This window comes from Clostridium sp. MCC344 (assembly GCF_018785365.1).
Classification (GTDB): Bacteria; Bacillota; Clostridia; order Lachnospirales; family Lachnospiraceae; genus Pilosibacter.
This window is the reverse complement of record NZ_WQPQ01000023.1, coordinates 114271-207948: the sequence shown is the minus strand read 5'-3', so window position 1 is coordinate 207948 and position 93678 is coordinate 114271. Positions and strand designations below refer to the sequence as shown.

Genomic DNA, 93678 nt, shown 5'->3' with positions numbered 1-93678 from the left:
TTAGCTTGGCTAATTTTTAAACCGTTCTACTGTTTTGTTAGGTTTTGTTCTGAATGTTCTCATTCATGGTCTAAACCAAAAGACCATTTTTATAAGAATTTTCAGAGTTTTACATACTGTTCAGTTTTCAAGGAACTTTGTTTCGTTGTCACTTTCATTCTCAGTGGCAACTCATTTATTCTATCATACCGTTTCCGGTTTGTCAAGAACTTTTTAAAACTTTTTTGAGTGATTAAGAAGTTTTCTTAATGGCTCTTAATAAGTTTTGCCCTGTTTCTCAAGGCGAGTATTATAATATCAAATCCCCGTCCAAAAGTCAACCATTTTTTACATGTTTTTTCGCTTTTCTTTACATCTTTTACGGTGTTGTTACGCATGTGTTTCATTTTTACAACATATAGTATATGTTATCCGTTATCATGTACCATATATGCTCATCTATTCATATTTTCACAGATTCCCGGACTGCAAAAAAGAACCCGGGTTCACATCCAAAATGTTCCGGGTTCTCTTTCTTCCATATATATTTATGAATTTCTTCCGTCCAGCGTGAACCAGAATTCAACACCATTCTCCCAGTTCTTTACGCCATACTGCTGGTTGTGCGCATCCATGATCGCCTTGACGATCGAGAGACCGATTCCGGTTCCTCCGTATGCGCGGGTTCTCGCCTTATCGACTTTATAGAACTTTGTCCAGAGATTCGGGATCGCCTCCTCCGGGATCGGAGTTCCGGTATTGAAGACAGATACACGGACGAGTCCGTTCTCCGGGATCATCCTGATGATGATCTTTTTCTCGCCGTCAATGTGGTGGATCGCATTGCTCAGATAGTTGGTAACTACCTGCTCGATCTTAAACTCGTCCGCCCAGACATAGACCGGTGTCTGATCGTCGAACTCCACCTGGATCTGGTTCTGCTCAATGAGGATCTTTGACGCATTCACAACGCCTTTGATCAGTTCCGTCAGGTTAAAGCGGTCCATCACCGGCTTGTCGTTTCCGCTCTCGAGAGAAGAGAGTGTCAGAAGCTGTTTTACCATCTGATTCATCTTGTTGGCTTCATCCACGATGACATCGCAATAGTAATCACGGCTCTCTTTCTCCTCTCCCATTCCTTCCTGAAGTCCCTCCGCGTATCCCTGGATCAGGGCGATCGGAGTTTTCAGTTCATGGGAGACATTGGCGATGAATTCTTTTCGCATCTCATCGATCTTTGTCTTTTCCTCAATATCCTTCGTGAGCTGGTTATTTGCGGATTTCAGTTCTGAGATCGTCTCTTCCAGGCGTTCTGACAGCGTGTTCATGCTGTTGCCAAGGACCTGGATCTCCTCCATCTCATGCTTTTCCGGCTCATATTTCGCTTCGAAATCGAGATTCGACATCCGCTCAGAGAGGTTTGACAGGCGGTAGATCGGTTTTGAGATCTGTCGCGCTGTCAGGTAGATGACCAGACCTCCGATCGCCGCTGCGATGATTCCCACATAGAGCAGGAACTGGTTTGCAAGCCGGACGCTCTCCCCGACGCTCGAGAGCGGCGCACTCATGATGAAGGCCGTGCTGTTGTCCGTGAAAAAGCCCCAGCTTTCCAGGTACATACTCTCGCGCTGCGGGTCGTACGTCTTCTGGATCTTGTACTGTTCGTTTTCTTCCAGGATCGTATACTTTGCCTTTGCCCAGCCGAAGATATACCGGTCCACGCGGTCTTTTAAGAACTTCGTATCCCGGGACGTCGAGTAGACCGTCGCGTCCTCCGTGCTGTTATCAATGATCAGGACCGAAACATTCGCACTGTCGCTGAAGTTCCGGATCAAGCGCTGTAAGTTTCCTTCCGTGATGTTTCCGTTCGCGTCGCGATCGCGCTCCATCGCTTCCTCGATCGTGATCCCGTTGTCTTTATTCTCCGCGATCTGGGCATCGATCGCCGTGTACATGGCATTTAATGCCTGGACTTTCTTCGTCACATAGAAGTCTTCCAGGTACCACTTGTTGACGCCCCAGATCACAGCCAGGATCACCGCGATCAGTCCAATGAACGTAACCGTCAGACGGGAACGTACCGATTTCATCATGCATCCACCTCGAGTTTATATCCCATGCCCCAGATGGTCTTGATGTTGTCGCCTTTCGGACCAAGTTTGCTTCTCAGCTTCTTGACATGTGTATCGATCGTTCTCGCATCACCGAAATAGTCATAGTTCCAGACATTATTCAGAATCTTTTCTCTGGAAAGCGCAATTCCTTTGTTTTCCATAAAGTAGGTGAGCAGCTCGAATTCCTTGTTGCTCAGATCCACAGGTTTTCCGTCGACTGTCACCTCGTGGGCGTCCTTGTCCACGCGGATTCCGTCCGCCTCCAGGATCTCGCCGGTCGCCACTCCGTTTCTACGGCGCAGGATCGCCTCGATCCTTGCAACAAGAATCTTCGGGCTGAACGGTTTTGAGATATATTCGTCCACGCCGAGCTCGAAGCCGAGAAGTTCATCTCTCTCTTCACTTCTCGCTGTCAGCATGATGATCGGAACCTGCGAGTAGCGGCGGATCGTTTTGCAGACCTCCCAGCCGTCCATCTTCGGCATCATGACATCCAGGATCACAAGGCTGATATCCTTTTCTTTAAAGAAGATATCGATCGCCTCCTCGCCGTCCCCTGCTTCCAGAACACGGTATCCTTTGATCGTCAGGAAGTCCTTTACGAGCTTGCGCATTCTCTCTTCATCGTCGACCATAAGTACTTTTATTGCATCCATGAGTATTACCTCCGTATCTATTGTCTCACAAATTTCCTATAGAATAGAAAAATCCCACTTATCATCAGCTATATTTTAGCAGATAATAAGTGGGATTTCTATAAGTTCACGAACATTTCACAAAGGGATATTTCCGTTGTTCACGGGCATTTCTCTGGATGAAATTTCTCGTTTTATTCTTCTTCCTTCTTCTCCACGATCGCGATATCGAGATCCTCAAGCTGCTTCGGATCTACCGGAGCCGGAGCTTCCATCATGAGGCAGGATGCGTCTTTTACCTTCGGGAAGGCGATGACGTCACGGATGCTGTCTGCGCCTACCATGAGCATAACGACACGGTCGAGACCGTATGCGAGACCAGCGTGCGGCGGTACTCCGTACTTGAACGCGTCAAGAAGGAAACCGAACTGCTCTCTTGCTCTCTCTTTTGTGAAGCCGAGAACTTCGAACATCTTCTCCTGGATGTCATCCTGGTGAATACGGACGGATCCGCCGCCGAGCTCGGTACCGTTTAATACGATATCGTATGCTTTCGCGCGGACTGCACCCGGATCGGTGTCGATAAGTGGAAGGTCTTCCTCCATCGGCATTGTGAATGGGTGGTGCATTGCAACATAACGTCCCTCTTCCTCAGAGTACTCTAAGAGCGGGAACTCGGTTACCCACAGGAACTTGAAGTCGTCTTTCTTTAAGAGGTCTAACTGTCTTGCGATCTCGAGACGGAGATTTCCAAGAACATCGAATACAACTTTATTCTTGTCTGCTGCGAAGAACAGAAGGTCGCCCGGCTGTCCATCCATAGCCTTTACAAGAGCATCTAACTCTTCCGGCTTCATGAACTTGCCGAAGGAGCACTTGTAGGAACCATCCTCGTGAATTGCGAGGTATGCAAGTCCCTTTGCACCGAAGCCCTTTGCGTACTCAACGAGAGCATCGATCTTCTTTCTCGGCATTCCAGCCTGTCCGTTTGCGTTGATACCGCGGACAGAACCGCCGTTCTCAAGAGCGCTCTTGAATACAACGAACTCACAGTCTTTTACGACGTCAGATACATTCTTTAATTCCATGCCAAAACGCATATCCGGCTTATCGGAACCGAAACGGTCCATCGCCTCGCGCCATGTCATACGAAGGATCGGAGTCTGGACATCCACGTTGCAGATCTCCTTGAAGAGTTTCTTTAAGAGTCTCTCATTGACTTCGAGAACGTCTTCCACGTCAACGAAGGATAACTCCATATCGATCTGTGTGAACTCCGGCTGACGGTCTGCACGGAGGTCCTCGTCACGGTAGCATCTTGCGAGCTGGAAGTAACGGTCCATACCGGAGCACATTAATAACTGTTTTAATAACTGCGGAGACTGCGGAAGAGCATAGAACTCGCCCGGATGTACACGGCTCGGTACGAGGTAGTCTCTCGCGCCTTCCGGTGTACTCTTAATAAGAGTCGGTGTCTCGATCTCAAGGAAACCTTCATCTGCAAGGAACTGGCGGACCATAGTTGCCACGCGGCTTCTTGTCATGATGTTTCTCTGGAGATCCGGACGGCGGAGGTCAAGATAACGATATTTTAAGCGGAGATCTTCTTTTGTCTTGCTGTTCTCCTCGATCGGGAACGGCGGTACCTCGGACTCAGAGAGGATTCTTAAAGATTTCGCTCTCATCTCGATCGTACCTGTCTTTAAGTTCGGGTTTGCTGCGCCGGAACGCTTTTCGATCGTGCCGACAACCGCCACTGTGAACTCACTTCTTAATTTTTCAGCTTTTGCGAAGCTCTCAGCGCCGCAGTCGCTCTCCTCAAAGATGATCTGGATGATTCCGGAACGGTCACGAAGGTCGGTGAAAATGATCCCGCCTTTGTTTCTGCTCTTCTGGACCCATCCCATAAGTGTCATTTCCTGGCCTACGTTTGCCTCTGTGACTTCAGCACAGCGGCAGGAACGCTTTAAGCCTGCCATTGATTCTGCCATGATTTTCCTCCTGAAACAGCCAGGATGTCAACGATCCCAACTGAATGTATTATGGTATATTTAGTGTTTTAAGTCTTCCTTATAGAATTCCTTAAACTCACTGTAGCCTTCTTTTCCAAGCTGTTCCTTCTGGAACTTCTTGTTCTTGTTCATCTGTGCGACAAGGATGATCTTTCCTTCCTTGCGGGCCGCCATCGCCTCTTTCATGATGGAAGCAAGTTTCTCGGAGCTCATGCCCTTTTCAAAGAGCCATGCCTCTTTCTCGTTGCCGCCCGGAACGGTAAATCCGTTGTCGAGAAGAATGGTAACAATACGCTCAAATCCGATGGAGAAACCGCAGGCCGGTGTGTCCATGCCTGTGAATTTTCCGATCATCTTGTCATATCTTCCGCCACCGGCTACGGAACCTCCGAAGCCTTCCATGGAAACCTCGAAGATGGTTCCTGTGTAGTAGCCCATTCCGCGGACTAAAGTCGGATCAAATGCAAGTTTGAAGCTTCCATCGGAAACCTCGCCGACTGTCTCCATGATCTGCGCAAGGTTCTCCGCAGCGCCGTCCTCTAAAACGCCTGCAAGGATCTCGCCCATGCGGCGGACGCCCGCTGCATCGTTTGTTGCCTGACTCATCAGATCCAGGTATTTATCGGCTGTCTCCTCGGAGTAGCCGTTTTCGATGAGTTCTGCCTTTACGCCGTCGGTACCGATCTTGTCCATCTTGTCGACCGTGATGAATACTTTATCGATATCTTCCTCCGGGAAACCGCTGTATACAGCCATCGCACGGAGAAGCTTTCTGTCGTTCACGCGGACCTCAAAGCTGTTGTCCGGGCAGATCTTCTTTAACGCTGTCGTCGTCGCAAGGATCAGCTCGATCTCAGCCTGGTTCGTCGCATCACCGAGAATATCGATATCGCACTGGACGAACTGTCTGAAACGGCCTTTCTGCGGACGGTCTGCACGCCATACGCTGCCGACCTGGAGTGCCTTGAACGGGGACGGCAGGTTTGCAGAGTTATTGGAATAATATCTGGATAACGGAAGTGTCAGATCGTAGCGGAGTCCGCCGTCTGCCAGGTCGTTTTCTGTCTCTGCTGTCTCGATGTTTAATTTCTCGCCGCGCTTTAAAATCTTGAAGATCAGCTTCTCATTGTCGCCGCCCTGTTTGCTCAGGAGGTTCTCAATGTGCTCCACGCATGGAGTCTCGATCGCGGAGAATCCGAAGCCGCGGTAAGTCTCTTTGATCTGGTTCAGCACATAATCCCGGATCTGCATCTCTGCCGGGAGAATATCTTTCATGCCGGTGACCGGCTTTTTCTTTAATGCCATAAAGGTACCTCTGTTTCTCTCTTTATCGCGCAATTTCACGCCTACGTTCACCATAATACGCTGATTGCCTTAGGTTTTCAAGGGTTTTTTCTTTCCTTAATAAAAGTATTATATTTTTCAGGCTATGATAAGTCAACTCATTTTACGAGATTTCCCCCGGACTCAGTCAAAAGCTCTGTCGGATCATCTGTCCCATGCATAAAAAGAAAAAGGACTTCCAACAGGGAACGGAAGTCCTTTTTCCTTATATTATATGTTTTCCTACAGTCCGGTCCAGCCGATGCTCTGTAAGACCGTTAAGGATACGAATGAGAGGATCACCTGGCATCCGAGGAGCGGCATGAGCCACTTTGCGTATTTTGTCCAGTCTGTCTTTGCGATCGCGAGGGAACCCATCAGAGTACCTGCTGTCGGGAAGAGGCAGTTGGAGAAGCCGTCACCGAACTGGAATGCCTGTACAGCAACCTGTCTTGTGATGCCTGCAAGATCAGCAACCGGAACCATAAGCGGCATAACTGCTACAGCCTGTCCGGAACCGGACGGAATGAAAAGGTTGATAATCAGGTTTGCGACGAACATGAAGTTCGCTCCGAGGATGGAACCCATTCCGGACATCGGGATGGACAGCCAGTAAACGATCGTATTTAAGATGTTTCCGCTTGCAAGGATCACAGAAATACCATTTGCGAAGCCGACAATGAACGCGGCGTTTACCATCTTGGAACAGCCACCGATAAATACCTTCGTTGTTCCGTTGATACCCATACCATTGAGAAGGCCAACAACAACCGCAAGTGTAAAGAATGTAGCTGCGATCTGATCATAGCTCCATTTATATTTTACAGAGCCAACCAGGATTGCCGCAACCGCTACGACAAGACCGATCAGGCTGATCAGGTGCTTCGTTGTTAAATGTGCTTCGATCGCCTTCGCTCCATCTTTTCCTGCGCCCATGCTGTCAGATTCACTCCTGCCAGCTTCATAGTTTAAGCTCTTCTTCGGATCCGCCTTGATGGTTTTCATGTAACGGATCGTAAAGAAATAGCAGATCGCGAAGTTGATGATGTTTAATACGACACGGACACTGAAACCGGAGAAGATCGGGAGCTCCGCGATCGGCTGTGCAGTACCGATAGTGGAGGCGTTCGCCCAACCTACGTTGAATCCGGAATAAGCGCCTATATATACAAGCAGGAAGCCTGTGAAGGAATCATACCCTAAGTTTGTTGCAAGGATGATTCCGATCGGGATCAGGGCAACGACCGCGTTTGCGAAAACGCCTGCTGCGCCGCCGATGGACATGAATGCCATTACTAAGAATACAAGTACGTTTACATTTAAGTTCTGCTTGGAAGCAAGTTTTCCGAACGCAGCGTGGATCGCTCCTGTCTTTTCAAGGACCTCAACGCCACCGCCGACAAACATGACCATGACCATTAACTTTGCGGCTTTGTAGAATCCCTGTACGACTGCCATGATAGTTGCCCACGGACCGACCGGGGAAGCTTCTACGGTGTGATAGGTACCTGCGATAACCTTGTTTAAGTTGCCCACTTTCTCTGTGTCGAATTCACCTGCCGGAACGATCCAGGTCAGGATGGCGCAGACGATCATGAGCATGAATAACAGTGCACATGTACTTGGGATCTGCAGCTTTTTCTTGTTGTTTTCCATAAGTATTCTCCTTTATCTTAAGAAATCTCTCGCGTACTGGATGATGACGGATGCGCCTGTGCGGATGCACTTCTCATCGAATACGTTTTTAGAGTTATGAAGACCGTGTCTGGAATTCGGATCCTCGTTATTTCCGGATCCTAAGCGGAACTGTGCGCCCGGTCCGAACTTCGGGAAGAGAACAGAAAAGTCCTCGGAACCCATTGACGGATTCTTCACGTAGGAAACATGGTCAGCACCGATGGTCTTTGCAGCGGCCTCAGCAACTGCCTCGATGATGGAATCGTCATTTACGAGCGGCGGAACTCCGATTTCCCATTCAACCTCCGCAGTTCCTCTCATGGACTCGGCGCAGCCTTTTACGACGCGGTCGATGGCAGCCATCATTTTTTTGCGGCAATCCGGATCAAGGCTTCTCAGTGTTCCATGCATCTCCACATAATCCGGGATGATATTGTTTACTGTTCCGCCGTGGATGCTGCCGATGGTAAGGACGCCCGGATATACCGGATAGTTTTCACGGGAGATCACGGTCTGAAGCTGTGTGATCACATAACCGGAGATTACGACCGGATCGATGCAGTTTTCCGGATGAGCGCCATGTCCGCCCTTTCCTTTGATCTTGATATTAAAGAAATCATTGGACGCGTTTGCCGGTCCCTTTTTTAATCCGATGCTTCCGGCATCGATCTCCGGTGATACGTGGAGACCGATAAATGCGTCCGGTTTCGCAACCTGCGTGAAATTGCAGTCGACAAGCTCTCCGGCTCCCATATGCTCTTCTGCCGGCTGGAAGATCAGCATGACCGTTCCGGCAAGCTCCTCACGGATCTCTGATAATACCTTCGCGCAGTAGAGAAGCACGGTTGTGTGGATATCATGTCCGCAGGAATGGCAGGCACCATCATTCTCGGAGGCGAACGGAAGTCCTGTGAGTTCCTTCATCGGAAGTGCGTCGATATCCTCGCGGATCGCAACGGTTTTTCCCGGTTTTCCGCCGCGGATAACGGCAACAACGCCGGTCTTCATCCCGATCTCAGCGATCTCCACACCGTATTCCGTCAGTTTTTCGCGGATGAACTCCGTTGTCTTATATTCCTTGTTGCTGAGTTCCGGATGTCTATGAATATGCCTGCGAATGGCAATCATTTCATCTTCATACTTTGCTGTGAGACTCATTGTATCCATATTAGAGTACCCCTTTCTAATTTATTTATAAAATTTTAACATTTCCATTATGATACATTGTTCTTTAAAGTTCAACCACTTTAATTCGGTAGCACTATAAGAATAAGATATGTCTGTCATAGACATTTTATATTCTGAATCAGGAACGCCCCGTATAAGAGTCCCCGGATCAGGGAATCCTTCCGGAAAGCAGCGGTCTAAAACCGCAACAAAACGATTGCAATTTATGCCAAAAAATTTTATAATGATTGGTATATTTCAGGAGTGTCTGCTTTTGTCGAAAATACCGGGAAAACGACGGATTTATGCGGCGGACATGACCGGATGGTACGCTAAAAATGAAGGTGGGAGATTTTATGGAAGAAAACAAACTGAAAACGATCGAAAGCGAGCTGGAAGCGCCTGCTGATTTCACAAGTCCTGATGTTCTTTACCGGGATCTTGTTGCCAGCATCAGAAAGTACCATCCGTCCGATGATCTGAGCATGATCGAGAAGGCATATCAGCTTGCGGATAATGCCCATAAAGACCAGAAGCGAAAATCCGGAGAACCGTACATTATCCATCCGCTCTGTGTGGCGATCATCCTCGCGGATCTCGAGATGGATAAAGAGACGATCGCAGCCGGACTTCTCCACGACGTGGTGGAGGATACCGTGTATACAGAGGAACAGCTCGCCGAGATATTCGGAAAAGAGGTTGCCCTCTTAGTCGACGGTGTTACAAAGCTGACCCAGTTATCCTGGTCGGCGGATAAGGTGGAAATGCAGGCGGAGAACTTAAGAAAAATGTTCCTCGCCATGGCAAAAGATATCCGCGTCATTATCATCAAGCTTGCGGACCGTCTCCACAATATGCGGACGCTTCAGTATATGCGCCCTGAAAAACAGAAGGAGAAGGCGAGAGAGACCATCGAGATCTACTCTCCTCTTGCTGACAGACTCGGTATTTCCAAGATCAAGATCGAACTGGATGACCTTGCGTTACGGTATCTCGAGCCAAATGTATACAAAGAACTGGAAGAAAAGATCGCCCTGACAAGCGAAGCGCGCCAAAAATTCATCGATGACATTATCGCCGAGATCAAGACCCACATGGAAAATGCTGAGATCAGGTGCGAGGTCAACGGACGCGTCAAGCACTTCTTCAGTATTTATAAAAAGATGTTAAACCAGCACAAGACGCTGGACCAGATCTACGATATCTTCGCGGTCCGCATCATCGTGGACTCCGTAAAAGACTGTTACGCGGCTCTGGGTGTGATCCACGAGATGTACAAACCGATCCCCGGCCGTTTTAAAGATTATATCGCGATGCCGAAGCCGAATATGTATCAGTCCTTACATACGACACTGATCGGCACAAACGGCCAGCCATTTGAGATCCAGATCCGTACCTTCGAGATGCACCGTACAGCGGAATATGGTATCGCTGCCCACTGGAAATATAAAGAGAGCGGCAGCGGACAGGTTGCTGCCGGTGATGAGGCGAAGAAGTTAAGCTGGCTGCGTCAGATCCTCGAGTGGCAGCAGGATATGTCCGACAACAAGGAATTCTTAAATGCCATCAAGAGCGACCTCGATATGTTCTCCGACAGCGTGTACTGTTTTACACCGACCGGAGACGTAAAGGCACTGCCAAGCGGCTCCACACCGATCGACTTTGCTTACTCGATCCACACGGCTGTCGGAAACAAGATGGTGGGCGCGAGAGTCAACGGAAAGCTCGTAAATATTGACTATGTGATCCAGAATGGTGATCGGATCGAGATCATGACATCCCAGAATTCCAAGGGACCAAGCCGTGACTGGTTAAATATCATCAAGAGCAGCCAGGCGAGAAACAAGATCAACGCCTGGTTCAAGCAGGAGCGGAAGGCTGACAATATCTTAAAAGGCCGCGAAATGATCGACCGCTACTGTAAGGCAAAGGGGATCAACTTCTCCGATATCAATAAGCCGGAGTTTGTGGATAAAGTATTAAAGCGCTACGCCTTTCAGGACTGGGATTCCGTTCTGGCATCCGTCGGACACGGCGGATTAAAAGAGGGGCAGGTCATCAACAAGATGATCGAGGAGCGCACAAAGAAGCTGAAACGCGAAGTAACCGACGCGACGATCCTTGATGCCATCGGCGAGAATAACAAACCGGCGGTAGTTCCGATCAGAGGCAGCAAGTCAAAGAGCGGCATCATCGTAAAAGGCATCCATGACCTTGCGGTTCGTTTCTCCAAGTGCTGTAGCCCGGTTCCGGGTGACGAGATCGTTGGTTTCGTGACGAGAGGCCGCGGAATTACGATCCACAGAACCGACTGCATCAACGTCTTAAATCTCCCGGAGATTGAGAGAAGCCGCCTGATCGACGCGGAGTGGCAGGGCGTTGAGGAGGACAACAGTGCCGCGACCTACTCCACAGAGATCTCGATCTTCGCGAACAACCGGATCGGCATGTTCGTGGATATCTCCAAGATCTTCACAGAACGCGAGATCGATATCAAGGCCATGAGCTCCCGCGTGAACAAGCAGGGCAAAGCGACGATCACCATGAGCTTCGATATCCATGGAATCGAAGAATTAAACAACCTGATGGCAAAGCTGCGCCAGATCGACGGCGTGCTGGATATTGAGAGAACCACGGGCTGATAAAAATTTAGATAACTCTGCATTCAGGTGTGTGAAAGTGCGCCGTGAGTGCGGTGATAGAGGTCTGCCGGAGGTACTACGGACGGCAGGCCTTTTTATACACGAATGTTTGAAAACCACAGCAGAAAACTGTACCGGCATAAAGGCGAAATACTTCTCTTTATGCTGTTGAAAATGGAGGAAAGTAAACTATGAGCGAGATCCGCATCAAGACTCTGGTAGTCGGCATGGTTGGAACCAACTGCTATCTGGTCTATGATCATGAGACAAAACGAGCTGCCGTTATCGATCCGGGCGATGGCGCCGGTCAGATCGCCAATATGGCGATATCCCTGGGGTTAAAGCCGGAAGCGATCCTTCTGACCCACGGTCACTTCGACCATATCATGGCGGCAAAGGAACTGAAGGAGACCTGGAATGTACCGATCTACGCATGCGAAAAGGAGATCGATGTCCTGACGGATGGCCGAAAGAGTCTCGTGGCAGGCTATTTCAGAGAACCGTACACGATCACACCGGATGTCACCGTGAAGGAGGGTGACGAGCTTTCCATCGCCGGATTTACATGGAAAGTATTTGAAACACCGGGACACACCATCGGTTCCTGCTGTTACTATATCGAAAAAGAATCTGTTCTCTTCTCCGGAGATACCCTGTTTGCAGGCTCCTACGGCCGCACAGATTTCCCGACGGGAAGCGGACGCCAGATCGCCGAGTCTGTAAGACGTCTACTCTCCACACTGCCGGACGACACCATGGTCTATCCGGGGCATATGGACACGACTACCATCGGTTTTGAAAAGAAGTATAATCCTCTTTCGGGGGCAATGGAATGATTGGAATTTTATTGAACGATACTGCTTATGAGCAGGATATCCGGGAGCTTTTGATGGCGTTTTATCCGGGTGAGACTTTTGTCCATGAGAAACAGGAAGACGTGGATTTTTACGTGGAGGGAACCTGCTCGCAGAATGCGGATGAGACAAAATTTGGCTTGAAGATCACGGATCCGGCGGGCACCGTCGCAGATGAGGCCGTATTTCCGATCGACTACGATGTGCGGTTAAACGCAAAGACAACGATCAAGAAAGAGCTTTACGGCATGTTAAAAAAGCGGACGGGAAAAGAACTCCCCTGGGGGACTCTGACCGGTATCCGCCCAACAAAGATCGCCATGACGAGACTTGATCAGGGTGAGGATGAGGAGAGCATCCGTTCCTTCATGCGGAACATGTACCTGACAAGCAAAGAGAAGATCGACTTAAGTGTGGAGGTCGCAAAACGGGAGCGGGAGCTCTTAAGCCATATCGACTATGAGACGGGATACAGCCTCTATGTGGGAATTCCGTTCTGTCCGACCACCTGCCTCTACTGTTCCTTCACCTCCTACCCGATCGGCGCGTGGGAAAAGAAGGTTCATCTCTATCTTGAAGCGCTGTTTAAAGAATTAGACTATGTGGCAGAAAAGATGAAGGGACGTACTCTCGACACGGTTTACTTTGGCGGCGGAACTCCGACATCCTTAAAGGCCGAGGAACTGGACGCCCTGCTCACAAAGATCGAGAATACCTTTGACCTCTCAAAGGTACAGGAATTTACTGTGGAAGCCGGACGTCCGGACAGCATCACCGAAGACAAGTTCAAAGTTCTCCGTGCCCACAATATCTCCAGGATCTCCATCAATCCGCAGACGATGAAGCAGGCAACTCTGGATCTGATCGGACGCCACCACACCGTGGATATGGTGAAGGAAAAATTCCGCATGGCAAGAGATCTTGGCTTTGACAATATCAATATGGACCTCATCATCGGACTTCCGGAGGAAGATATCGATGACGTCCGCAGCACCATGGAGCAGGTCAGAGAGCTTGCCCCGGACAGCGTGACGGTCCACTCTCTCGCCATCAAGCGTGCGGCGAGACTCAATATCTTCAAGGAGCGCTACGCGAACTTAAAGATCCAGAACACTCAGGAGATGATCGATCTCACCGCGAAGTACGCCCGCGAGATGGGTCTTGAGCCGTATTACCTGTACCGTCAGAAAAATATGGCCGGAAATTTCGAGAATGTCGGCTATGCGGCACCCGGAAAAGCATGTATCTACAATATCCTCATTATGGAGGAAAAGCAGACCATCGTGGCTTGCGGTGCCGGAACCACCACGAAAGTCACGTTCCCGGCGGAAAACCGTCTGGAACGCGCGGAGAATGTGAAGGATGTAGCTTCCTATATCGAGAGGATCGACGAGATGATCGATAGGAAAGAGAAGCTGTTGAGTAAATTAGTTTAAATATGTCTGCTGCGCTGACCGCAGGATAGCGCAGATCAAACGATAGATCTGGGCATGCGGCAACAAAATACGCTGTACATGGGGTTCATTCTCCTGTACAGCGTATTTTTTAGATTCAACATTTTTTATTCTTATTTTGCAAAAGTTCTTTCTTTGTAACTTTTCTTGTAACTGTTCAGTCGGTCTGCGCACTTGCTGCGCTGACCGTAAGAAAACATAGGCTGGAAGGCAAAAATCCCATCAGCGAAGCTGATCTGGAATGGATTTTTGCACGTAACTATGAAGGTACTGAATAGTTACCTTTTCTTTTTACCAGGTCTTCCTCATGTATAAAAGTCCTGTGAGATCTGCCAGTATCCAGCCGATCGGGATCGCCATCCAGATTCCTGTCTCACCGAGGGATGTGGCAGAGAGCACGTAGGCCAGTAACACACGGATTCCGAGGGAGATCACTGTAAGCACCACAGACATCTCCGCCCTCTTGATCGCCCTGTAATATCCGTAAAGCAGGAACAGGCAGCCGATTCCAAAATAGAACGCGCCCTCGATCCTGAGATAACGGACGCCGGAGGCGATGACCGCCGTCTCTGCGGAGCTCACGAAGATCTGCATGAGCGGTGCCGCGAAGGCAAAGACCAGCGCTGAGATCACAAGGCTGAATGCCGTGCTGATGGCAAAGGATTCCTTTGTGCCGCGGCGGATCCGTTCTTTATTTCCCGCGCCGTAGTTCTGGGCAACGAAGGTCGAATAGGCATTTCCAAAGTCCTGAACCGGCAGATACGCGAAGGTGTCGATCTTTACTGCCGCCGCGAAAGCCGCCATGGTGGTGGCGCCAAAGCTGTTTACAAGCCCCTGCACCATGAGGATTCCGAAGTTCATAACCGACTGCTGCAGGCAGGTCAGGGAGGAAAGTCCTGCGATCTCCTTTAAGATTCCGCCGTCAAAGCAAAGATCCTTTCTCTCCGGAAGAAGGCTTCTGCATCGGAAAAGAACATAGAGCAGGATCCCGATTCCGGATACATACTGGGCAAAGATCGTCGCATAGGCCGCACCGGCGATTCCCCAACGGAAGACCGCCACAAATAAAAGATCCCACGCGATGTTCAAGATCGCGGATACCGCAAGAAACACCAGCGAAACCGTAGAGTTTCCCAGCGCCCTTAACAGGCAGGAGAAGAAATTATAGAGGGACGTGGCGAGCAGACCCGCGAAAATGATCAGCAGATACTCTCTCATACCGCCCCAGACCTCCTCAGGGACCCGTAAGAAGCTTAAGATCGGATCAATGAAAATATAGACAACTGCGTTCAAAACAAGCGTTACAGCAAGGATCAGGCCGCAGGCGTGGGCGATGGAGGACTTCAGTGCCCTCTCATCTCCTTTTCCCCTGTAAATGGAAAACAGTGCGCCGGAGCCCATGCTGAGCCCCAGAAAGATCGAGGTCAGGAATGTCATCAGCGTATACGACGAGCCGACCGCCGCCAGCGCATTTTTTCCGAGCACTCTCCCGATGATCAGGGTATCCGCAATATTGTAGAACTGCTGTAAAAGATTTCCTGCCATCATGGGCAGGGCAAATAAAAGAAGGGAGCGTGAGATGCTCCCCTTTGTAAGATCATGGTACATGGAAACTCACTCCGTTATCACAGATTTATAAACGTACTGCACAGATATTTCACTGCACCGTACAGTTCTTCCATCATAGCATGATTCCTGTTCTTTTACAAGGTGATCCCCACGGTCAAAGTCCTGTCAGCTTCCGCCGCGTTTTCATATAGACCGGTCACTCACAGCCATGTACCTTATCAGCACCGTCCTTTACGCAGGCGCAGACTTTGGCTCGTTGTTCGCGTAAACAAAAAGAAGGCAGAATCCACACCAGCTCGATTCTGCCTTCTGCTATTTTTATGTTGCTTAGATCACACCAGTCATCTTCAGAATGATCTGTGCGATGATCGTGGAGCCCAGGAATGTTCCTGCGAAAGTAAAGATCGCTACGATCACGATCGCAAGTCCCTGTTCCTTGAAGGTATCCACATCCTTGCCGATGGAAATTCCCGCATATGCAAGGATCGGAGTGCAGAGCGGAAGAAGTCCGATCTTTCCGATCTGTTCGATCGCGTAATCCGCGATCGGGCTGACACCCGGGATCGTGATCAGGATCGCAATAAATGAGATATAGGCGATCGCCGGAAGATTCTTCGGTGAAACCTTATTGATCAGCTCATAAATGATACAGCCCACCAGCGTGCATAAAAGAAGAAGCACGAGCCCGGGCACTGCCTCAAGCGGGGTTACCGGGTTTCCGGCCTTTGATGTACTGATAAAATTGCCGATGGATGCGAAGATGCATACAAGGACAAGACATTTGATTCTTTTAAACCATACTGCTGCGTCCATATGGATCCCTCCTATTCTTCCCCGGCTGCTTTAACTTTTACCTTAGCGCCGATCGGGAGTCCGTCTTTATAATGCCTGTTGTTCTTTGTGAACAGCTTATACATGAATTCACACATTGGAAGTGCGATGAAAAGACTCATATAAAGGCCATCCACACTGCTCAGCATATTTGAGGTCGCCGCGTAGGCAGTGATCTCCGCTTCCATATCCGGATATGCCTCAACGACTGCCGCAAGGCTGGCAGAAAGCATGGATGCGGAACCTGTTCCACACGCCATTCCAAGCGCGTACGGATGGAAGATATTTAAGGAGCAGAGGAGGGAAACAAAGATACCATTGAACATGGTTCCGAATACAGTGCCTGTGATATATCCGCCCATAACACCGATTCCCTCATCCGAATCAAGACCATATTTATCAGCAACAACCGCAAGGGAACTCTCTCTTGAAATAGAGAAGGACGTTCCGATTGCCGCGCGTCCCATATGGAATACAAATACAGCGATCGGAAGCGCTAAAACCGCGGTCCCCAGATTTCCGAACTCCTGAAGGATCAGCGCCGGTCCGGCTTTGACAACCGCGCCGAGGTTCGGTCCGATCGTGGACGCGATCTTCGCGGTCAGCATCATAACACTGATCCCGATATACGGAGACGCCTCCGACATCATCTTCTGCGGGATCATTTTTACGATTCCAAGGATCGCTCCGAGGATCAGAACGTACAGCATCGGAAACAGTGAGAACGACAAAGGCCCGAAACTGAATTTTTTGGTGCCGATAAATTCGGCGATTACGGTGAGTACGAAAGCAAGCGCATGGATACGCCAGTCAGCCATATGCTCTTTCATATTCAATCCCTCCTTTTCTTTTTCGGCAGCCGCATCGAAATCCAACAACTACCCTTTTTCGCCTCTGCATGTTTCACTTTTGCTGAAATCATGTACCTGTACCATGTCCGTTCAGACAAAAAACACGTCTCTTTTCCGCAAAAATTTGTCCGCAACGCAGAAACAATTTAACATTGATTCTATCAGATTCCCGGGAAAATGCAAGCATTTTTTGGCTTGTTTCGCGAAAAATACCGTGGTGATCAGGTACTGTATCACAGTATGCGATTTGTTTTTTCTATGTTTCATATTGTGGAATCTCTTTTGTATCATGGAATTTCCTGCTAAACAAAAAAGTTCCATCAGCCTTGTATTCAGCTGACAGAACTTTTTTATACGGTCTGTGCACGAGCCAGGAACATTATTCCCACATCATACTGATGGGTATCTTCTCTACTGTGACTCCTTCGTCAGTGTCACGTTCATATACTGATACGGGATCTCGATCCCTTCCCGGTCAAATGTGAGTTTGATCTCCTCCGTGATCGCCCATTTTGTTTTCCAATAGTCCTCACAGAGCACCCAGCCTCTCGCGCTCAAGTTCACGCTGCTGTCTCCGAGGCTGTCCACGATCACCTGGATATCCTGGTCTTTCATGATATATGGATTCTCCTCAAAGATCTGTTTCAGAACGTTTTTCGCCTTTAAGAGATCCGAGGAATATCCGATCCCGACGTTGATGATCAGGCGGCGTTTTCCCATTCTCGTGAGGTTTGTGAGCGGTGCGCTCGATACCGAGCTGTTCGGGATCGTGATCACGCGGTTGTCGATCGTCAAAAGTGTCGTGTATACAAGACCGATCGTCTCGACCGTTCCCTCACCTGCCGATGTGCTAATATAATCCCCGACCTTAAACGGTTTTAAGAGCAGGATCAGCGTTCCGCCTGCGAAATTTGAGAGTGTATTCTGCATCGCAAGGCTGAATGCCAGCGTTACGGTACCGATAACCGCAACGAAGGACGTTGTCTTGATCCCCAGCTGGTCCGCTGCCATGAACACCATGACTCCGAAGAGGACGGCGTGCAGCAGCATATCCAGAAACTTCTTTAACGTGATCTCCACGCCGGCGCGGTCCATGATCTGCCCTGCTGCGGTCCGGACCATCCGAATCACGCGGAGACCGACAAATACGATCACCGCGGTCCAGAAGATCCTGGTCCCGTATTTGATGGCCGTCGTAGTAAGAAAATCCAGTGTGTATTCTTTCATGTCTGTTTCCCTGCTGTTTTTCGGACATTTTCATGCCCTGTATTTTTCTGTCTATCCTTTGTTTCTTTTTCCCGTCTGGCTCTCCCGCGCCGTCTTTATGATCTGCCCGACTTTCTCAGAGATCACATCCAGCGGACTCGCCGGTATCTTTACGGACGGCTGCTTCGCCGGACGTTTTTTCTTTTCCGCCGGTTTCTTCTTTCCCGTCACAGGTTCTTCCTCATACGGGGTACAGGAGAATACCGCCACGGACACCGGAGCCAGGTTGATCACGATCGAGTTTTCTCTCGCGTCCCACTCCTCTTTCTTCGACATCTTGACTCTCGGATTTACCATGCCACTGCCGCCGAACTGCTTCGCGTCGCTGTTCAGGATCTCCTTGTACTTTCCGGCAAACGGAACTCCGAGGCGGAATTTCTCATGCTCCACCGGGACAAAGTTACAGACAAAGAGCAGTGTCTCCTCCGGTTTGTCCGTCTTTCTCTCGAAGATCACGATATTCTCGTCATTGTAAGTGCAGTTGATCCACTCGAAGCCTTCCGGCTCATAGTCCATTTTATAGAGAGCCGGCTGTGTGCGGTACAGGTGGTTTAACGCCTTCACATAATCCTTCATCTGGCTGTGGATATCGTACTTCAAGAGTCCCCATTCCAGACTCTCCTTCTCGTTCCACTCGTCCATCTGACCGAAATCCTGGCCCATAAAGAGCAGTTTCTTACCAGGATGCCCCATCATGAACCCATAGGCGGTACGGAGGTTTGCGAACTTTTTCTCCTGGGTGTCCCCCGGCATTTTTCCGGCCATGGAACCTTTTCCGTGGACCACCTCATCGTGTGAGAATACGAGAACAAACTTCTCACTGTATGCGTACAGCATGCTGAAAGTCAGCTCTCCATAATGGTCATGGCGGAAATACGGGTCGCACTGCATGTAATCAAGGAAATCATTCATCCAGCCCATATTCCACTTGAAGTCAAAGCCGAGTCCTCCGTCATTCTCATCGCCGGAAACCTTCGGCCATGCTGTGGATTCCTCCGCGATCAGGACTGCGCCCTCTGTGTCCCGTGCAAAGATGGAATTCAGGTGTTTCAGGAATTCCACCGCCTCCAGGTTCTCATTTCCGCCGTACATGTTCGCGATCCACTCGCCCGCGTTCTTTCCATAATCAAGATACAGCATGGATGCCACAGCGTCCATCCGGATCCCGTCGGCGTGAAACTCCCTCGCCCAGTATAAAGCGTTGGAGATCAGGAAGTTCGATACCTGCGGACGGCCGTAATTGTAGATCAGCGTTCCCCAGTGCGGATGTGATCCCTGGCGCGGGTCCTTGTGCTCGTAGAGACAGGTCCCGTCAAAGGCCGCGAGACCATGCGCATCACGCGGGAAATGGGCCGGAACCCAGTCGAGGATGACGCCGATCCCCTCTTTATGCATATAGTCCATAAACGCCTTAAAATCGTCCGGAGTCCCGAAACGACTCGTCGGCGCATAGTAACCGGTCACCTGGTAACCCCAGGACTCATCGAGCGGGTGCTCCATCACCGGGAGAAGCTCCACATGGGTGTAGCCCATCTCCTTGACGTAAGCAGCAAGTTTTTCCGCGATCTCCCTGTAATTATAAAACTGGCTGCCGTTGATGTCATCCCCATTTTCATCCTGAGCTACCGGTTTCTGCATCCAGGAGCCGAGATGGACCTCATAGATCGACATCGGCGAGTCCTTCAGCCGGTCTTTTGCCGCTTTTCTCTTTTCGATCCACTCGCCATCGTTCCACTGATAATCAGTCATATCCCAGATCACGGATGCCGTATTCGGTCGGAGCTCTGAGAAATTCGCATACGGATCCGCCTTTAACATCGGATCTCCCGCTTTTGTCTTGATCTCATATTTATAGATCGCACCCGGCTTCAGTCCCGGAATAAAGATCTCATAGATCCCAGACGGTCCGCGTTTTTTCATCTGGTGGCGTCTTCCGTCCCAGAAGTTGAAGTCGCCCACAACACTGACACGCATCGCATCCGGCGCCCAGACTGCAAAGTGCACTCCGGAGATCCCGGCTTCCACGGTCGGGTGCGCGCCAAACTTTTGATAGGAATCATAATAGATCCCGGCGCCGAATTTCTTTACTTCCTCCTCGGTAAACGCGGTGTAGAACTGGTAACTGTAGGGATCCACGATCTCCTCACTGTCCCCGTCCTCGTAAGTCACGAGAAAATGGTACGGCACTAACTCCAGACGGTCCTCAAGAAGGACTGCGAAGAATCCGTTCTCATCCGCCATCTCCATCGGAAAGCTTTCTTCCCCGATCTTTACGGAGACTTTCGCCGCATTCGGAAGGAACGCCTGGATCAGAAGTCCTTCCTTTATTACATGTTCCCCTAAAAGCCGTCCCGGATCGCTCGCCTCAGAATATACGAGTTCCTCGATCCCGGCCCAGTCCATCAGATCATATAAGATTTTTTCCATAAGCACTCCCCCTGTCGTGTTCCAATGCCGTTTTCCGGCATGGTCCACAAAGACCTGTCCATTTCTGGAATTTTCTGCGGCTGCGGATATCTGTTTCCTGATGTCCGAAGCCATTTTTTTCTTAACAATATTTTAGCATCATCATCTCTCTGATACAAGTGGCAGTATCGGCAAATATCCGTTTTTCCATCCTCATGGCGCTCCCGCATATTTTCCCATTAAAAAATTCCTTACCTTTTTCGAAATTCTCTTGCGAAACTTGACAATTTATCATAAACTCTTTATTGTATGTTGTGATGCCAGGGTCAAAAGTCCGGAAATCCGATGCCGGCTTGCCTGCAGGAAGATTTTTGAATCTGGGATCTGCCAAAAACAGGAATGTTTTTGAGTATATTAGTCAAACGAGGTTATCATCTTTATATGGAAAATAACGGAAAAGAAAAGAAAGAAAAAACAGGCTGGGTAGCGGAGCTGATCAGCTGGGTCCAGGTTCTTGTATCCGCCGCCGTCATTGCCTTCGTTCTCACGACTTTTGTCATCGCAAACAGTGAGATCCCGACCGGTTCCATGGAAAACACCATCATGGCAGGAAGCCGCGTCATCGGCTCCAGGCTGCACTACAAATTCGCAGATCCGGAACGCGGAGATGTCGCGATCTTCGTCTTTGGCTGGCAATGCCCGGAATGCAACGCCATCATCGAAGGCGACAAGCAGGATACCTGCCCGGCCTGCGGTTCCGAAGTTGGAAAACGTGGTCATACGATCTACTATGTAAAGCGTGTGATCGGTATGCCGGGTGATGTCATCGATATCATCGACGATAAGGTCTATCTGAACGGTTCCGACACTCCGCTCGACGAGCCGTATCTGGCAGAACCGATGAACCAGCATGAAACTTACCATTTTGAAGTTCCGGAAAACTGCTACTTTATGATGGGCGACAACCGAAATTATTCTCTGGATGCCCGCTACTGGCAGAATCACTACATTTCCAGAGACAAGATGGTTGCAAAGGTATTCTTCGAATACTTCCCGACACCGAAGGTAATCCACTAATCGGCAAAATCCGCGACCACAACGGTATCATACGGAATTTTCAGTTCAGAAAATTCCTACCCATGAAAAGTAACAAATATTTCACTTACACAGGAGACAAATTATGAAAAAGGTTGTAAAGTTCGGCGGCAGCTCTCTCGCGAGTGCACGTCAGTTTAAAAAAGTAAAGGCGATCATCGACGCCGATAAGACACGCTGCTATGTCGTTCCGTCCGCTCCGGGAAAGAGAGACAGCAAAGACACAAAAGTAACTGACATGTTATACCAGTGCTACGATGCAGCCAGCACAGGACAGAGCTACAAGCGCATTCTCGACCAGATCAAAAAGCGCTACACAGACATCATCGACGGTCTTGAGCTCAACTTAAACCTTGACTTTGAATTTTCAAAGATCGAAGAAAATTTCTTAAATAAAGTCGGACGCGACTATGCGGCTTCCAGAGGAGAATATTTAAACGGTCTCATCATGGCAAACTACCTCGGATTCACCTTCGTGGACGCGGCTGACGTGATCCGTTTCGATGCAGACGGAAACTTCCTCTCTGAGGAAACAAACGAGGATATGAGAGAACACCTCGCTTCCTTAAAGCAGGCTGTCATCCCGGGATTCTACGGTGCTAAGCCGGATGGAACAATCCACACCTTCTCCCGCGGCGGCTCCGATATCACAGGTTCCATCGTTGCCCGTGCGATCCAGGCTGATCTCTATGAGAACTGGACCGATGTCTCCGGTTTCCTTGTCGCTGACCCGAGGATCGTCGACAATCCGGCTCCGATCGAAACGATCACTTACACAGAGCTCCGTGAGCTCTCCTACATGGGCGCAAGCGTTCTCCACGAGGATGCGATCTTCCCGGTAAGAAAAGAGGGAATCCCGATCAACATCCGCAACACAAACCGTCCGGAAGATCCGGGTACCATGATCGTTGAGAACACCAGCAAACGCCCGCGCTACACGATCACAGGCGTTGCAGGAAAGAAAGGCTTCTGCGCAATGAACATCGACAAGGCGATGATGAACTCCGAAGTCGGTTTTGGGAGAAAAGTCCTTGAGGTCTTTGAGAAGAACGGCATCTCCTTCGAACATATGCCGTCCGGGATCGATACGATGTCCGTTCTCGTCCATCAGGATGAGTTCCAGGAGAAAGAGCAGTCCGTTCTTGCAGGAATCCAGCGTGCAGTTCACCCGGATATCGTGACTCTCGAGTCCGATCTCGCAGTGATCGCAGTCGTAGGACGCGGCATGAAAGCAATGCGCGGGACTGCTGCAAGAATCTTCGCAGCACTTGCACACGCAAAGATCAACGTTAAGATGATCGACCAGGGATCCAGTGAACTGAACATCATCATCGGTGTCGCAGATGACGATTTCGAGCCGGCGATCCGCGCGATCTATGATATTTTTGTAAAGACAGAGTTATAAGGGATCGCAATTCCATAAATTCTTAAAAATCCCCATGCACCGGTGAATGTTTCATAGCGGTGTGTGGGGATTTTTTTAATGAATCATCTTCGCACGAGTGTACATCTCAGACACGCAGTGCCTCTTTATTGAATAAAAAATTTTCTAAACAAGCGAAAACAAGCTTCGCGAGTTTCCACTTGTTATCGCTACAGCCGCCAAGTTCTCGCGCAAGCGCGGACTTTGACTCGTTGTTCGCGTAAAATAAAACTCCCCACACCGGTCATGTCCTCCGGTACAGGGAGCTTTTCCTGTCACTTTTCAATTCTTTATTCCGACTTGACTTCCTTCCACAGCGCACTGTAGAGGTCATCCGCCTCGGTTCCGAGATAACTGTATACCTCAGAGTTTTCCAGCTTATCGGTATCCGGGAATACAGCTTTGTTCTCCTGATATTCCGGATCCAGAAGGTCGAACGCAGCCTTGTTCGGCGTCGCGTAGGTGATGTACTCGAAGTTCTTCACCGCGATATCCGGACGGCAGAGGAAGTTGATCCACTTCTCCGCATTCTCTTTGTTCTTCGCATTGTACGGGATCACCCAGGAATCGATCCAGATGTTTGTTCCCTCTTCCGGAAGTACATACTCCAGATCATAATCAAGATTCAGCGTCTCCGCCTCCTCCTGCAGATAGAGCAGCTCACCGGAATAGATGACTCCTACCGCCGCCTCACCGTTCAACATCTTGTCGCGGACCTGATCCACGACATAGGCCTGTACGAGCGGTTTCTGTGCGAGAAGCAGCTTCTTCGCCTCCTGGAGCTCCGCCTCATCGGTCGTATTCATCGAATAGCCGAGTTCCTTGAGCGCCACCATAAAGGCGTCGCGGACGCTGTCCTGCATCAGGATCTCGCCCTTTAAGCGCTCATCCCAGAGATCCGACCATTTCGTCGGTGCCGGAACTCCGAGTTCTTCCAATTTCTGGACATTGTAGATGATCCCGACGGTTCCCCATGTATACGGAACAGAATAGCGGTTATCCGGGTCAAATGCCTTCGACTTTTCAAGGTAAACCTGGTCGATGTTTTTGATGTTCGGAACATTGTCAAAATTGATCTCCGCAAGAAGTCCGTTCTCCGCCATCTTCTGGATCATATAGTCGGATGGACATACGACGTCGTAATTCACGCCGCCGGCCTCGATGACCGGGTACATCTCCTCGTTCGTCTCGAAAAGGTCATAGGTCACATGGATCCCGGTCTCCGCCTCAAATTCGTCTATCACGCTCTCATCGATGTATTCGCCCCAGTTGTATACATAGAGCTCATCCGAGTGGGAGGAAGAAAAGTGCAGGTAGCTGGTATATGCCACGCTTCCAACGATCAGGAAGGAGGCAAGCACGATCGCTGCCTTTCCGGTCCATGCCGGTTTCTTTCCGCGGTCCGGTGCTGCGTTCGGTCCGAAGCTGCCCGCTCCCGCCTTCGCCTGCGGTTTTGCCGGAGCAAAGTTTGTAATGAGCAGCAGCGCGAGCACAGTCACAAAGATCACTGTGGAGAGCGCGTACATGGACGGCTTGATGCCGCGGCGCACCTCACTGTAGATCAGCGTGGACAGGGTGTTGATCCCGGCGCCTTTTGTGAAGTGGGTGATGATAAAATCATCCAGAGACATCGTAAACGCCATCAGGAAGCCCGATAACACGCCCGGAAGGATATCAGGGAAGACAACCTTGAAAAACGCCTTTACAGGGCCTGCTCCGAGGTCCATGGCCGCCTCGTAAGTGTTCCGGCTCGTCTGTTTTAGCTTCGGCATAACGCTTAACATCACATACGGCACGTTGAACGTGATGTGCGCAAAAAGGATCGTCTTGAATCCCAGGGAGATACCGAACGCGATGAACATCAGCATCAGGGAGATACCGGTCACGATATCGGAGTTTAACATCGGGATGTTGTTGAGTCCCATGCAGATCGTTCTCGGGAGCTTCTTCATCGAGGAGATCCCGATCGCCGCGGCCGTTCCGAGGATCGTCGCGATCAGCGCCGACAGGAAGGCAATCAGCAGCGTATTATAGAGGGCGTCCATGATCGACGCGCTCTCAAACATCTGTTTATACCACTGTAACGTGAACCCGCCCCACTGGGATCTCGATTTCGAGCTGTTGAAGGACAGGACCATCATGACGAGGATCGGTGCATATAAGAAGATCAGTACCAGCACCAGATAAAAATCCTCAAAAAATTTCTTCAGTCTTTCTCTTACGGTTTTCATCAGAATGCAGTGCCCTCCCCATTCTTATCGTATTTTGCGATCATGGTCATGCTGAGAAGGATGAAGATCATGAGCACCATGGAAAGTCCGGCACCGAGGTTCCAGTTGCTTCCCTTTGTAAATTCCTGCTCGATGACGTTTCCGATGAGCAGGATCTTGCTGCCGCCCAGGAGGTTTGAAATAACGAACGTCGTGAGCGCTGGGACAAACACCATCGTGATCCCGCTGACAATGCCCGGAACGCTCAACGGGATCAGGATCTTTGTGAGTGTCTGGTAATTATCCGCTCCGAGGTCCCGCGCAGCATTGATCACATTGTCATCGATCTTCACGAGTGTGTTGTAGATCGGCAGGACCATGAACGGCAGGAAATTGTAGACCATGCCGAGAATGATCGCCGCCGGAGTGTTGATGATCGCAACATTCGGCAGATGCAGCAGCGTGAGGAAGGTATTGATCACACCGTTCTTCTCAAGCAGGGTCTGCCACGCCATGGTTCTTAAAAGGAAGTTCATCCACATCGGAAGGATAAAGATAAACACCACAAAGCTTCCTTTTCCGATATGGCGCTTTCTTAAGATCAGCGCCAGCGGATATGCGAGGATCAGACAGATCACCGTGCTGACACCCGCGAGAAGTAAGGACAGCCACAGCGCCTTTAAATGCTCGGAGGAACCGATCGCCAGGATATTTGCCAGCGTGAACGCGCCGCTGCGGTCCGTCAGACCATAGTAAAATACCATGAGCAGCGGGATCACGGTAAATCCCGCCATCCATATGATATAAGGATAAGCCAGAAATCTGGATGCTTTTCTATTCATTGACTCCAACGGCCTCCTCGTCCTCGGACTCCGGCTTGTTCATGATCTGGATATCGAACGGATCCACATGAATGCCGACTTTCTGTCCGACCGGGAACATGTCCGTGCTGTGGACCAGCCACTCGTAGCCGTCCGGGGTCGTAACTTCCATCTCGTAGTGTACGCCTTTGAAGATCAGGTGTGTAACAACGCCCTGGAGAGTGCCGTTCTCCGGCTTCACAAGATCGATATCCTCCGGCCGGATCACCACGTCGACCGGCTTGTTGTTTCCGAATCCTTTATCCACACAGGCGAATTTCGCGCCGAAGATCTCCACAAGCTCGTCGTGGATCATCGTTCCACCCACGATATTGCTCTCGCCGATAAAGTCCGCGACAAAGGCATTTTCCGGCTCATTGTAGATCTGCTCCGGCGTTCCCATCTGCTGGATATAGCCCTGGTTCATGACAACGATCGTGTCGGACATCGTGAGCGCCTCTTCCTGGTCGTGGGTGACATAGATAAAGGTGATTCCCAGCTCATTTTTCAGGCGGATCAGCTCATATTGCATGTCCTGGCGGAGCTTCAGGTCGAGAGCGCCGAGCGGCTCGTCGAGAAGCAGAAGTTTCGGCTCGTTTACGATCGCGCGGGCGATGGCAATCCGCTGCTGTTGGCCGCCGCTTAAAGAATCCACGCTCCGGTTCTCAAATCCGTCAAGGTTTACAAGTTTCAATGCATATTTGATCTTATCATCAATATAGCTCTTCGATTTGCCTTTGATCTTCAGACCGAACGCGATGTTCTCCGCAATACTCATGTGCGTGAACAGAGCGTACTTCTGAAACACTGTATTTAACTGGCGCTTGTTCGGCGGCATATTTGTGATGTCTTCCCCGTCAAAGATCACCTGACCTTTATCCGGTTTCTCAAACCCACCGATGATTCTTAAGGTCGTTGTCTTTCCGCAGCCGCTCGGGCCGAGCAGCGTCACGAAGGAGTTTTCCTTTACGGAAAGGCTCAGATCGTCGAGGATCAGATCCCCGTCATAACTCTTAAAAATGTGGGACAAATCAATGAGCGGATGCTCCATTCCTTTTTCCTCCTGATGTAAACAGATTTCATGCGATAGATTCCGCTGTTTTTGTGTTCGGCTTGAATGTATTTTTATACATGGTTTTCTTCAGATATACGAAAAACGGCAAAATGCCTATCATAGTATATTTACGCATTGTTTTCCCGTTCTGTCAATAGATTTCTCTTGTTTCTTTTTCTTGTTTTTTGTACACGATCGCATCCATACAATTTTCAGATTTCAGTTAACAAACCGGTCAGATTATGATAAAATAAGTACATCTATGAATCTCCGGAGGAGGTTGGCAAAATCGGCAGTTTTTGCGTCTCCGGACATCGAAAGCAAAGGGGAATTTACCTATGACTGGAAAATACATGGCCTATGTTGGCTCTTATTCCTATACGGGAAAGGCAAAAGGGATCACCGTATATGATGTTGATGTGGAGGCAGGAAAATTCATCTACCGCTGCGAAGTGGAAGTGGACAACTCTTCCTATCTGAAATCATCCCAGAACGGAAAAATCCTGTACTCTATCGCCGATGAGGGCGTTGTCGCGTTCCGCGTTCTTCCAAATGGAAGTCTCGCACGTTTAAACAGTGCTAAGATCAAGGGCATGCGCGGATGCCACCTTTCTACGAGCAAAGCAGATGACTATATCTTTATCTCCGGTTTCCACGATGGAAAGATCACGGTCCTTCATCTGAACGAGGACGGATCGGTCGGAGATATCGCCGACGGTGTCTTCCACAAGGGACTTGGCTCCGTCGCTGAGCGAAGCTTCCGTCCGCATGTGAGCTGCAGCCGCCTGACTCCGGACGAGCGCTTCTTAATGGTCGCAGACCTCGGGATCGACCAGATCAAAGTTTACCGTTTTGACCATAAGGACGGAAAGATCGCTCTCGTGGACACGATCCGCTGTGAGCTCGAATCCGCCCCGAAATATTTCATGTTCAGCTCCGACGGCCGTTTCTTCTATGTCCTGTATGAGATGAAAAATGTGATCGAGGTTTATTCCTATAAAGAAGGCGAACGTGTTCCGATCGTCGAGAAGATCCAGACGATCTCATCCACAGGAAGCAAACCGAACCAGCTGACCGCTGCCTGTGCGATGCATTTCTCCCCGGATGAGAAACATGTATTCTGCAGCAATGCCGGCGACAATACGGTGTCCATGTACGACCGCGATGATGAGACCGGAATGCTGACCCTGCGCTTCTGTCTTCCGATCAGCGGGGATTATCCGAAGGATATCGCGATCTTCCCGGGCGGAGAACATCTCGCTTCTATCAACCACGAGGGAAGTATTTCCTTCTTTAAGATCGACTATGAAAAAGGTCTTCTTGTCATGAGCGACCGCAGCATCAAGGTCAATGAGCCGAACTGCTGTGAAATTGTAAAGATTGGAGATTAAAATAACATGGCAGCAGGTTCTACCATCGGCACAATATTTAAAGTAACAACCTGGGGAGAATCCCACGGAAAAGCCATCGGCGTTGTCGTTGACGGCTGCCCGGCGGGACTTCCTTTAGAGGAATCCGATATCCAGAAACTTTTAGACCGAAGGAAACCGGGACAGAGCCGCTTTACGACCCAGCGAAAAGAGGGAGATGAGGTCGAGATCCTCTCCGGCGTTTTCGAGGGAAAGACAACCGGAACCCCGATCTCCATGATCGTGCGGAACACAGACCAGCGTTCCAAAGACTACTCCAATATCGCTTCCTGTTTCCGCCCGGGACATGCCGACTACACGTTTGAGGAAAAATACGGATTCCGCGATTACCGCGGCGGCGGACGTTCCTCCGCCCGTGAGACGATCGGCCGTGTTGCGGCGGGTGCGATCGCTGAAAAGTTCTTAAAACAGTTAAATATCTCTGTGACTGCCTATGCGAAATCGATCGGTCCGGTTGAGGTATCCCCGGAGCGCATGGACCTTTCAGAGATCCCGAATAACCGGTTCTGTCTCCCGGATGCGGACTCCGCAAAGGAGGCGGAGCACTATCTTGACCAGAAGATCGCAGAATGTGACTCCGTCGGCGGAGTCGTTGAGTGTGTGATCTCCGGTCTTCCGACCGGTCTCGGTGAGCCGGTCTTCGAAAAGCTGGATGCCAACCTCGCAAAAGCGATCCTCTCGATCGGTGCTGTCAAAGGTTTTGAGATCGGAGACGGATTTGCCGCGACGAAAGCGTGCGGATCGGAAAATAACGATGAATTCCGTATGGATGGAGATAAGATCGTGAAGGAGACGAACCATGCCGGCGGCGTTCTCGGCGGCATCAGCGACGGAAGTGATGTGATCTTCCGCGCCGCATTCAAGCCGACTCCATCGATCGCAAAATCCCAGGAGACAGTGACAAAGGACGGCGAGAATATCGATCTCGTGATCCACGGTCGTCACGACCCGGTGGTTGTTCCGAGAGCTGTTGTTGTAGTCGAATCTATGGCTGCGATCACCGCGATGGATATGCTCTTAATGTCCATGACTTCCAGACTTGACCTGATCCAGATGTTCTTCCAGGTGGAGAATGTCGATGATTCACCGGAACAGTAATATTGATCCGATTCCCACATGGCAGAGAGTCTGCTCTCTGTTCATGGAATAATAGTAAATAACAGGAGAAGAAAGAAATGAAAATCGCAATCGCTAACGACCACTCAGCTGTAGAGCTGAAAAACATCATCAAGGAGCACCTCGAGAGCAATGGCTACGAAGTATTAAACCTCGGAACAGACTCCACAGAGAGCTGTGATTACCCGGTATACGGTGAGAAGGTTGGCCGCGCAGTCGCTGACGGCGAAGCAGATCTCGGAATTGCCATCTGCGGAACCGGCGTCGGCATCTCTTTAGCTGCCAACAAGGTAAAAGGCATCCGCGCATGTGTCTGCAGCGAGCCGTACACCGCAAAGCTTTCCAGAATGCATAACAACTCCAACATTCTCGCGTTTGGTGCACGCGTTGTCGGAAGTGAGCTCGCAAAGATGATCGTTGACGAGTGGCTGAACGCAAGCTTTGAGGGCGGCCGCCACCAGAGACGTGTGGATATGATCATGGATATTGAGAATAAGTAATTGACGATAAAAACCCCCGAAGTGTACCAGACTTCGGGGGTTTTGTTTTATCTTCTGTTCGCCTTCTCCACATGAATGCTCTTACCTTTGATCTTCACATGGTTCATCGCATCCATGACGATATCGGCCTGGTCCTTCGGTACTTCGACGAAGGTGTATTTGTCGTACATATCGATGCTGCCGACAAGACGGCCCGGGATTCCGGATTCTCCGGCGATCGCGCCTAAAATGTCTCCCGGCTTCACATTCTGGTTCTTTCCGAGGTTGATGAACAGTCTCGTCATGCCGCCTCTGGCATTCTTTCTGTCCACATATTCCTCGTCATCGCCTCTGCCGCGTCTGCGTCCGTTTCTTCCGCGGTCATTTCTGCCGCCGCGGCGGTCGAGATCATCAAGGTCGCGGAGCGGTCTTCCCTCATCCACGATATCCTCGTAGTCATCTCCCATCGCCATCTTTAAGAACGCTGTTGCGAGCTCTAAGGAAGTATAATCCTCCGCGAGCAGGCGCTTTTCGATAATATCTGTCATGCGCTCGAGGTCGCTGTCCTCACCGATATGCTGCTGCACATCGTCCAAGATTTTCTCCGCCTTGATCGCTGTGACGTCATCTAAGGACGGGATCGGCTGCGGAACGATCTTTGTCTTACAGAATCTCTGGATGTCACGGAGTTTGTAGACTTCGCTTCCGACTGCAAGGCTGAACGCACGTCCCTCTCTTCCGGCACGTCCGGTACGCCCGATTCTGTGTACATAATACTCGTCATCCTGCGGGATATCGTAGTTGAATACCGCTTCCACGTCGTCCACGTCGATTCCTCGTGCAGCGACATCCGTTGCAACAAGAATCTCGGTCGCTCCGTTCCGGAAGCTGCTCATAACGCGGTCTCGCTGCTCCTGCTTTAAGTCTCCGTGAAGACCTTCCGCGAAATATCCGCGTCCCTGAAGCGCCTGTACCAGCTCATCTACCTGCTTTTTCGTGTTGCAGAATGCAACAGAGAGCTTCGGGGAATAGAGGTCCAACAGACGGCACATTACTTCCACTTTGTTTCTCGGTTTTACTTCATAATAATACTGGGTTACCTTCGGAACCGTCAGTTCCTTCTTTACGACCTGGACCATCTTCGGGTCTTTCTGGAACTTCTGGGCAATCTGGGCGATCGCGTGCGGCATCGTCGCGGAGAACATCACGGTCTGGCGCTCCTCCGGAAGTTCACCGAGGATCGTCTCCATGTCCTCAAGGAATCCCATGTTTAACATCTCATCCGCCTCATCGAGAACGACCGTGTGGATCGCATCGGTGCGGATCGTCTTTCTTCTCATGTGGTCCATCACACGTCCCGGGGTTCCGACGATGATCTGGACTCCGCCCTTTAAGGAACGGATCTGCTTTACGATTTCCTGTCCGCCGTATACCGGGAGGATCTTGATCCCGGACATATATTTCGCAAGACGGCGAAGTTCTTCCGCTACCTGGATCGCAAGTTCTCTTGTCGGGCAGAGGATCATTGCCTGTGTCTTTCTGTTTTCCGGATCCATCTTCATAAGAAGCGGGATTCCAAACGCTGCTGTCTTACCGGTTCCTGTCTGGGCCTGACCGATCATATCGTGGCCTTCCATCTCAACCGGGATCGCCTGGGCCTGGATCGGGGACGCTGCCTCAAATCCCATATCGGTAACTGCGCGGAGGATCCGCGGGTCTAAATTAAGTTCATCAAATCTGATTGTTTCCATTCAATATCCTTTCTGTTTTGTCTGCATAACGATTCCATGCCTCGGATATATTCCTATATCATATGGAATTTTCCATTCAGAAAATTCCTGCCCGTGAAAAGTCCCGATATTTCTTCCTTACTTTTCTATAACGATTCACCCGGATTCCCGGATTTCCATACCGGTCACAGAATTCTATATACAATGCTGACAGCTGCCTTTTGATTTCCAGCCGTGCGGGGTGCAAATGTAAAATATCTTATAACATAGAAAGAAAAAAGTCAAGCAAAAGCCTGCAAGGAAACAGAAAACCCCGGAAAACATGTTTTTGACGCCATGTTTTTCGGGGAAACTGCCTGATTTGCAGTGTTTCGGTCATACGTGAAATAATCTGAACAACTGCCTGTATCATGTCATAAAATGATTCTTTTTATAACCGTGTATGATTCTTTCCGCTATACACGGTAAATGAACATCCTCTACACCTCTTTTTTATGGTAGCACAGATATCCGAACGCCGCCGCAACGCCAACCGAGTAGATCACGAAGGTGCATGCAAACGGAAGCTTTGCATTTACAGAATAGATAAATCCGGCTGTCAGGGAACCCGCGATACTTCCCAGGGACTGGGTCGCGTTGAAGAATCCCATGACAAGGTTTTTCTGTTTCGGATCCGCCTGATTCGCCACCATGTTCTGGAGGACCGGGACGCTGACGGAGTAACCCGCATAGACAAGGATGCTGAAGAAGATGAAGATTCCGATATTCACGGAGATCAACGTTCCGATCGCCGCCAGCGCACAGAAGGCGGTGAGGACGACCATGGACTTTTTGACATTCGTCTTTTTGATGATCCAGATGCAGAGACTCATATTTGCGATAAAGGATACGAAACCAACGCCTGCCTTGATAATTCCGTTGTAGGAGGAAGTCAGACCAAGCTGTGCCTTTAAGTAATAGTTGAAAGCCTGGTCAAAACCGGTATTTCCGAAGTTGATAAAGATATTGATCGCGAACAGGAACACAAACGCCATGCACATAAAGTTTTTGCTGTCGATGAACGCCTGGAACGGATTTGCCTCTTTCATGAGCTGTTTTGCCGGAATATCCTTTAAATTTGCGGTACTGTCCGGCTCGCAGATCATAAAGAACGCAACTGCGACCGCGATCAGGGTTCCCGCCTGCACCAGGAATGCCAGCCGAACGGAAAACTCGCCTAAGAAGCCGCCAATCATATAGCCGAACGCACTGGCCACACTCTTGATCGTCGCGCTGTAAGTCAGATATTTTCCCTGGTCTTCCGGGTTTGACTTGTTTACGATGTAAGTCAGGAAGCTTACAAAGATCCCGCCGGTAAAGAGTCCCGCGAACATTCTCGCGAGGATGATCATGAGTTCCGTAGTCGCGTAGGCGAACCAGATCTGTGCCACGCCGTATCCAAGACAGCAGATCAATAAGGAAAGTCTCGAGGAAATATAGTTATTGATCTTTCCCCAGAACGGCGACAGCAGGAAATTCGTGATCAGCATGACTGCCAGCGCCACGCCAAACATATAGTCGTGGAGGCGGAGTTCCTGGATCACCGTCGGCGTTACCGGATGGGCAAAGTTCGCTGCCAGGTTGAATACGACCATGGCGGCGAAAAAGGCGAAAAATCTCATTTTGTACTTCATAGGCGGTGTCTTCCTTTGTCTTTATTCAGTTTCTGCCGGGCAGGCATTTCCAGTCGGCAACATTGCCTGCATCATGGCACACAAAGCCATATTGCGATCCGGATGCGCTTATCCATCAAGAACTGTTCTATCTTTTCTGTATTTACTTCGCTTTTTACAGAAAATTCGCATAATTCAAGTTTAAACGGATACAGTCGAAATGTCAAGCGCAAAACATCGCGGTGACCACTGCTGTTAAATAAAAAATACCTCTGAAGCAGATCTGTTTTTTCAACCAGTCTGCTTCAGAGGTATCTTCTCACATATCATGTTTCCCATGCGTCTGAGCGGGATTTCACGGCATCTTTTCTAAAAGTTTTCTTCTACCCATCTTCGTCTCCTGCAGATCAGACTTTAAACCGGTAGCCGACTCCCCAGATCGTCTCGATATACTGCGGTTTTGCCGTATTCATCTCGATCTTTTCACGGATCTTCTTAATGTGAACTGTGACGGTCGCAATATCGCCGATGGATTCCATATCCCAGATCTTTGAGAAGAGTTCTTCCTTTGTAAATACATGATTCGGGTTCTGGGCGAGGAACGCCAGAAGGTCGAATTCCTTTGTCGTAAAGTTCTTCTCCTCGCCGTTTACATAGACGCGGCGGGCGGTCTTATCGATCTTTAAGCCACGGATCTCGATAATGTCGTTTGCCGGGGTTCCGCTTCCGATCAGTCTCTCGTAACGGGAAAGATGGGCTTTGACTCTCGCTACCATCTCACTCGGGCTGAACGGCTTGGTGATATAATCATCCGCGCCGAGGCCGAGACCGCGGATCTTGTCGATATCGTCTTTTTTCGCGGAGATCATGATGATCGGGGTGTTTTTTGTCTCCCTGATCTTTTTGCAGATTTCAAATCCATCAACGCCCGGAAGCATCAGATCCAGGATAAAAAGATCAAATTCTTCCGACATGGCTCTCTTTAAGCCTGCTTCCCCATCATTTTCTATTTCAACTTCAAAGCCCGATAATTCCAGATAGTCTTTCTCGAGCTCTGCAATACTTTCCTCATCTTCCACGATCAGAATTTTGCTCATATTGTTGTTTCCTCCTATTAATCTGCTGTCGTCTTTCTCAGCACAAAATGGATCTCTGTTCCGATCCCTTCCTTGCTCGTCGCCCAGATCTTTCCGCCGTGATCCTCGATGATCTTCTTTACGATGGAAAGTCCGATGCCGCTTCCGCCCTTGCTGGAATTTCTCGAAGAATCAGTCCGGTAGAACCTGTCAAAGATGTACGGAAGCTCCTTCTGGCCGATCCCCTTTCCATTATCCTCGATCTCGATCTGGACAAAATCACCGACATCAAGGATCCGGATATTGATGATCCCATGCTTTTTGTCCATATATTTCAATGAATTTCCGATGATGTTGTTGATCACGCGCTTCATCTGCTCCGCGTCGGCGATCACCATCACGTCCTCATCCACAAAGTTAAAGTAGCCGAGCTCGATTCCTCTCGCTTCAAGCTCCAGGCCGACTTCCTCCACACAGTCACGGAAATAGTTTGCCACATTGATCTTTGAAAATGTGTACGGGATCTTATTTGTGTCGATCTTTGAGTAGAATGTCAGCTCATTGATCAGACGGTCCATATCATTCGCCTTATTGTAGATCGTCCGGATATATTTGTCCCGTTTCTCCGGCGAGGACGCGACACCTTCCATCAGTCCTTCCGCGTATCCCTTGATCGCTGTGATCGGGGTCTTTAAGTCGTGGGAGATGTTGCTGATCAGTTCCTTGCTCTCTTTGTCGTACTGGATCTTCTCCTCCGTGGATTCCTTCAGCCGGATCCTCATCTCCTCAAAGTTCTGGCAGAGCTGCCCGATCTCATCATCATCCTCAACGTCAAGAGTAAAGTCCAGATTGCCGTCACGGATCTGTTTTGTCGCCTCCTGGAGCTTTCCGATCGGCCATAAGATCGACCGGTATACCCACGCCGTCAGCATACCTCCGGTGATAAAAAGGATCATCGCACTGCTGAGGAACATCTCCGTGATCAGGGATTTTACCTCCGGGATCACATCCACCACGTTTGTCACGAGATAGATCCCGATCCGGCATCCATCCGAAAGTTCAAATTCACGCTGTTTGATCAGGTGTTCCGTATTCTTATCCAGATAATTTCCCCACGAATCCACATCATTGATCTCCGCATAATCCGAGATCTGGCTCTCGAGCGCCGATGCCGCTTCCTCATTTCCCGAATAGAAGAGTTTTCCATTCTTTGTCACCATCAAAAAGGAATGCTTTAATTTCATCTGATCATTCAGCGTTGCCAGATAAGTCAGGTCCTCGAAGTCAGACGGATCATTTTTGATCTCCTCCTCGATCTCTTTCTGGATACTCTCTGTCAGATGGCTGAACACGCGGATCGACGCGCCTGCCGAGAGATCCACCTGGCCGACTCCATATGTCTCACTGAATACCCGGTTCTGATATGTGCTGAGTCCCATGATCGCGATATAGATCAGGATGATCGGCACCACCGTGATCGTACAAAAGGTTACCAGTAATTTTGTTCGTATTTTCATGAGCGTCCGCGCGCTCCCTTCTTATTTTTCATCCGGTCTTCCGGTCATTCATCCGTTGTCAGGACTCCTGTCTGTATACAGAAAACCGACATATGATAAGTATAACACAACTCAGGGGTGGTGTTTATAAAAGTATTCTAAAATGTGGAATCTGCACGTTGTTATTGCGACAGTCGCCAGAGTCTTACGGAATCGCGGACTTTGGCTCATTGTTCGCGTAAATAGAAACAACGGCACAGTTTCCCGATCACCCCGGGGACTGTGCCGCTGCTTCCGATCATTTTCATGATATATGTCCATGATCTTTCTGTTCTTTTATCCTACAGATATTTCTTTAAATCCTCAACCTTGTCGAGCTTCTCCCACGGAAGATCTACATCGGTTCTTCCGAAGTGACCGTATGCTGCGGTCTGCTTGTAGATCGGACGGCGGAGATCAAGCATCTTGATGATTCCTGCCGGGCGAAGGTCAAAGTTGTCACGGATGATCTCAACTAACTTCTCGTCGGATACCTTTCCGGTTCCCTCTGTCTCGACCATGATGGAAGTCGGATGAGCAACACCGATCGCATAGGAAAGCTGGATCTCACACTGATCTGCAAGTCCTGCTGCTACAATGTTCTTTGCAACATAACGGGCTGCGTATGCTGCGGAACGGTCTACCTTTGTGCAGTCCTTTCCGGAGAAAGCTCCGCCGCCGTGACGTGCATATCCGCCGTAGGTGTCAACGATGATCTTTCTTCCTGTAAGTCCACTGTCTCCGTGCGGTCCGCCGATCACGAAACGTCCGGTCGGGTTGATGAAGAATTTGGTATCTGCATCTACCATCTCCTGCGGAAGGATCTCATCGAATACATATTTTTTGATATCCTCATGGATCTGCTCCTGAGTCACATTCTCATCATGCTGTGTGGAGAGAACGACTGCATCGAGGCGGAACGGCTTTCCGTTCTCATCGTACTCAACAGTAACCTGGGTCTTTCCATCCGGTCTTAAGTACGGAAGAGTTCCGTTCTTTCTTACCTCTGTGAGACGTCTTGCAAGCTTATGTGCAAGAGCGATCGGGTACGGCATGTACTCCGGTGTCTCGTTTGTAGCGAAGCCGAACATCATACCCTGGTCACCGGCGCCGATCGCGTCTAACTCGTCATCGGTCATGTTGTTCTCTTTGGCCTCGAGTGCCTTGTCAACTCCCATCGCGATATCGGTAGACTGCTCATCGATCGCAGTGAGAACACCGCAGGTATCGCAGTCAAAACCATATTTTGCACGGTCATAGCCGATCTCGCGGACTGTCTCACGGACGATCTTCTGGATATCCACGTATGCCTTTGTTGTGATCTCACCCATTACCATAACAAGACCTGTTGTTGTGCATGTCTCACACGCAACACGGCTCATCGGATCCTGCTCCATTAAAGCGTCGAGGATCGCATCGGAGATCGCGTCGCACATCTTATCCGGATGTCCTTCAGTTACGGACTCGGAAGTAAATAATCTCTTTTCCATTGTAACTCCTTTCGATTTTAAACAAAACAAAAGTCCGCTCATGCTAAGCGGACTTGACAAACTTATCATCGGTCAAATCCTCTTATTGCTCGATTACTCGCTCAGGTTGGCACCTTCCTGCCCTCTCGCGAACGCGATTAACAGGGGTTGCCGTGACTTCACCGGTCCTATGTACCTCCATCACTCTGAATAAGGGATATTGCGAACTTTTTCACATTATGGCCGTAAGCCATCCCATGAATGACTCACGGACTGTATCTTATACGATTCAGAACAGAATGTCAAGCGGGAATCATAAAAAAAGCCCGAAAACCTGGAAAATCGGAAAAAATTCCCATAAATTCCGGGGGTTCGGACCGTTTCTTTATTCTCAGCCGACTCTCAGTCTGAATTTCTGTGCTTCCTTCTCGGAATCTACACGCTCGATCACAGCACCGAGAGAACGAAGTTTCTCTTCAAAATTTTCGTATCCGCGCTCGACATAGCCGATCTCATCAACAGTCGTATATCCGTCTGCAGCCAGTCCTGCAAGCACAAGAGCTGCGCCCGCGCGGAGATCCGGTGCGACGACCTGGGCACCTGTGAAGTTTGTGACACCGTCAACAATGGCAACACTGCCTTCTACCTTGATGTTTGCTCCCATGCGGGAAAGCTCATCCACATATTTGAAGCGGTTCTCAAAAATACTCTCTGTCACCACGCTTGTTCCGTCCGCCAGAGCAAGTGCCACCGTCATCTGCGGCTGCATATCGGTCGGGAATCCCGGGTACGGCAGAGTCTTAAAGTTCATGTGGCGCTGTTTCGGTTTTCCGACTACGCGGATCTCCTCATCGAACTCGACCACTTCACAGCCCATTTCCATCAGTTTTGCGGAGATTGCCTCCAGATGTTTCGGGATCACATTCTTTACGGTGATATCACCGCGGGTAATCGCCGCCGCACACATGAAGGTTCCGGCCTCGATCTGATCCGGGATGATCGAATAATTTGTTCCGTGAAGACGTCTCACTCCTTTGATCCTGATCACATCCGTACCTGCGCCTTTGATGTTCGCACCCATGCTGTTTAAGAAGTTCGCAACATCAACGACATGCGGCTCTTTTGCAACATTCTCAAGAATCGTCTCGCCCTCGGCCATCGTTGCCGCCATCATGATATTGATGGTTGCTCCGACAGAAACCACATCAAGGTAGATATGGCTTGCGACAAGATCGATCGCGTGGGCTACAACTGCTCCGCGGACGATCTTCACATCGGATCCCAGGGCACGGAAACCCTTTAAATGCTGGTCGATCGGACGGCTTCCGATCGTACATCCGCCCGGAAGCGGAACTTCTGCACTCTTATATTTTCCGAGAAGCGCGCCGATAAAATAATATGACGCGCGGATCTTTCTCATATGCTCATCTTCCACGGTCACGGCGTGGATATTTGCGGCATTGATCCTTACGGTATGGCGGTCGATCCGGTCAACTTTCGCTCCAAGATGACTGATCGCATCCAGGAGAGCATTGATATCGCTGACATCCGGGAGATTATCGATCACAACATCGTCATCCGTCATGATCGCCGCCGCTAAGATTCCCAGAGCCGCATTCTTCGCGCCGCTTATAGTCACTTCACCTACAAGCGGGTTTCCGCCCTTCATAATGTACTGTTCCATTACGCACCTCTATCTATATATCTAAAAAAGGACATAGCTATCCTGCATCCGTCCCAGCTCGTTTTCGTTATGATTATAACATATCTGGGAAAAATGTAAAGTTTTTCTTAAGATACTCCCCTATACCGGTACACAGCAGATAAAATCATACCCCGCTGCGCCGAACATCTGGTTCGCCGTCTCCATGGACAGGACTTCCGTTGTCCCGCTTTCCGGATGGTACACGCGGACATGCGTCTGGTCATAGCCGGTCAGGTACATGCAGGTTCCCTCTCCGGTATACGCCAGTACCGGGATATTCTGTCCCACAAAGTACAGGACCTGAACGATACTGCTGCCCGACGCATCCAGAAGGAAGGTTCCGTCTTCCATTGTCTGGTTCTTCTCAAAGGAATCCCGATAGCGCTCCAGCAGAGCGGAACCCGCGGTGAGATCCCTGATATAGAAGGCGCTCGCGCGGTTTCCGCGGACCCAGATGGTCCGGTCACGTCCCGCGGTCACGAATCCCATATGATCGTATGCTGCCTGCGCCGCATCGGCAAAGTCCACAAAACGTCCGAGGAATCGTCCTCGTCCATACGCATAAAATTCCGTAGTCTTACAAGCTGCCGCTGCGATCGGTTTGACTGTCGAACTGCTCTCCGCAAGCTTCGGAGATGTCTGGCGGATCTTTTTCTTTGACGCATCGACATCACGGTCAAGCTGTACAAACATGATCTGACCTTTCTGGTCTGATGCGTACCAGCCGATATCATCCGTCTTTCCTGGAAGGATCTCCGCATTGCAGACAAGCGTGTCCTCAGAATATGCTCCGAAAAATCCGTCCCGGCTGTTCACAGTCTTCATATGGATCCTGCTGTCATCCACAGACACCTCACGAATCCAGGAACCCGGCTTCTCATAATGCATGACCGACTTCATCTCCCGGTCAACGATATCGATGCTGTTCAGATAAGTCCCCATCACACGGCCGTTGGACATCAGATAGTCTCCGCTGTCCCCGGTTCCATAAATGCAGTCGTTTCCGACAAAACCAAGGATCCTCGTTACAGAACCACTCTGTCCGCCCACCTGAGTCTTGTCCCCGGTGTCGAGGTCCATGATCTGGATCGTCTGTGAATCCCAGATCCCGGTATTCTCCTGCCATGCCGCCCGGGAATGGTCCGCGCTGACCGCGAACTGCTCTTTTGTAAGTCCGGAGGCAAGTGCCACATACTCCAGACTCTTTAAGTCGATCCCATAGATCCCGTGATCCATATAGAAGTAGAAGATTCCATTCGTTCCGCGATGGGCAAGTACCGAGAGATCATCTTTTAACTCCTGATAAGGTTCCGACGATGGAATAAAGAATTTTTCTTCCAGCGCATTCTGTCCCATATCATAATGATAGTACGCGATCCCCGTGCTTCCTTCATGTGTTCCGCGGTTCATTCTCCCGTAAACGATAAAATCGATCCCGCCGTCCTCATCGACAGCGAGGATCTCGACGCCATGCTCCGGCACATTGTCCCTGATATCATCGGACGCTGCTCCGCCGAACGCGAACACCCGCGCCCCCACGTTCTCACCGCTGTCGTAAGCCCACAGTTCCCGGTCTGTCACAAATGCCGTATACTGGCCACCTGTGCTCTTTACGGCGTGAACTCCGTCACCGTTTCCGATCCCCAGAAGGATCCTCTTTCCGGAGAACAGTTCCGTGTCTCCGGTGAAAAGTTCCGTCATCGTGCGCTCGTAATCCATCATGTAGATCCTCTGGGATGACCATTTCATCGTGAAGTTTTCTGTCACTTCATAGTTTTCTGTCTTTTCACCATTTTTCGCCGTCACTCTCGACGTGATCTCCACATTCGCGAGATTGCCGGAAAGTTCCTTCAGCTTCGTGTATGCCTCTCCGGACCGCTCCACACCGAGCGATCCCCAGGTGAGCTGGGTAAATGTGTCCTTCAGTGTCACCGTCCCCAGGGATGTGCTGCCTGCGGTCGGGGATGTCTCCATATACATGGTCAGACTCTGGGCATCACTATACTTATAAGTTTTTGAAGAAAAGTCCTCCGCCAGCGACAGCATCTCATTCGCATGTCCCTGGTCCTGTTCCGTGATCCGCATATAGTACCAGGCCTCGGATCCATCAGAGAGTTCTGCACATACCCCGAGCAGATATTCCTTTCCTGCATCCAGAAGGTTCTGGATCGGAAGCTCTGTACTCAAGGCGTTCTCACTGTCCCCGTTTAATGACGTTTCAAACGATCCAATTCTCGTTCTCTCGATCAGATCCTCCGTATCGAGACTGCGGATTTCATAACGCACTCCCTGGATCTTCGTAGTCCCTGCAAACCGGATCTTTAGTTTCCGGTCCTCCGGAAGCAGGATCAGGCTGTCACGCCCTGCGGTCACGCCGCGCTCATCCGTCTGTCCGAACACGGGTGCCATCTCCCGTTCTCCCATCGTCGCATAGAGCACCGGGAATTTTGCTTTTTCCATCGCCGTGTACTCCGTGACTCCGTGCTCTTCTTTCTTCCCTACTGGGTGTACAAAATAAACCATTGCCGCCGCTACAAAAACAAGCAGCAGGATCATGACTTTCTTTCCGGTCTTCATCTCACTGTTTCCTCACTCTGTCTATCTGTCACTGCCTGTCGGCAGAATTTTTCAATTTCCGTAACTGTTCAGTACCTTCAAACCCGTGCTTTATTACAGTCAACGCAGCAAGTGCGCAGACCTGCTGAACAGTTATCAATTTTCAACTCTGTTTAAAATTCTTCTCCGGTAAATCTCATTCACAAACAGGACCTGCAGCAGATCCTGTTCTTCTGTTCCGCCCATAGTCTCCTCCGGGTGGCGTTCTCTGACTTTTAACAGTTCCCGGTATAAGAATTCCCGGTCCGGATATTCGTCATACATCGGACTCCCGGGGTATTCCAAAAGGTCACACGCCTCCTCGGCCAAAACCTGTTTTCTCTTCGCTGCTGAAGGATAGAGTCCTCTCAGATAGTCCATCTCCGACCGGAGCTCATTTCCGGTCAGGACCGGTCCTGCGCTCTGTTCCTCTCTCCGATAAAGCATCCAGGGCACTTTTTTCACTTCCGGGGGGTATCCCCGGTATCTCTTCTCCATAAAAACGTTCCCGCTCCTTTGCTGATCCCTATACAGGATTATCATATGCAAAAAGGAGCGGGAAAGCTACCATCTCATTTTATGATAATTTCGATCCACAGCCGGCAATTTCATGAAGTCTGACATGTCGGCGCCGGACCGGCTAAAACAGTTTTTTCGGATAAACACCCGCATCGACCAGCTTCTGGATCGACGCGACAACTGCCGGTTTGTCCTCTTTGTAGGTCACACCAAACCATTTATCCTTTGTCTCAAGGACGCGGACTGTACCTTTTCCGTTATGAATACAGCTGTCGATCACCGCTGGGAGAAGGTATTCCGCTTTCAGATCCCCCTCTTTCACGCCGGAGAGGAATTCCGGGAATCCTTTTTCCAGTTCTTTTACGAAAGATGCCGGCAGTCCGAACATATTCATGGAAACGTGCTGGTCTTCTTTTACAATAACCGGGTTGCCATCGTGGTCAGCCGCATGCATGCCGTCTTCCGCTTTGTAGACGTCGTATGTCTCTGTGACCTTGGAGAGATATCCATTGGCATCCACCGTGCACACGCCGCGAGTCACCGGACCATTTTCGCTTAACGTGTTGGAGAGGATAAAACCAGCCATACACATATCGAATGTAGCCTTCGTATCATCCATCTCATTTACCATATAGTCATGGACGATCTTAAAGCCTTCTTTTCCGTAGTAGTCATCGGCATTGATGACAAGGAACGGTTCCTTGATCAGATCTCTCGCCGCAAGAATCGCCTGACCGGTTCCCCACGGTTTTTTTCTACCTTCCGGAACAGAAAAACCTTCCGGGAGATCATCCATCTCCTGGTACGCATACTCGACCGGAGCGATCTTCTCGATCCTGTTTCCGATGATCTCCTTAAAATCTTTCTCCAGATCTTTTCTGATGATAAAAATAATTTTATCAAAACCCGCTTCCAGAGCGTCATGGATCGAATAGTCCATAATGATCTCACCGCTCGGACCAACCGGGGCAAGCTGCTTGATCCCGCCGCCAAAACGGCTTCCAATTCCTGCTGCCATGATGACAAGAGATGTCTTTTTCATGTAACAGTCCTCCTTTTTTCTGCAGATTCTTTCACACTCATATGGAGGTATCATAACACAGATTCAGATTCTTTTCAATCAGACAAAGAGTCCGGCTGCACTCTTTTAAGAAATTCGTAGGAATTTCTGCCAAAAAGCAGTTGCTTCCTTCGCATTTCCTAAGAGAACCACCGGACCCTTCCAAATGATCTTCTATACTACTGTTTCTCTACATTTTTCGTCGCGATCAGATCGCTTCCAAGACCTAAAATATTTTCTACGATCAGATCACCGGTATGGACCGGTGCATTTAAAGACAGCTTGCGGATCTCCGCCATCACCTCAAACAGCTTCTCCTTCGGCACTGCACGATTTAACCGCACGCTGACAAGTGGGAGAACTCCGTCTCTCACAGCCACGGAGCTTGCAATCGTACGCTTCGGCGTTTCGACCTCCTGCGCCGCATACTGAGCTCCCTTCGGGCATAAATTTCCACTCACGGAGATGCATTTTCCATCCACGATCTCCGCCTCAAGCTCACAGCCATTCGGACATACGATACATGTCATTTTTCTAATCATAAGATGCACACCTCCACTTCCTGCTCTCCTTCAAACGCCTCTTTCTTAACCGGAATCTGGATCATCTCTGCCGGAAGCGCCTTCTTTAAATGCTTTTTCGCAAGAACCTTTTCTCCCTGTCTGACCTCGATCGTACAATTTTCGAATTTCCGTCCGACACGCATGGAGATCGTCACATCTTTCTTTCCACTAACCTTCATCGGCACCGTATGATTGATGCCGGAAGCTGCTTTCACCGGGATCGTGCACTCCGGCAGACTGCCGTTTTCTATATATTCCGCAACACCGTCTGCCAGCTTTTCTGCTTCCATGGACACAAAATCTACCAGATCATGAACATGGAGGACATTGCCTGCTGCAAAGAAGCCGGATTTTTCTGTCTGGAAATATTCATCGACCACCGCACCCTTTGTTCTTGCATCAAGCGTAACACCGGCATCGATGGAAAGCTCGTTTTCCGGAATCAGACCGACCGAGAGGATCACCGTATCACAGTTGTATTCCTTCTCCGTTCCCGGAATCGGCTTCATGTGCTCATCCACCTGTGCAACAGTAACGCCTGTCACACGCTCATTTCCGTGGATGTCTGTGATCGTGTGGCTCAGATACAGCGGGATTCCGTAATCATTCAGGCACTGTTCGATGTTTCTCGGAAGTCCGCTCGGGATCGGCTGGATCTCAAACACAGCCTGTACATGAGCGCCCTCTAAGGTTAAACGTCTCGCCATGATCATTCCGATATCTCCGGAACCAAGGATCACGACCTCTTTTCCGACCATGCGATTATAAAGATTGATGTAAGCCTGTGCAACACCTGCTGTGAATACTCCCGTCGGACGTTCGCCCGGGATTCCCAGAGCACCTCTTGTCCTCTCTCTGCAGCCCATGGTGAGGATCACAGCTTTTGCCTGAATCTTCTTTAAACCATTCGAAGAAGCAAGGGTTACAACCTTGTCCGGAGATACAGAAAGAACAGTCGTATCGGTCACATACGGGATCTTTAATTCCATGACCTCGTCAATAAATTTCTGTGCATATTCCGGTCCGCTTAAGGTCTCTCCAAATCTCGTCAGACCGAAACCGTCATGAATACACTGACGTAAAATACCGCCCATGGTCTTTTCACGTTCTACGATCAGAACATTCCTGATCCCTTTTTTATAAAGCTCTACGGCTGCCGCAAGTCCGGCCGGACCTCCGCCGACAATTACCACATCACGTGTTTCCATCCTACTGTTCCTCCTTTCTCACTTCTCCGGTAAACATCCAGGAATTCTGTCTTGCATACCGGATATCCGTATCCTTCACACCGAGCTCATCCTCGATCATTTTTTCAATTCTCATCTGGCAGTAACCGCCCTGACAGCGCCCCATCATGGATCTTGTACGGTACTTGATTCCAGTCATCGTATGAACTCCGAGCGGATTGTGGATCGCCTTGAGGATCTCTGCCTTTGTTACCTTCTCACAGCGGCAGATCACCTCACCGTAATCCGGATCTTCTGCGATCAGCTTTGCTTTTGTCTCGTCATCCTGCTCATCAAACCGGATAATTCCCTCACGTTTCGGATTAAATTCCGGATTTTCCTTAAATGCTTCGTATTCCTGCATCATCCGTGCCACCATACGTCCGATCGGGACTGCTGCCGTAAGTCCCGGAGATTCGATTCCTACAAGGTTCACCGCATGCGGCGCAAGCTCCGGACGGATCTCGATCTTGAAATCCTGGATCGTTCCGTTCTCATCCACCCACTTCGGCAGAATTCCGGAGTAATTGCGGATATAATCCAACTTTTTAATATACGGCCAGATCTCAGATGCACTCTTTGCAAGGTAATCCATGTTCTCCTGCGGCACTCCATAGTACGTGAAATTCTCTGTCATCTCTGCATTCGGTCCGATAATTACATTTCCATCCGTCGTATTGGTAACATGGATTCCCATATATGTATTACTCGGAACCGGATAGATCGGCATCGGAAGAAGCTCTCCGGTCCTGCGATCCAGAATGATGTAATCTCCCTTGGAGCCGATCACGCGATATCCTTTGATACCAAGCATATCAGAAATCTTTCCGCAGCCAAGTCCGGCACTGTTGATCACCCAACGGGACTCAAAGGTTCCGTGCGTTGTCGTTACCGTATAAAGATCTTCTCCTGTCTCGCTTGTTCCACGGCAGATTCCTGTCACTTCATGATCGAAGAAATATTCCGCTCCGTTCTGAGCTGCATTCTCCGCCAGTGCGATCGTATAGTTAAAGGGATCTACGATTCCGGAATTCTCCGAGAACATGGCAAACTCTCCAACTGCTGTCGGAACCAGCTCATGAAGCTCTTCTTTATTCAGCAGACGAAGCTTTGTTGCTCCGTTCTTTTCTCCCTGAACGATCGTCCGTTTTAATGTCTCCAGGTCCTCCGGTGTTTTTCCTACAAGAACCTTTCCGCAGCGTTTGAATACAAAGCCAAGCTCCCTGGACAGTTCATCCATCCCCTGATTGCCTTCCACACAAAGCTTTGCTTTCAGTGTTCCTACATCATATGCGAATCCGCCGTGGACCACTCCGGAATTTCGTCCGCTCGTCTCATAACAGACATCCAGATTCTTTTCCAGCACACCGATCCGGAGCTGATATCTTGTAAGCTCTCTTGCGATTGCACTGCCGACAACACCGCCGCCAATGATAAGCACATCAAATCGTCCCATAACTTTTCTCCTTTTTGGATATTTTATCTCGTTGCTATTATTTTCTATAATGGTCAGGTCAAAATTCATCCTATCTATTTCATATTTGAATCTTATCACAGATCCCAGCGTTTTACAAGGACTTTTCTTGATCTCCCTGATAATTTTTCATTCCTTTTTCGCAGTATCCCAAAGGGGATCGGCACGCAGGAATTTTTGATCCCTCTTTCCTTTTATAAAAAAGTCTCCGAAAATTTGTCCTACAAATTCTCGAAGACTTTTCATGCTCCAATCAGCCGGGCAGACGCAGAACTGTCATCGCTTATAGTCTGCTCTGCTCTTCCTCATACCGGCTCGTGTTATACAGGAGATGATACTGCATCTCCATCTCTGCCTCAAAGGGCTTGTGATCCCGGATATAGCAAAAGATCTTTCGGTGCGAGATCCATGTCCGGTCATATTCTGTCTGTGCAACCTCCTTTGCAAAAACAGCCACACCTTTTCCGATCACCGGAAGAAGATTTTCCATCACGATATTATGCGTACACTGGGCAATCTTCGTGTGGAATTTCGTATCCAGCTCCGAATAATCCTCCCTCTTTTTCATTGCCGCTTCCATCTCTTCCAGAATTTCTTCCAGCTCTTTGATCTCATGCTCCTTCGCACACTGGGCCGCAAGTGCCGCGATCTGCGGCTCCAGCATGATCCTCACCTGGAGCAGATCCTTTGTAAGCTTAACGTGATCATTCACCATTGAAAATCCAAGAGGATCATCCGGGATCCCCTGTTTTTCAGACACAAAGGTTCCTGCTCCCTGACGGATCTCTAGGACATTTCTGGATGCAAGGATCTTTAAGGCCTCACGGACCGTATTTCTTCCTGCTCCCGTACTCTCACAGAGTTCCTTTTCCGTCGGAAGCTTGTCTCCTGCCTTGTATGGTGTCTCCTGGATCAGATTCATGATTCCGTCCGCAACCTGCTCCGCAAGTGTTTTCGTCTGTGTCCCCATCAATTCCCGCCTCCTGTTCCTTCCCTGTCATATCCGGACAATGATCTGATCACAGCTCTTTCAGTGTGATCGTATCAAGCTGTTTCTGTAATTCGTTAATAAACATGGATGTATGATATCCGTCTGCCGCTGCGTGAGCTATATTCACACAGAACGGCATCGTCAACCGTCCATCCCGCTCCGTAAATTTTCCGCAGGTGATGATCGGGAACAGCATCGGTGTTCCGCTCTCCGTATACGCAGAATATCCGGTAAAATCAAGCCACGGCACCATGGAAATACAGTAAAAGTTCTGCGGCTGTCCGGGCTTTGCTTTTACCGCCTTTACATGCCGGTATGTCTCCATGTCACTGCACATATTTTTATAAAACGCCGAAAAATCTTCCGTATAGGCGGTCCACACATCGGAAAAGGTGTGGTCATCCTCATGAAAGATCGTATAGTTCGGATGAAGGACATCATAATATCCCGGATTCCCGTCTTTGTCCCGTCCCATTCGAAATTCCTTCGTTGCCGCGATCTGCCTCGACACGCAGTACACAAACACCGGATAAAATCTCAATCCTTTTTCCTTTACCTGACGGTGCAGCTTGGTGATATCAAGAGACACCGTCACACTGTACCCGCATTTTAACAGCTTTGTATAATACTCGTAATGGGATCTTCTCTCCCAGCTATCCATATCGACTGGCGTAAATGTCATGGTCCTGACTCCTTATTACGGATATCATAGTTTCACATTCATGCAGCCTCACATGCACGTTTTTTCACAATGATATCCGGTCTCTGCTTAAAACTATGAATCTTAATTTCTGCATCTACGATAACATATCCGCCTCAATAAGGCAATGAACAGAAAAATTAATTTTTATTCACAGGAAATTTCTTTGAGATTTCCTACAAATTTGAGAGCTCTGCAGGCATTCTCTCCTAATCAGCAATGCCATCTCGTCATAATATCCATTCTCATTTGCCTTTGCCAGCGGAACATCATACTCATCAATAAGGACAATGACTTTTCTGCCATAGACTCGTTCGAGCAATTCTGAAAGTTCTTTTAAGCTGTATACAAGTGTATCCTGCGTCATACCACGGTCCATTAATTCCTCAAACAGCTTTTTGTCGACATCACTGAGTTTCTGGCTATCCATGGAAATAAATGCCCGCCTCGTCTCTGCATTCATAATTTTTATAAGACTGCTGCAGGCACCTGAAAAATCACTGGCATTTACAATGCAAGTTGAATCATTTCACTCCATTCATCTTCACTTAATCCTTTGGAAATATCCAAAGAGTACGAGTAATTCCCATCTGTCCAGACAGCCAGCGTGAAAACATCATTCTCGCCTTTCAATGTCACAGGATTCGCTCCAACCATAATTTCTTTTACGCTGGAATACACATTATAATCTCCGGAGACATCATCCGTTCCCGTGCCCTTTCGGAATACGGCTGTCTCGCCTTCTCCGGTATACTCGATCTGCGCCATCTCTCCCCAGTAGGAGATGTATACCTCTTTTTCAACAGAAAACGGGAGTCCCTCCACTTCGTTTACCGGGAAACCTACTGCCGCGGAAAGCTCATCGATAGATTTTACTTCCACCATGCCGTTCGCGATGCTTACGCTTTCTTTCGTTTCCAGTTCTCCCGGTCCCGTGAGCTTCGGCCAGGCGAAGATACATACCAGAAGGATCGCGATACAGGCAGCCGCAGCTGTTATATTTCTCACCGTTCGTCTGCGGAACTGGCGGATCTTTGACTCTTCTCTGCTTTTTGCCGGCTTTTCCGTTTCCAGATTCAAGTTCTCCACATAGCTGAGGATCCGTTTGCGCATCGCCTCGTCTACCTCGATTTTGTTCATGATCTCATCATATTTCTTCAAAATCGTACTCTCCCTTCAGAACTTCCTTAAGCTTCTCCCTGCCCCGGCGAAGATCAGAACGGACTGTCGATTCATTTCTTCCGAGAACCTTCGCGATCTGAGCTGTCTGGTAACCTTCATGGTAAAACAGGTGGATCACCTCCCGGTATTTTACCGGCAGACTCTTTACCGCCTCCCACACAAAGGACAGATCCTCACGCTCTTCCGCGACAAGCTCATCATTCAATTCATCCGTCTCCCGAAGTTTATTATACCTGATCCTGTTTTTGCTCAAGTTCGCAGCGACTCGCAGAAGCCAGGCTTTTTCATGATTCTCACTTTCAAATTCCGGTGCTGTCTTTAAAAACTGCACCAACGTGTCCTGAAGGACTTCCTCTGCATCGCTCATATTATGAAGATATGTATAAGCATAGCGCAGGATGCTGTCTCCAAACCTGGTCAGAATCATTTCCGCCCGGCCGTTCGTCTCCGCCTGACGCATCCGCGCTTCCCATTCTTCTTTTTCGACCATATTCTGCCGGTTTTCGTCCTTTACCCCCGGCATAAAGGCCCAGATAAGGGCTTGCAGCCACCGGAGCAGGCGAAATCCCGGCAGCTCCCATGCTGTCCATATTCCCATTCCCGTTTTTCTCCCTGTTTTATCGTATCCTGTCATATGAAGCTCTATCCGTAGTCCGAGCAGTCCGCTCCGATATCCATTCTCAGCAGACCTGTCCCGCCATTCCAGTCATCTCATCCGCTGAAATTCCGGCTTCTACATACATAGAATAAGTATAACCATCCTCCGTCCAGGTGGCAAGGAATACCTTATCTTCCTCTCCCTTTAAGGTCAGTTCACGATTTTCCGCCTGAACTTTCTGCTCCTGCGCATAAGCAGTGTAATCTCCGCTGATATCCCCGGTTCCCGGTGCTTTCCGGATTCGTATTTCCTTATCCTCATTATTCCAGAAGATCACTTCGATCGTCAGAGCATCAGCAGAGTCCAGCACCTGGATCATCTTCTTTCCGTATTCTGCCGGAATTTCCGGAAGTTTTAAGTCAAAACCAGCCATATTTTTCGCCTCCTCCATCGTTTTTACCTCGATCCATGGATTCGCAATCTGAGCATTTTCAGATGCCTCCTGTGAGTCTTTCATTGTCTCGATTACTGCAGTCTCCTTTATTTCCTGTTTTCCATTTCCGCAGGCGCTCACGAAAGCCGCCATCATAACTACTGTTGCAAGCATTACTAAATTCTTCTTATACATATTGATTCCCTCACAATTCTTCATTTTGACTCCGGCATTTTTGCCTTTCTACCCTATATACAACCAGCCGAACGAAAATGTTGCGGTAAAAAATATTTTTTCGAATATCAGAATTAAAATGCTCAAAAAGAATATGCCCTGGCACATTCGGGTGTCTCGTGCAGTCGCTTGCGATAACCTACAGCCTCGCGTGAATGCACATCATTGGCACATTCGTGCTTTTTTCATCGGAGAACTCCCCCCGAATTTCCTGTTACAAAAAACACTCTCAGCACAGGCCAATTACGGTCTGTTCCAAGAGTGTCTCTGATGCATATTCCATATTTTATTTTATACGATCTTGCTTCCGTTCGCCGTCATCTTGAATTTCGCTCCGAGCATTTCACACGCACGACGGCACATGAGCATGCGCTGTAAGAAGATCTCGAAGTACTCCAGCATGGAGCAGATGTTTTCGTCGATCTTTAAGTTCAGGGTGATCACTTTCTTTTCCTCATTTACCTTTAATTTTGCCTCTGTAACCGCATAGTTTACGCGGTCGTGGATATCAAATGATGCCATCTCCTTCTGGCGGACGCGGTTTCTGCGTACATCCGTCTTGTCGGCGATGATGAGCGCCGCGGAGATCGGATCTACAGCTCCGCCCGTTGACTCATCATGGTTTCCGATCGCGGAGACGATGATCGCGCGGTCTGTGATCGGAAGATCCGTCTTTTCCAGGATCTGGGATGCCAGAAGGGCACCATACTCCGCATGGGCATGCCGGTTGATCGCATTTCCCATATCATGCATGAAACCGGCGATCTTCACCAGCTCGATATCGTGATCTGAGTAACCGAATTTCTTTAAGATCATTGCTGCCCGCTCCGCAACCATCGCGCAGTGCGCGTCCGAATGATCTGTAAATCCCATAGTCCCCAGATTGTCGTTTCCTTTTTTCAGGTAAGCTAAAACTTCCTCGTTTTTCTTGATTTCCTTATATGTCATATTCTTTTTCCTCTGCCGCAGTCGACCCAGCTCGTGACTGCTCTTTCTTTTTTCTCTCATTTTCACTTCTATATCATATAGCAGAAAAAAGAAACGAACAATCACGCTCCGGTAAAAGAATGTAAAATCTGTGTAAAAACTCATTCTGTGAGATTTCCATCTTAATTCGAGGCGAACCTCCGTGAGGCAGGACGCAAAGTTCATATCTGTGAGACTGGATGCGAAGTTCTTCCGTGGGACAGGATGCAAAGTTCATATCTGTGAGGCTGGATACGAAGTTCATACCGTGAGACAGTATGTAAAGTTCTTCTTGACATATGTACGAAATCGTACTATGATTCTACGTACGATTTCGTACATTCATAACTGTAAAACTGTCCGATAGAAAAGACACGATTTTCCCCCGCGGGCAGACACAGTAAAAAACTGAAAGGGCACACGATGAATATTTCACTTTCCGACCACTTTACCTATAAAAAACTCCTGCGGTTCACGTTTCCGTCTGTCGTCATGATGATCCTAACCTCCATCTACGGAGTTGTGGACGGTGTTTTCGTCTCGAACTTTGTGGGTTCCGAGGCCTTCGCCTCCATTAATATCATTATGCCGTTTCTCATGATCCTCGGTGCCATCGGCTTTATGACCGGCACCGGCGGCAGTGCCCTGGTGGCTCTGACCTTCGGAACCGGGAATGAAAAAAAGGCAAAGGAGATCTTTTCCCTCCTCGTCTACGTTCTGATCGCGGTGGGCTTCCTCTTTACGGTAGGCGGTGAGGTCCTTTTAGCCCCGATGGCAAAGCTCTTAGGCGCTGATGAGATCCTTCTCCCCTACTGCGTCCGTTACGGCCGGATCATCCTGCTGGCTCTGATCCCCTTTATGCTGCAGAATGTATTCCAGAGCTTTTTAGTTGTTGCGGAACGCCCGCAGCTCGGACTCCTGATCACCATCGCGTCAGGACTTACAAATATGATCCTCGATGCCTATTTTATCGCTGTTCTGCGTCTCGGCGTTGTGGGAGCTGCCGCCGCAACGGCGATCAGTCAGTCCATCGGCGGACTGATCCCCCTGCTCTACTTTATCTTTCCAAACAGGAGCCGACTCCGTCTCGGAAGGACCCATATGGACTTTAGTGCCCTGTTGAAGACCTGTACAAACGGCGCTTCCGAGTTTATGACGAACATCTCCATGTCCATCGTAAACATGCTCTACAACTGGCAGCTCATGCGCCTTGCCGGTTCCGACGGTGTTGCCGTATACGGCGTCATCATGTACGTGAGCTTTATCTTTGCGGCGCTCTTTATCGGCTACTCTATGGGAAGTGCCCCGATCGTGGGCTATCACTGCGGTGCAGGAAATAAGAGCGAGTTAAAGAATCTGCTCAGAAAGAGCTTCCGGCTGATCCTGACCTTCCAGATCATCCTGACGATCGTGGCAGAAGCGGGTGCCCCGTTTCTTGCGGGAATTTTCGTCCGCTATAACACGAACCTCTTAGACATGACGGTCCATGCATTCCGATCATACTCGATCTCTTTCCTGTTCATGGGCTTCAGCATCTACGCATCGTCCTTCTTTACGGCACTCAACGACGGATTCGTCTCCGCTGTGATCTCCTTCTGCCGTACCATGATCTTTGAAACAGGGGCCGTCATCATCCTGCCGTTTTTCCTCGGTGTCTCCGGGATCTGGTATTCCATCATCGCGGCGGAATTTATGGCGGTATGCCTGTCGCTCTTCTTCCTGATCCGGAAGGCAAAGAAGTACGGATACACATAGACTGATAGCCCGTGCAGGCGGATGCAAAGCCCTGCACTGCCCCCATACACTTATATTTTCAGGAGATCTGCCATGTACTCTGCATTTAAAGAATTCTACAACCTGCTCAGCCAGGTCGACAGTGCCTACCATGACGCTGCATTAAAGCTCGGTCTCACGGACAGTGAGCTTGATATTCTCTACTCTCTCAACGAACACGGCTCCGGCTGCAATCAAAGTATTTTTTACAAAGAGACCGGCACCACAAAATCCACGATCAACTCTGCAGTACGCAGGATGGAACAGGCCGGTTATCTGTACCTGAAACCCGGAACAGGGAGGAACACCTGCGTTTTTCTCACGGAAAAAGGAGAGGAACTCATGAAAAATACCGCCCATCGCCTGATCTCCATCGAAAATGCGATTTTTGAGAGCTGGTCTCCCGAGGAGCAGCAGCTCTTCATGAAACTGAACCGGGATTTCGCGGTCAAATTCACGGAGGAGACGAAAGCCTTATAAGCTCTGATAAAACAGAATTTCCCATTACGCAAAAATCAGCGCCTCTGAAAAATGTTTTCAGGCGCTGATCTTTTACGTCTATATGATCTGAAATTAGAACTGTCTCATAAGATTTACCATCTCGATCGCGGAAAGTGCACAGTCATATCCCTTATTTCCGCCTTTGCTTCCGGCACGGGCGATAGCCTGCTCAATGTTCTCGGTTGTCAGGACGCCGAAGAGTACCGGCATCTTCTCTGCCAGTCCCACCTGAGCGATTCCCTTGGAAACTTCACTGCACACATAATCATAGTGTGTGGTATCACCGCGGATCACAGCGCCGACACAGATGATCGCGTCATACTTGCCGGACTTTGCCATGGCAGATGCCGCAACCGGGATCTCGAACGCTCCCGGAACCCAGGCTGCCGTGATATTTTCTTCCTCCACACCGTGGCGGACAAGTCCGTCAACCGCTCCGCCTAAAAGCTTATTTACGATGATCTCGTTGAAACGGGAAGCTACGATCCCCACTTTCATGCCTTCCGGTGCTACAACTTTTCCTTCTAATACTTTGATCTCTTTCATGATGTTTCTCCTTTTCTTATGCTTACTGCTATTCAGAAGTCTTCATAATTACATGCAAAGCTCTATTTCCAATTGCCCATCACTTCCGTCCGTACGGGATGTATGCCCGTAGATCTGTGCCGCCTGCGCGGCTGTAATCATCTCAGCACTTCCGTCCGTGCGGGATGCATGCCGCCGGTGTACAGGACTTTCAGCAATGGACGTTCCATCCTATCACACTTTAATTTTTGTAAAGATATGTCCCATCTTGTCCTGCTTCGTCTTCAGATAGAAGCTGTCGTACTGCTGCGGATCGATCTCGATCGGCACGCGCTCATGGATCTCAAGTCCGAAACCGGAAAGTCCGTAGATTTTCTCCGGATTGTTCGTGAGAAGTCTTAAGGACTTCACGCCGAGATCCCTTAAGATCTGTGCCCCGATCCAGTATTCCCTGAGATCCGGAGCAAAACCAAGCTTGATATTGGCCTCCACAGTGTCAAAGCCCTGCTCCTGAAGCACATACGTCTTCAGTTTGTTGATCAGACCGATGCCGCGGCCTTCCTGACGCATGTAGAGGATAACGCCGCGACCTTCCGCCTCCACCTGGCGCATCGCGGTCTGGAGCTGTTTTCCGCAGTCACAGCGCATGGAACCGAACACATCTCCGGTCAGGCACTCGGAATGCACGCGGCAGAGCACATCCTCGCCGTCCCCGATATCACCTTTCACAAGAGCCACATGGTGCTCGCCGGTAATATCGTTTACATAGCCGTAGATCTTAAAGTGTCCGTACTGGGTCGGCATGTCCGCGCAGGCTTCCTGCACCACATGTTTTTCATGGACACGGCAGTAATCCTGCAGTTCCTTGATCGTGATAAATTTCAGTCCGTACTCCTTCGCCAGCTTCCACAGATTCGTGGTCCGCATCATGGTTCCGTCTTCCTCCATGATCTCACAGCACACGCCGCACTCGGAAAGTCCCGCCAGACGCATGAGGTCCACAGTTGCCTCGGTATGGCCGTTTCTCACGAGCACTCCGCCCCGTCTTGCTACAAGCGGGAATACGTGTCCCGGTCTTCTGAGATCCTGGGGCTTTGTCGCCGGGTCCACGCATTTCATCATCGTGTAAGAGCGCTCCGCCGCGGAAATTCCTGTTGTCGTGTCCACATGGTCAATGGAGACCGTGAATGCCGTGCAGTGGTTATCCGTGTTCTCGGATACCATCTGCGGAAGTCCCAGCCGCTCTGCCACTGCCGCGCTCATCGGCGTACAGATCAGTCCCTTTGCATGGCTTGCCATAAAATTGATATTTGCCTGTGTCGCGAACTCTGCCGCGCAGATCATATCTCCCTCATTCTCCCGGTCCGGGTCATCTGTCACGAGAATGATCTTTCCCGCCCGCAGATCTTCGATCGCTTCTTCGATTGTGTTGTATTGCTCGTTCATATTTTCCTGCCTTTCCAGAGCCTTTTATTAAAAGTTTTTCTTTCAGCAGGATTCCTACTGCTGAAACTTTAACCGCTCTGATCTCATATTTTCTGGATGTTTCTAAATATCTTCAAAGCATCTGTTTTAAAATCCATATTTCTGAAGAAACTCCATGCTGAGCCCCGGGTTTCCCTTCGCATTTCCTGCGGCATTATCACCGTCAGGCATTTTTCCCCGGTCCGCACCGGAATTCCTTCCGATATCCACAAATTTCTGAATATATTTCCCCACAATGTCATTTTCCAGATTGACCGGATCTCCTGCTTTTTTCTTCAAAAGCGTTGTCTCCTCGCCGGTATGTGGGATCACCGACACTGAAAAGTTCCGCTTTGTCACCGCCGCCACTGTGAGGCTGATCCCGTCGATGCAGATTGAACCCTTTTCCACGATCAGATCCAGGATCTTATCTGTACATGCGATCGTGACCCAGACTGCATTCTCTTCCCGTCTCATCGATTCGATCTGACCGGTTCCGTCAATATGACCGGAAACGATATGACCGCCAAACCTGCCATCCGCCGCCATGGCCCGCTCCAGATTTACATAACTTCCATCCCGCAGTGCTCCGAGGCTGCTTCTCCTCACTGTCTCCGCCATCACATCAGCGGAAAACTCATTATTTTTCATATTCGTGACCGTAAGGCAGACACCATTGACCGCAATGCTGTCACCGATCTTTGTTCCTTCCAGAACTTTTTCCGCTTTTACCGTCAGTGTACCGGAATTTCCGCGCAGGGAAAGTGCCTTCACCTGTCCGAGTTCTTCTACGATCCCTGTAAACATGCCCTTACTTCCTTTCCCATCTTCAATCTACCGAATATCTGAGCATCAGATCATCCCCGATCGTCTCCATCTGTCTCAGCGTCAGCTTCACGGCTTCCGCCGGATGCGCCACACCGATCCCGGAAACCGGAGTCTTCGCACCGGCACCGCCGAAAATCTTCGGAGCGATAAACGCGCAGATCTCGTTTACGATCCCGGCTGACAGCGCCGCGTCATTTAAGGTACCTCCGCCCTCTAAAAGCACACTGTCGATGCCCTGTTTTCCGAGATATTCCATGAGCTTTCTAAGATCCACACGCCCGTCTGCGTCCGGGACCGACACAGTCTCCACGCCGGCCGCGTGAAGCTGTTCCTCTTTCTCTTCCGCTTCTTTACAGCCTTCCCCGGAATGCTCCCCCGCATACGCTACGATGGTCCGGTACTCCTTTGCCGTCTTCACGATCTGTGAATCCATCGGGATCCTGAGTCTGCTGTCGCAGATGATCCGCACCGGACTCTTCAGCCCGGGGATCCGGACGTTTAACATCGGATCGTCTGCCAGGACCGTGCCGATCCCAGCCATGATCCCCATATACTGGTGGCGCAGCTCCTGCACCTTTTTCCTTGCGCTTTCTCCTGTGATCCACTTGGAGTCGCCGGTCCGCGCAGCGATCTTTCCGTCCGCCGTCATGGCGTATTTCATGACCACATAGGGGGTTTTCTTTGTGATGTAATGAAAGAATACCGGATTTAACGCATCGCATTCCTCACGCATAAAGTCCTCTTCCACCCGGACTCCCGCTGCTCTTAGGATCGCCGCTCCTTTTCCTGATACCAGGGGATTCGGATCTCTTGAACCGATCACGACTCTTGCGATCTTCTGCTCGAGGATCGCCTCTGTGCAGGGCGGTGTCTTTCCGTAATGGCAGCACGGCTCCAACGTCACATAAAGTGTCGCGCCTTCCGCACTTTCCGTGAGCGATGCAATGGCGTTTCGCTCCGCGTGGAGTTCTCCGCACCGCTCATGATAACCTTCCCCTATGATCCTTCCGTTTTTCACGATCACAGCTCCCACGAGGGGATTCGGGCTCGTCCAGCCAAGTCCCCCCTTTGCAAGCTCAATGGCCCGCAGCATATAATCCCGGTCCGTCATCTTTTTCACTCCTCTTTCCGCAAACCTGCCTTACAGGCACAATCAGAAAGTTCCATAGGAATTTTCTGTTAAAAAAACCTGTAAAGTAGATGCCTACAGGGTTTTCCATATTCGGTCCGTTGTTTCATCCGGAAATATAAATTTCCGTTATTCCCAGCTTTTCCCGGATCCTTTTCATTAAAAAAGCCCTGAAACAGTTTCCTATTCCAGAGCTACTGATCCGATCTTCCGTGATCCGGAATCTCTCGATCCTGTCCTCTTTTTCGAGCACCGGATCGCTTCCGCATATCACAAACAAACCTGAAATTCTTCTTTCATCCAGACTATACTGTCGGCCCCGGAATCTCACCGGATCATGCCTCTCGGCTCGCGGGCTTTACCGCCGGTAGGGACTTGCACCCTGCCCTGAAGACTTATTATTGAATTGTCCCATCGCTGACCGTCATTTTCATCAGCGGTTGTTTACAATATACTCCCGTTCTCTGTATTTGTAAAGTATTTTCGATAGGAATTTTTGTCATTGCCAGACAATATTTCCAGACAGCCCAATCCATACCCCTGACCGGCTCCGCAGTCCAGAAAGATCTTATCGTCCCTTATGATCATATCTCCCGCGTACTGTGTTCCATATTTGAATGTCGGCGTGTGTCCCACTACGGCAGTCATTCCCGCTGGAAGCCGGTTATCCACGTCTGGTGATTCATATCGGTTTATGAGGACATCATAATCCGCTGTCTTTCTTTTCCCACCGGGATCTTTTTGCACTGCCAGAAGTTCTTTTTTCATTTCATCATCCGGCGCTCCGTGAATCAACACATACTTTCTGCCGCAGATCTCCATGGCTGCCCAGAGCGGCATCGTTTCGATAAACTCCAGAACCTTCCTGCGTCCTGTCTCTGACAGCATATTTATCTGCCTGATGATCCCCGCCCCGTCTCCGGCCACCCAGGGCCGCATCGTGGAATCCGGGATCCCGGCCGCGCGGTCTGTTCCAAAATACTGTAAGAGCCGCTGTTCATGATTCCCTCTCAGCGCCAGAATATTCTTATGTTCCATCACAAAGCACAAAAGTCCCAGGGAATCCGGTCCTTTCGCCACAAGATCCCCCAGGATCACCATCCGATTCGCATCCGTAAACCGGATCTTTTTCAGTATTTGCAGAAAGGGAATAAAATATCCATGAATGTCACTCATCAGATACAGGTTCCCGCTCATGCCGCTGTCTCCGGGCCGTACACATAGAGACGGTCCCCTTCCACATTCACGTAGCCTTCCGTGCCTTTTTCCAGATAGTTACGGCTTAAGAAGCAGAGCGGTTCTCCCATTCCCATCTTCGCCATAACGCGGTAATAATCCCCCTCGAAGGAGGAATACTCGACCGCCACCGGAAAACTGTTCTCCTGCCGCTCGCTTCCGGTCCACACCGTGTTCTCCGCGCGGAAGCGGACAGTCACCATGTCATCTTTGCGGATTCCGTTTCTTCCGAGTGTTCCGCAGACACTGCCACCGAGATCGATCTGCGTGCCGCCATCCTTCCTCGCGTATCCATGTACCCGGTTTCCGGCACCTAAAAGAGCCGCCACCGACTCCGTTCCCGGATTCCTGTAACAGTTTTTCGGGGAATCGATCTGGTCGATATTTCCCTTGTTCATGATCACGATCCGGTCCGCCATCGCGAACGCCTCCGACGGGTCATGGGTGACGTGAAAGACGGTCGTCCCAAGCTTCCGGAACAAGAACGCCATTTCGGTTCTCATCTCCACTCGGAGCTGGACATCCAGATTGCAGAGCGGCTCATCCATCAGGAGAATATCCGGCTTCGTGATCAATGCCCGGGCGATCGCGACTCTCTGCTGCTGACCACCGGAAAGCTCCGCCGGATACCGTTTTTCCAGTCCCTCCAGATGCAGAAGCTTTAAGAGTTCCTGTACCCGCTCCTCGATCTCCTCTTTTCCGGTTTTGCTCCGCTTTAAGCCGTAAGCGATGTTATCATACGCTGTCATATGTGGCCACAGTGCAAAATCCTGAAACACCATGTTCATATGGCGTTTCTCCGGCGGCAGGACTTTTCCCGCCTCAGAGATCATCTGCCCGTTCATGGTCACGCGTCCGCCATCGGGAGCCAGCATGCCTGCGATAATGTTCAGCAAGGTGGACTTTCCGCAGCCGGACGGACCCAATACGCTGATGATCTCGTTTTTATGGACTTCCATGCTGATTCCCTTAAGCACTTCCGTCTTTCCAAAGCTTTTTGTCAGATCTTCTATTTTTAAGATGACTTCCTGATTCTGAATCTCCATATATTCCTCCAAAAGCAGTTAGCGTGTACCCTATAAAGTCTCCCACTGTATCTGCTTTATTTCCTGATCGTCTAACTATTCTGTACCTTCATCGTTACCCGCTTATTTTCTTTCTGCCCCCGGAAGAGCTTCACCACAGATCCGGCTGCTCTTCTTCTCTGGAACAGCTGAGAATAAAGCGGTAAAAGCTCCATCAGTAAAATGAGAAGGACCACGATTCCGCCGCCAAACACCGTTGCCGCCGCAGAATATCCGAATTTCAGATTTTCCACTCCTTTGCTGATGTAGACCGGCAGTGTCTGATAGTTCGGCGGATAGAGGATCGTATTGATCGCAAGGTTGAACACGCTTCCGCCAAATGCGGATAAAAATGCGGACAAAACGGTTGCTTTTAAGAGCGGCCAGAGAATCGTCCGAATCCGCGTGATAAGACCGGCGCCGGAAAGCCGGGCCGCAAACAGGATCGGTCTCGGGATCTTTGCCATACCGCCGGTCAGAACTCTCGTGATGACCGGGATCGCCGCCGCAACGCTGGCAAGAACGATAATCCTGGGCGTTCCGTACATCTTAAGCCCCACGGATTCGATCCACCGCTGATTCCATACGAAGATATAGCCGATACCTAAAACGACTCCCGGCACTGCTAACGCAACCAGGGACAGCACATCGATCACGCGCTTTAAAACGAAGTCTGAATAGTTCAGCACATAGGAAACGAAAAATCCGAGAACCAGCCCAATGATGGCTGCCGCAAAGGCAATCATCAAGGAGTGTTCCAGACCATTTAAGAGCTCTTTGCTGTCTACGATGACCTTCTCATAATTCTTTAACGTGAAACTGAAATTTGCAACGGAGATCGAGTCGGAGAAGGACATGACCACTGTGGAACCAAGCGGCACGAACAGTGTGATAAATGCCAGAAATGCCCCTAAGAAATCGAGGATGATCCCGACTCCAAATGCAGGGCGGACCGGCACCGCCTTCACGGTTCCCGTATCAAAGAAATCGTACCGCTTTTTACCAATGATCCTGTACTGGACGATCATGGCTGCGATGATGATCAGTACCAGATAGAAGGATAACACACCTGCCATATCCAGGCGGATCGGGGAACTGTAAAGCGCCGTATAGATCGCGTATGGCAATGTCGGGAAGCGATATACTCCGGAGATCGCTGCCGGAAGTCCGAAATCACCGATCGTATCCATAAAGATCAAGATCGCCGCGGAACAATAGGCCGGAATGCATAAAGGTGCCTGCACAGTCTTCCACTCTTCCCACGGAGATGCCCCATTCATTCTTGCTGCCAGAGACAGCCGTTCCGGTTTCCACTCCAGGGCCGCCTTGATCGTCACATAAGCAAAGGGGAACTTGTTGAGTACCATGATAAACACCAGCCCCGGAAAGCTGAATACCAGACTGTTTATGTTGTTCCAGTGAAGCCAGGACCTCGCGATCCCGTTTCCGGAAGCGAAATAGACCCAGCCCTGGGCAATGATGAAGGACGGCATGATCATCAGGATCCACGCCGCGATGTCTAAAAGTTTCGCTGTCTTAAACTCCCATTTTACCCGGAAATTTGCAAGAAACGCCCCAAACACCGTACCCAAAAATGTTGTCCAGATGCCAAGAGACATGGAATTTCCGAGTGCCTTATACCAGAGCGGTTTTTCAAAGACCTCAAAGAGCAGGCTCATTCCATCTGCTTTTTCCGTATTTCCAAAAAATCCGGGACTTACGATCTGTAAAAGAACGGCCCCCAGCGGCAAGATAATTAAAACAGCAAGCACGGAAAGGATGATCCAGCCGATCGCCCCTTCTGCCTGTCCTCTATGTGCTGCGCTTCTTAATTTTCCACTATTTCGCGGACTCATCTGCAAACCACTCCTTGATCTCTGCTTCGTGTTCAGATGCCCAGGATGCCTCTGCATAGACAAGCTTTCCATCTTTCTCGCGATCTTCTTTTTCGTTTACGCCTGCAACGGACGGTTCAAAATATCCTTCATCTCCCGCATCCACCAGCTGCTGCTGTGTCTCCGGCTGTAAAAGGAATTCGATGAATTTCTTCGCAACCTCCGGCTGATCCGTCTTCGCGCTGATCGCTGCCACACGTACAGATGCCGGTGCGCCTTCTTCCGGCCAGATGATGCTGATCGGCTCTCCGGAAGCGATCATGCCGTATGCGTTGCTCTCCTGAAGTCCTGCCACCGCGATCTCACCGCTGGCAAGCGCCTGAACCACCTGCGGGTTCTTTGGGTAGACCTTTAAGCCATTTTCGAATAATGAGCCGAAGTACTCTTTTCCGCTGTCCATTCCCTTCGAGTTGAAGAAGTATGACACGAAGGGATATGCCGGAGCCGCTACGCTCGGATCTGCGATTCCGATCTTATCTTTATATTCCGGTTTTGCGAAGTCTTCCCAGGTCTTCGGAGCTGTTTCTTCTGTGAAAACATCATTCCTGTACGCGATCACGCCTGCCGCGTGTGCCCCGGTCGGATAGTATGCCTTGTCCGCCGGAACGATCTCCTTAAAGAAATCGGTGAGGTTTCCCGCATTAGATGGTTCCCAGTCCGTGAGAAGCATTCCCTTCTTTCCGAGAGAGTTGATACTTGGCATGGAATCCAGCCATACGATATCCCACTGTGGGTTGTCGCCCTCCGTCTCGATCCTTGCAAGTGTCTCCGCACCGTTTCCTGCTACGACTTCCACGTCATATCCGGTCGCCTTTTTAAACATCTCCGGAATAATATCATCGAAGTCGTTTAAATATACTACAAGCGGTTTGGTCTGGGACACCTTCCCAGCCGTCTCCGCCACAGTTGTTGTCTCTGCCGCCATCGTCCCTGCTGCTGTCGTTGTCTCCGAAGCCGCTGTGGTCTCCGCTGTTTTCGCACCGCAGCCGGTCATGGATGCCGCCGCCATCAGTCCCGCCATGGTAAGTGCTGTCAGTCTTATTTTTTTCATAATGTGTTTCCTCCTGCAGATCGTCTCTGCCTTTTTCTTTTATGCCTGTCTGTCAGTTTCTGTCTTCATCCTATGCGTCCTCTGTAAAATCTGGTGCCGTCATCACCTAAAGTCTGTGTAAAATCTGTGTCAGGTAAGCTTCCGAAAATCCGGAAAGTTCCAAAGGTATTTCTTGCAGATCACTGCGATCCTTAGTATACTTGATCTATCAGGAGGGTGTCTTATGTTTAATTTTAATTTCTATACCCCGACCCGCGTCGTATTCGGAAAAGAAACCGAATACCGGATCGGAAAGCTTGTAAAAAATGTCAACTGTAAAAAAGTCCTGCTCCACTACGGAAGCGGCAGCGTGATCCGCTCCGGTCTTCTCGGACGCATTAAGGAATCCCTGGACGCGTCCGGAGTCACCTATGTGGAGCTTGGCGGTGTTGTCCCAAACCCACGTCTTTCCTTAGTCCGTGAGGGGATCGAGCTCTGCAGAAAGGAGGGCGTTGATTTTCTCCTTGCGGTAGGCGGCGGCAGTGTCATCGACTCCGCGAAAGCCATCGGTTACGGTCTCGCGAACGACGGTGATGTCTGGGATTTCTATGAGCACACCCGTCAGGCATCCGAATGCCTTCCGATCGGCGTTGTTCTGACTATCGCGGCTTCCGGAAGTGAGATGAGCAACAGCTCTGTTATCACAAACGATGAAACACTGGAAAAACGCGGCTACAACAATGATATCTCCCGCCCTGTATTTGCTGTCATGAACCCGGAGATCACAATGACTCTCCCGCCATACCAGACAGCCTGCGGCTGCACCGATATTCTGATGCATACCATGGAGCGCTATTTCACAAACGGCGGAAATATGGAGATCACCGATGCCATTGCGGAAGGTCTTATGCGCACCGTGATCACGAACGCGAAGATCCTTGTGGACGATCCAGACAACTATGACGCGAGAGCCGAGGTGATGTGGTCCGGAAGTCTCTCCCACAACGGTCTCACCGGCTGCGGAAACGACGGCGGAGACTTTGCCTCCCACCTCTTAGAGCATGAGATCGGCGGAATGTTCGACGTTGCCCACGGTGCGGGTCTTGCGGCGATCTGGGGCAGCTGGGCGAGATATGTAATCGATAACTGTACACCGCGGTTCGCGAAATTCGCAGTGAATGTCATGGGTGTTGAACCTGGAAAAGATGATATGGAGACGGGTTTAAAGGGGATCGAGGCCATGGAAGACTTCTACCGTGCCATCAGTATGCCGACAAACTTAAAGGAACTCGGCATCGATCCGACAGAAGAACAGCTTGAGACTATGGCGAAAAACGCGAGAATCGCTGCAGGCGGCCCGAAGGGCTCCGCGAAGAAGCTGGAAGCGGAAGATATGCTTAAGATCTATCAGATGGCTGCAGGAAAATAGCAGAAATCTATCAAAATCGCATGAAGAAAACCGGGATGCCGTCTATCTGCGCAGCATCCCGGTTTTCATATAATACCATGAATCCTTGTTTTTTATAAAAAAATATGCCTTGGCACATTCTCGCGCCTCGCGCGGTCGCTTGCGACAATCTACATCTTCGCGTGAGTGCGCATCTTTGGAATTCCTCGGAATTTCCTGTTACATAAAATAAGACTGCCGTCCAACATAAGCCTACTGACACGGCAGTCAATTTTTTCATCTACACGTAATCTCTGACCAGAAAGACCGGCTTGATCGCCATGATCTCATCGAATTCCTCCTGGGTGACGGATACATCCGCGTTGGTCTTTTTCAGATCATTTTTTACTACGTCAAACGCGTCCTCCACAGACTCGGCGCGCCCCTCACGGACAGCACGCTGCATCCGCTCTACAGTCACCGGATGAAGGTAACAGGCCGGAACCGGAAGTCCGAGATGGAGACTGTCCACATAACCCGTAACGGCTTCTTCCGCCGCCGCAAGACGTTTTTCGATAGCTTTCCGGTTATTCGTACTCGTCGGCATGACATTCGCTCCGGAGAACAGAAAGATCGCCGCCATTCCAAAGAGGACAAAGTATACGGCAAACGCGTCGTGATTCATAAAGGAGAATACGCCGTATGCAAGCGCCGCCGCCCCCATGACCACCATGAATAAAGCGAGCCATTTGTAAAACGGCTTTGTCTTCTCATACGTTCTCTTTTTCTTTGCCGCGTTGGTGAGCTCTGTGAACAGGGACAGACGCTTCGTGAGGGCTGCTTTTGCCTGCTCCAGAACATTTACCGTCTCCTTCGCCTGCTCTGAGAGAGGAATGAGACGTTTCTCCGCCTGCTTTTTCTCAGCTTCCGCAAGGCGCTTTTCCGCCGCTTCACTCACGGTCTTTATCTGCGGGAACCGCTCCTTCACGGATGCCACGAAAGCGTCCACCTGATCCTCATATTTAAAGTTGCACTGTTTTTCCTTCCCATCCCCGTAGACAACCACCAGATACGGCATGGTGGCAAACAGGCCTTTTCCGGTAAATCCGCCTTTGCTCATCGCCACGCGCTTAAAGACACGGGAGACGGAAGATACCGGGATGTAGAAGCGCCGCTCCAGATAAAAGCTGTTGAGGTATAATGCCTCTTTTCCGATTCCGCAGGGACCGATCTTCTTACAGTGCTTTTTGTCCTCTGAAAGAATACTCTCCGGAATCTCTTTTTCTCCAAGTTTTGCCGGTTTTAAGAACATAACTCTCGCCTCCCAAATACTGAATAACCAGTATAAGCTGCCCTCAGCCTTTCACCGGGGCAGCTTATACTTTCTGCATCATCTGCAGTCAGACACTCCCAGCTTTGCAGCCTGTCTTTCGTGTCATTATAATCTTACATTATGCTGTCTGTTTCTTCGTTGCGCGGATGAAGATTCCAAGGAATACGACCGCAAGTACGATACCTACCGGGTACGCAACTGCAGTACCGAGGTTTAAGCACTCTTTTGCACAGAAGAAATATGTCATGGAAACAGCGCTCATGAAGGTTGCCGGAACTGCTGTGAGCCAGTAGTTCTTCTTTGCCTTGTAGAGGTACATGCTTGCTGTCCAGAGAACGATCATAGCCAGTGTCTGGTTTGTCCAGCTGAAGTATCTCCATACGATGCTGTAATCCATATGTCCAACGATAGCGCCGATTCCAAGTAACGGTACGCAGAGAATCAGACGGTTCTTCCAGTTCTTCTGGTCAACCTTGAACCAGTCAGCAAGTGTTAAACGTGCGCTTCTGAATGCTGTATCACCGGAAGTGATCGGGCAGGCGATAACACCTAACATAGCAAGAGCAATGCCGACACCGCCCATAGTCTTCTGGCAGACATCATAGATGGCTGCGGACTGACCGTTCTTCATGATCTCTGCGAGACCTGTGTTTAAACCACCTGTCACTTCGTAGAGAGAGCATCCTGCTGCTGCCCAGATCAGGGCGATAATACCTTCACATACCATTGCGCCGTAGAATACGAAATGACCCTGTTTCTCAGATTTCATACAACGCGCCATAAGAGGTGACTGTGTTGCGTGGAAACCGGAGATCGCGCCGCAGGCAACGGTGATGAACATGAAGCTCCATACCGGTGTTCCGCTCGGATGCATGTTTCTGAAATTGCTCCAGATCTCCGGGATCACATATTCCGGTTTTGTGAAGATACCAAAAGCAACACCGAGTGCCATGATGATCAGGCAGATACCAAAGATCGGATAGACCTTACCGATGATCTTGTCGATAGAAATAAAGGTCGCGATAAAGTAGTAAGCCAGAATGATCCAGAGCCACATCTCTTTGTTTACGACCAGACCCTGTGCTCCGCCATTGCTGAACAGAGTTACGATCAGACCGGCCGGACCAACTGCGAAAACAGTACCGACCATGACAAGAAGTACAACACTGAATACACGCATCACGTTCTGCATCAGGCCGCCGAGGTAGATTCCGCATACCTCTGAGATCGAAGCACCATCATTTCTCTCGGACATCATGCCGGAGAAGAAGTCATGAACACCGCCGGCAAAGATCGTACCGAAGGTGATCCACAGAAATACGATCGGTCCCCACAATGCACCCTGCATGGCTCCGAAGATCGGGCCCAGACCAGCGATATTCAGAAGCTGGATCAGAAAGAGTTTCCATTGGGGCATGACTACGTAGTCGACACCATCGTTGATTCTGACTGCCGGTGTCTCTCTGTCATCCGGACTGAAAATGTTATTTACGAGGTTGCCGTAAACAAAGTAACCTCCGATCAAAAGTGCCAGACAGACGAGAAAACTAATCATACAAATCCCTCCTTGAATATACATTATGCTTATTTCTTTTTCTTCAAGCAAATGCATTATAGTATATTTTGCACAATATTTAAAGGTGGCCTGCATGAACAGCATGGTTATCTGCACAAACAGCACTCCTTTCGTCATGAACGGAGTGCCGCAGCTTCTCTTTCTGTCAGCTGATCTTCAACAACTGTTTTAATGTTTTCAGTTTTTCTCTTCCCACCGGGAGTTCCCGGCTCTCATACCCCTTCATATGTACAGAAAGTCCGTTTCCGCTGCCTGCGAAAAGTTCCGAAATAAATGACAGATTTATAAGATAGCTCTTATGGATCCGGAAGAATCCGAAGTCCGCCAGCTTTTTCTCAAGTTCTCCCAAAAGCTGGTTGACCTCATAGGATCTCGATGTGGTATGGACCACACACCCGTGTCCGTCGGTCTCCGCATACACGATCTGGGCGATCTCCAGAAACAGGATTCCGTGGCTGGCCGTCACAGGGATCTTGCCGAATACCGTTGCTTCGCGCCTCTCTTCCACACCTGCGTTTTCCTGCTCTGCCCCCTGTTTTTCTGCTGCTGCCGGTTCCGTTTTTTCCTCCTGCTCCTCCATTTTCCCCGCGGGATCACGTTTTCCTTCCCCAATGCATTTTTTCACAACATGGTGCACCCGCTCCGGATCGAACGGTTTTAAAATATAATCATCGATCTCCATCTCGTATGCTTTCGCGGCATACTGGGAATAGGCGGTGGCAAAGACGATCTTCGCCCCGGGAAACAGCCGTTTTGCCGTGGCCGCCAGCGTCGTCCCCTCCATATCCCCGAGGTCCATATCTACAAAGATCAGATCAAACGAATCCGCCTCATTAAACATCTTTAAGGCGTCCGCTCCGCTCTCTGCTTCCGTGATCTCACAGTCCGGACGCACTTCCTTCACCCTGCGGATCAGCATTTTTCTTGCCGGTCTCTCATCATCGATCACTGCGATCTTCAAAACATCTCCCCCTGTCTCTCATAGTTTCCCCAATGTATAAAATAGTCCGGTCGTAACTGTTCAGTAGGTCTGCGCACTTGCTGCGCTGACCGTAAGAAAACATAGGCTGGAAGGCAAAAATCCCATCAGCGAAGCTGATCTGGAATGGATTTTTGCACGTAACTATGAAGGTACTGAATAGTTACGTCCGGTCACAGTATTTTCCTGTCAGCTCTCTGCCTGATGCGGAATACAGAACGAAACATCCGCCCCGTCATCTGTATTCCGGATCTCCAGCCCATAACGCTTTCCGTATGTACTCTTCAAACGCTCATTCACATTTTTTAATCCAACGCTGCCGGTCTTGTTTCCGGTCAGGATCCTCTCTGCCTCTTCCGGTTCAAAACCTTTTCCATGATCCCTGACTCCGATCCTCACCAGCTCCTCCCCGGTCCCGCTCTGCACCCGTTTTGCCGAGATCTCCACTCTGCGCACCCCGTCCGCGCTGTTTCCATACCGGACAGCATTCTCCACGATGGGCTGCAGGATAAAGGACGGGACCTGACAGGAGAGACCGTCTTCCACGTTGATCTCCACCCGGAGCTTCTCCTCAAATCTCGCCTTCTCGATCTCCAGATACGTCCGGACATGGTTGATCTCCGTATCGATATCCAGCATGTACTGGTCGTTCTCCAGAGTCTGACGGTAGTAGGACGCTAACGTTAAGATCAGGTCACTGGCCTTTCCCGCATCCTCATCGCAGATGCAGGAGATCGTATTCAGCGCGTTGTAGAGAAAATGCGGGTTTACCTGAGACTGCAGCGCCTTAAACTCCGCTTTTTTCCGCAATTTCTTCTGATATTCTACATTGTAGACCCCTAACTGTGTGGAAAACATCTTCGCAAGTTCCTCCAGAAAATCCCCGATGCTTCGTTCCACACGGCGTCTCTTTTTCACGACAATGGACAGACTTCCGATCTTCTCATCTCCGGTCATGACCGGAACTGTCACCGTCACGAGGGAGTGAAACAGCGGCCGTATCTCCTCATCGAGATCTTCCTCCCAGATACATTCTGCTTTCATTCCTTTTGCCGGTCCTGTCAGATGTTCCAGAAACTTTTCCCGGCGGAAACGGCTGTCATCGATCAGGGAACTCACCGCCAGAACTTCCTTTTCATCCGTGATGATCACCGCCTGACATGGGATCTCACCAAAAATGATATCAGTCACAGCTTCCATATTTTCCCGCTTTCCGAAACCTTTTCTCAGATAGACGAGACTCTTGTCCGCGATCCCCATGGAAAGACGCATCCGCTCCGCAAACAGACTGTCCTCTCGCATATATACCATATCAAAGGTCTTGAAAAAGAGCACCATTCCCACAGAATTCATGACGATCATCGGGACGGCAATCTTTCCCACAAGCTCCATGGCCGCGCCGAGAGGCTTCGAGATCATCAGAATGATCAACATCTGCAGGATCTCCGCCTCTGCAGTCAGGAAAAACAGATCGACGCTGTCCATCTCTCCTGCCTTGTACTTTTTATAGGCCAGACTTCCCAGCACGCCTTCCACCAGCGTCGAGACCGCGCAGGAAGCTGCTGTAAAGCCGCCAATATCAAACAGGAACCGGTGGGCTCCGGCGATGAGTGCCGTCATCATTCCGACAAACGGTCCTCCCAGGATCCCCGCGGTCAGGACGCCGATGACGCGGGTATTGACGATGGCCCCGCCGGTCTTTGTCCCTGTGTAGGTCGACACGATGCTGATGGCACCGAAGATCACTGCCAACGCCATCTTCTGGATGATCGTGCTGCTCTCTCCCCGGAACAGCTTCCGCACCGATGCCATATTGGTGAGCAGCGTTGCCAGAAGCACCAGCAGTCCGATATTTAAAAGCATGTTGAAAAACATGGTTCCTGTCATAAAGCTCCCCCTGTCCCCGCAGACTGAATGTTCTTGTCTGCCTCTTTCACATGTTTTTATCATATCACATTTTTCTGTTTATTTGTTCAGAAAATGTCAAGCGGAGACGCATCACAGGCACGCTGTTTCAGAAAAAAGAATGTGCCTTGGCACATTCTCGCGCCTCGCGCGGTCGCTTGCGACAGTCTACATCTTCGCGCGAGTGCGCATCTTTGGCACGTCAGTGCCTTTTTATGTAACAGGGAATTCCCCGGGATTTCCTGTTACATAAAAAAGCTCCGGAAGACCTGGGCTTCTTCCCTCAGGTCTTCCGGAGCTTTGCACACCGACCATAAACCAGTCCGGTATTTTCCTTATGAATTGTAGATATCCTCGTTTAACATTCCCTCGGATTTCGCAACGTAGATTGCAGTTGCGGAGTCGCCGACAACGTTAAGCGCCGTTACTAACATCTCGATCGGGCGGTTGATCGCAAGGATCAGGCTGTATGCTAAGAGTGCACCGTCGTTGATGTAGCCAAGACCGGAAAGGATCGTGAACAGGATGATCGCGCCTGCGCCCGGAGCTGCCGGTGTACCGGCGGATGCGATCAGGGCTAAGAGAGCGATCACAATGAGCTGGGACAGGGTTACATCGTAGCCTGCGCAGCCTGCGATAAACAGAGTCGCAACGACCTGCATGATCGCGGTACCGTTCATGTTGATGGTCATACCGAGCGGAAGTACGAAGGAAGCGATCTTCTCATCAACACCGAGCTCCTCTGTGGTCGTCTTCACGTTAAGCGGAAGAGCAGCCGCACTGGAGGAAGTGGAGAATCCGAATACTGCTACACGGAAGATCTTCTTTGCGAACTTCACCGGATTCTGCTTTGTTGTAACTGCTACAAAGATCGGGTATCCTACGAAGAGGAATAAGAGAAGCAGGATAACGGTTACGACAACGTATGCCAGAGCCGGTTTTAAGTGATTGATTCCGTATGTCGCGAATGTTCTTGCAAGGAGAACGAAAATCGCGAACGGACCGAACTTTGTAACAACGTAGTTTAAGAATACAACAACGATATCGTTTACTTCTGTGATGAGCTTCTTTAATGTTGCGCTCTTCTCGTCGCCGACTGCCTTCATGCAGAGACCGAGGGAAACCGCTAAGAACACGATCGCGAGAACGGAAGTGTTTGTGCTGAATACCGCTGTGATATTGGACGGAACAATGTTAAGGATCACATTTAACGGGTTGGAACCGGTAGATCCGGCGGAACCTTCAAGACCCTCCACCTGAATATTGAATACACCTGCATTGTAGATCATGATTCCGACTACGCATGCCATAAGTAATGCAAAGAAAGAGCAGATCAGGAAACCTGCGATCGTTTTTACGGAAATTCTGCCGAGAGTTCTTGTATCGGAAATCTGTCCGATCGCAAGTGTGATGGATGTGAATACCATCGGTACGATGACAAGCTGTAAAGAACGGATAAACAACTGACCAATAATATAGAAGATACCGAGTGCCTTTTCAGCGCCTGCCGCTGTGATGTCCTGGAACAGGATGCTGTTGATCGTTGCCCATACGGCTTCCTTGCCTGTGCTGTTGAGGTTTTCTCTTAAGAACATTAACAGAAGACCTGCTACCAGACCGCAGACGAGGGAAATACTCATTCTGACAGCGAGTGAACTTTTCTTTTTCTCCATGTAATCCTCCTTTTTTTAACCGCGCAACACACCCGGAAACATAAGCTTTGGGGCGGCTCTCCAAAACATTCCTGATGTGCGGACACAGGCTTAGACTCATTGCCCGCATAAAAATCTCCGGGACACTGACAGGTTTTTATCGATCCCTGTCAAACTATCCCGGAGATTATATCGTAGTCTGAGCAATTCCGCAAGTAGGAATTTCAAATTTCTTTATGTTTTTTTTACAGAAATTTTATTTACTGGAATCGGCTGCCGGAACAGGCTCCAAAGTCTGTGTCTGATCCAGTGCCGCATTTAACTCCCGAAACGCCGCCGCAAGATCCTGCTCGTTGCCGTCTGTGTCATAGATCCTGCCGTACTGCTCGTGGGAATACATTTTAATATTGTCCAGTGTCACGCTTCGGTCTGTCGTGATCGAGAGATTGTAGTTTTCCTGCCACGGGATGGAACACTCATAATTTCCCGCTTCCGTCACCTGGACCGACTTTTTAGCGTCACCGATCTGGAAGGTGACCTTCGCTGCACCGTTCTTCGGTGCCGCCCAGAATTTTACATAGATCTTGTCCCTTTTTCCAAGACGCCCATGGACATTCTGGCTGAGCACACTGTCTTTTGCCAGAGTGACTGCCTTCGACCCGTCATGTTCCGTTTTCTCAACATTTCCGGTAGTATCCCACCCCGTGAGTCCCAGCGCGAACTGACCATTGTATACACAATCATTTACATAATTCCGGTATACCCAGAGACCGTAGCCGCAGGTGGTATCTTTTAAGATCGGAGCTGATCTCTTCACAAAGTCCGCCACCTGAGACTCCTCGATCTGGGTATTGTAGGAGAATGCCTCTGTGGAATCCGCATATAGGAACTGCTCCATAAAATACTTCTTTCCGCTCTTTTCCACCAGACCGTTCATGCTGTTCTGCATGGATGCCAGCGCTGTTTCCGCGGAAATATGGTCTCCTACGTTCTGCTGTCCGAGGGACACGCTGTACATAAGAGCGGAGTACTCGGCATCGGCACACGGATACGTGGCGGAGTGGGAATAGTAGGTATAGCTTCCGTCCAGCTGGTAGATCGGGTCTCCGTCGGACCGGACCTCCATGGATAGTCCGGGGAACACTCCCTGACTCTCGGAGAGGAGCTTATTTAAAAAGCTGTCATAAAACTCAAAAAACAGCTTCGCCTCCGGGCGCTTTCTCTCCGGGATCCAGATCTCGGAATAATCCTGGAATGTCTTTCCGTAGACCGCGCCGACCTCCGCAAGGGAGTAGTGGGCCTTCAGGTAATCCTGATATCCGCATCTGGATGCCAGACGGATACTGAGGGCTCTTGTGAGATCCCGGTCCATATTTGACGTATAGTCCCAGAAGTCCTCCCAGGTAATAAATCCACCCTGAAAGTTCCCGTAGTCGGATACCCGGTCATAGATCGTCTTACAGTAATCCAGCCACAGCTTCCTGTCACTGCTTCCGTCCTGCACCACACCGGCATATCGCTCCGGAAGGGACGCGTCACCGCTGTAATCCCAGCAGTAACCGATCCGCAGCGTCACCATAAGTCCATGGTCATCCGCGCACTTCATGACCTGATCGAGTTTGGCGAAAGCAGCCTCATTGTACATATTTCCCATATCTCCCGGCTGAAACTCTCTCCACGGGATCACGAGAATGATGCTGTTGAAGCCGTCCGCCTTGATGCGGGCAAAATTTGCCCCCATGTTGTCATCCTCTGTCCCCCAGTAGTTGATAGGCCAGGCATCACCGAAGTAGGTCACGGATTTTAAGTATTCCGGAAACGCCGCCTGCGCTTCCATCCGAAGTTCAGGGATCCCCGCCATCAGGGCTGCGGCGGCCAAAAGCGCTGCCGCTGGTCTTGCCAGTTTTCTTATGTTCATACGATCACCTTTTATAACTGTTCTTCACAGCTTCCTTTTTTGTTTCTGGTATGCATCGGCACACACCGATTCCCGTTTACTATACCACAATGTAAAAATTTCTGCAAAATTTATCCTAAAAAAATTCCGCAAAATTTATCCTTGACTAATTTAAGACTTACGGGGATACTTTTATTAGAAAGATCGTAACGGTTCAGCAGGCTGCGCGCTGACCGCACTGGTCGCGCCGGCCGTACTCGCCGCAGTAAAACGCAGACTTTACGGTAATGGAGCGTTGCGAAGTATTTATTAAAGGAGGACTTTATAAGCATGGAAAAATCAACGGTTTATTTTACCGATTTCCGGTGTTCGGTTGGAACCAGCCAGTTGGACAAGCTGAAAAAGCTCTGCGTTGCTGCAGGAATCAAAAACATTGACATGGACGGAAAATTCGTCGCGATCAAAATGCATTTCGGTGAGCTCGGAAATCTCGCCTTCCTTCGTCCGAACTACGCGAAAGCCGTTGCGGATCTCTGTAAGGAACAGGGCGGCATGCCGTTTCTGACCGACTGCAACACCCTGTATCCGGGAAGCAGAAAAAATGCTCTGGATCATTTAGACTGTGCAAACCTCAATGGCTTCAACCCGATCTCCACCGGCTGCCAGATCATCATCGGTGACGGTCTTCGCGGAACTGACGAGGTGGAGGTTCCGGTCGTGAACGGAGAATACTGCAAGACGGCCTTCATCGGCCACGCGATTATGGACGCCGACGTCTTTATCAGCCTGACCCATTTCAAAGGTCATGAATCCACCGGTTTCGGTGGTGCCATCAAAAACATCGGTATGGGCTGCGGAAGCCGTGCCGGAAAAATGCAGCAGCATGCAAGCGGAAAGCCGTCCGTCCGTGAGAAGCTCTGCCGCGGCTGCAGACGCTGTGCAAAGGAGTGCGGAAGCGATGCTATTACATATGTAAATAAGAAAGCCATCATCGATTATGACAAGTGCAAAGGTTGCGGCCGCTGTATCGGTGCCTGCAGCTTTGATGCTATCTACAACCCGAACTACAATGCCAACGAGCTTTTAGACCGCAAGATGGCAGAGTACGCGCAGGCTGTCTGTTATGACCGCCCGTGCTTCCATATTTCCCTTGTGCAGGATATCAGTCCGAACTGTGACTGCCACGGTGAAAATGATGCCCCGATCCTTCCGGATATCGGAATGTTCGCAAGCTTCGATCCGGTGGCTCTGGACCAGGCCTGCGCGGATGCCTGTCTGAAGGCAGCTCCAATCGCCAATAGCCAGCTTGGAGAACATCTCTCCCAGCCGGGATGGCACTGCCACCATGATCATTTCAAGGATTCCAACCCGAATATCGAATGGCAGGCGACTCTCGATCAGGCGGAAAAGATCGGTCTCGGCACGAGACAGTATGAGCTGAAACGGATCTGATCGGGATTTTTCATAAAAAATGGGGAGGAGTTCCATTTTACGGAACTTCTCCCCGTTTTTTATGTACAACTGCAGCGCGTCATTCCGTTCACGCTCAATCGTATCAATCAATTTTTTACATCTTCATTCCAATCGCTCTCGGCTTGCATCCGTCCGGAATCGGGCAGTGATAGGTGTCGCCATCCAGCTCCTCCTCCATCTCCGCTTTCGCCTTCGCGATGATCTCCGGATCCTCATACATATCGATCGCTGCGCCTGCCATTGCCTTTGCCGCGTAGATCAGTCCCTTGTGTGCCAGTCCGCTCTTGCCCTGGGAAACGACCTGCCAGGAGTGGCCCGGTGTTCCAGCCGCCCATGTAGCAACGTAGGCCTGAGCAGTCGGACAGTTCCAGCTCACATCACCGACGTCCGTGGAACCGAAGGACATGATTCCGTCCGGATTGAACGGAGCGACAAAACGGTACATGCTCTCGCCCTTATGGGACAGGACTTCCGCCTTAGCTGCTTTGTCCTTGCAGCTCTTCGCGATCTTCTCTAAGGACTCAAAACGGCTGTCGCCAACGCCCTCACTGATGGCTTTGGCAAACTTCATCTCCTCTTCCGTGTACTCCGGAGCACCAAGCTCTACAAGGTTATCCCAGAGTTCCTTTGCGATCACTTTGTTGCTCATGAGGTTCGAGCAGCCCTTTACGAAATCGATTTCCACACGGGTCTCTGTCATATGGGCAGCGCCCTCAGCGATCTTGTTGACACGCTGATAGATCTCCTCCACCTGACTGTTCTTCGGGGCACGGATCAGATACAGAACTTCCGCGTACGGCTGTACAACGTTCGGGGAGTATCCGCCGGTGTTTGTGATCGCATAGTGGATTCTCGCCTCCGGAACCACATGCTCTCTTAAGAACTGTACACCCATGTTCATAAGCTCCAGCGCGTCAAGGGCGCTTCGTCCAAGATGCGGTGCGCCGCCTGCGTGGGCGCTCTTTCCATAGAATTTATACGCTACCTGATAGTTTGCGAGGGAGCTTCCCGTGTCGGCCTGCGTTAAATCTCCCGGATGCCATGTGATCGCGGCGTCAAGGTTTGCGAACACTCCGCCTTTCGCCATAAATGCCTTTCCGGATCCGCCTTCCTCACCCGGGCAGCCAAAATAGATCACGGTTCCCGGTTTTCCGCTTTCTTCCAGATACTTTTTGATTCCGATCGCCGCGGAGAGGGACGCTGTGCCGAGCATGTTATGTCCGCAGCCGTGTCCGCTGGCGCCATCATGCACAACGATCTTCTCGGTAGCTCCCGCTTCCTGATCCAGTCCGGACAGGGCATCAAACTCGCCTAAGATACCGATCACAGGTTTTCCGGAACCGAATGTGCCCTTAAATGCTGTCTTTACGTCCGCAAGACCTGTCTCAACTGTAAAACCTTCTGCTTTCAGAACATCGCAGAGGATCTTCATCGACTTTTCTTCCGTGAAGGCAGTCTCCGCGCAGCCCCAGATCTCGTCGCTGGCGGTAAAGATCTCGCTGGATTTCTTATCAATTTCTTCCCAAGCTGTCTGTTTTCCCATCTCCATATCACCTTTCTTGTACATGATTTCCGGCTGTTGTCCACGCTGCCCTTTCATTTTCCGATCAGGCAGCTCTCAAAATTTAATTTTCGAGTTGTTCTGAATTTTTATATGAATCCCAACCAGTTATCAATAATTATACTATCGCATCCGTCAATGCGCAACCTTTTTCATGTTTTGTGCCTAAAGTAAATGTATCATTTCGGATGTTCGCAAATTTTCCCTCTATTTATTTTGGTTTTCTCAGCTTTCCCTGCCGCACATATTTTCTGTTCTGACTGCGCGAAGAGGGGTGGAATTTAATTTTGCAGGTGGGGCTTCTTACTGTTGGCACATCCTCTTCTTGAAAACTGCTTGCGCTTTTATACCTGCGATGGTATAATTTACAGGTAATGCCCTGTGATACAGGGCGAACGTGAACACACTGGAGGTATCCACATGAACTGGAGTATCGTAGCAAATGTCATTCTTGTCATTCTCCTGATCCTTGTCGTTGTCCTCGCTGTGCTTTACTTCCTCGGACGTAAGATGGAAAAGCGCCAGGTAGAACAGCAGAGCGCAATCGATGCCGCTAAGCAGACCGTGAGTCTGATGGCGATCGACAAGAAAAAGTTGAAAATAAAGGAAGCCGGACTCCCGCCGATCGTTTATGAGCAGACTCCATGGTATGCAAAGCGGATGAAGGTTCCGGTAGTAAAAGCAAAGATCGGCACAAAGATCATGACCATGATCGCCGATGAGAAAGTTTTCCTTCAGCTCCCGTTAAAGACTGAGGTCAAAGTTGTGATCAGCGGTCTCTATATCACAGAGATCAAATCCGTTCCGCGCGGAGGACTGATCCCGCTTCCAAAGAAGAAAACGATCGGTCAGCGTATCAAAGGAATTTTTAAAAAAGACTAAATCGACAAGAACAGACGAAACAAAAGATCCGCTCACGGAATGGCTGGACAAGCCATCCGATGGGCGGATCTTTTTCTATCTGCCGGCTTCTTCCTTCCCCTGCCTTTCAGACATACCGACAGCAAAATACCCGGTGAGACACGAGCGTAAAAAGCTCATGTTTCATCGGGTATTTCATACATCTTATCATTTACTTAGATCAGTCCTACCGACTTCATAAAGAAGATCCACAGAAATAATGTAAACATGGACACCGCCGTACTGATCACGACAAACTGTCCGGCAAGTTCTCCGTCTCCGCCCATGTTCTGGGCCATCGGATAGGAAGCCGCAGCGACCGGTGTCGCGTAGACAGCGATCAGAAGGAACAGCTCAAGTCCACGAAGTCCAAAGGCGTAAGCGATCGCGATGATGATCGCCGGAAGAAAAAACAGCTTACAGGTAAGCGTTGGAACCAGATATTTGAGGTTTTTCCGGATCGCCTTAAACTGTAAGGTTCCTCCGAGCACATAGATCGCTAACGGAGAAGTCATATTGGAGAAGGCGGAAATCGGTGTCACAAGGCTTCCCGGCAGCTTGATCCCAAGGAAAAAGAAGATCAGACCTACGACGGCACCCTGCAGGAGTGGATTCGCTGCCACCGCCTTCAGCGTCTTCTTAATATCCGATTTTCCCTCTCCGTTGAACATCTCAAGAATAAATACCGACGTGGTATTGTAGATCGACACAACGACCGTAACCATCATAGCCGCGATCGATGCCGCTGAATCTCCAAATACCTCGATCGTGAGCGGCAGTCCAAACAGAACAAAGTTGCTTCGGAAGATCGCCTGAATGATAACGCCTCTTCTGGGGTTTTCCTTTACGATCTTCGGAATGATCACGATCAGGATCGCTTCCACGATCAGGATACTTGCACCCGTGAAGATCAAAAGCAATGGTCTCGGAAGCGACTCGGCATCGGCTTTATAAATATTGTAGAAAGTCATGAACGGATAAAATACCCGGAAAACCATCTGGTTCAGCTTCTGCAGAAATTCTTCCGATACAACACCTTTGATCTTCATCGTGTATCCAAGAGCCAGATAACAGAAAAACGGGATGACTGCGTTGACCGCGACTAAAAAACTCTCCATACCTCTTTTGAATCCTCTCACAGCCGGACTGTACTGTTGGATCTGCGAGCATACAGATCGCTAGTCAGCTGCGCCCTTTCTTATTTATTTGTGTGAACAGCCCGGATCTCATCTTCCGCGCCGTTCCATCCGCTATAGCTGCAACCCCCATTTCCTTTCCGGTCCGGCACGATGCCAGAATACCGGACCGCTGTGCAAACCGCAATATGCAAAGAACTTCTTTTCAGGAAATTCCTATCCGTGAAAAGTAACAAATAACGTTCTTAGTCTTTTACCACGATTCCCAGAACCTCATCCTTTTTTGAAGATGCCAAGATCTCCGTACTGCAGTCAAATGCGTACTGCCCGTTCATCTCCATCGAATATTTGATCTTCAGAAGGATTGATTCCTCGTCCTCCGCAATCTCGAGAAACGAAGTTGTGATCCCCATCAGAAACAGTCCCATCGGAGTCCGGTAATTTGCCGTCGTCCGTTTTCCCGGCTCAAAGATCATGTGGCTGTCCACAAGTCCCCTTTTTGTCACTTCGATCCGGTTTTCCATGATCTTCACCGTATTGTGGGTCGGCTCCCCCGTCTCGTCAAGCGATTCATCGTAGATGAAATACTGCTTGCCGTTCTTCTCATAATACGTCCCCGGGGTGATCATCTCGACCGTGTCCTCTTCCTCACCGATCGTCTGAGTTCCCCGGACACGGACAAGAATATCCTTTGTCATATAAAACTCCCCTGATATATTGTTTTCGCAGATCTCACCATGATCCGGAATCGTCTGCGTGACTGATAACATCTGGACTTTCTGAATGATCCAGTCGTTTTATCTCTCGTATCTCTTAAAAGCATGGTTGATCAGATCATCGATCAGCTGCTTCTTATTTACGCCTCTTGCCTCCCATAACATCGGGTACATACTGATGGCGGTGAAGCCCGGAAGCGTGTTGATCTCATTGAATACGACCGTTCCGTCTGCCTTCACAAAGAAATCCACGCGGGATAAGCCGTAGCCGTCCACCGCATTGAAGATCTTGACCGCCGCCTCACGGACGCGCTCGGTTGCTCCGTTCGGAAGTTCCGGATCAACAACCGTCTTGGACTCTGCATTGTAATACTTTGCATCAAAATCATAGAACTCAGCCGCAGCCAGAATCTCACCGACTCCGGATGCCTTAGTGGAAGCGCCGTCACCGAATACGCCGCACTCGATCTCACGGCCGACGATCATCTCCTCGACAAGCATTCTGCGGTCATTTGCTGCTGCTTCCTTTAAGCCTGCGATCAACTCTTCCCTGTTATCCGCGCGGGTCACGCCTCTGGAAGAACCTGCATTTGACGGTTTTACGAATACCGGATACGGGATCTCTTTCTCGATCTTTGCGACAACAGCATCTATATCCTTTAACTCTTCCTTCAATACCGGAACATATGCCGCCTGGCAGATTCCGAGTCCGTTTACCATGCGCTTTGTGGAAAGCTTATCCATGGAGACTGCGGAAGCGAGAACGCCGCAGCCGACATACGGGATCTTCGCAAGTTCCAGGATTCCCTGAACCGTTCCGTCTTCCCCGTAAAGTCCGTGAAGGACCGGGAATACAACATCAACCGGAACTTTCTCGAATTTTCCGTTTTCTGTGACAATGAGACATTTCTCCTTTGCGTCCGGGGACAGGACTGCGCCCGCCTTTGCCTCTCTCCAGGTATCGTCCTTGATCTGAGCTAAAGAATCTACCTTTAACCAGTGACCATCCTCTGTGATTCCGACAAGGATGACGTTATATTTCTCCTGATCGATGTTTGCTGCCACATTCTGTACAGACATACAGGATACTACATGTTCTGATGACTGTCCGCCAAACAGGACAACGATATTTTTCTTTTCCATGATGATTTGGTTCCTCTCTGATTTTCTAATAAATTTCTAAAAGTCCCGGTCAGCGCCTGTGCACCCGAATGTGTTTTCAGATGTACAGGCACTGGGCGGGCAGTTTTCTCATGTTATCGTTTAGATTATAGCACAACTGGGAATAATTACAAATAGGAAATAAAAGCAATTCTGAAGCGGAAAAATTCACGTTACTTTTCACGGGTAGGAATTTTCTGTTCAGAAAATATATGTTTATAAAAGTAAAAAGAAGGGCGTGTCATGAATCGAACCAACCAATTTTCCCTCTCCATTTTATGTTTTTTCATCTGTTTTCTCCTCGCCATGTCCGGAATCCGGGCAAGGGATGAGGCACTGGCGGCGGATATTGCCCCGAAGATCCTGCGGTTCCATGTTCTTGCGAACAGTGACTCTGCTGAAGATCAGGCGTTAAAGCTCTGCGTAAAGGATCTTCTGCTGGAAAAGATCCGGGACGATGCCGCCGCAGATCAGATTGCCGGAAAAGAGGATCTGAAAGCATATATCCTGTCTGAATCTTCCACACTGAAAACCGCCGCAGAAGACTTTATCCACAGCTTCGGGTATGATTACGGTGTACGTGTGGGGATTGAGACCTGCAGGTTTCCGGTGCGCACCTATGGGGACATGACATTTCCCGCCGGAATGTATGAAGCCGTCCGGGTGACCATCGGAAACGGTGCCGGGCACAACTTCTGGTGCGTCCTGTATCCATCCCTATGCTACACGGACAGCATTCATGCATCAATGCCGGAAGGGTCGAAGGAGACGTTGAAAAGCCTGATCCCGGAGAACGATTATGAAGCGTTGCTGCGCTCCGGACCACAACACTCGCCATCTGATGAGGAATCGTCTGTAAAAAAAAGTGAGCAGGAAACTGTTTCCCTGCCCACTGTAAAGATCCGTTTCCGGATCGCCGAACTGTTTTCATAAAGGACGGCCTTCTTTGGCCGCTCCCGGATCACTGGCTGAGCTTTAAATTTCCTTTTACCGCCCAGTCATAGGTCTCCATCGCCTGAAACAGCGCGAGATCACCTGTTTTCACTGCGATCTCCTTTGTCTTTAAGGCGTTCTGCTGCTGCATATACTCAAGACGTCCGATGGTTCCTAACTGCCATTTTCTCTCGGCAGTCTCCATCTTCGTCTTTTCCAGCTCGTAAGCTGCCTTTGCGGTCTGAAGCTCGTTTCTCTTCTGGAGAACATCGTTATAGAGATTTACGAGGGAGGAGGAGACTTCTTCCTTCTCCTGCTTGATCGTGCGCTGTAAATTCTGGTACTCGACGGATCCGGCGTCCTTATTATCGAGATCCAGCACATTGTAGCGGATCGTGAAGTTATTGTCCTGTGCCGCCTGCTTATCTTTCTCCGGATTCATTCCGTCGATCCTTGCAAGATCTGCCGCCGGAACATCCCTGATCTCCGGCACTGCGTCGTACTTCCAGCCAAGCATCGTGCAGAGTGTCTGGCGCAGCTTCTGCTCATTTGCCGTCAATGTCAGCTTTGTCGCCTGAGTAGACTCCAACTGCTGTCTCGCGGAAAGAACCTGACTCTGGGTCGCAAGGCCGTTGGCCGCCTGATTCTGGGTAGACTGATACACTGCGTTAAGAAGCGTAAGACCACTCTCTAAACTCTCCTCATTAAGCAGCAGCTGCTTATAACCGATCATGGCACTCTGGGCGCCGGCCTCCAGCGCTGCACGGTTCGCATCGATCACCTTGATATGCATCTGCTCCGGGGAGATCTGGTTCAGACTGTCACCCATTAAAAGTACCTGCTCCGCCTGATAGTCCAGAAGCTCGGAATTGTAGACTAACTGGGCATATGTCGTCGGAGCCGTCGGGAGCATACCGATCAGGTCCTTCATCTGGTCTGTCATCCCGTTCATCTGATCCGCGGCATCCAGGATCGATGCCGATTTATCTGATAACTGGGATTTCAATTTTGCGACATCCTTGGATGCATCCTTTTTGTCGGAATAGGTCTCCTTCAACGTCTTAAACGTCGGGCTGTACACCTCAACAAGCTTCCCGATCTCGTCATATTCCAGTACATTATCCGCAAGCTTCTTCATCGTCACATCATCGTACTCATTTCCCGGCTGGGATACAAATCCGTTTTCGTCCGCGATTCCGGTTGCCTCGACCGCCTTTGTCCTTGCAAATGAAGTCACAGGCGCTGCCGCAAGAACAAGCGCAAGTGCCGCCGGGATCACACGTCCTGTCAAATTTCTTTTCATTCTGCTTCTCCTTTAGCTCTGTGATGAGGAACCGATATCAAGAAGTCCCTCAAGCGCCCACTGATAATTTTCGATCGCTCCTGTGAGGTCCAGCTTCGCCGCCGTGTGGGATGCTTCACTGGAAAGCCATGCAGACTCTGCCTGAAGGTATTCCTGACGGCTCAACATCCCCAGCTCATTCTTCCGGTCAGCAGCCGCTTTATCGGCCTTTGCCGCCTCATAGAGCGTTTCCGATGCCTCATAGGCTTTCTGTTTCTGTTTCAGGTCCTTATACATAAGATCCAGAGAAGAACGGACGGAATCTTCCTGATCCTTGATATTTCTTGCCTTCGTGACTGCTCCGCCCGCCGATTTGGAACTCGTCATCCTTGTATCATACAGAGTGTAGTTCATCTCGATGGCCTTCGCCTCATCCTTCTTCGGATCAAAGGACGCGATCACGGAAAGATCCGGCTCCGGAACCTTCGCGATCTCCGGATCAGCGTTGTAATCCCAGCCCAACATTGTGATCAGCGTCTGTTTCTGGGTATTGAGACCGGACGCTGCCTGAAGAGCACTTCCGTTCGCGGAATTCAGTGCGTCCTCCACGGTCAGAACATCTTCCTTCGACATCATTCCCAGATCCTTTTTCTTTAACGCCGCCTCGTAATTCTGCTTTGCGATCTCCTGATTTAAAAGGGCGATCTCATACTGGTCCTTTAAGGTCTCATAGGTCCGCATTGCTTCCCTCGCGGTCTTTGTCTTCTCATTTCTCGTGATGCGGAGTCCGCGGAGTGCAGAGGAACCACCGGCTCCCTTTCCCTTTGCGGTATCCTCCAGCTGCTGTGCGTATGCCCGCAGAGCATGCATATTTGCTTTATATCCTTTATACACGTCGCGGGATACTGTCTCATCATACTGAACATCATTCGCATCCCGCTCCATTTCATCTGCCTCCGCGCGCAGATCCGCCGCCATCGCTGACATCTGATCCTTCGTAAGACCCGTGGATCCGCCCGGATTATAGTAGAAGCTTTGCAGTTGGTTCTGATAATCGGTATTATACCGCTCGATGAGTCCCGGGATCTCCCAGTATTCCAGAGTATTGTCCTTGAATTTTACAAGTGCCGACTCGTCATATTCTGTGACCGCGACATCCTTCGTCGCAGCTAACGCAGGAATTCCGGTACCCGCTGCCGCCAGGGAAAGACTTCCCATAAAAACGGCTGAGAGCACGGTCAGACCTGCTTTTTTCCATTTATTTCGTCTCATAGGTTTCCCTCCGTCTATGAGCATAACGATTTCATCGCAGAAACGCAATAACGTTTCTCTTACATTTTCTTTCCAAATACGGCAATCCGGTGGCAATTTTTATCCCCTGACTGCCGCCTCCAAAAGCAGGAAGCCCCGCAGAGCATTCCGCATTCCGGCTGACCGCCTCCCGACCGGGCAGCGGCCGTCTCTTGCAGACTCTGCAGGGATCCGCTTTCAATGTTCAAAGCTTTAATCTACGTCAATGATCTCTTTCTTATCCTGATTCTTTCCGCTCATGATCACATAGAAGACCGGAAGAACAAGAAGTGCCATCGCTGTAGAGACGATCAGTCCACCGACATCCACAAGGGCGAGTCCCTGCATCGTCTTACCGGCATTTCCATAAGCCGCCGCCATCGGGATCATTGCCACGATCGTCGTGAGAGTTGTCATGAACATCGGGCGCATACGGGTCGCGCCGGCTTCAATGACCGCCTCCTTAAAGTCCATCGTTGCCCGGTACTGGTTCGCCGTATCGACGTACAAAATACCGTTGTTTACTACCGTACCGACTAACATTAAGAAGCCTAACAGGGAAGTCATGCTGATCGGGCAGTCCACTAACCATAAGAACAGGAAGGAACCGATCAGGGCGAACGGGATCGTTGTCATCACCATGATGGAGAACTTCGGTGACTCGAACTGTGCAGCCATTACAACGAATACAAGGAATACTGCTGTGGCGATCGCCTGTCCCAGGGAAGCAAACTCTTCGTTCATCATCTTTGTGGATGTGCTTTCCTGCATGGAGATCGTGCCGGATAAGTACTTATCGATGACCTCCTTCTGGATCTTATCCTTCGTGGTGCTGTCCGCGCCCTCTGTCAGAGTACCGGTGATGGTCACCTGATACTGCTTATCACTCTTTGTAATGCTCTGCGGGCTGTCCTTGAAGCCGATATCCGCGATATCCATAAGAGCTACGGATCCGCCGGTCGCTGTCGGAAGAACGATTCCCTGGAGCTTATCGATCGTATCGTACTCATCATCCGCGTACTCAACCTTTACATCGATATCATTTCCGTCAACATTCAGGGTCGTTGCCGTCGTTCCACTGACCATCATGTATACCTGGGAAGCAACGGCGGTCGGGGAAAGTCCCTCCGCTGCCGCCTTGACCGGATCTACATTGATCTTTACAAGTGGAGCGCTGTTTTCAAGGGAAGAGTGGATGTTTGTCGCCTCCGGGCGTTTCTGGAGCTCGGAAACGATCTCATCCGATACCTTCTTTAAGTCATCGTACTGTGTGCTGACAAGAACATATTCGAGATCCTCCGCATTTCCCATGGACATCCCACTACCCAGAGAGCTCTGGCTTTCCAGACTGACCGAACAATCCGACCATTTCTGCATATCGCGTTTCCATTCCTTGAGCACCTGATCCGTCTTTCTGCTTCTGTCATCCTTTAAATATGCCGTCAGGGTCGCTCCGCTTCCGCCCATATTCATGGAAAGTCCGGAGCTTCCGTAGGAAAGCATGTAGGAATCAAGATCCGGATCCTGTGTCACATAGTCCTCTGCTCTCTGGAGGATCTTATCGACCTCCTCGATCTTAAGACCCGGCTGGGTCTCAATCGTCACTGCGATCGTTCCCTGATCATCTGCCGGCATAAGCTCTGTCTTTAACTTTGTCGCAAGGAACAGAGAGAAGATCACAAGCACAACGGCGGTTCCCATGACCATCGCTTTTTTCTTTAAAAGCTTCTCCATCAGGGAACGGTATCCATTCTGCAGAGCTCTCATGATGCCGGAGGCCGGGGTATTTTCCTTCTCCTTCGGACGGTAGTACACGTAGCAGAGCGGTACAAGCGTCATCGCGGAAATCAGGGACGCAATCATACAGAATACGATCGTGAAGCCTAACGGCTTGAACATCTGTCCGCTCATTCCGGAGATCAGAGCTAACGGGATAAATACGACACAGGTCGTAACGGTACCACCGATGATGGATTCCAGCACAGCTGCAGTACCATCGATCGCGGCTTTTCTCGTTTCAACAAAGCCACCGCCCTTAACCGTAAAGCGGAAGCAGCTTTCCAGAACTACGATCGAGTTATCGACCATCATTCCGACGCCGAGGACCAGACTCGACAGGGTGATGACGTTTAGCGTAAAGCCTATGGCTTTCATGAGGATGAGGGCAGCTAAAATTGATACCGGGATGGAAGTTCCGACGATCAGGGATGCCTTGATATCCCCGAAGAACAGCCAGATGATGAGCATCGCAACAATGACTGCCATGATCATGGTCTGGAATACGCTGTTTAAGGAATCGCTGATCTGATCACTGTAATCGTTGACAACGACGTACTCCAGAGACGGATCCTGTGCTTTTAACGTTTCCATTGTCTCCTGAACTGCCTTGGAAACGGTAATGTGGTCGCTGTCCTGATTTTTCTTGACACCGATCGTCATCGTGTCTTTGCCGTCGTAACGTCCGATACTGTCCTTTGCCTCAACGGTATTGTAGATATTGGCAACATCTTCCATATAGATGATATTTCCGTTGCCCAGTGTGATCGGGATCTTCTTTAAAAGTTCCATCGTGTCAAAGGATGTTCCGGATGTCACGGAAAGATCCTTGTTTCCAACGGAGGTACTTCCGATCGGCATGGAAAAGTCCGCAGACTTTAAAGCCGCAACGATGGTATTCATGTTCACATGATACTGGCTTAATTTTTCCGGGATCAGCTCCGCCTTGATATAAGCCTCCTGACCACCGGATACATCGACACTGGCTACGGAAGTCAGCTTTTCGATTTCCGGAACGATATCGTCATTTACGTAGTTATAGAGGTTATCCACGCTGTCATTGTTGACCGCGAGGGTGATGGACGGCGTACTGTTGATATCCATCTCGATGATCGTCGGGGTATCGACATCATCCGGGAGATCCGACTTGATCCCATCCAGCTTTTTCTTTAAGTCATCGTAAGCTTTATCGATATCCTGGTCATAGTCATACTGGACCAGGACCATTCCGAAGTTTTCCGAAGACATGCTGGTGACGGAATCGACACCGGAAAGCGTTCCGATCTCATCCTCTATCTTACTGATCACAAGCTGATCCACGTCATCCGGGCTTGCTCCCGGGTAGACCGCGCTGACGATCAGCATCGGCATCTCCATTTCCGGGATCAGCTCAAGCTGGGATGAAAAGATCGAGCTGAGACCGAATACGATCAGGCAGAGCACAACAAGAACGGTTGTGACCGGCCGTTTTAAGACCTTTTTGGTAAGTCCCATGTTCCTTGTGCCTCCTTATTTTGCTGCCGTTTCCGCGGCTTCTGTAGTCTCTTCTGCTGTTGTCTCACTGCTGTCGGCTGTCGTTTCCGCACTGTCATCACTGCCCTGAATATTTACCGCGGCGCCGTCATAAAGCTCCTTGGACCAGCTTGTGATGACCTCGTCGTCGTAGGAAAGTCCGGAAACGATCTGAATCTTGTCAGAATCGATGAGTCCGTCTTCCACCGGAGTCTTTTTCGCCGTTGCTGTCGCGGCATCATATGTATACACGTAAGCGTCTCCATTGCTGTAGTTCACACAATCTGCCGGAACGACCATGACGTTGTCCGCCTTCTCTGCTGTCACATAAACCTTTACCATCGTTCCGCTGGCAAGTCCGTCCGCGTCACCCAGGGTCGCTTTCACCTTGAAAAGTCCTGTGGACGCGTCCACCATGCTGCCGATCTCAGAGATCGCGCCGCTGTAGTCCGTTCCGTTCTTCTCCACCGTCACAGGATCACCGATATTTAATCCCTTCATGACACGCTCCGACACGTTGAAGGTCAGTGTTTTTCCGCCTGCACCGGATACAACGCCTGCGACAGAACCGCCCGCAGACATATCATGTACCTGCACGCCAAACTGTTCTAAGACACCGGCGATCGGCGCGGTAACGACCGTGTTCTCGCTCTGGGTATCATAGTTTAATTTTGCGGAATCATACTGGAGCTTCGCCATGGACAGACCGCTTACCGCCTGCTCGTAGGCCTGAGCGGAAATATCCCCGCTCTCGTAGAGCGCCTTCATCCTGTTTACAGATGTCTGGGCATCATTTAAGGATACCTGAGTCGTATTTAACGTGATCCTTGCCGCGTCTAACTGCTTGTTGTCGATGCGGAACAGCTTCTGTCCCTTCTGTACGGTATCGCCCTGATTTACATAAACCTCCAGTACTTCTCCGCTTCCCTTCGGGATAATGTATACCTGATCTGCCGGTTCCACGGTACCTGTCAGTCCTGTGGAAAGTTCAATATTTCCTGTCTCCGGTGTCTGGACGACGACGGTCGGGTTCGGAACGGCCTCGATCGGCTCTTCTTTTTTCGTAAATCTTGTGAACATCAGGACTCCAAATGCGCCGACGCATACAAGTCCGATTACGATCTTACCTGCTTTCTTCATGGTTCCTCCTCATTTTCTGTAACATGCTGCTGTGGTACGACTCCGGTTGTTCTGTTTTTATGAACGTCCCTCGTCTGTTTTCTTCCTGCTGCCCTCTGTTTTATATCCACATATGCCATAATGGAGCATATGGATATGACGTTTGTAATATTCGGAAGCTTCCGTTCTCGACTCGCCGTCCCGGAAAAAACGTTTGAGTGACATGATGAATACGATCATGTGCATCTCGATCAGCTCGAAAAACTCCTGATGATCCAGATCACATTTCTCTTTGTTGACATGTTCATACAACAGTTTTAAAAATTTCCGGTTTGCCTCCATCGCCTCCGGGTTCGAATCCGATCCGCCTTTGAATAGTTCTACCAGTCTTGCGCTGTTGACCAGGTTGTGAAAGATCGCTGACAACCCTGAATCCTCAAGCCGGTCCATCCCGAGATCAAAGATCTGCTCCAGGACCTCCCAGAGGTCTCCGCCGTTTTCGTCCAGCATCGTGATGTACGATGTGAAATGCTGTTCCGCCTGGTTGCAGATCAGCCATTTTAACAGATCCTGTTTATCTTCAAAATATGTGTAAAAGCTTCCTCTCGATATATCCGCGTCGTGAACGATCCGGTTGATCGATACTTCCTCCGGAGCTACCCTCATAAATTCCTTTGCCGCCGCAGCCCGAATTGCTTCGATCTTTTCCTTCGGAAGCCGCATAAACCGTTCGGTCGGCATAATTCCATCTCCCCTCTTCTATAAAAACGGGTTCAAAAAGTGACAACCCGTCACCATTATAGTGACACCCTGTCATTCTGTCAATATCTGTTTTTCCAGTTTATAATGATTTTATATTTTCGTAAGGTTTGCAAAATTTCTGTATAGAAACTCCTGTCTCCGGTCCGATCCCGTCTGTGATTTCCGCTGTTTTGCTCAGCCTACCATGCCCATGTTTCAGAATTGTTTTCCGATTGTTGCAGTTTCATGAATCCTGCATATTTTCCCGGAAATATCGGATTGTACAGGAATAAATACCAATTCATAGCATGTTTGTAGGAATTGCTTCTTGCATATTTTTCTCAATACAGGTATAATATCATTGCATCACCTAGTAAGCGACTAGGTTTAGTCCCAGCAGACGGAACGTATCCCGGAGATCAGCTCCGGTGCCGGTTCATATCTGTCCGGAAATTGCTGAAACTTACATTTTTACCTTATATAAAATACATGGAGGAATCCGATATGTCAGAACCATTATTAAATGTAAAAAATCTCTCCGTGGATGTGGAAGAGAAATCCATTCTTCACGGAATCAGCTTAACCATCAACAAAGGCGAGACCCACGTACTCATGGGACCGAACGGCGCCGGAAAATCCACCCTCGGCTGCACCCTGATGGGGAACCCGAACTATCATGTGACAGACGGTGAGATCTTCTTCGGAGGCGAGAACATCACGAAAGAAGCCGCTGACAAGCGTGCAAAGCTCGGCATGTTCCTCTCCTTCCAGAATCCGCTTGAAGTTCCGGGAATCTCCCTCTCCAACTTCATCCGCAGCGCTCTCTCCGCAAGAACCGGAAAGAATGTCCGCATCTGGGATTTCAATAAAGAACTCCAGAAAGCCATGGAGGTCCTCGATATGGATCCGTCCTACGGTTTCCGTGATCTGAACGTCGGCTTCTCCGGCGGTGAGAAAAAGAAAGCCGAGATCTTACAGCTTCTCCTCTTAAATCCGTCCCTGGCGATCCTCGATGAGACAGACTCCGGTCTTGATGTCGATGCGGTCCGCACTGTTTCCAAGGGAATCGAGGAATACCAGAAGAGCAAGGACGGCGCCCTTCTCATCATCACCCACAGCACCAGAATTCTCGAATCTCTCCATGTGGACAAGACCCATGTCCTCGTCGATGGACATCTTGTCGCAGAGGGTGACGGCTCTCTCGTCGATGAGATCAACGAGCACGGCTTCGAACAGTTTATCGCTTCCGCGAACGAGAAGGGAGAGAACAACTAATGAAGGAAAAGACGTATGTTGAGGACGTTGACCGCAACATGTACGACTTCCGCAATGACGAGAAGGACGCTTACCGTATTAAAAACGGTCTCACCGAGGACATTGTGGAAAAGATCTCCGAAGAGAAGCATGATCCGGAGTGGATGCATGATTTCCGGTTGAACTCCTTAAAAATATATCATGAAATGAAGGTTCCGGACTGGGGCCCGTCCATCGAAGGATTAAACATGGACAACATCGCGACCTACGTCCGTGCCAACACAAAGATGAAAGGGGACTGGTCCGAGGTTCCGGAAGAGATCAAGGACACCTTCGAAAAGCTCGGGATCCCGCAGGCGGAGCGCACCTCCCTCGCCGGCGTGGGTGCCCAGTACGACTCCGAGCTCGTCTACCATAATGTCCGCAAGGAGGTCGCAGAGCAGGGCGTCATCTACACCGATATGGAGAGTGCCCTGACCGGTGAATATGCTGATATGGTAAAGGACCACTTTATGAAGCTCGTGACACCCCACGACCATAAATTCGCAGCCCTGCACGGCGCTGTCTGGTCCGGCGGTTCCTTCGTCTATGTTCCGAAGGGAGTTTCCGTCGAGATCCCGCTGCAGTCCTACTTCCGTTTAAATGCCGCAGGTGCCGGACAATTTGAGCACACCCTGATCATCGTCGATGAGGGCGCGTCCTTACATTTCATCGAAGGATGTTCCGCTCCGAAGTACAACGTGGCAAACCTCCATGCCGGCTGTGTCGAGCTTTACATCGGAAAAAACGCAAAGCTCCGCTACTCTACGATCGAAAACTGGTCGAAAAATATGTACAATTTAAACACAAAACGGGCGAAAGTCGAGGAAGGCGGAGTCATCGAGTGGGTATCCGGTTCCTTCGGTTCCCATGTTTCTTACCTCTACCCGATGAGCGTGTTGAACGGCGAGGGCGCAAGATCCGAGTTCACCGGGATCACATTCGCGGGCAAAGGACAGAACCTCGATACCGGATGTAAGGTCGTCCACAACGCACCGAAAACTTCTTCCTATGTAAATACGAGATCGATCTCCAAGGACGGCGGGATCAGCACCTTCCGAAGCTCCGTTGTCGTATCCGCAAAGGCAAAGGGCAGCAAATCCGCTGTCTCCTGCCAGTCCCTGATGCTCGACGATATCTCCCGTTCCGACACGATCCCGGCGATGGATATCCGCACAAAGGACGCCGATGTCGGACATGAGGCAAAGATCGGTCGCATCAGTGATGACGCCGTCTTCTATCTGATGTCCCGCGGAATCTCTGAGGAGGATGCGAGAGCCCTGATCGTCAGCGGCTTCGCCGACAATGTCTCGAAGGAGCTTCCGCTTGAATACGCGGTGGAAATGAACAATCTGATCCATCTGGAAATGAAAGGAAGTATTGGATGATGGAGAATATGAAGATCAACCAGCTCCCTTCTAGGACATGGAACTGGCTGAAAATGAATGAGACTGCGGTCTCCGGGATCACTGTATCCGGAGCGCATGAAATAAAAGCTGAGATCCCGGCGGGGATCTCAAAAACAAACTGCCCTGCCGGACTTCCGGATCAGTTCCGGGAGGTTGCAGGCGGAATGGGACCGGATATGGATGTTCTCGTCAGAGAGTCCGCAGCCGGTGCCGTCCTGCTCTCGACGGATGGAGACCTCGCAGAGACACCGGTGCGCATCGGCTTCACATACGGCGCTTCCGAGCACAGCTTAAATACGTTCGGAATTTTCGCAAAAGAAGGAAGTAAGATGACCGTCATCATGGATATGGCGGCTGAGACCGACGGTGCTTCGGGTGCAGACCACACTGCTCTCTCCGGCATCCAGACAAAACTGATCCTCGAAAAAGACGCCGAAGTGACTCTCGTCCAGATCATCCGCAATGACAATGCAAAAACCGTCTTAAACGACATCGGTGCAAAGGTTGCTGACGGAGCAAAATTCTCCGTGATCCACCTCTTCCTCTCCGGTGGTCATGTATACAACGGCTGTAAGGCAGATCTCGTCGGCAAAAAGAGTACGTTCACCGCGGACATCGCCTACACGGTCGGAAACGATGCAGTCCTTGATATGAACTACGTCGCTCTCCACGAAGGAAAGAAATCCGTCAGCGAGATCAAGACCGACGGCGTGCTTCATGAAAATTCGAAGAAACTCTTCCGCGGAACGATCGATTTTAAGAAAGGCGCGGCAGGCGCTGTCGGAAACGAGAAAGAGGACGTTCTTCTTCTCGACGATGACGTTGTAAACCAGACGATTCCGCTGATCCTCTGCGCGGAGGAAGATGTCGAAGGAAACCACGGTGCAACGATCGGAAAGCTTGACGATGACATGGTCTTCTATCTGGAAAGCCGCGGCATGGAGCTTCCAAAGATCTACAAGATGATGGCGAAGGCACGGATCGACGCCGTTCTCCGTCTGGTACCTGATGAAAAGACAAAGGCAGATGTTGCCTCTTATTTAGAAA

General features: G+C 49.9%; 73 protein-coding genes and 2 riboswitches (1 of these 75 only partly in view). Of the genes, 17 read left to right on the top strand and 56 right to left on the bottom strand.

What is annotated here, in order from left to right; all coding sequences use genetic code 11:
- Nucleotides 1-527: 527 nt before the first annotated feature.
- From GPK90_RS07950 to GPK90_RS07925, 6 genes are all read right to left on the bottom strand, one after another.
- Nucleotides 528-2072 (bottom strand): sensor histidine kinase, encoded by a 1545-nt coding sequence (locus GPK90_RS07950; RefSeq protein WP_118530851.1) that lies wholly within the window; start codon nucleotides 2070-2072, stop codon nucleotides 528-530.
- Nucleotides 2069-2749, bottom strand: a complete 681-nt coding sequence (locus tag GPK90_RS07945; protein WP_118297147.1) for a response regulator transcription factor — start codon at nucleotides 2747-2749, stop codon at nucleotides 2069-2071. Before GPK90_RS07945 ends, GPK90_RS07950 begins: the two co-directional genes overlap by 4 nt.
- Before the next feature lie 173 nt (nucleotides 2750-2922).
- Nucleotides 2923-4719 (bottom strand): aspartate--tRNA ligase, encoded by a 1797-nt coding sequence (gene aspS, locus GPK90_RS07940; RefSeq protein WP_118322537.1) that lies wholly within the window; start codon nucleotides 4717-4719, stop codon nucleotides 2923-2925.
- Nucleotides 4720-4779: 60 nt separating this feature from the next.
- On the bottom strand, nucleotides 4780-6045 hold the full coding sequence (hisS, locus tag GPK90_RS07935) for a histidine--tRNA ligase (RefSeq protein ID WP_118297149.1): 1266 nt from the start codon (nucleotides 6043-6045) through the stop codon (nucleotides 4780-4782).
- Nucleotides 6046-6306: 261 nt separating this feature from the next.
- Entirely contained in the window at nucleotides 6307-7719 is a 1413-nt protein-coding gene (locus tag GPK90_RS07930; protein ID WP_215702679.1) for a YfcC family protein, read from the bottom strand.
- Between the two features lie 12 nt (nucleotides 7720-7731).
- On the bottom strand, nucleotides 7732-8907 hold the full coding sequence (locus GPK90_RS07925) for a M20 metallopeptidase family protein (protein ID WP_117471266.1): 1176 nt from the start codon (nucleotides 8905-8907) through the stop codon (nucleotides 7732-7734).
- A 356-nt stretch (nucleotides 8908-9263) separates the two neighbouring features.
- Between GPK90_RS07925 and GPK90_RS07920 the strand changes: the two genes are divergently transcribed.
- The 3 genes from GPK90_RS07920 to hemZ all read left to right on the top strand — a co-directional run bounded on the left by GPK90_RS07920 (nucleotide 9264) and on the right by hemZ (nucleotide 13839).
- Nucleotides 9264-11549, top strand: coding sequence for a RelA/SpoT family protein (locus GPK90_RS07920; RefSeq protein ID WP_215702678.1), 2286 nt, complete (start codon nucleotides 9264-9266; stop codon nucleotides 11547-11549).
- Nucleotides 11550-11740: 191 nt separating this feature from the next.
- On the top strand, nucleotides 11741-12385 hold the full coding sequence (locus GPK90_RS07915) for an MBL fold metallo-hydrolase (protein WP_118530861.1): 645 nt from the start codon (nucleotides 11741-11743) through the stop codon (nucleotides 12383-12385).
- Nucleotides 12382-13839 carry a coproporphyrinogen dehydrogenase HemZ gene (hemZ, locus tag GPK90_RS07910; RefSeq protein WP_215702677.1) on the top strand — a complete coding sequence of 486 codons (1458 nt, stop codon included), beginning with the start codon at nucleotides 12382-12384 and terminating at the stop codon, nucleotides 13837-13839. Before GPK90_RS07915 ends, hemZ begins: the two co-directional genes overlap by 4 nt.
- A gap of 309 nt (nucleotides 13840-14148) precedes the next feature.
- On the opposite strand, the gene GPK90_RS07905 is transcribed toward hemZ, so the two are convergent.
- The 5 genes from GPK90_RS07905 to glgB all read right to left on the bottom strand — a co-directional run bounded on the left by GPK90_RS07905 (nucleotide 14149) and on the right by glgB (nucleotide 20801).
- Complete coding sequence (locus GPK90_RS07905) at nucleotides 14149-15465, bottom strand: MATE family efflux transporter (RefSeq protein WP_215702676.1); 1317 nt, start codon at nucleotides 15463-15465, stop codon at nucleotides 14149-14151.
- Between the two features lie 288 nt (nucleotides 15466-15753).
- Nucleotides 15754-16239: a DUF340 domain-containing protein gene (locus GPK90_RS07900; protein ID WP_118530867.1), complete on the bottom strand. Its 486-nt coding sequence runs from the start codon at nucleotides 16237-16239 to the stop codon at nucleotides 15754-15756.
- Between the two features lie 11 nt (nucleotides 16240-16250).
- On the bottom strand, nucleotides 16251-17087 hold the full coding sequence (locus GPK90_RS07895) for a DUF3100 domain-containing protein (RefSeq protein WP_118530869.1): 837 nt from the start codon (nucleotides 17085-17087) through the stop codon (nucleotides 16251-16253).
- Between the two features lie 432 nt (nucleotides 17088-17519).
- Nucleotides 17520-18335, bottom strand: a complete 816-nt coding sequence (locus GPK90_RS07890) for a mechanosensitive ion channel family protein (RefSeq protein WP_118530871.1) — start codon at nucleotides 18333-18335, stop codon at nucleotides 17520-17522.
- Between the two features lie 51 nt (nucleotides 18336-18386).
- Nucleotides 18387-20801 (bottom strand): 1,4-alpha-glucan branching protein GlgB, encoded by a 2415-nt coding sequence (glgB, locus tag GPK90_RS07885; protein WP_215702675.1) that lies wholly within the window; start codon nucleotides 20799-20801, stop codon nucleotides 18387-18389.
- A gap of 420 nt (nucleotides 20802-21221) precedes the next feature.
- Between glgB and lepB the strand changes: the two genes are divergently transcribed.
- Nucleotides 21222-21857, top strand: coding sequence for a signal peptidase I (lepB, locus tag GPK90_RS07880; protein ID WP_118530873.1), 636 nt, complete (start codon nucleotides 21222-21224; stop codon nucleotides 21855-21857).
- A 103-nt stretch (nucleotides 21858-21960) separates the two neighbouring features.
- Nucleotides 21961-23280 (top strand): aspartate kinase, encoded by a 1320-nt coding sequence (locus tag GPK90_RS07875; protein ID WP_215702674.1) that lies wholly within the window; start codon nucleotides 21961-21963, stop codon nucleotides 23278-23280.
- A 308-nt stretch (nucleotides 23281-23588) separates the two neighbouring features.
- Here GPK90_RS07875 and GPK90_RS07870 read toward each other — a convergent pair whose 3' ends face one another.
- Genes GPK90_RS07870 through GPK90_RS07860 form a run of 3 tightly spaced genes read right to left on the bottom strand, consistent with a single transcriptional unit; the run spans nucleotide 23589 to nucleotide 27419 of the window.
- Nucleotides 23589-25529, bottom strand: a complete 1941-nt coding sequence (locus GPK90_RS07870) for an extracellular solute-binding protein (protein ID WP_142412709.1) — start codon at nucleotides 25527-25529, stop codon at nucleotides 23589-23591.
- Nucleotides 25529-26350: an ABC transporter permease gene (locus GPK90_RS07865; protein ID WP_118530879.1), complete on the bottom strand. Its 822-nt coding sequence runs from the start codon at nucleotides 26348-26350 to the stop codon at nucleotides 25529-25531. The genes GPK90_RS07870 and GPK90_RS07865 overlap by 1 nt, the downstream gene beginning before the upstream one ends.
- Nucleotides 26343-27419, bottom strand: coding sequence for an ABC transporter ATP-binding protein (locus GPK90_RS07860; protein ID WP_118322549.1), 1077 nt, complete (start codon nucleotides 27417-27419; stop codon nucleotides 26343-26345). The genes GPK90_RS07865 and GPK90_RS07860 overlap by 8 nt, the downstream gene beginning before the upstream one ends.
- Nucleotides 27420-27760: 341 nt before the next feature.
- On the opposite strand from GPK90_RS07860, the gene GPK90_RS07855 reads away from it, so the two are divergent.
- The 3 genes from GPK90_RS07855 (at nucleotide 27761) to rpiB (ending at nucleotide 30468) form a co-directional block, all read left to right on the top strand.
- Nucleotides 27761-28813 (top strand): lactonase family protein, encoded by a 1053-nt coding sequence (locus GPK90_RS07855; protein ID WP_118530881.1) that lies wholly within the window; start codon nucleotides 27761-27763, stop codon nucleotides 28811-28813.
- A 6-nt stretch (nucleotides 28814-28819) separates the two neighbouring features.
- The gene (gene aroC / locus GPK90_RS07850) at nucleotides 28820-29950 is read left to right on the top strand and encodes a chorismate synthase (protein WP_215702673.1); all 1131 of its coding nucleotides are present in this window, start codon (nucleotides 28820-28822) and stop codon (nucleotides 29948-29950) included.
- A 77-nt stretch (nucleotides 29951-30027) separates the two neighbouring features.
- Nucleotides 30028-30468 (top strand): ribose 5-phosphate isomerase B, encoded by a 441-nt coding sequence (gene rpiB / locus GPK90_RS07845; RefSeq protein WP_118530885.1) that lies wholly within the window; start codon nucleotides 30028-30030, stop codon nucleotides 30466-30468.
- 47 nt (nucleotides 30469-30515) lie between these two features.
- On the opposite strand, the gene GPK90_RS07840 is transcribed toward rpiB, so the two are convergent.
- The 19 genes from GPK90_RS07840 to GPK90_RS07750 form a co-directional block, all read right to left on the bottom strand.
- Nucleotides 30516-32198 (bottom strand): DEAD/DEAH box helicase, encoded by a 1683-nt coding sequence (locus GPK90_RS07840; protein ID WP_215702672.1) that lies wholly within the window; start codon nucleotides 32196-32198, stop codon nucleotides 30516-30518.
- Between the two features lie 458 nt (nucleotides 32199-32656).
- Complete coding sequence (locus GPK90_RS07835) at nucleotides 32657-33850, bottom strand: MFS transporter (protein WP_215702671.1); 1194 nt, start codon at nucleotides 33848-33850, stop codon at nucleotides 32657-32659.
- Nucleotides 33851-34236: 386 nt separating this feature from the next.
- On the bottom strand, nucleotides 34237-34926 hold the full coding sequence (locus tag GPK90_RS07830; RefSeq protein ID WP_118297167.1) for a response regulator transcription factor: 690 nt from the start codon (nucleotides 34924-34926) through the stop codon (nucleotides 34237-34239).
- 17 nt (nucleotides 34927-34943) lie between these two features.
- Nucleotides 34944-36422 carry a sensor histidine kinase gene (locus GPK90_RS07825; protein ID WP_118297168.1) on the bottom strand — a complete coding sequence of 493 codons (1479 nt, stop codon included), beginning with the start codon at nucleotides 36420-36422 and terminating at the stop codon, nucleotides 34944-34946.
- 320 nt (nucleotides 36423-36742) lie between these two features.
- Nucleotides 36743-37930 carry a methionine adenosyltransferase gene (metK, locus tag GPK90_RS07820; protein WP_118297169.1) on the bottom strand — a complete coding sequence of 396 codons (1188 nt, stop codon included), beginning with the start codon at nucleotides 37928-37930 and terminating at the stop codon, nucleotides 36743-36745.
- A gap of 79 nt (nucleotides 37931-38009) precedes the next feature.
- Nucleotides 38010-38126: riboswitch (SAM riboswitch) on the bottom strand.
- A 174-nt stretch (nucleotides 38127-38300) separates the two neighbouring features.
- Nucleotides 38301-39593 (bottom strand): UDP-N-acetylglucosamine 1-carboxyvinyltransferase, encoded by a 1293-nt coding sequence (murA, locus tag GPK90_RS07815; protein ID WP_118530888.1) that lies wholly within the window; start codon nucleotides 39591-39593, stop codon nucleotides 38301-38303.
- A gap of 120 nt (nucleotides 39594-39713) precedes the next feature.
- On the bottom strand, nucleotides 39714-42191 hold the full coding sequence (locus GPK90_RS07810) for a hypothetical protein (protein ID WP_215702670.1): 2478 nt from the start codon (nucleotides 42189-42191) through the stop codon (nucleotides 39714-39716).
- A 135-nt stretch (nucleotides 42192-42326) separates the two neighbouring features.
- Nucleotides 42327-42707 (bottom strand): hypothetical protein, encoded by a 381-nt coding sequence (locus GPK90_RS07805; RefSeq protein WP_118530892.1) that lies wholly within the window; start codon nucleotides 42705-42707, stop codon nucleotides 42327-42329.
- Nucleotides 42708-42849: 142 nt separating this feature from the next.
- On the bottom strand, nucleotides 42850-43770 hold the full coding sequence (locus tag GPK90_RS07800) for a nucleotidyltransferase family protein (RefSeq protein ID WP_118530894.1): 921 nt from the start codon (nucleotides 43768-43770) through the stop codon (nucleotides 42850-42852).
- Nucleotides 43771-43967: 197 nt separating this feature from the next.
- Nucleotides 43968-44330, bottom strand: coding sequence for a DUF1667 domain-containing protein (locus GPK90_RS07795; RefSeq protein ID WP_215702669.1), 363 nt, complete (start codon nucleotides 44328-44330; stop codon nucleotides 43968-43970).
- Complete coding sequence (locus GPK90_RS07790) at nucleotides 44327-45559, bottom strand: NAD(P)/FAD-dependent oxidoreductase (protein ID WP_215702668.1); 1233 nt, start codon at nucleotides 45557-45559, stop codon at nucleotides 44327-44329. Before GPK90_RS07790 ends, GPK90_RS07795 begins: the two co-directional genes overlap by 4 nt.
- Nucleotide 45560: 1 nt before the next feature.
- Entirely contained in the window at nucleotides 45561-47033 is a 1473-nt protein-coding gene (locus GPK90_RS07785) for an NAD(P)/FAD-dependent oxidoreductase (RefSeq protein ID WP_252197388.1), read from the bottom strand.
- Between the two features lie 301 nt (nucleotides 47034-47334).
- Nucleotides 47335-48021 carry a FadR/GntR family transcriptional regulator gene (locus GPK90_RS07780; protein WP_118514849.1) on the bottom strand — a complete coding sequence of 229 codons (687 nt, stop codon included), beginning with the start codon at nucleotides 48019-48021 and terminating at the stop codon, nucleotides 47335-47337.
- A 49-nt stretch (nucleotides 48022-48070) separates the two neighbouring features.
- Complete coding sequence (locus GPK90_RS07775) at nucleotides 48071-48724, bottom strand: chloramphenicol acetyltransferase (RefSeq protein ID WP_118599886.1); 654 nt, start codon at nucleotides 48722-48724, stop codon at nucleotides 48071-48073.
- A 169-nt stretch (nucleotides 48725-48893) separates the two neighbouring features.
- Nucleotides 48894-49172 carry an AAA family ATPase gene (locus GPK90_RS07770; protein ID WP_252197387.1) on the bottom strand — a complete coding sequence of 93 codons (279 nt, stop codon included), beginning with the start codon at nucleotides 49170-49172 and terminating at the stop codon, nucleotides 48894-48896.
- Between the two features lie 77 nt (nucleotides 49173-49249).
- Nucleotides 49250-49903 (bottom strand): hypothetical protein, encoded by a 654-nt coding sequence (locus GPK90_RS07765; RefSeq protein ID WP_215702665.1) that lies wholly within the window; start codon nucleotides 49901-49903, stop codon nucleotides 49250-49252.
- Entirely contained in the window at nucleotides 49890-50522 is a 633-nt protein-coding gene (locus tag GPK90_RS07760; RefSeq protein ID WP_243122063.1) for an RNA polymerase sigma factor, read from the bottom strand. Before GPK90_RS07760 ends, GPK90_RS07765 begins: the two co-directional genes overlap by 14 nt.
- 82 nt (nucleotides 50523-50604) lie before the next feature.
- Complete coding sequence (locus GPK90_RS07755) at nucleotides 50605-51150, bottom strand: hypothetical protein (protein ID WP_215702664.1); 546 nt, start codon at nucleotides 51148-51150, stop codon at nucleotides 50605-50607.
- Nucleotides 51151-51480: 330 nt separating this feature from the next.
- Complete coding sequence (locus tag GPK90_RS07750) at nucleotides 51481-52137, bottom strand: HD domain-containing protein (protein WP_117469133.1); 657 nt, start codon at nucleotides 52135-52137, stop codon at nucleotides 51481-51483.
- Nucleotides 52138-52578: 441 nt separating this feature from the next.
- Between GPK90_RS07750 and GPK90_RS07745 the strand changes: the two genes are divergently transcribed.
- Nucleotides 52579-53910 (top strand): MATE family efflux transporter, encoded by a 1332-nt coding sequence (locus tag GPK90_RS07745; RefSeq protein WP_215702663.1) that lies wholly within the window; start codon nucleotides 52579-52581, stop codon nucleotides 53908-53910.
- Nucleotides 53911-53982: 72 nt separating this feature from the next.
- Nucleotides 53983-54408 carry a MarR family winged helix-turn-helix transcriptional regulator gene (locus GPK90_RS07740; RefSeq protein WP_215702662.1) on the top strand — a complete coding sequence of 142 codons (426 nt, stop codon included), beginning with the start codon at nucleotides 53983-53985 and terminating at the stop codon, nucleotides 54406-54408.
- Nucleotides 54409-54501: 93 nt separating this feature from the next.
- Here the strand turns inward: GPK90_RS07740 and ribH are convergent, their stop codons facing one another.
- From ribH to GPK90_RS07700, 8 genes are all read right to left on the bottom strand, one after another.
- Nucleotides 54502-54966: a 6,7-dimethyl-8-ribityllumazine synthase gene (ribH, locus tag GPK90_RS07735; protein ID WP_425518591.1), complete on the bottom strand. Its 465-nt coding sequence runs from the start codon at nucleotides 54964-54966 to the stop codon at nucleotides 54502-54504.
- Nucleotides 54967-55188: 222 nt separating this feature from the next.
- Nucleotides 55189-56400: a bifunctional 3,4-dihydroxy-2-butanone-4-phosphate synthase/GTP cyclohydrolase II gene (locus GPK90_RS07730; protein WP_118297177.1), complete on the bottom strand. Its 1212-nt coding sequence runs from the start codon at nucleotides 56398-56400 to the stop codon at nucleotides 55189-55191.
- A 126-nt stretch (nucleotides 56401-56526) separates the two neighbouring features.
- The gene (gene ribE / locus GPK90_RS07725) at nucleotides 56527-57225 is read right to left on the bottom strand and encodes a riboflavin synthase (RefSeq protein WP_215702661.1); all 699 of its coding nucleotides are present in this window, start codon (nucleotides 57223-57225) and stop codon (nucleotides 56527-56529) included.
- Between the two features lie 22 nt (nucleotides 57226-57247).
- Nucleotides 57248-58357: a bifunctional diaminohydroxyphosphoribosylaminopyrimidine deaminase/5-amino-6-(5-phosphoribosylamino)uracil reductase RibD gene (gene ribD, locus GPK90_RS07720; RefSeq protein WP_215702660.1), complete on the bottom strand. Its 1110-nt coding sequence runs from the start codon at nucleotides 58355-58357 to the stop codon at nucleotides 57248-57250.
- A 302-nt stretch (nucleotides 58358-58659) separates the two neighbouring features.
- A riboswitch (FMN riboswitch) is annotated at nucleotides 58660-58774 on the bottom strand.
- Nucleotides 58775-58819: 45 nt separating this feature from the next.
- Nucleotides 58820-59572 (bottom strand): metallophosphoesterase, encoded by a 753-nt coding sequence (locus GPK90_RS07715; protein ID WP_215702659.1) that lies wholly within the window; start codon nucleotides 59570-59572, stop codon nucleotides 58820-58822.
- On the bottom strand, nucleotides 59569-60657 hold the full coding sequence (locus GPK90_RS07710; protein ID WP_215702658.1) for an ABC transporter ATP-binding protein: 1089 nt from the start codon (nucleotides 60655-60657) through the stop codon (nucleotides 59569-59571). Before GPK90_RS07710 ends, GPK90_RS07715 begins: the two co-directional genes overlap by 4 nt.
- A 71-nt stretch (nucleotides 60658-60728) precedes the next feature.
- A complete protein-coding gene (locus GPK90_RS07705) occupies nucleotides 60729-62531 on the bottom strand; it encodes an ABC transporter permease (RefSeq protein WP_215702657.1) in 1803 nt (600 codons plus the stop codon).
- Nucleotides 62515-63621, bottom strand: a complete 1107-nt coding sequence (locus GPK90_RS07700) for an extracellular solute-binding protein (RefSeq protein ID WP_021904516.1) — start codon at nucleotides 63619-63621, stop codon at nucleotides 62515-62517. Before GPK90_RS07700 ends, GPK90_RS07705 begins: the two co-directional genes overlap by 17 nt.
- A gap of 223 nt (nucleotides 63622-63844) precedes the next feature.
- On the opposite strand from GPK90_RS07700, the gene GPK90_RS07695 reads away from it, so the two are divergent.
- Nucleotides 63845-65029 (top strand): iron-containing alcohol dehydrogenase, encoded by a 1185-nt coding sequence (locus GPK90_RS07695; protein ID WP_215702656.1) that lies wholly within the window; start codon nucleotides 63845-63847, stop codon nucleotides 65027-65029.
- Nucleotides 65030-65288: 259 nt separating this feature from the next.
- Here the strand turns inward: GPK90_RS07695 and GPK90_RS07690 are convergent, their stop codons facing one another.
- From GPK90_RS07690 to GPK90_RS07665, 6 genes are all read right to left on the bottom strand, one after another.
- Nucleotides 65289-66299, bottom strand: coding sequence for an ATPase P (locus tag GPK90_RS07690; RefSeq protein WP_215702655.1), 1011 nt, complete (start codon nucleotides 66297-66299; stop codon nucleotides 65289-65291).
- A gap of 139 nt (nucleotides 66300-66438) precedes the next feature.
- Nucleotides 66439-67875 carry a carbon starvation CstA family protein gene (locus GPK90_RS07685; protein ID WP_118530942.1) on the bottom strand — a complete coding sequence of 479 codons (1437 nt, stop codon included), beginning with the start codon at nucleotides 67873-67875 and terminating at the stop codon, nucleotides 66439-66441.
- A 166-nt stretch (nucleotides 67876-68041) separates the two neighbouring features.
- Nucleotides 68042-68857, bottom strand: coding sequence for a LytR/AlgR family response regulator transcription factor (locus GPK90_RS07680; RefSeq protein ID WP_215702654.1), 816 nt, complete (start codon nucleotides 68855-68857; stop codon nucleotides 68042-68044).
- A 207-nt stretch (nucleotides 68858-69064) separates the two neighbouring features.
- Nucleotides 69065-70762 (bottom strand): LytS/YhcK type 5TM receptor domain-containing protein, encoded by a 1698-nt coding sequence (locus GPK90_RS07675; RefSeq protein ID WP_215702653.1) that lies wholly within the window; start codon nucleotides 70760-70762, stop codon nucleotides 69065-69067.
- Nucleotides 70763-71115: 353 nt separating this feature from the next.
- Nucleotides 71116-72453, bottom strand: a complete 1338-nt coding sequence (locus tag GPK90_RS07670; protein WP_117469123.1) for a dicarboxylate/amino acid:cation symporter — start codon at nucleotides 72451-72453, stop codon at nucleotides 71116-71118.
- A 235-nt stretch (nucleotides 72454-72688) separates the two neighbouring features.
- Nucleotides 72689-74350 carry a glycoside hydrolase family protein gene (locus GPK90_RS07665; protein ID WP_215702652.1) on the bottom strand — a complete coding sequence of 554 codons (1662 nt, stop codon included), beginning with the start codon at nucleotides 74348-74350 and terminating at the stop codon, nucleotides 72689-72691.
- Nucleotides 74351-74659: 309 nt separating this feature from the next.
- On the opposite strand from GPK90_RS07665, the gene GPK90_RS07660 reads away from it, so the two are divergent.
- A complete protein-coding gene (locus GPK90_RS07660; protein ID WP_215702651.1) occupies nucleotides 74660-75781 on the top strand; it encodes a DUF362 domain-containing protein in 1122 nt (373 codons plus the stop codon).
- Between the two features lie 115 nt (nucleotides 75782-75896).
- On the opposite strand, the gene GPK90_RS07655 is transcribed toward GPK90_RS07660, so the two are convergent.
- Nucleotides 75897-77345 (bottom strand): M20 family metallopeptidase, encoded by a 1449-nt coding sequence (locus GPK90_RS07655; protein ID WP_215702650.1) that lies wholly within the window; start codon nucleotides 77343-77345, stop codon nucleotides 75897-75899.
- Between the two features lie 438 nt (nucleotides 77346-77783).
- On the opposite strand from GPK90_RS07655, the gene GPK90_RS07650 reads away from it, so the two are divergent.
- On the top strand, nucleotides 77784-78245 hold the full coding sequence (locus tag GPK90_RS07650; RefSeq protein ID WP_215702649.1) for a hypothetical protein: 462 nt from the start codon (nucleotides 77784-77786) through the stop codon (nucleotides 78243-78245).
- A gap of 194 nt (nucleotides 78246-78439) precedes the next feature.
- Here GPK90_RS07650 and GPK90_RS07645 read toward each other — a convergent pair whose 3' ends face one another.
- The 3 genes from GPK90_RS07645 to GPK90_RS07635 form a co-directional block, all read right to left on the bottom strand.
- A complete protein-coding gene (locus GPK90_RS07645) occupies nucleotides 78440-79381 on the bottom strand; it encodes an AEC family transporter (RefSeq protein WP_215702648.1) in 942 nt (313 codons plus the stop codon).
- Nucleotides 79382-79644: 263 nt separating this feature from the next.
- On the bottom strand, nucleotides 79645-80097 hold the full coding sequence (locus tag GPK90_RS07640) for a YwiB family protein (protein ID WP_182426782.1): 453 nt from the start codon (nucleotides 80095-80097) through the stop codon (nucleotides 79645-79647).
- Between the two features lie 99 nt (nucleotides 80098-80196).
- Nucleotides 80197-81258 carry a D-alanine--D-alanine ligase family protein gene (locus GPK90_RS07635; protein ID WP_118530958.1) on the bottom strand — a complete coding sequence of 354 codons (1062 nt, stop codon included), beginning with the start codon at nucleotides 81256-81258 and terminating at the stop codon, nucleotides 80197-80199.
- A 261-nt stretch (nucleotides 81259-81519) separates the two neighbouring features.
- Here GPK90_RS07635 and spoIIR point away from each other — a divergent pair, with 261 nt between their 5' ends.
- Complete coding sequence (gene spoIIR / locus GPK90_RS07630; RefSeq protein WP_215702647.1) at nucleotides 81520-82209, top strand: stage II sporulation protein R; 690 nt, start codon at nucleotides 81520-81522, stop codon at nucleotides 82207-82209.
- Between the two features lie 28 nt (nucleotides 82210-82237).
- Here the strand turns inward: spoIIR and GPK90_RS07625 are convergent, their stop codons facing one another.
- From GPK90_RS07625 to GPK90_RS07605, 5 genes are all read right to left on the bottom strand, one after another.
- Nucleotides 82238-83512: a TolC family protein gene (locus GPK90_RS07625; protein WP_215702646.1), complete on the bottom strand. Its 1275-nt coding sequence runs from the start codon at nucleotides 83510-83512 to the stop codon at nucleotides 82238-82240.
- 12 nt (nucleotides 83513-83524) lie between these two features.
- Nucleotides 83525-84763 carry a TolC family protein gene (locus GPK90_RS07620; protein ID WP_215702645.1) on the bottom strand — a complete coding sequence of 413 codons (1239 nt, stop codon included), beginning with the start codon at nucleotides 84761-84763 and terminating at the stop codon, nucleotides 83525-83527.
- A 231-nt stretch (nucleotides 84764-84994) separates the two neighbouring features.
- Nucleotides 84995-88051, bottom strand: a complete 3057-nt coding sequence (locus tag GPK90_RS07615; RefSeq protein WP_215702644.1) for an efflux RND transporter permease subunit — start codon at nucleotides 88049-88051, stop codon at nucleotides 84995-84997.
- A 15-nt stretch (nucleotides 88052-88066) separates the two neighbouring features.
- Nucleotides 88067-89209 (bottom strand): efflux RND transporter periplasmic adaptor subunit, encoded by a 1143-nt coding sequence (locus tag GPK90_RS07610; protein WP_015553203.1) that lies wholly within the window; start codon nucleotides 89207-89209, stop codon nucleotides 88067-88069.
- Nucleotides 89210-89266: 57 nt separating this feature from the next.
- A complete protein-coding gene (locus GPK90_RS07605; RefSeq protein ID WP_118530969.1) occupies nucleotides 89267-89929 on the bottom strand; it encodes a TetR/AcrR family transcriptional regulator in 663 nt (220 codons plus the stop codon).
- Between the two features lie 504 nt (nucleotides 89930-90433).
- Between GPK90_RS07605 and sufC the strand changes: the two genes are divergently transcribed.
- The 3 genes in view from sufC to GPK90_RS07590 are tightly spaced (each overlapping or abutting the next) and all read left to right on the top strand, a layout consistent with a single transcriptional unit that may run on beyond the window.
- Nucleotides 90434-91204, top strand: a complete 771-nt coding sequence (sufC, locus tag GPK90_RS07600) for a Fe-S cluster assembly ATPase SufC (protein ID WP_215702643.1) — start codon at nucleotides 90434-90436, stop codon at nucleotides 91202-91204.
- Nucleotides 91204-92610 (top strand): Fe-S cluster assembly protein SufB, encoded by a 1407-nt coding sequence (sufB, locus tag GPK90_RS07595; RefSeq protein ID WP_118530973.1) that lies wholly within the window; start codon nucleotides 91204-91206, stop codon nucleotides 92608-92610. The genes sufC and sufB overlap by 1 nt, the downstream gene beginning before the upstream one ends.
- A protein-coding gene (locus GPK90_RS07590; RefSeq protein ID WP_215702642.1) for a SufB/SufD family protein crosses the window boundary here: on the top strand, nucleotides 92607-93678 show its 5' portion. The gene runs 26 nt beyond the window's last position; the window shows 1072 of its 1098 coding nt (coding positions 1-1072); the start codon lies at nucleotides 92607-92609; its stop codon lies off the right edge, out of view. Before sufB ends, GPK90_RS07590 begins: the two co-directional genes overlap by 4 nt.

Excerpts from the sequence above, each read along its gene's own strand:
- GPK90_RS07655 (WP_215702650.1), bottom strand. The coding sequence starts at position 77,345 with ATGGGAAAACAGACAGCTTGGGAAGAAATTGATAAGAAATCCAGCGAG.
- ribD (WP_215702660.1), bottom strand. The coding sequence starts at position 58,357 with ATGACGGACCGGGATTATATGCTGCGGGCCATTGAGCTTGCAAAGGGG.
- GPK90_RS07855 (WP_118530881.1), top strand. The coding sequence starts at position 27,761 with ATGACTGGAAAATACATGGCCTATGTTGGCTCTTATTCCTATACGGGA.
- aroC (WP_215702673.1), top strand. The coding sequence starts at position 28,820 with ATGGCAGCAGGTTCTACCATCGGCACAATATTTAAAGTAACAACCTGG.
- GPK90_RS07830 (WP_118297167.1), bottom strand. The coding sequence starts at position 34,926 with ATGAGCAAAATTCTGATCGTGGAAGATGAGGAAAGTATTGCAGAGCTC.
- GPK90_RS07895 (WP_118530869.1), bottom strand. The coding sequence starts at position 17,087 with ATGAAAGAGCATATGGCTGACTGGCGTATCCATGCGCTTGCTTTCGTA.
- GPK90_RS07645 (WP_215702648.1), bottom strand. The coding sequence starts at position 79,381 with ATGGAGAGTTTTTTAGTCGCGGTCAACGCAGTCATCCCGTTTTTCTGT.
- GPK90_RS07750 (WP_117469133.1), bottom strand. The coding sequence starts at position 52,137 with ATGACATATAAGGAAATCAAGAAAAACGAGGAAGTTTTAGCTTACCTG.
- GPK90_RS07745 (WP_215702663.1), top strand. The coding sequence starts at position 52,579 with ATGAATATTTCACTTTCCGACCACTTTACCTATAAAAAACTCCTGCGG.
- hemZ (WP_215702677.1), top strand. The coding sequence starts at position 12,382 with ATGATTGGAATTTTATTGAACGATACTGCTTATGAGCAGGATATCCGG.
- GPK90_RS07690 (WP_215702655.1), bottom strand. The coding sequence starts at position 66,299 with ATGTTCTTAAAACCGGCAAAACTTGGAGAAAAAGAGATTCCGGAGAGT.
- GPK90_RS07755 (WP_215702664.1), bottom strand. The coding sequence starts at position 51,150 with ATGTATAAGAAGAATTTAGTAATGCTTGCAACAGTAGTTATGATGGCG.
- rpiB (WP_118530885.1), top strand. The coding sequence starts at position 30,028 with ATGAAAATCGCAATCGCTAACGACCACTCAGCTGTAGAGCTGAAAAAC.
- GPK90_RS07900 (WP_118530867.1), bottom strand. The coding sequence starts at position 16,239 with ATGGACGCAGCAGTATGGTTTAAAAGAATCAAATGTCTTGTCCTTGTA.
- GPK90_RS07870 (WP_142412709.1), bottom strand. The coding sequence starts at position 25,529 with ATGAAAACCGTAAGAGAAAGACTGAAGAAATTTTTTGAGGATTTTTAT.
- GPK90_RS07915 (WP_118530861.1), top strand. The coding sequence starts at position 11,741 with ATGAGCGAGATCCGCATCAAGACTCTGGTAGTCGGCATGGTTGGAACC.
- GPK90_RS07905 (WP_215702676.1), bottom strand. The coding sequence starts at position 15,465 with ATGTACCATGATCTTACAAAGGGGAGCATCTCACGCTCCCTTCTTTTA.
- GPK90_RS07860 (WP_118322549.1), bottom strand. The coding sequence starts at position 27,419 with ATGGAGCATCCGCTCATTGATTTGTCCCACATTTTTAAGAGTTATGAC.
- GPK90_RS07865 (WP_118530879.1), bottom strand. The coding sequence starts at position 26,350 with ATGAATAGAAAAGCATCCAGATTTCTGGCTTATCCTTATATCATATGG.
- GPK90_RS07825 (WP_118297168.1), bottom strand. The coding sequence starts at position 36,422 with ATGAAAATACGAACAAAATTACTGGTAACCTTTTGTACGATCACGGTG.
- GPK90_RS07950 (WP_118530851.1), bottom strand. The coding sequence starts at position 2,072 with ATGATGAAATCGGTACGTTCCCGTCTGACGGTTACGTTCATTGGACTG.
- sufC (WP_215702643.1), top strand. The coding sequence starts at position 90,434 with ATGTCAGAACCATTATTAAATGTAAAAAATCTCTCCGTGGATGTGGAA.
- metK (WP_118297169.1), bottom strand. The coding sequence starts at position 37,930 with ATGGAAAAGAGATTATTTACTTCCGAGTCCGTAACTGAAGGACATCCG.
- GPK90_RS07945 (WP_118297147.1), bottom strand. The coding sequence starts at position 2,749 with ATGGATGCAATAAAAGTACTTATGGTCGACGATGAAGAGAGAATGCGC.
- GPK90_RS07740 (WP_215702662.1), top strand. The coding sequence starts at position 53,983 with ATGTACTCTGCATTTAAAGAATTCTACAACCTGCTCAGCCAGGTCGAC.
- GPK90_RS07710 (WP_215702658.1), bottom strand. The coding sequence starts at position 60,657 with ATGGAGATTCAGAATCAGGAAGTCATCTTAAAAATAGAAGATCTGACA.
- spoIIR (WP_215702647.1), top strand. The coding sequence starts at position 81,520 with ATGAATCGAACCAACCAATTTTCCCTCTCCATTTTATGTTTTTTCATC.
- GPK90_RS07665 (WP_215702652.1), bottom strand. The coding sequence starts at position 74,350 with ATGAACATAAGAAAACTGGCAAGACCAGCGGCAGCGCTTTTGGCCGCC.
- GPK90_RS07770 (WP_252197387.1), bottom strand. The coding sequence starts at position 49,172 with ATGGATAGCCAGAAACTCAGTGATGTCGACAAAAAGCTGTTTGAGGAA.
- GPK90_RS07775 (WP_118599886.1), bottom strand. The coding sequence starts at position 48,724 with ATGACATTTACGCCAGTCGATATGGATAGCTGGGAGAGAAGATCCCAT.
- murA (WP_118530888.1), bottom strand. The coding sequence starts at position 39,593 with ATGGAACAGTACATTATGAAGGGCGGAAACCCGCTTGTAGGTGAAGTG.
- GPK90_RS07800 (WP_118530894.1), bottom strand. The coding sequence starts at position 43,770 with ATGAAAAAGACATCTCTTGTCATCATGGCAGCAGGAATTGGAAGCCGT.
- GPK90_RS07670 (WP_117469123.1), bottom strand. The coding sequence starts at position 72,453 with ATGGAGAAAAAGAAAAGTTCACTCGCTGTCAGAATGAGTATTTCCCTC.
- GPK90_RS07705 (WP_215702657.1), bottom strand. The coding sequence starts at position 62,531 with ATGAGTCCGCGAAATAGTGGAAAATTAAGAAGCGCAGCACATAGAGGA.
- GPK90_RS07730 (WP_118297177.1), bottom strand. The coding sequence starts at position 56,400 with ATGAACGAGCAATACAACACAATCGAAGAAGCGATCGAAGATCTGCGG.
- GPK90_RS07835 (WP_215702671.1), bottom strand. The coding sequence starts at position 33,850 with ATGAAGTACAAAATGAGATTTTTCGCCTTTTTCGCCGCCATGGTCGTA.
- aspS (WP_118322537.1), bottom strand. The coding sequence starts at position 4,719 with ATGGCAGAATCAATGGCAGGCTTAAAGCGTTCCTGCCGCTGTGCTGAA.
- GPK90_RS07760 (WP_243122063.1), bottom strand. The coding sequence starts at position 50,522 with ATGGGAATATGGACAGCATGGGAGCTGCCGGGATTTCGCCTGCTCCGG.
- GPK90_RS07715 (WP_215702659.1), bottom strand. The coding sequence starts at position 59,572 with ATGAGCGGGAACCTGTATCTGATGAGTGACATTCATGGATATTTTATT.
- GPK90_RS07925 (WP_117471266.1), bottom strand. The coding sequence starts at position 8,907 with ATGGATACAATGAGTCTCACAGCAAAGTATGAAGATGAAATGATTGCC.
- GPK90_RS07890 (WP_118530871.1), bottom strand. The coding sequence starts at position 18,335 with ATGAAAGAATACACACTGGATTTTCTTACTACGACGGCCATCAAATAC.
- GPK90_RS07675 (WP_215702653.1), bottom strand. The coding sequence starts at position 70,762 with ATGACAGGAACCATGTTTTTCAACATGCTTTTAAATATCGGACTGCTG.
- GPK90_RS07785 (WP_252197388.1), bottom strand. The coding sequence starts at position 47,033 with ATGGGACGATTTGATGTGCTTATCATTGGCGGCGGTGTTGTCGGCAGT.
- GPK90_RS07790 (WP_215702668.1), bottom strand. The coding sequence starts at position 45,559 with ATGGAAACACGTGATGTGGTAATTGTCGGCGGAGGTCCGGCCGGACTT.
- hisS (WP_118297149.1), bottom strand. The coding sequence starts at position 6,045 with ATGGCATTAAAGAAAAAGCCGGTCACCGGCATGAAAGATATTCTCCCG.
- GPK90_RS07795 (WP_215702669.1), bottom strand. The coding sequence starts at position 44,330 with ATGATTAGAAAAATGACATGTATCGTATGTCCGAATGGCTGTGAGCTT.
- lepB (WP_118530873.1), top strand. The coding sequence starts at position 21,222 with ATGGAAAATAACGGAAAAGAAAAGAAAGAAAAAACAGGCTGGGTAGCG.
- GPK90_RS07685 (WP_118530942.1), bottom strand. The coding sequence starts at position 67,875 with ATGATTAGTTTTCTCGTCTGTCTGGCACTTTTGATCGGAGGTTACTTT.
- GPK90_RS07810 (WP_215702670.1), bottom strand. The coding sequence starts at position 42,191 with ATGAAGACCGGAAAGAAAGTCATGATCCTGCTGCTTGTTTTTGTAGCG.
- GPK90_RS07695 (WP_215702656.1), top strand. The coding sequence starts at position 63,845 with ATGTTTAATTTTAATTTCTATACCCCGACCCGCGTCGTATTCGGAAAA.
- GPK90_RS07660 (WP_215702651.1), top strand. The coding sequence starts at position 74,660 with ATGGAAAAATCAACGGTTTATTTTACCGATTTCCGGTGTTCGGTTGGA.
- GPK90_RS07650 (WP_215702649.1), top strand. The coding sequence starts at position 77,784 with ATGAACTGGAGTATCGTAGCAAATGTCATTCTTGTCATTCTCCTGATC.
- sufB (WP_118530973.1), top strand. The coding sequence starts at position 91,204 with ATGAAGGAAAAGACGTATGTTGAGGACGTTGACCGCAACATGTACGAC.
- GPK90_RS07605 (WP_118530969.1), bottom strand. The coding sequence starts at position 89,929 with ATGCCGACCGAACGGTTTATGCGGCTTCCGAAGGAAAAGATCGAAGCA.
- GPK90_RS07620 (WP_215702645.1), bottom strand. The coding sequence starts at position 84,763 with ATGAGACGAAATAAATGGAAAAAAGCAGGTCTGACCGTGCTCTCAGCC.
- GPK90_RS07625 (WP_215702646.1), bottom strand. The coding sequence starts at position 83,512 with ATGAAAAGAAATTTGACAGGACGTGTGATCCCGGCGGCACTTGCGCTT.
- GPK90_RS07640 (WP_182426782.1), bottom strand. The coding sequence starts at position 80,097 with ATGACAAAGGATATTCTTGTCCGTGTCCGGGGAACTCAGACGATCGGT.
- GPK90_RS07875 (WP_215702674.1), top strand. The coding sequence starts at position 21,961 with ATGAAAAAGGTTGTAAAGTTCGGCGGCAGCTCTCTCGCGAGTGCACGT.
- GPK90_RS07610 (WP_015553203.1), bottom strand. The coding sequence starts at position 89,209 with ATGAAGAAAGCAGGTAAGATCGTAATCGGACTTGTATGCGTCGGCGCA.
- GPK90_RS07805 (WP_118530892.1), bottom strand. The coding sequence starts at position 42,707 with ATGGAGAAGAGATACCGGGGATACCCCCCGGAAGTGAAAAAAGTGCCC.
- ribE (WP_215702661.1), bottom strand. The coding sequence starts at position 57,225 with ATGTTTACAGGGATCGTAGAAGAACTCGGACAGGTGAAGGCACTTTCC.
- glgB (WP_215702675.1), bottom strand. The coding sequence starts at position 20,801 with ATGGAAAAAATCTTATATGATCTGATGGACTGGGCCGGGATCGAGGAA.
- GPK90_RS07635 (WP_118530958.1), bottom strand. The coding sequence starts at position 81,258 with ATGGAAAAGAAAAATATCGTTGTCCTGTTTGGCGGACAGTCATCAGAA.
- GPK90_RS07920 (WP_215702678.1), top strand. The coding sequence starts at position 9,264 with ATGGAAGAAAACAAACTGAAAACGATCGAAAGCGAGCTGGAAGCGCCT.
- GPK90_RS07930 (WP_215702679.1), bottom strand. The coding sequence starts at position 7,719 with ATGGAAAACAACAAGAAAAAGCTGCAGATCCCAAGTACATGTGCACTG.
- GPK90_RS07615 (WP_215702644.1), bottom strand. The coding sequence starts at position 88,051 with ATGGGACTTACCAAAAAGGTCTTAAAACGGCCGGTCACAACCGTTCTT.
- GPK90_RS07700 (WP_021904516.1), bottom strand. The coding sequence starts at position 63,621 with ATGAAAAAAATAAGACTGACAGCACTTACCATGGCGGGACTGATGGCG.
- GPK90_RS07780 (WP_118514849.1), bottom strand. The coding sequence starts at position 48,021 with ATGGGGACACAGACGAAAACACTTGCGGAGCAGGTTGCGGACGGAATC.
- GPK90_RS07840 (WP_215702672.1), bottom strand. The coding sequence starts at position 32,198 with ATGGAAACAATCAGATTTGATGAACTTAATTTAGACCCGCGGATCCTC.